The sequence below is a fragment of the Amycolatopsis sp. lyj-84 genome, from assembly GCF_046549075.1.
In the GTDB taxonomy this organism is placed as follows: Bacteria; Actinomycetota; Actinomycetes; order Mycobacteriales; family Pseudonocardiaceae; genus Amycolatopsis.
Map to the genome: position 1 here is coordinate 1 of NZ_JAJPWO010000012.1, position 115,343 is coordinate 115,343.

General features: G+C 69.2%; 89 protein-coding genes (1 of these 89 running past the window's edge). 46 read left to right on the forward strand and 43 right to left on the reverse strand.

What is annotated here, in order from left to right; genetic code table 11:
- Positions 1–515: 515 nt before the first annotated feature.
- The 8 genes from ACLJRM_RS31215 to ACLJRM_RS31250 all read left to right on the forward strand — a co-directional run bounded on the left by ACLJRM_RS31215 (position 516) and on the right by ACLJRM_RS31250 (position 9,333).
- Positions 516–1,022, forward strand: coding sequence for a TetR/AcrR family transcriptional regulator (locus ACLJRM_RS31215; protein ID WP_410665086.1), 507 nt, complete (start codon positions 516–518; stop codon positions 1,020–1,022).
- Between the two features lie 184 nt (positions 1,023–1,206).
- Positions 1,207–2,652 (forward strand): NAD-dependent succinate-semialdehyde dehydrogenase, encoded by a 1,446-nt coding sequence (locus tag ACLJRM_RS31220; RefSeq protein WP_410665087.1) that lies wholly within the window; start codon positions 1,207–1,209, stop codon positions 2,650–2,652.
- 27 nt (positions 2,653–2,679) lie between these two features.
- Positions 2,680–3,960 (forward strand): aspartate aminotransferase family protein, encoded by a 1,281-nt coding sequence (locus ACLJRM_RS31225; RefSeq protein WP_410665088.1) that lies wholly within the window; start codon positions 2,680–2,682, stop codon positions 3,958–3,960.
- Between the two features lie 9 nt (positions 3,961–3,969).
- Complete coding sequence (locus tag ACLJRM_RS31230) at positions 3,970–5,016, forward strand: extracellular solute-binding protein (protein WP_101607134.1); 1,047 nt, start codon at positions 3,970–3,972, stop codon at positions 5,014–5,016.
- Positions 5,013–5,870 carry an ABC transporter permease gene (locus ACLJRM_RS31235; RefSeq protein WP_410665089.1) on the forward strand — a complete coding sequence of 286 codons (858 nt, stop codon included), beginning with the start codon at positions 5,013–5,015 and terminating at the stop codon, positions 5,868–5,870. Before ACLJRM_RS31230 ends, ACLJRM_RS31235 begins: the two co-directional genes overlap by 4 nt.
- Complete coding sequence (locus tag ACLJRM_RS31240) at positions 5,863–6,684, forward strand: ABC transporter permease (RefSeq protein WP_410665090.1); 822 nt, start codon at positions 5,863–5,865, stop codon at positions 6,682–6,684. The genes ACLJRM_RS31235 and ACLJRM_RS31240 overlap by 8 nt, the downstream gene beginning before the upstream one ends.
- On the forward strand, positions 6,677–7,702 hold the full coding sequence (locus ACLJRM_RS31245; RefSeq protein ID WP_410665091.1) for an ABC transporter ATP-binding protein: 1,026 nt from the start codon (positions 6,677–6,679) through the stop codon (positions 7,700–7,702). Before ACLJRM_RS31240 ends, ACLJRM_RS31245 begins: the two co-directional genes overlap by 8 nt.
- Entirely contained in the window at positions 7,699–9,333 is a 1,635-nt protein-coding gene (locus ACLJRM_RS31250; protein WP_410665092.1) for an amidohydrolase, read from the forward strand. The genes ACLJRM_RS31245 and ACLJRM_RS31250 overlap by 4 nt, the downstream gene beginning before the upstream one ends.
- Positions 9,334–9,340: 7 nt before the next feature.
- Here ACLJRM_RS31250 and ACLJRM_RS31255 read toward each other — a convergent pair whose 3' ends face one another.
- A complete protein-coding gene (locus ACLJRM_RS31255; protein ID WP_410665093.1) occupies positions 9,341–9,760 on the reverse strand; it encodes a MarR family winged helix-turn-helix transcriptional regulator in 420 nt (139 codons plus the stop codon).
- 57 nt (positions 9,761–9,817) lie between these two features.
- On the opposite strand from ACLJRM_RS31255, the gene ACLJRM_RS31260 reads away from it, so the two are divergent.
- From ACLJRM_RS31260 to ACLJRM_RS31270, 3 genes are read left to right on the forward strand one after another with little or no spacing between them, the layout of a single operon-like run.
- The gene (locus ACLJRM_RS31260) at positions 9,818–10,336 is read left to right on the forward strand and encodes a DUF6790 family protein (protein WP_410665094.1); all 519 of its coding nucleotides are present in this window, start codon (positions 9,818–9,820) and stop codon (positions 10,334–10,336) included.
- Positions 10,333–10,992, forward strand: a complete 660-nt coding sequence (locus ACLJRM_RS31265; protein ID WP_410665095.1) for a TMEM175 family protein — start codon at positions 10,333–10,335, stop codon at positions 10,990–10,992. Before ACLJRM_RS31260 ends, ACLJRM_RS31265 begins: the two co-directional genes overlap by 4 nt.
- 57 nt (positions 10,993–11,049) lie before the next feature.
- Positions 11,050–12,993, forward strand: coding sequence for an NPCBM/NEW2 domain-containing protein (locus ACLJRM_RS31270; protein WP_410665096.1), 1,944 nt, complete (start codon positions 11,050–11,052; stop codon positions 12,991–12,993).
- Between the two features lie 588 nt (positions 12,994–13,581).
- Here the strand turns inward: ACLJRM_RS31270 and ACLJRM_RS31275 are convergent.
- Complete coding sequence (locus tag ACLJRM_RS31275) at positions 13,582–14,439, reverse strand: SDR family oxidoreductase (RefSeq protein ID WP_410665097.1); 858 nt, start codon at positions 14,437–14,439, stop codon at positions 13,582–13,584.
- Between the two features lie 90 nt (positions 14,440–14,529).
- On the opposite strand from ACLJRM_RS31275, the gene ACLJRM_RS31280 reads away from it, so the two are divergent.
- Positions 14,530–14,931 (forward strand): winged helix-turn-helix transcriptional regulator, encoded by a 402-nt coding sequence (locus ACLJRM_RS31280; protein ID WP_101607124.1) that lies wholly within the window; start codon positions 14,530–14,532, stop codon positions 14,929–14,931.
- A gap of 22 nt (positions 14,932–14,953) precedes the next feature.
- On the opposite strand, the gene ACLJRM_RS31285 is transcribed toward ACLJRM_RS31280, so the two are convergent.
- The 9 genes from ACLJRM_RS31285 to ACLJRM_RS31325 all read right to left on the reverse strand — a co-directional run bounded on the left by ACLJRM_RS31285 (position 14,954) and on the right by ACLJRM_RS31325 (position 22,848).
- Complete coding sequence (locus ACLJRM_RS31285) at positions 14,954–15,220, reverse strand: hypothetical protein (RefSeq protein WP_101607123.1); 267 nt, start codon at positions 15,218–15,220, stop codon at positions 14,954–14,956.
- Positions 15,220–15,861 (reverse strand): LysE family translocator, encoded by a 642-nt coding sequence (locus tag ACLJRM_RS31290; protein ID WP_410665098.1) that lies wholly within the window; start codon positions 15,859–15,861, stop codon positions 15,220–15,222. Before ACLJRM_RS31290 ends, ACLJRM_RS31285 begins: the two co-directional genes overlap by 1 nt.
- A gap of 13 nt (positions 15,862–15,874) precedes the next feature.
- A complete protein-coding gene (locus ACLJRM_RS31295) occupies positions 15,875–16,795 on the reverse strand; it encodes an ornithine carbamoyltransferase (RefSeq protein ID WP_101607121.1) in 921 nt (306 codons plus the stop codon).
- Positions 16,796–16,809: 14 nt separating this feature from the next.
- A complete protein-coding gene (locus ACLJRM_RS31300) occupies positions 16,810–17,820 on the reverse strand; it encodes a pyridoxal-phosphate dependent enzyme (RefSeq protein ID WP_369862465.1) in 1,011 nt (336 codons plus the stop codon).
- 142 nt (positions 17,821–17,962) lie between these two features.
- On the reverse strand, positions 17,963–18,229 hold the full coding sequence (locus ACLJRM_RS31305; RefSeq protein ID WP_410598273.1) for a CDGSH iron-sulfur domain-containing protein: 267 nt from the start codon (positions 18,227–18,229) through the stop codon (positions 17,963–17,965).
- Positions 18,229–19,215, reverse strand: coding sequence for an iron-containing redox enzyme family protein (locus ACLJRM_RS31310; RefSeq protein ID WP_410665099.1), 987 nt, complete (start codon positions 19,213–19,215; stop codon positions 18,229–18,231). The genes ACLJRM_RS31305 and ACLJRM_RS31310 overlap by 1 nt, the downstream gene beginning before the upstream one ends.
- Positions 19,216–19,311: 96 nt before the next feature.
- The gene (locus ACLJRM_RS31315; protein ID WP_233224180.1) at positions 19,312–20,379 is read right to left on the reverse strand and encodes an ornithine cyclodeaminase; all 1,068 of its coding nucleotides are present in this window, start codon (positions 20,377–20,379) and stop codon (positions 19,312–19,314) included.
- Positions 20,380–20,422: 43 nt separating this feature from the next.
- On the reverse strand, positions 20,423–22,252 hold the full coding sequence (gene asnB, locus ACLJRM_RS31320; RefSeq protein WP_101607117.1) for an asparagine synthase (glutamine-hydrolyzing): 1,830 nt from the start codon (positions 22,250–22,252) through the stop codon (positions 20,423–20,425).
- Positions 22,253–22,632: 380 nt separating this feature from the next.
- The gene (locus tag ACLJRM_RS31325) at positions 22,633–22,848 is read right to left on the reverse strand and encodes a hypothetical protein (RefSeq protein ID WP_233224181.1); all 216 of its coding nucleotides are present in this window, start codon (positions 22,846–22,848) and stop codon (positions 22,633–22,635) included.
- Between the two features lie 210 nt (positions 22,849–23,058).
- On the opposite strand from ACLJRM_RS31325, the gene ACLJRM_RS31330 reads away from it, so the two are divergent.
- The 7 genes from ACLJRM_RS31330 to ACLJRM_RS31360 are packed head-to-tail and all read left to right on the forward strand — an operon-like array spanning position 23,059 to position 30,062.
- Positions 23,059–23,955: a hypothetical protein gene (locus ACLJRM_RS31330; protein WP_233224182.1), complete on the forward strand. Its 897-nt coding sequence runs from the start codon at positions 23,059–23,061 to the stop codon at positions 23,953–23,955.
- Positions 23,952–25,688, forward strand: coding sequence for a prenyltransferase/squalene oxidase repeat-containing protein (locus ACLJRM_RS31335; protein ID WP_410665100.1), 1,737 nt, complete (start codon positions 23,952–23,954; stop codon positions 25,686–25,688). Before ACLJRM_RS31330 ends, ACLJRM_RS31335 begins: the two co-directional genes overlap by 4 nt.
- Positions 25,689–25,714: 26 nt before the next feature.
- Entirely contained in the window at positions 25,715–26,107 is a 393-nt protein-coding gene (locus tag ACLJRM_RS31340; RefSeq protein WP_101607114.1) for a hypothetical protein, read from the forward strand.
- Positions 26,108–26,118: 11 nt separating this feature from the next.
- Positions 26,119–26,421: an acyl carrier protein gene (locus ACLJRM_RS31345; protein ID WP_101607113.1), complete on the forward strand. Its 303-nt coding sequence runs from the start codon at positions 26,119–26,121 to the stop codon at positions 26,419–26,421.
- Complete coding sequence (locus ACLJRM_RS31350; protein WP_410665101.1) at positions 26,418–27,431, forward strand: hypothetical protein; 1,014 nt, start codon at positions 26,418–26,420, stop codon at positions 27,429–27,431. The genes ACLJRM_RS31345 and ACLJRM_RS31350 overlap by 4 nt, the downstream gene beginning before the upstream one ends.
- Positions 27,431–28,834, forward strand: coding sequence for an amidase family protein (locus tag ACLJRM_RS31355; RefSeq protein WP_410665102.1), 1,404 nt, complete (start codon positions 27,431–27,433; stop codon positions 28,832–28,834). The genes ACLJRM_RS31350 and ACLJRM_RS31355 overlap by 1 nt, the downstream gene beginning before the upstream one ends.
- 28 nt (positions 28,835–28,862) lie before the next feature.
- Positions 28,863–30,062: a 3-deoxy-7-phosphoheptulonate synthase gene (locus ACLJRM_RS31360; RefSeq protein WP_410665103.1), complete on the forward strand. Its 1,200-nt coding sequence runs from the start codon at positions 28,863–28,865 to the stop codon at positions 30,060–30,062.
- 18 nt (positions 30,063–30,080) lie between these two features.
- Here the strand turns inward: ACLJRM_RS31360 and ACLJRM_RS31365 are convergent, their stop codons facing one another.
- Positions 30,081–30,644 carry a MarR family winged helix-turn-helix transcriptional regulator gene (locus ACLJRM_RS31365; RefSeq protein ID WP_101607109.1) on the reverse strand — a complete coding sequence of 188 codons (564 nt, stop codon included), beginning with the start codon at positions 30,642–30,644 and terminating at the stop codon, positions 30,081–30,083.
- 95 nt (positions 30,645–30,739) lie between these two features.
- Here ACLJRM_RS31365 and ACLJRM_RS31370 point away from each other — a divergent pair, with 95 nt between their 5' ends.
- From ACLJRM_RS31370 to ACLJRM_RS31385, 4 genes are all read left to right on the forward strand, one after another.
- Positions 30,740–31,465: an SDR family NAD(P)-dependent oxidoreductase gene (locus tag ACLJRM_RS31370; RefSeq protein WP_101607108.1), complete on the forward strand. Its 726-nt coding sequence runs from the start codon at positions 30,740–30,742 to the stop codon at positions 31,463–31,465.
- A gap of 10 nt (positions 31,466–31,475) precedes the next feature.
- Entirely contained in the window at positions 31,476–32,948 is a 1,473-nt protein-coding gene (locus ACLJRM_RS31375; RefSeq protein ID WP_233224183.1) for an MFS transporter, read from the forward strand.
- On the forward strand, positions 32,945–34,534 hold the full coding sequence (cmdF, locus tag ACLJRM_RS31380; RefSeq protein ID WP_410665104.1) for a tyrosine 2,3-aminomutase: 1,590 nt from the start codon (positions 32,945–32,947) through the stop codon (positions 34,532–34,534). The genes ACLJRM_RS31375 and cmdF overlap by 4 nt, the downstream gene beginning before the upstream one ends.
- 95 nt (positions 34,535–34,629) lie before the next feature.
- Complete coding sequence (locus tag ACLJRM_RS31385; protein ID WP_410665105.1) at positions 34,630–35,634, forward strand: aldo/keto reductase; 1,005 nt, start codon at positions 34,630–34,632, stop codon at positions 35,632–35,634.
- 171 nt (positions 35,635–35,805) lie between these two features.
- Here the strand turns inward: ACLJRM_RS31385 and ACLJRM_RS31390 are convergent, their stop codons facing one another.
- From ACLJRM_RS31390 to ACLJRM_RS31410, 5 genes are all read right to left on the reverse strand, one after another.
- The gene (locus tag ACLJRM_RS31390) at positions 35,806–37,530 is read right to left on the reverse strand and encodes an ABC transporter ATP-binding protein (RefSeq protein WP_410665106.1); all 1,725 of its coding nucleotides are present in this window, start codon (positions 37,528–37,530) and stop codon (positions 35,806–35,808) included.
- A gap of 29 nt (positions 37,531–37,559) precedes the next feature.
- Positions 37,560–39,242 (reverse strand): ABC transporter substrate-binding protein, encoded by a 1,683-nt coding sequence (locus ACLJRM_RS31395; protein WP_410665107.1) that lies wholly within the window; start codon positions 39,240–39,242, stop codon positions 37,560–37,562.
- Between the two features lie 10 nt (positions 39,243–39,252).
- The gene (locus ACLJRM_RS31400; RefSeq protein ID WP_101607103.1) at positions 39,253–40,248 is read right to left on the reverse strand and encodes an ABC transporter permease; all 996 of its coding nucleotides are present in this window, start codon (positions 40,246–40,248) and stop codon (positions 39,253–39,255) included.
- Positions 40,248–41,186 (reverse strand): ABC transporter permease, encoded by a 939-nt coding sequence (locus ACLJRM_RS31405; protein ID WP_101607102.1) that lies wholly within the window; start codon positions 41,184–41,186, stop codon positions 40,248–40,250. The genes ACLJRM_RS31400 and ACLJRM_RS31405 overlap by 1 nt, the downstream gene beginning before the upstream one ends.
- 86 nt (positions 41,187–41,272) lie before the next feature.
- The gene (locus ACLJRM_RS31410; RefSeq protein WP_410665108.1) at positions 41,273–41,908 is read right to left on the reverse strand and encodes a TetR/AcrR family transcriptional regulator; all 636 of its coding nucleotides are present in this window, start codon (positions 41,906–41,908) and stop codon (positions 41,273–41,275) included.
- Between the two features lie 110 nt (positions 41,909–42,018).
- Here ACLJRM_RS31410 and ACLJRM_RS31415 point away from each other — a divergent pair, with 110 nt between their 5' ends.
- The gene (locus ACLJRM_RS31415; protein ID WP_410665109.1) at positions 42,019–42,405 is read left to right on the forward strand and encodes a Dabb family protein; all 387 of its coding nucleotides are present in this window, start codon (positions 42,019–42,021) and stop codon (positions 42,403–42,405) included.
- A gap of 6 nt (positions 42,406–42,411) precedes the next feature.
- Here the strand turns inward: ACLJRM_RS31415 and ACLJRM_RS31420 are convergent, their stop codons facing one another.
- Positions 42,412–43,500, reverse strand: coding sequence for a response regulator transcription factor (locus ACLJRM_RS31420; RefSeq protein ID WP_410665110.1), 1,089 nt, complete (start codon positions 43,498–43,500; stop codon positions 42,412–42,414).
- On the opposite strand from ACLJRM_RS31420, the gene ACLJRM_RS31425 reads away from it, so the two are divergent.
- Positions 43,480–45,078 carry an FAD/NAD(P)-binding protein gene (locus ACLJRM_RS31425; protein ID WP_410665111.1) on the forward strand — a complete coding sequence of 533 codons (1,599 nt, stop codon included), beginning with the start codon at positions 43,480–43,482 and terminating at the stop codon, positions 45,076–45,078. The genes ACLJRM_RS31420 and ACLJRM_RS31425 overlap by 21 nt on opposite strands.
- Here ACLJRM_RS31425 and ACLJRM_RS31430 read toward each other — a convergent pair.
- Positions 45,053–45,493, reverse strand: a complete 441-nt coding sequence (locus ACLJRM_RS31430) for a hypothetical protein (RefSeq protein ID WP_101607098.1) — start codon at positions 45,491–45,493, stop codon at positions 45,053–45,055. The genes ACLJRM_RS31425 and ACLJRM_RS31430 overlap by 26 nt on opposite strands.
- Before the next feature lie 112 nt (positions 45,494–45,605).
- Here ACLJRM_RS31430 and ACLJRM_RS31435 point away from each other — a divergent pair, with 112 nt between their 5' ends.
- Both ACLJRM_RS31435 and ACLJRM_RS31440 read left to right on the forward strand, forming a co-directional pair.
- Positions 45,606–46,229 carry a carbonic anhydrase gene (locus ACLJRM_RS31435; protein ID WP_101607097.1) on the forward strand — a complete coding sequence of 208 codons (624 nt, stop codon included), beginning with the start codon at positions 45,606–45,608 and terminating at the stop codon, positions 46,227–46,229.
- 101 nt (positions 46,230–46,330) lie between these two features.
- Positions 46,331–47,668 (forward strand): serine hydrolase domain-containing protein, encoded by a 1,338-nt coding sequence (locus ACLJRM_RS31440; RefSeq protein ID WP_410665112.1) that lies wholly within the window; start codon positions 46,331–46,333, stop codon positions 47,666–47,668.
- Between the two features lie 57 nt (positions 47,669–47,725).
- On the opposite strand, the gene chrA is transcribed toward ACLJRM_RS31440, so the two are convergent.
- Positions 47,726–48,928: a chromate efflux transporter gene (gene chrA / locus ACLJRM_RS31445; protein ID WP_101607095.1), complete on the reverse strand. Its 1,203-nt coding sequence runs from the start codon at positions 48,926–48,928 to the stop codon at positions 47,726–47,728.
- On the reverse strand, positions 48,925–49,662 hold the full coding sequence (locus ACLJRM_RS31450; RefSeq protein ID WP_410665209.1) for an ArsR family transcriptional regulator: 738 nt from the start codon (positions 49,660–49,662) through the stop codon (positions 48,925–48,927). Before ACLJRM_RS31450 ends, chrA begins: the two co-directional genes overlap by 4 nt.
- 125 nt (positions 49,663–49,787) lie before the next feature.
- Here ACLJRM_RS31450 and ACLJRM_RS31455 point away from each other — a divergent pair, with 125 nt between their 5' ends.
- Positions 49,788–51,749, forward strand: a complete 1,962-nt coding sequence (locus ACLJRM_RS31455; RefSeq protein ID WP_410665113.1) for an NACHT domain-containing protein — start codon at positions 49,788–49,790, stop codon at positions 51,747–51,749.
- Here the strand turns inward: ACLJRM_RS31455 and ACLJRM_RS31460 are convergent.
- The 3 genes from ACLJRM_RS31460 to ACLJRM_RS31470 form a co-directional block, all read right to left on the reverse strand.
- Positions 51,640–52,281 carry a hypothetical protein gene (locus ACLJRM_RS31460; protein ID WP_146044421.1) on the reverse strand — a complete coding sequence of 214 codons (642 nt, stop codon included), beginning with the start codon at positions 52,279–52,281 and terminating at the stop codon, positions 51,640–51,642. The genes ACLJRM_RS31455 and ACLJRM_RS31460 overlap by 110 nt on opposite strands.
- Positions 52,282–52,420: 139 nt before the next feature.
- On the reverse strand, positions 52,421–53,386 hold the full coding sequence (locus ACLJRM_RS31465) for a hypothetical protein (RefSeq protein WP_146044422.1): 966 nt from the start codon (positions 53,384–53,386) through the stop codon (positions 52,421–52,423).
- A gap of 54 nt (positions 53,387–53,440) precedes the next feature.
- Positions 53,441–54,217: a phosphotransferase family protein gene (locus ACLJRM_RS31470; RefSeq protein ID WP_410665114.1), complete on the reverse strand. Its 777-nt coding sequence runs from the start codon at positions 54,215–54,217 to the stop codon at positions 53,441–53,443.
- 56 nt (positions 54,218–54,273) lie between these two features.
- Here ACLJRM_RS31470 and ACLJRM_RS31475 point away from each other — a divergent pair, with 56 nt between their 5' ends.
- Positions 54,274–54,768, forward strand: a complete 495-nt coding sequence (locus ACLJRM_RS31475) for a GNAT family N-acetyltransferase (protein ID WP_410665115.1) — start codon at positions 54,274–54,276, stop codon at positions 54,766–54,768.
- 37 nt (positions 54,769–54,805) lie between these two features.
- Here ACLJRM_RS31475 and ACLJRM_RS31480 read toward each other — a convergent pair whose 3' ends face one another.
- Complete coding sequence (locus tag ACLJRM_RS31480) at positions 54,806–55,045, reverse strand: aldo/keto reductase (protein WP_410665210.1); 240 nt, start codon at positions 55,043–55,045, stop codon at positions 54,806–54,808.
- 189 nt (positions 55,046–55,234) lie between these two features.
- Positions 55,235–56,482, reverse strand: coding sequence for a DUF222 domain-containing protein (locus ACLJRM_RS31485; protein WP_410665116.1), 1,248 nt, complete (start codon positions 56,480–56,482; stop codon positions 55,235–55,237).
- A gap of 416 nt (positions 56,483–56,898) precedes the next feature.
- Between ACLJRM_RS31485 and ACLJRM_RS31490 the strand changes: the two genes are divergently transcribed.
- Complete coding sequence (locus ACLJRM_RS31490; RefSeq protein ID WP_410665117.1) at positions 56,899–57,096, forward strand: hypothetical protein; 198 nt, start codon at positions 56,899–56,901, stop codon at positions 57,094–57,096.
- Between the two features lie 24 nt (positions 57,097–57,120).
- Here the strand turns inward: ACLJRM_RS31490 and ACLJRM_RS31495 are convergent, their stop codons facing one another.
- Together ACLJRM_RS31495 and ACLJRM_RS31500 are read right to left on the reverse strand one after the other, a co-directional pair.
- A complete protein-coding gene (locus tag ACLJRM_RS31495) occupies positions 57,121–58,575 on the reverse strand; it encodes a M28 family peptidase (RefSeq protein WP_410665118.1) in 1,455 nt (484 codons plus the stop codon).
- Positions 58,576–58,825: 250 nt separating this feature from the next.
- The gene (locus ACLJRM_RS31500) at positions 58,826–60,736 is read right to left on the reverse strand and encodes a non-ribosomal peptide synthetase (protein ID WP_410665119.1); all 1,911 of its coding nucleotides are present in this window, start codon (positions 60,734–60,736) and stop codon (positions 58,826–58,828) included.
- 359 nt (positions 60,737–61,095) lie between these two features.
- Here ACLJRM_RS31500 and ACLJRM_RS31505 point away from each other — a divergent pair, with 359 nt between their 5' ends.
- From ACLJRM_RS31505 to ACLJRM_RS31555, 11 genes are read left to right on the forward strand one after another with little or no spacing between them, the layout of a single operon-like run.
- Complete coding sequence (locus tag ACLJRM_RS31505; protein ID WP_410665120.1) at positions 61,096–64,791, forward strand: condensation domain-containing protein; 3,696 nt, start codon at positions 61,096–61,098, stop codon at positions 64,789–64,791.
- A 15-nt stretch (positions 64,792–64,806) separates the two neighbouring features.
- A complete protein-coding gene (locus ACLJRM_RS31510) occupies positions 64,807–68,502 on the forward strand; it encodes an amino acid adenylation domain-containing protein (RefSeq protein ID WP_410665121.1) in 3,696 nt (1,231 codons plus the stop codon).
- The gene (locus ACLJRM_RS31515) at positions 68,499–68,678 is read left to right on the forward strand and encodes an MbtH family protein (protein WP_101607084.1); all 180 of its coding nucleotides are present in this window, start codon (positions 68,499–68,501) and stop codon (positions 68,676–68,678) included. Before ACLJRM_RS31510 ends, ACLJRM_RS31515 begins: the two co-directional genes overlap by 4 nt.
- Positions 68,675–69,949 (forward strand): acetyl-CoA carboxylase biotin carboxylase subunit family protein, encoded by a 1,275-nt coding sequence (locus tag ACLJRM_RS31520; RefSeq protein WP_410665122.1) that lies wholly within the window; start codon positions 68,675–68,677, stop codon positions 69,947–69,949. Before ACLJRM_RS31515 ends, ACLJRM_RS31520 begins: the two co-directional genes overlap by 4 nt.
- Before the next feature lie 23 nt (positions 69,950–69,972).
- On the forward strand, positions 69,973–71,544 hold the full coding sequence (locus ACLJRM_RS31525) for a condensation domain-containing protein (RefSeq protein WP_410665123.1): 1,572 nt from the start codon (positions 69,973–69,975) through the stop codon (positions 71,542–71,544).
- Positions 71,541–72,902 (forward strand): serine hydroxymethyltransferase, encoded by a 1,362-nt coding sequence (gene glyA, locus ACLJRM_RS31530; RefSeq protein WP_101607082.1) that lies wholly within the window; start codon positions 71,541–71,543, stop codon positions 72,900–72,902. Before ACLJRM_RS31525 ends, glyA begins: the two co-directional genes overlap by 4 nt.
- Positions 72,902–73,618, forward strand: coding sequence for a hypothetical protein (locus ACLJRM_RS31535; protein WP_410665124.1), 717 nt, complete (start codon positions 72,902–72,904; stop codon positions 73,616–73,618). Before glyA ends, ACLJRM_RS31535 begins: the two co-directional genes overlap by 1 nt.
- Positions 73,615–75,429 carry an amino acid adenylation domain-containing protein gene (locus ACLJRM_RS31540; RefSeq protein ID WP_410665125.1) on the forward strand — a complete coding sequence of 605 codons (1,815 nt, stop codon included), beginning with the start codon at positions 73,615–73,617 and terminating at the stop codon, positions 75,427–75,429. The genes ACLJRM_RS31535 and ACLJRM_RS31540 overlap by 4 nt, the downstream gene beginning before the upstream one ends.
- A complete protein-coding gene (locus ACLJRM_RS31545) occupies positions 75,426–76,724 on the forward strand; it encodes a cytochrome P450 (protein WP_101607080.1) in 1,299 nt (432 codons plus the stop codon). The genes ACLJRM_RS31540 and ACLJRM_RS31545 overlap by 4 nt, the downstream gene beginning before the upstream one ends.
- A gap of 30 nt (positions 76,725–76,754) precedes the next feature.
- The gene (locus ACLJRM_RS31550; RefSeq protein ID WP_410598237.1) at positions 76,755–77,549 is read left to right on the forward strand and encodes a thioesterase II family protein; all 795 of its coding nucleotides are present in this window, start codon (positions 76,755–76,757) and stop codon (positions 77,547–77,549) included.
- Positions 77,546–78,844, forward strand: coding sequence for an MFS transporter (locus ACLJRM_RS31555; protein ID WP_410665126.1), 1,299 nt, complete (start codon positions 77,546–77,548; stop codon positions 78,842–78,844). The genes ACLJRM_RS31550 and ACLJRM_RS31555 overlap by 4 nt, the downstream gene beginning before the upstream one ends.
- Positions 78,845–79,419: 575 nt before the next feature.
- On the opposite strand, the gene ACLJRM_RS31560 is transcribed toward ACLJRM_RS31555, so the two are convergent.
- The 6 genes from ACLJRM_RS31560 to ACLJRM_RS31585 form a co-directional block, all read right to left on the reverse strand.
- Positions 79,420–80,052 carry a hypothetical protein gene (locus ACLJRM_RS31560; RefSeq protein ID WP_410665127.1) on the reverse strand — a complete coding sequence of 211 codons (633 nt, stop codon included), beginning with the start codon at positions 80,050–80,052 and terminating at the stop codon, positions 79,420–79,422.
- A 141-nt stretch (positions 80,053–80,193) separates the two neighbouring features.
- Positions 80,194–81,192 carry a 2,3-diaminopropionate biosynthesis protein SbnB gene (sbnB, locus tag ACLJRM_RS31565; RefSeq protein WP_101607077.1) on the reverse strand — a complete coding sequence of 333 codons (999 nt, stop codon included), beginning with the start codon at positions 81,190–81,192 and terminating at the stop codon, positions 80,194–80,196.
- A 60-nt stretch (positions 81,193–81,252) separates the two neighbouring features.
- A complete protein-coding gene (locus tag ACLJRM_RS31570) occupies positions 81,253–83,493 on the reverse strand; it encodes a lantibiotic dehydratase (RefSeq protein WP_410665128.1) in 2,241 nt (746 codons plus the stop codon).
- Positions 83,494–83,513: 20 nt separating this feature from the next.
- Entirely contained in the window at positions 83,514–84,443 is a 930-nt protein-coding gene (locus ACLJRM_RS31575; protein ID WP_410665129.1) for a threonine/serine dehydratase, read from the reverse strand.
- On the reverse strand, positions 84,440–86,737 hold the full coding sequence (locus ACLJRM_RS31580; RefSeq protein ID WP_410665130.1) for a lantibiotic dehydratase: 2,298 nt from the start codon (positions 86,735–86,737) through the stop codon (positions 84,440–84,442). The genes ACLJRM_RS31575 and ACLJRM_RS31580 overlap by 4 nt, the downstream gene beginning before the upstream one ends.
- Positions 86,730–87,680, reverse strand: coding sequence for an ornithine carbamoyltransferase (locus ACLJRM_RS31585; protein WP_101607074.1), 951 nt, complete (start codon positions 87,678–87,680; stop codon positions 86,730–86,732). The genes ACLJRM_RS31580 and ACLJRM_RS31585 overlap by 8 nt, the downstream gene beginning before the upstream one ends.
- Before the next feature lie 257 nt (positions 87,681–87,937).
- Here ACLJRM_RS31585 and ACLJRM_RS31590 point away from each other — a divergent pair, with 257 nt between their 5' ends.
- Together ACLJRM_RS31590 and ACLJRM_RS31595 are read left to right on the forward strand one after the other, a co-directional pair.
- Complete coding sequence (locus tag ACLJRM_RS31590; RefSeq protein WP_168214294.1) at positions 87,938–88,558, forward strand: response regulator transcription factor; 621 nt, start codon at positions 87,938–87,940, stop codon at positions 88,556–88,558.
- Positions 88,555–89,145 carry a response regulator transcription factor gene (locus ACLJRM_RS31595; protein ID WP_101607072.1) on the forward strand — a complete coding sequence of 197 codons (591 nt, stop codon included), beginning with the start codon at positions 88,555–88,557 and terminating at the stop codon, positions 89,143–89,145. Before ACLJRM_RS31590 ends, ACLJRM_RS31595 begins: the two co-directional genes overlap by 4 nt.
- Before the next feature lie 150 nt (positions 89,146–89,295).
- On the opposite strand, the gene ACLJRM_RS31600 is transcribed toward ACLJRM_RS31595, so the two are convergent.
- Both ACLJRM_RS31600 and ACLJRM_RS31605 read right to left on the reverse strand, forming a co-directional pair.
- Positions 89,296–90,804 (reverse strand): amidase, encoded by a 1,509-nt coding sequence (locus ACLJRM_RS31600; protein ID WP_410665131.1) that lies wholly within the window; start codon positions 90,802–90,804, stop codon positions 89,296–89,298.
- Positions 90,801–98,069 carry an amino acid adenylation domain-containing protein gene (locus tag ACLJRM_RS31605; protein ID WP_410665132.1) on the reverse strand — a complete coding sequence of 2,423 codons (7,269 nt, stop codon included), beginning with the start codon at positions 98,067–98,069 and terminating at the stop codon, positions 90,801–90,803. The genes ACLJRM_RS31600 and ACLJRM_RS31605 overlap by 4 nt, the downstream gene beginning before the upstream one ends.
- Positions 98,070–98,247: 178 nt before the next feature.
- Here ACLJRM_RS31605 and ACLJRM_RS31610 point away from each other — a divergent pair, with 178 nt between their 5' ends.
- A complete protein-coding gene (locus ACLJRM_RS31610) occupies positions 98,248–99,492 on the forward strand; it encodes an MFS transporter (RefSeq protein WP_101607069.1) in 1,245 nt (414 codons plus the stop codon).
- 657 nt (positions 99,493–100,149) lie between these two features.
- On the opposite strand, the gene ACLJRM_RS31615 is transcribed toward ACLJRM_RS31610, so the two are convergent.
- The 4 genes from ACLJRM_RS31615 to ACLJRM_RS31630 all read right to left on the reverse strand — a co-directional run bounded on the left by ACLJRM_RS31615 (position 100,150) and on the right by ACLJRM_RS31630 (position 104,783).
- Positions 100,150–101,337 carry a cation:proton antiporter gene (locus ACLJRM_RS31615; RefSeq protein ID WP_101608615.1) on the reverse strand — a complete coding sequence of 396 codons (1,188 nt, stop codon included), beginning with the start codon at positions 101,335–101,337 and terminating at the stop codon, positions 100,150–100,152.
- Positions 101,338–101,413: 76 nt separating this feature from the next.
- Positions 101,414–103,693, reverse strand: a complete 2,280-nt coding sequence (gene secD / locus ACLJRM_RS31620) for a protein translocase subunit SecD (protein ID WP_410665133.1) — start codon at positions 103,691–103,693, stop codon at positions 101,414–101,416.
- Positions 103,694–103,781: 88 nt separating this feature from the next.
- The gene (locus ACLJRM_RS31625; protein WP_233224206.1) at positions 103,782–104,174 is read right to left on the reverse strand and encodes a hypothetical protein; all 393 of its coding nucleotides are present in this window, start codon (positions 104,172–104,174) and stop codon (positions 103,782–103,784) included.
- Between the two features lie 30 nt (positions 104,175–104,204).
- Positions 104,205–104,783 carry a TetR/AcrR family transcriptional regulator gene (locus tag ACLJRM_RS31630; RefSeq protein WP_410665211.1) on the reverse strand — a complete coding sequence of 193 codons (579 nt, stop codon included), beginning with the start codon at positions 104,781–104,783 and terminating at the stop codon, positions 104,205–104,207.
- Between the two features lie 82 nt (positions 104,784–104,865).
- Here ACLJRM_RS31630 and ACLJRM_RS31635 point away from each other — a divergent pair, with 82 nt between their 5' ends.
- On the forward strand, positions 104,866–105,192 hold the full coding sequence (locus tag ACLJRM_RS31635; protein ID WP_410665134.1) for a rhodanese-like domain-containing protein: 327 nt from the start codon (positions 104,866–104,868) through the stop codon (positions 105,190–105,192).
- Between the two features lie 6 nt (positions 105,193–105,198).
- On the opposite strand, the gene ACLJRM_RS31640 is transcribed toward ACLJRM_RS31635, so the two are convergent.
- Complete coding sequence (locus ACLJRM_RS31640; RefSeq protein WP_410665135.1) at positions 105,199–105,858, reverse strand: maleylpyruvate isomerase family mycothiol-dependent enzyme; 660 nt, start codon at positions 105,856–105,858, stop codon at positions 105,199–105,201.
- An 82-nt stretch (positions 105,859–105,940) separates the two neighbouring features.
- Between ACLJRM_RS31640 and ACLJRM_RS31645 the strand changes: the two genes are divergently transcribed.
- A complete protein-coding gene (locus tag ACLJRM_RS31645; RefSeq protein WP_410665136.1) occupies positions 105,941–106,351 on the forward strand; it encodes a RidA family protein in 411 nt (136 codons plus the stop codon).
- 37 nt (positions 106,352–106,388) lie between these two features.
- Here ACLJRM_RS31645 and ACLJRM_RS31650 read toward each other — a convergent pair whose 3' ends face one another.
- Together ACLJRM_RS31650 and ACLJRM_RS31655 are read right to left on the reverse strand one after the other, a co-directional pair.
- Positions 106,389–114,683 carry a hypothetical protein gene (locus tag ACLJRM_RS31650; protein WP_410665137.1) on the reverse strand — a complete coding sequence of 2,765 codons (8,295 nt, stop codon included), beginning with the start codon at positions 114,681–114,683 and terminating at the stop codon, positions 106,389–106,391.
- Between the two features lie 466 nt (positions 114,684–115,149).
- Positions 115,150–115,343, reverse strand: partial view of an alpha/beta fold hydrolase gene (locus ACLJRM_RS31655; protein ID WP_410665138.1) — the end only. The gene runs 661 nt beyond the window's last position; 194 of the gene's 855 nt are visible here — the last part of the coding sequence; its start codon lies off the right edge, out of view — the gene reads right to left on this strand; it ends in the stop codon at positions 115,150–115,152.

Sequence of the window (115,343 nt, forward strand, 5' to 3'; positions counted from 1 at the left end):
GAAAGCCACTTTCGGGACATCAGACGTCCCGAAAGTGGCTTTCGCGACACCCGGGCTGGCTGGCGAGGCCCTTGCAACGCCTGCCACGCCACTGCCGCCCTGGCTCGCCCCCGCAGTACATGAAGGCCCCCTTCCTTGCGCCTAGGTACAGGAAGGGGGCCTTCATGTACTCGGGAAAGGGACCTTTGCGCGCCGCCGCCCGTGACTGCTGGGCTGGCGCCGCCGCCCGAGGCTGCGGAGGGCGATCACGTAGTCCGTGAAGGCCTCCTTCCCTACCTTCAGGGTAGGCAAGGAGGCCTTCACGGACCTGCAACCAACTCCAGCCACAAACAGCAGGTACTTAAGACCCCTTCGGCACTAACCCGAATCGCCACTCACGACCAACGTGACCGACCCGGTACCGGCCCGCCTGCCCGGTTTGAAGTACGTGAAGCCTGTCCCGCCGGTAGCGCGACATTACATCTGTAATGTAGCCTCCTCCCACAAGCCCTCAGACGCGCAAGGAGGTTCCGGGAATGAAGCGGGCACTCCAGCGCGCCGCGGTCGAAGTCGTGGCACGGGAAGGACTCCGCGGCCTCACCTACCGCGCGGTCGCGAAAGCGGCCGACTGCACCACAGGCGCGGTCCAGCACCATTTCTCGTCCATCGACGATCTCCTCCAGTCCTCATTGGACTGGGTACTCGAAGAGAGCGCGGAGAACGGCCTGATCGGCGCCCGCACCGGAGTGTTCGCCGACGGCGAGGAAGTCCGGAAGCGATACCAGGACAGCGCGGAGATCCAGATCTTCCAGTACCAACTGGTCGTCGAGTCCGCACGGCGACCGGAGTTGCGGCCGGTGGTCCGACGGCTCTACCGCGGATACCTCGACGCCGTCGGCAAAGAACTGACCGCCGACGACGGGTTCGCGCAGCTCGTTTTCTACGCCCTCGACGGAATGTTCCTGCACCAGGTGGCGGACCCGGAAGTCGACCCCGGCCCGGCACTCGAAGCCCTGCACACCATCCTGGCAAAGCACGGCTAAGACCGGCAGTACTGCCGCCCGGTGACACGCACCCCGCGTGACACCGGGCCAAAGTACTGCCGTTTTTCGTTACAGGGAAACAACTCCCGACTGTCCTTTTCAGACTTTCGAAACCGATTAGGTGTTGACTTAATCAACACTCGGGAGTCAGACTCGGCGTATCCCTGAAGCGAAAGGCCTTCCGATGCCCGACACCGCTGCCGCGACCCTGTTGATCGACGGTCGCCGGCTTTCCGCCCCGGCGACGTTCGACGTCGTGGACCCCGCGAGCCTCGACGTCCTCGGCCAGGCAGCCGACGCGGACCCCACCCACGCTCTCGCCGCGCTCGACGCCGCGGCCGCCGCCGCTCGCGGCTGGGCGGACACCGATCCGGAGACCCGCGGTGGTCACCTTCGCGCCGCGGCGGCGGAAATCCGGGCACGCCAAGGTGAACTCGCCTCGCTGCTGAGCCGGGAGAACGGCAAACCCCTCACCGAGGCCGCGGGCGAACTCGCGAGCGGGGCGCGGATGCTGGAGTGGGCCGCGGAAGAGGGACGCCGCGCCTACGGCCGGGTCACCCCCGCCTCCGCGGCGGGCCCCGGCCTGGTGCTGCGCTCCCCCGTCGGGCCGGTCCTCGCGATCACGCCGTGGAACTTCCCGGCGAGCATGCTGCTGCGCAAGGTCGGCCTCGCCCTGGCCGCGGGCTGCCCGGTGATCGCCAAACCGGCCGAACAGACACCGCTCATCGCCACCGCGCTGCTCGACATCCTGCAGGCGACCGGCCTTCCCGCGGGCGTGCTGCAATCCCTGACCACGAGCCGCCCCGCGGAACTCGTCGGAGCGCTGCTTGCCGATCGCAGGCTGCGCAAGGTCTCCTTCACCGGATCGACCGAGGTCGGCCTCGGCCTGCTGCGCCAGACCGGCGACACGCTTCGCCGCACGTCGCTCGAAATGGGCGGGCACTCCCCCGCGATCGTCTTCGCCGACGCGGATCTCGAAGCGGCCGCCACCGGCGTGGTCACCGCGAAGTTCTTCAACGCGGGCCAAAGCTGCACGGCCGTGAACCGGCTTTACGTCCACGAAAGCGTACGAGACGACCTGCTCGCGCTGATCGAGAAGAAGACGGCCGCGCTGCGCGTCGGACGCGGAGACGCCGAAGGCACCACAGTCGGTCCGTTGATCGACGAGGCCGGGCTCGCGAAGGTCGAGAACCAGGTCGCCGACGCCGTGGCCAAGGGCGCCCGGGTCCTGATCGGCGGTGGCCGCTGGGAGTCCGGCGACCCGGCGCTGCGCGGCCACTGGTTCCGGCCGACGGTGCTGACCGGCGTCACCGCGGACATGCTCATCAGCCGCGAAGAGACGTTCGGCCCGGTGCTCGCCGTCGCCACGTTCACCGACGACGACGAGGCGATCGCCCTGGCCAACGCCACGGACTACGGGCTCGCCGCCTACCTGTTCGGCTGCGACCTGCGCCGTGTCTGGCGGGCGCTCGACCGCTTGGACTTCGGCGTGATCGGGGTCAACGACCCGGCCCCGGTCCGCCCGGAACTGCCCTTCGGCGGTCAGAAGAACTCCGGCCAGGAACGCGAAGGCGGCGCCGAAGGCATCGAGGCCTACACCGAGACGAAGGCCGTGGCGCTGCGGTTCTGAGCGCGCCCGGGCAAAGAAAGGACCTTCATGACCAGCACCACCGAGCTCGCCGCTCTCGACCGGCGCACCCTCGTCCACCCGCACACCACGATCGGCGCCCCGGCCGAACCGCTCATCCTCGACCGTGGTGAGGGCGCCCTGCTGTGGGACACCGAAGGCCGCCGGTACATCGACGGCACCTGCGGGCTGTGGCAGTGCCCGGTCGGCCACGGCCGCACCGAGCTCGCCGACGTCGCCGCCGAGCAGATCCGACGGCTGGAGTTCTACTCGTCCTTCGGTGACTACTCGAACGCGCCGTCCATCCGCCTCGCCGAACGGCTGTTGTCGCTCGCACCCGCCGGACTGGAACGCGTGTTCCTCACCAACGGCGGTTCGGAAGGCAACGAGACCGCGATCAAGCTCGCGCGCCTCGCCTTTCACCACGCCGGGTCCCCGGAGCGGACGGTGGTACTGGCCCGGACCGGCGGTTACCACGGCATGGGCGGCGCCTCGCTCGCCGCCACCGGGATCGAGGGCCTGCGCGCCGGGTTCGGCCCGCTGCTGCCCGACATCGAATGGCTGGGAAAGCCCCACGCCATCGAGTACGGCCCGGACGCGACGGACGTGCTCGTCGCGGAGCTGGAACAGCGCATCGCCGAGATCGGCGCGCACCGCATCGCCGCGTTCATCGGCGAACCGGTGCTGGGTGTCGGCGGGATGGTGCCGCCGCCGGACGGGTACTGGCCCCGCGTGCAGGAAGTGTTGCGCCGCAACGGGATCCTGCTCATCGTCGACGAGATCGTGACCGCCTTCGGCCGGACGGGACAGTGGTTCGGCAGTCAGCACTTCGGCATCGAGCCGGACATGATCGTCACCGCGAAGGGCATCACCAGCGGCTACGTCCCGATGGGAGCGGTGCTCATCGGCCGCAGGGTGCTCGACCTCGCCGACGGCGCCACGTTCCTGCACGGTTTCACCTACAACGGCCATCCCGTCGGCGCCGCGGTCGCGCTGGCGAACCTCGACATCATCGAGCGGGAGAACCTGCTCGAACGCGCCCGTGTCCTCGGCGCCCGGCTGCGCGCGCGGCTCGACCCGCTCACCGAACTCCCCCACGTGCGCGAGGTCCGCGGGGTCGGCCTGATGCTCGGCATCGAATTCACCGACGTGCCGACGGCGTCGGTGCAGTCCGGCTGCCGCGCGGACGGCGTGGTGGTCCGCGCCTCCGGCACCAGCATCGTGCTGTCCCCTCCGCTGGTCATCACCGAGGAGCAGATCGACACCCTGGCCGACGTCCTGTGCCGCCACGTTGCGGCCGCGGCGAGCTGAGGAGAACCCATGAGACGCCGGATACCGACGCTGCTGTCCGCCGCGCTGACCGTTCCCCTCGTCGCCACCGGATGCGCCATTTCCGAGGGCGGCCCGAATTCGCTCGTGTTCGTCTCCTACGGCCAGGGCGCTTATCAGGCGGGACAGCGCTCGGCGTGGCTCGACCCGTACGAGAAGCGGACCGGGACCACGGTCACGATCGACGGCCCGTCGAGCAACGCCAAGCTGAAGGCGATGGTCGAGGCGGGCAAGGTCACCTGGGACGTCGTGGACACCGACGCCTCCGCGGCCGCCGCGGTCTGCGGCAGCCTGCTCGAACCGATCGACATGGGACCGCTGGCGGCGGGTTTCCCGAAGGGGTCGCTGACCGACTGCGGGGTGCCGGACGCCTTTTTCGGCATGATGCTGATGTACGACACCAAGGTCTACGGCGACCACCCGCCGACCCGCATGGCCGACTTCTTCGATCCCCGGAAGTTCCCCGGACGGCGGATCATCTACGGCGGCGACCCGAGTGTGGGCACGATCGAGGCCGCCCTGCTGGCCGACGGAGTCCCGCGCGACGCGCTGTACCCGCTCGACGTCCCCCGCGCGCTGTCGATGTACGACCGGATCCGGCCGTTACTCACCATCACCAGCACCTACGGCGACCAGCAGCAGCGGATGGCGGGCGGGCAGGCGGACATGGCGCTCATCGTCAGCGCCCGCGCGTTCTCGCTGCTGAAAGCCGGGGCGACCCACTGGAAGGTGGTGCCCGGCATCCCCGTCCCGGTGACCTGGGACGTGCTCGTCGTACCCAAGGGGACACCGCGCGCGGACGAGGCCAAGCGGCTGATCCGGTTCGCCTCGGAACCGGCGCAGGCGGCGGCCTTCGCGGCCAGTGCGGGCGTCGGGCCCGCGAACACCGCCGCACCCCCGCTGGCCACGGCGATCGGCCGGGAACTCGACATCTGGGGAGAGGGCAAGGAGGACCTGCGGGTGCTCAGTGACGTGCGCTGGTGGGCGGCGAACCGCACCAGGCTCGTCAAGGCCTGGTCGGACTGGAGGACCGGATGATCACCGTCCTGAGAACGAGGCGGCCCGCTTCCGTGGCCTGGCTGCTGTTCCCCGCCGCGGCGGTGGTGCTCGTGTTCTTCTTCTATCCGCTCGCCGCGATCCTCTGGCGCAGCTTCACCGAACCCGATTTCGGCGTCGGCAACTACCTGGCCGTCCTCGGGGACGAGGTGCAGATCCGGGTGCTGCTCCGGACCTTGCGGACCGCGCTGATCATCACCGTCGCCACCCTGGTCGTCGCCTATCCCTACGCCTACGCGATGACCCTGGTCGGGCGCCGGGCCCGCACGGTCCTGACGCTGCTGGTCCTGATGCCGTTCTGGACCAGCGTGATGGCCCGCAACTTCGCTTGGTACGTCCTCGAACAGCGAGGCGGCGTGATCGAGAAGGTGCTCGCTTCGATCGGCTTCGACGGAGTGGTGCTCCTGGGTTCGGTGGCCGGGGTGACCGTCGCGATGGTGCAGGTGATGCTGCCGTTCATGGTGCTGCCGCTGCACAGTTCCATGACCGGGATCGACCGCAGCCTGCTCCACGCCGCCGGCAGCCTCGGCGCTTCCCGTCCGGTCGCCTTCCTGCGGGTGTACGTGCCGCTGTCGATGCCGGGAGTCCTGGCGGGAGTGTCGGTGGTGTTCATCATGTCTCTCGGCTTCTACATCACCCCGGCACTGCTCGGCACGCCGCAGCAAGCGCTGGCCGCGCAGGTGATCGGGACCCAGGTCAACGACCTGCTCGACTTCGCCGGGGCCGGCGCGCTCGGGGCGATCCTGCTGGTCGTCACGCTCGTGGTGCTGGCCGTGCTCAGCCGGGTGGCCGCACCGCTGGGTACCAGCGCGGCGGGAGGTGCCGACCGTGGCTGACAAACCGTCCATTTCCAGGGCCGCGCTCCGGCAACGAACGCTCGGCTGGGGACTGCGCGCGTGGGTCGCCGTCGTCGGGTTCGTGCTCGTCGCGCCCACCCTCGTCGTGATCCCGATGAGCTTCGGCGCGGGCTCGACCTTCCAGTTCCCGCCCGACGACTGGTCGTGGCGCTGGTACGGCGAGTTCTTCGGCAGCAAGCAGTGGCTCGCCGCGCTGGGCAACTCGGTCCAGGTCGGCCTGCTGGCGGCGGTGCTCGCGACGGTCGTCGGGGTGGCGGCCGCGTTCGGTCTCGACCGCGCGCGGTTCCGCGGCCGCGGCGTCGTACGGCAACTGCTGATGGCGCCGATGATCCTGCCCGGGATCGTCGTCGCGGTCGCCGTCTACGGGGTCTTCCTGCGCTGGCAGCTCAACGGGACGATGCTCGGTTTCGTGCTGGCGCACGCCGTGCTGGGCGTGCCGTTCGTGCTGACCTCCGTGCAGACCAGTCTCGCCGGGTACGACCCGGTCGTGGAGAAGGCCGCGGCGAGTCTCGGCGCGCCGAAGCTCACGACGCTGCGCACGGTCGTGCTGCCGATCATCGCTCCCGGCGTGCTGTCGGGTTTCGTGTTCGCCTTCGCGACCTCCTTCGACGAGGTCGTGGTCGCCCTCTTCCTGCAGACGCCCGCCATCAAGACCCTGCCGGTGAAGATGTACGAGTCGATCGTCCTCGAGATCGACCCCACCATCGCCGCGGCGTCGAGCCTGATCGTCGTGTTCACCACGATCCTGCTGTTCGTGCCCACGTTCCTGCGCCGACGGAGCCACCATGACTGACGACCACCGCGGTATCACCACCGCCAACGTGACCAAGGCGTACGCCGGTGTCGACCGTCCCGCCGTGGACGACGTCTCGCTGCACATCGCCGACGGCGAGTTCATGACCTTCCTCGGCCCGTCGGGTTCGGGCAAGACGACGATGCTGTCGATGATCGCCGGCTTCACCCCGCTCACCGAGGGGTCGATCACCCTGGACGGCCAGGAGATCTCCCGGCTCAAACCGCACCGGCGCGATCTCGGGGTGGTGTTCCAGCAGTACGCCCTGTTCCCGCACATGTCGGTCGCCCGCAACGTCGCGTTCGGGCTCACCCAGCGCAAACGGCCGAAGGCGGAGATCGACCGCCGGGTCACCGAGGTGCTGGAGATGGTCGGCTTGTCCGCGGTCCGGGACCGGTTGCCCCGTCAGCTTTCCGGCGGTCAGCAGCAACGGGTCGCGCTGGCCCGCGCCGTGGTCTACCAGCCCCGGGCGCTGCTGATGGACGAGCCGCTGGGCGCCCTCGACAAGAAGCTGCGCGACCAGCTGCAGCGCGAGATCGCCCGGATGCACCGCGAGCTGGGCATGACGTTCCTGTTCGTCACCCACGACCAGCAGGAGGCACTCACCCTGTCCGACCGGATCGCGGTGTTCAACGAGGGCCGGATCGAACAGGTCGGCACGCCCGAAGACCTTTACGAGCGCCCGGAAACGTTGTTCGTCGCGCAGTTCGTCGGCGAGTCCAACGCCCTGTCCCTCACGCCCGGCGAAGTCACCATCGTGCGGCCGGAGCGGCTGACCCTGTACACCCGGGCCGAACCGGTGCCGTCCGGGCATCAGCGGGTCAGCGCCCAGGTCACCGACATCGTCTACGTGGGCGACCACAGCCGGATCTGGCTGCGGTACGCCGACGGCGCGCGTGGTTGCGCGGTGCTGGCCGCGGGCGCGGCACACGAACACCGTCCCGGGGACGACGTGACCGTGGCCTGGCATCCGGAACATCAGGCGGCCGTCCCCGCCGTGGAAAAGGCGGCGGTATGACCTCCGATCTGCTCCTGCACGGCGGTCTCGTGCGCACCTTCGACGCCGAACCCGGGAACGCCACGGCGATCCTGCTTTCCGGCGGCCGCGTGGTCGCGGTCGGGGACGACGACACCGTCTCCGCCGCGGCCGCCCCCGGCACGCTGTCGATCGATCTGCGGGGACGCACTGTCCTGCCGGGGATCAACGACGCGCATCTGCATCTGGCCTGGTATGCCCTGGCCGGACCGGAGTTCTGCGTGAACCTCGCGGCCGCGGCGAGCCTCGCCGAGGTCCGGCGGGCGCTGGAGGCCGCGCCACCGGGTGAATGGATCGTCGGCCGCGGCTGGCGTGAGACCACCATCACCGAGTTCGCCGACGGCCGGGCCGCACCGTCACGAGAGTGGCTCGACGACGCGACCGGGACCCGGCCCGCGGTGCTGCACCACGCCTCGTCCCATTCGATCTGGGTCAACAGCGCCGCGCTGGAGCGGGCCGGGATCACCGCGGCGACACCGGATCCCACGGCGGGAGAGATCGTCCGGGACGCCGCCGGGGAGCCGACCGGAGTGCTCCTGGAAAGCGCGCAGGAACTCGTGGCCGGGTTGCTCCCGCAGCCGACCCGGGACGAACGGCTGGACGCGACCGCGCGCACGATGGCCCGGCTGAACCGGCTGGGCGTCACCAGCGTCACCGATCCGATCGTTCCGCCCGGTTTGTGGCAGGACTACCGGGAGCTGCACGCGGCGGGCCGGATGACGCTGCGGGTCACCGCGCTGCTGCACTGGAACTGGCCGTCTCCCACGACTTCGGCGGCCGACTTGGCCCGGGCATTGGACGGTACGGACCTCGATACCGGGGACGACCTGCTGCGCATCGGCGGGATCAAGCTGTTCGCCGACGGCGTCCCGACGCACTGCACGGCCTGGATGCACCGGCCGTATCCCGATGGCGGGCACGGAAGTCTCGTCACGGCCGGGTCCGGCGATCCGGAACAGGTACGGGAACTGCATGAACTGATCGCCGTCGCCCACCGGCGCCGGGTGCGCGTGCAGGTCCACGTGACCGGCGATCGCGCGGCCGACGCCGTGGTCGACGCCATCGAGGCCGCCGCGGCCGCCGACCCGTGGCCGGACGCGCGGCACGTGCTCATCCACGGCACCTTCCTTTCGCCGGAAGTGCACGAACGCCTGGCCCGCACCGGGACCGGCGTGATCACCAGCTCGCTCATGCGGACGTTCAGCGGTCCGTCGATGGTCCGGATCGTGGGCGAAGACCGCTGGCAGGAGTCGTTCCCCGCGCGGACGCTGCTCGACCACGGGGTGACGGTCGCCGACAGTTCGGACGCCCCGGTGACCGAGCCGGACTGGCGACGCGGGGTCGCGACGTTCACCGGCGAGCCGGGGCCCAACCCGTTTTCCCTGCTCCCGCAAGAGAAATGGCTCAGCCGGGAAGAAGCGTTGCGACTGTGGACGACCGGCCCGGCGTGGCTGGAACATGCCGAGAGCCGCAAGGGGACTCTGGCGCCGGGCCGGCTCGCCGACCTGACCGTCCTCGACCACGACCCGGTCACCGCGAGCGGGCGGGAACTGCTCGGCACCCGTTCGGACCTGACCGTCGTCGGTGGGCACGTGGTGTCCGAAGCGGACTGAGGAACCCTCAGTCGGGCGCGAGGATTTCGGCCAGTCGAAGGGTGTCTTCCAGGTAGCGGTCGTAAGGAAAGCCTGCCGCGACGAGCGCCGCGCGGAACTCGTCGTAGAGCGGCTTCCCGGCGGCATGGAAGGCTTTCCGGCCGGCCTCGGTGAGGCGGACCAGCCGTCGTCGCGCGTGTTCGGGGTCGACGGTGATCTGCACCAGACCCTCCGCCTCGAGCGGTCGCAACGCCCGGCTGATCGCCGGATCGGACACCGACAGCGCTTGCGCGAGCCGATGCTGCGTCGTCGGCTCGACCTCCTCCAGCGTGCCCAGAAGCCGTATCTGACTGTAGGTCAAACCGCCGGGGTCGTCGGTGCGCCTGCGGGCCGCTTCGCCCAGCAGCATGACCACGCGGTGCAGCAAGTCTCCGAGTCCATCGTCCACGTGACCCACCTTACCAGAGTCTTGACGAGTTAATATTAACTAGGTAAGACTGAGCCCATGGACAACTTCTCTTACCTCGCCCAATCCGCCTTCCCGCTGGTCTGGGTCGTGGTGCCCGCCATCGGAGCCTCGATCCGCGCACGCCGCGCCACGTCCTCTGAAGAACGGCTCGAGATCTGGCAGCGCTGGTGGGCCATCGGCGCCTTCGGCTGCGGCAGCCTGTGGATGACGATCGCCTTCCTGGTCTTCCCCGACGTCATGGCGACGGCGATCGGCTTCGAGCGGACCCCCTTCCTGTTCGAAATCGCCTTCGCCAACCTCGGCATGGCCCTCCTGGGCTTCCGGGCAGCCTCGGCATCGGCGCGCGAACGCATCACCATCGGCATCGGTGGCGGGATGTTCCTCTGGGGAGCCGTGGTCGGCCACGTCTACCAGTGGTTCGCCAACGGTGACCACGCCCCCGGCAACACCGGCGGAGTCCTCGTCACCGACATCCTGATCCCGGCGGTCATGATCTTCCTGGCCGTGCGGTCCCGGCGCCTCGCGACCACCACCCGTCAGCCCGTCGCGGCATGACCACCCCCACCGGCCCCGGCGAGACGTCCGGGAAGACGCGCGCGGCCGCCGCCGAGCGGCTCACCATCTTCGTCGACGCGGTGATCGCGATCGCGCTCACCTTGCTGGCCCTGGATCTCCCGATCCCGCACGGCGACACCACCGACGCCATGCTGGGGTCGGTGGCGGACCACGGCAAGGAATACCTTGCCTTCGCGCTCGGTTTCGTGGTGATCGCCGCCCACTGGCGCGCCCACCACGAGATCTTCCCCTACGTCCGCTCGCTGAGCGGACGCCTGATCAGCCTCACCCTGGCCTGGCTGTTCATGCAGGTCCTGATGCCGTTCGCGACGCGGGTGATCACCGCCGACGGCGCCTTCCCGCTCCGGTTCGGCTTCTACGCGATGGTGCAGGTCCTGGCCTCCGCGTCGTTCGCGCTGATCATCCGGGAGATCCGCCGCGAACACCTGTACGGACCGGACGGCCCGCCCCGGGTCTTCGCCCAGAGCCTGACGCGCAGTGTCTGCCTGGCCGCGGCGTTCGGGCTGTCCATTCCCGTCGCGTTCCTGACCGAGGGCACCAGTGCGTACCTGTGCTGGCTCGCCGCGCCGATCGCGCTCACCATCGCCCGCCGCGTCCAGGATCGCAAGCCGTCCGCGGCCTCGCATCCCTCTTGACCTTTGTCGCGAGGCAAGGCGATCCTGGGAGTCTTGTCTGCTTTCTGGAGGGGACCAATGCGACGACTCTTCGTACTGCTCTGCGCACTTTTCCTGACGGCGACCGCCGTTCCCGCGGCGGCCGATACGCCCCCTGATCCGGTTCCGGGCGAAAGACCCCCGCTGGGGATCACCTGGGCGACCGGGGATCCCTACTGCATCTACAACCGGTTCACCGAGGACGTCGTGAAAGCCGCGGCGGACCAGCTGGTCACCTCCGGGCTGCGGGACGCCGGATACGAGTACGTCATGCTGGGTGACTGCTGGCAGGCGGCCGAGCGCGACGCCGCCGGGAAGCTCACCGCCCGCGCCAGTTTCCCTTCGGGCATCCCGGCGCTGGTGGACTACGTGCACTCGCGCGGGCTCAAGATCGGTCTCTACAGCGGAACCGGCGAGAAGACCTGCAGCCGTCAGGCGGCGGGCTCGCTCGACCACGAGGACCTCGACGCCCAGACCTTCGCCGACTGGGGCGCGGACTACCTGCGCTACGACACCTGCCACAGCGTCAACGGCGACGCGCCCGCTCGGGTCAAGAAGATGGCGGACGCGATCAAGCGCACCGGACGTCCCATCACGCTCGAGATCGACGATTACGACCGCGACCAGAGCCAATGGCTGTGGGGACGGGCCGCCGGCGCGCAGATTTGGCGTACGTACAAGCACGCGACCTTCAACTTCGGGTACTCGACGGACAGTCTCGACAAGCAGTACGGGCTGGACGGCTACAAGGGCTCGGGTGGCTGGAACATGCCGGGCCCGTTCACTTTCAGCTACCTCAGCACCGCGGAGCGCCAGGCCAAGCTCGGGCTGTGGGCGGTGCTCAACGCGCCGCTGGTGGCCGACATGGCGCTGGCGGCCGACACCACGCTCCCGGCCGCCGAGATGAAGAACCCCGACATCATCGCCGTCCAGCAGGACTGGGCGGGTGTCGCCGGGCACAAGGTCCGCGACACGGGCTGGACCGAGGTCTGGACGAAACCGATGTCCGACGGCTCGGCCGTGCTGGTGCTGTTCAACCGCGGCGAACTGGCCACGCCGATCACCACCTCCGTGGCCGATGCCGGACTCCCCGCCGCGTCCGGGTATCGCGTGCGCGACCTGTGGACCGGCGACGAGACCGAAACGACCGGCGCCCTCCGCGAAACCGTCGGAAGGCACGCCGCCACCGTGCTGCGCGTGTGGCCCACGAACGCGACCGCCGCGCCGCGGACGTCGCTGACCGTCGAGCTGCCCGACTCCGTGCCGCCGTCCCAGCCGGTCACCGCCACGGTCAAGTTCACCAACGCCGGTTCGACGCCGATCACCGGCGCACACCTGCGGTTGACCGCCCCCGCGGAGTGGCGGTTCGACGGCCCCGCCGAAGCGACCACCGAGACCGTCGAACCGGGTAACACGTGGGAGACCCCGGTGACGCTGACCCCGGTTTCGACGGCCACCCAGCCGTTCAAGATGCCGGGCACCGTGACGTACACGACCACGCAAGGCGCGCGGACCGCGACCACGTCGGCCGAGGCGCCGCTCATGCTCGCGCCGAATCCGCCTTATACCAACGGGTTGCTCAGCACTCAGCCGTGGATCTCCTCGGAGAACGGCCTCGGCCCGGTCGAACGGGACAGCACCGACAACGGTCACCCGTTCAAGATCAACGGCAAGACCGAGACACGCGGCGGGCTGGGCGCGCACGCGCCGTCGGTGGTGCGGTACTACCTCGGCGGCAAGTGCAAGCAGTTCACCGCGACCGTCGGCGTCGACGACCGCGGGCCGAACGGGACGCTCGGGTTCCGCGTACTCGGTGATGGCGTCGAACTGGAGGCCACGGGGAACATGCGGCACGGGGACGCCGTGCAACGTCTCGTCGTGCCGGTGACGGGTGTGCAGGTACTCGCGCTCGCCGTGGACGACGCGAGTGACGGCTCCGCCGGGGACTGGGGAGACTGGGTTTCCCCTTACCTCAGCTGCTGAAAGGGTTGTTGAGGGGTAGGGCAAACGTGGCGCGTTCACGGGCGGGTCGTGCCGGACTGGCCGCACCCTGACTGTCCATATAGGACACTTTAGCTGGGTAAGTGTCTGATTGATGCCATATGCGCGCTTTGCAAAGGAGGTCGTGAGCGGCAAAGCGGGTTCTAGTGGACCCGTATTTGTCTACCCACTGGATCCTGATGTCAGCTCAGTGAGGCTGTAGAGCTTGTTCTGGATGGCGATGCGGGTGAGTGGGGAGGATTTGGGACGTTGAACGTCCGGAATCTTCCCCACTCGGCTGCTGTCCGCGGGGTGGCTCGGCCCCTCGACGATGAAGGAATCGGGACACTCAACGTCCCGATTCCTTCACCATCAACACCCGGCACACGCTGAGTCGCCACTCACGACCGAGAAGCCACCGATCGGGCCACACCAGTCTCCCAGGATGTCGCGAAAGCCACTTTCGCGACATCAGACGTCCCGAAAGTGGCTTTCGCGACACGCCCGCTCGACATCGGACGCGACGAAGGACACCGCCAGCCTCGCCCGCGAACACGCCACCGTTGACTTACCCCTCAATATCCAACCCGGTCACTCCTTCAGCGCGAGGGCGATCGAGTCGGCGATCGGCGTGGTGGGCCTGCCGATCAGGCGGCCGAGTTCGCCGTCGGCGCCCGCCAGTTCGCCCTTCTCGATGGCCGACTCCATACCGGTCAGGAGCGCGGCGATCGGCGCGGGGAGCCCGGCGTGGCCGGTCAGGATGTCGGAGAAGGCGTCGGCCGAAACGGGCCGGTAGACGATTTCGCCGCCGGTCTGCCTGCTCAACTCGGCCGTGAACTCGGCGAAGCCCCAGGCGGTGTCGCCACTGAGCTCGTACGCCGTGTTCTCGTGGCCCTCACCGGTGAGCACCGCGACCGCGGCGGCGGCGTAGTCGGCCCGGGAAGCGGAGGCGACGCGGCCTTCGCCGGCGGCCTGGGTGACGGTGGAGGTCTCGAGCACGGGAGCGAGCCGCTCGGTGTAGTTCTCGTTGTACCAACCATTGCGCAGGAACACGTACGGCAGACCGGACTCGAGGATCGCGGTCTCGGTGCCCCGGTGGTCGTCCGCGAGCGTGGCGGTCAGAGCGCCGGGCGCGCTGGTGTACGCGAACAGCGCGACTCCGGCCGCACGCGCCGCGTCGAGGACGATCTTGTGCTGCCCGACGCGGCCCTTGTCGAACTCGGTGCCGGAAATGAGGAGCACCTTGTCGCCTGCGGCGAACAGGTCGTCGAAGGTCTCAGGGTCGTTGTAGTCGGCGATCGCGATCCGCACGCCGCGGGCAGCGAAGGCGGCCGCTTTCTCCCGGCTGCGGGCGACAGCGGTGATCTGTTCGGCCGGGACCTTCTCCAACAAGCCCTCGATGACAAATCGGCCGAGGCTTCCGGTGGCGCCGGTGACGACGATGCTCATGCTCGTACTTTCTCCTTCAAGGTCGGTTCACCCAACCTTGACCCGCACACTCTCCTTTGGGAAGTACCCACCTTGAAGTAAGGTACTGGCATGGACGTAAGTGAGATGTCGCTCGTGGACCGCGTCCGGCTCGCCGGCGGCGACACGATGTGCCCCCAGCGTCTGGTGCTGGAACACGTCACCAGCCGGTGGGGCACGCTCGTCCTCATCGCGCTCCTGGACCGTCCCTACCGCTTCAACGAGCTGCGCCGTCAGATCGGCAAGGTCAGCGAGAAGATGCTCGCCCAGACACTCCAAACTCTGGAACGCGACGGCCTGGTCCACCGGGACGCCAAACCCGTGATCCCGCCCCGGGTCGACTACTCCCTCACCGACATCGGCAAAGAGGCCGCGGACCAGGTCTGCGGCCTCGCCCGGTGGACCGACCGGCGTTTGAGTGCCGTCCAGAAGGCACGCGAGGACTACGACACCGCGAAAGCGAACATCCACTGAGGACAGTGTCCTCAGTGGATGCTCACGGATAGCTGTCGCGAACGGCGAAGGTGACTTCGCCGACCAAGGCCCGCGCCGCGGCCAGAGCCTTGTGCAAGGTGTCGATGTCGCAGTCCGTTCCCCGCTCACGGAGCTCGATCAGGGAAACCGCGCAGGTGAGCGCGCTGTCCACCGCGGCCATCAAGGGGTCACCGGATGTTCGCAGCTCGCCCCGGGCCTGCTCGACGGCGTCGACAGCCCGCCCTACCGCGCAGCCCGTTTCGACGAGTGTGTCCACTTGGCCGTTCATCACACCCCCACCAGAGCCATGACGCCTAGTCCCACCAAAATCACTCCTACCACCGAGTCCAACGATCTTTTGACGCGCGGCCGGTTCAGGATCGGATGGAGACTTCCGGCCGCGAACGCGAATCCGAACAACCACAGGGCGCTCACCGTGACGTAGATGGCGAAGAGCACGAGCTCGTCGCTCACGGCGGGCGTCGCCGAGCTCGGCAGGAACTGCGGAAGAATCGACAGGTAGAACAGGCCGATCTTCGGATTCAGGCAATTCATGAGCAGTCCGCGCATGAAGAACCCCGTCCTCCCGCGAGCGTCGCGTATCGGAGCGGCGCCCGCCGCGGCCGACATCGCGGAACGCAAGGCGTTGATCCCGAGCCAGATCAGATAAGCCGCGCCGATCACGGAGACGACCAGAAAGGCGACGCTGCCGTTGGCCAGCAGCGCGGACAACCCCACCACCGAGGCGATACCCCACAGGACGATGCCGAGCAGCACTCCTCCTGCGGCGCGCACCGCCGCCGGGCGTCCGGACGCGGCGCTCGTCTGGAGCAGCAACGCCTGGTCCGGCCCCGGCACGATGACGACGACCGCCGCCGCGGCTGTGAAAGAAAGAAGTGTAAGTATCGTCAAAACTCCCCCGTTGTTCACTTGCAAGCTGCTTTTAGAAATCGCGGTAGACCCATTCCAGAATGGCGACCGCACTGCCGTACTTCATCCGCGCCTGTTCCCAGGCGATCGACCGGTCTCCATCGAGCACCGAACCCTTGACCTCGTCGCCGCGGTGCGCCGGCAGGTCGTGCATGAAGACCGCGTCCGGCCAGCGGGACATCACCGCGTCGTCCACATAGAACGGCCGGAAGTCCTCCCGCCAATCCGCACTCGGTTTCGCCGTACCAGTGGTCTGCCAGCGAGTCGTGTAAACGACGTCGACCGTTACGTCGACCGCATCCAGGTCGTGGGTCTCGACGATCCGGGAGCCCGAAGCCGCCGCCTTTTCCTGCAGCGAGCCGAGCAGCGTGGCATCGAGCCCGTATCCCTTCGGGGTGGCGAAAACCACCGTGACACCACGATAAGTGCTCAGGATCTTTCCGAGCGCCACTGCCGTGTTGTTGCCTTCACCGACGTACAGCACGGACAAACCGTCCACACCGCCGAAGTGCCGGAGCATCGACGCCGCGTCGCAAACGCCCTGGGTCGGATGCTCTTGCGCGGCCATCGCGTTGACGACGGGCAGGTCTCCGCTGCGAGCCACGAGCCGCATGTCTTCGAGCGGGCCCGCGGTGCGCATGACCAGGCCGTCGAGCATCACGCCGAACATCCGGCCGGTGTCGTGCAGGGACTCCCCGGTGTTGAGCTGAAGATCGGCGGGGCCGTACGGGACGACCGAAGCCCCGAGCCGCAACGCCGCCGTCGTGAACGCGGTCCGCGTGCGAGTTGAAGTCTTGGCGAAGTAGGTTCCGATCACCTTGCCGGAAAGCCGTTGTTCCCACCGCTCCGGCCGGGCGAGCACGTCGACCGACCTGCCGACGATCTCGTGCAGCTCGCCGGGGTCGACATCGTCGAGAGAGAGAAAGCCAACCATGCGTTCCTCCGTCGTCAGGTCAAAATCAGCGAATTGTCCACGACACTCGTCGAGCGCACTTCCGGAAATTCCAGGTCCGCTCTCGCGGTCAGGTCCTTCGCTCGACGCCAGTTCTGTGAATAGATCGTGTCCTCGTACCGTTCGCCGCCGTCAGGGCAGACGACGACCATGTGCTCGGCACCGAAACCCTCGCGCATCCATCTCAGCGCCCCTGCCACGGTGGCCCCCGAGCTGCCTCCGACACGGACGCCCAGCTCACTCGCGACCCAGTCGCACGCGGCCACCGCCTCGCGCGCGGTCACCCGCACGTTCGGGCAGTCACGCCCGGAGACGAAGGACGAGCTCCGGCTCGCGCCGATTCCGTTCAGGCTGCGGGTCGCCGGCGGGCCGCCGAGCGCGATCGATCCCACTTCGTCCACCGCGATACAACGCCACGGCAGCCTGTTGCGCGTGACGTAGTCCGTGAACCCGCGCATGGTCCCGCCCGTCGACACGCCCAGGAAGACGTCGAGATCGTCGGAGGGAATGGCGGAGTGGATCTCCGGTGCCGTCCCTTCGGTGTGCGCACGAGGGTTGGCCGGGTTCTCGTACTGGTTCGGCCACACGAGCGTGTCCTCGACCGCCATCCGATCCCGGATGTAGGCCAGCCGGGACAGCAGGAATCCGCCTGTCTCGTCGGGATTCGTCACTTCCACGATCTTCGCGTCCGCGCTCCGCATCTGCCGTACGAGCATGCGCGACGTCCGCGGGTCGACGACGGCCGTGAACTCCACGCCGCAGATCTGGGAGTACCTGGCCAACGCGATCCCGAGATTTCCGGACGTCGACTCGATGATCCCACCGCAGAGCAGTCCCGTCTCGAAGATCGTGCCGAGCAAGGAGTACGCCACTCTGTCCTTGATGGACCCGAACGGGTTCTCCTGCTCCAGTTTCAACCAGAGATTCGTCGTTCTGCCGTGATAGCCCACCACCGCCTTCACCATCGGTGTTCTACCCGGCACAGGGCCGTGCAGTTCAACCAGCACCGTCTTTTTCCTCCCCTAGGGCGTGTTTCCCAAGTCTGTTCGATGGGCTTCGTGATCCAGGTGGTTCGTGCCGTCGGGGGACGACTGGGCGCGAAGACCGCGAACAGGGCTTGTGAAACACGCCCTGGCGCAGGCACCGTCACTACGTCCGGTCCGACCGGTCTCCATGGCCACCGTTCCTCGCCCAGATATGGCTGCCATCGCAGAACGGCTTCATCAAGGAGCGTCCGCAACGGCAGATGGCGATGGTCTTGCGCTGTGGATCTATCGGCTCATCGGTTTGGCTGCGCAGGTCGTAGTCGCCACGGATGATGATCGGCCCGTCCTGGCACACCACGACCGTGGCCGGAGCGTGCTTCTGCACCACCGGCCCGGCGCCGGTGTCCCCTGCCGGTTCCCGGCCGTCCATCAGCTCGCCGCCACGGACGTCTTGCCGCGGAGGGAGGATTCGCCACGTTCCCAAGCCGACAGCATGCTCTCGTTCGCCCGTGCTCCCAGTTCGGCCGTCACGACGGCGCCGAAGACCAGATCGGACAACTCCCGCGGATTCTCCCGTACGAATTTGCCGCACATGTCATAGGCGGCGAGCTGTTCGTGGACGGCGTCGGCCACGATGTGCTCTTGGAAGAAGATCCACGAATCGTCGGACCCGTTCAACCGCTGCAGGCCGTTCCGGAAATTCCGGTTCACATAGTGCGAGCCGATTTCCGTGAGCGCCAGATTTCCGAGCAACGCACCCCGGTGACGCCCGTACGTTCCGAAATAGGATATCACGTTCACCGTCTCCAGCGAACAAGCCGGGACATCCTCGAAATACGAGCCGAATTCGGTGAGCATGCCGAGCTCGGCCAGGGTCAATTCGAACAACTGGGAGTGCAGACGGCCCGGGATCCCGCCGCCGTACTCGTCGGCCTGGATCTCCACCAAGGCCGGTTTCCCGCCGCCGCGCACCCGCGGGATGACGAGGCTGTGGTGGTCCGCTTCCATGAGACTGTAGACGGACCGGTGCATGAGGAACTCCTGGAACTGCGCCATGGAGGCCTCTTGCTTGATGTAGCGCGAGAGAGACCGTCCCGGGCTCGGTTTCCCGAGTTCCATCAAGAACTCGGGAAGCTTCTCCACGTCCACCTCCGGGAGCGGGCCGGCGATTTCGCCGAGCTCGCGAGCGAAGCGGGTTTCGAGCCGCTTGCGCAACTCCACCAGAGAGGCGTCCCACTCCCAATTTTGCGCCGTCTCTCCGAAGAGGCAGTACTGGGGTCCGTAGCACAAGAACAAACTCAGCTGCAGGTCCTCGTCGGAGATGGCCTCCACCTCGGTCGCCGAAATGGCCTCCAAGACGGACTTGTCGTCACTCTCCGGCGGGCGCCGGAAGATATTCACTAGGATCTCGCTCACCGGACCGCGATGGTTGGGCAACCGCACCTGAACTCCCTGAATCAAAGACGGTGAATGGTCAACAGTGAAACTTTCGCCGGACGACGACCGCCCGGCTCAATTGAGCTCCAGAATCTTCCCGACGCCCGCACCGCTCGCCTGGCGCAGCACCGAGCCGAACAGTGCCACGTCGAGAATGCCGAGTCCGAAGGGATTCACGACGACGTAACCGGCGTCGGATCTCTGGACGGTCGTGTCGCCGACGAGCAGTTCACCGATCGTCGCGGTGACCGAGGGCAGGCCCTCATCGGCCTTCGCCGCGATTCGCCCGTCGTTGATCAGACGGCCCAACGGCCGCCGGGGATTCTCGATGATCAGCTGAAGGTCGTCGACGACGAGGGCGGAGGCGCCGACCAGGACCTCGTCGGTGAGGTCGCCGAGCGAGACGTTGACCAGGAGCGATCCGGGTCGCACCCACTCCGGCTGGACGTACCCTTCGGCCACGGTGGTCAAGAACAGCGCCACCTCGGCGTCTGCCATCGCTTCGGCCGGCGTGGAAGCGACGGAGAACGAGACCTCCGGGTGCCGCAGGGCGAGCTCAGCGGCAAGACTCTCGGCCACCGGCTGTCGCACGTCGTACAGCGTGATCCGGCTGAGCTCCGGGCATCGCGCGAGGAGCAGCGCGAGGTGCACACGTGCCTGGGTTCCACATCCGACGGCGGCCAGCGAGCGAGCCGCCCCGTATCCGACCGCCTCGACGGCGATCGCGGTCACGGCGGCCGTCCGCACGGCGCTGAGCACGCCGACCTCCATCACCGCGGTCACCCTGGCGGTCTGCGCGTCGAAGCAGAGACCCAGGCCACCGGCCCGTTCCAGGCCGAACTCCGGGTTCGACACACTGGCATTGATGATTTTCATGCCGTAGGCGCCCTCGGATCCCTGCTCCAGCACGGCACCCGGCATGCCGATCGACCGGCTGTAGGCGCCGAGCCGATTGGTCCAGGACAGATAGGCCTCACCGGGCAGGATCGTCCGGCCGTGGTGATGGCTCAGCAGCGCGCCCTTGACCGCGCCCACGACGTCGACCGTCGCCAGGCACTCCACGACGTCGGCGCGGCTGAGGAACCGCACCGACTCCGGCACCGGCTTCGCGAGCACGTCGGCGAGCCACAGGTTCTCCATCATTCCTCCGGTTCGTTCGGGAGACCCGGGTCGCCGGACGCGGCGATCACGAGTTCCATTGACCCTGGTACCACTGCGCGAGACTCAAGACGGTTTCCAGCGGGTTGCGCCGGAGCTGGGTGTCGAAGTAGCCGTCGGGCCTGCTCAGCAACTCGCGGAGGGCGCCCGGGTCGACGATCTCCAGTGCCGGCGAGCGGTTCTCCGCCAGGAGGGTGCCGACCCGGCGGCGCAGATCCTGTTCGTACCGGGTGTTGCCGGTGGTGGGATACGGACTCTTCTTCCGGCTCAGCACCGAATCGGGCAGCAGACCGGCCGCCGCGCCACGGAGAACGCTCTTTTCCCGGCCGTCGTAGGTTTTGATCTTCCACGGGATGTTGTGCACGTACTCGACCAGCCGGTGATCGCAGAACGGCACCCGCACCTCGAGACCGGCGGCCATGCTGAGCCGGTCCTTGCGATCCAGCAGGACTTGCAGCCAGCGCGTGAGATGCAGGTGGCTGAACTCGCGCATCCGCCGGTCCTGCGCGTCTTCTCCCGGCAGGTACTCGACTTCGCCGATCGCCTGCTGGTAGCTGTCGGCGCGGTACTCCCCGAATCGGGTGTGCTCACGGAACTCGGCGGTCAGCATCCCCTCGGGGACGAACTGCATGGTGCTGAGCCAGGGAAAGTCCGCGGTGCCCACGACCTTCGGATCGTGGAACCAGTTGTACCCGCCGAAGACCTCGTCCGCGGACTCACCGGACAGCGCGACGGTCGATTTGTCGCGAATGGCCGAGAAGAGAAGGTACAGCGAGGTGTCGACGTCGCCGAAGGTGAGCGGGAGATCGTGCGCGCCGAGGACGACGTCCCGGTTGCCGTCCTCGATGAGGGCGTCTTCCGGCAGTTCGATGGTCCGGTGTGCCGTGCCGAGGTGTTCGGCGACCAGGAGGGCGTACGGATTGTCCCGTTCGGGCCGGAAGTCGCTGGCGCGGAAGTGGTCCGCGCTGCCGACGAAGTCGACGGAGAACGAGCGGACAGGGCCTTCTCCCGTGCTGTCGAGGATTTCCGTGGCCATCGCGGTCAGCGCACTCGAGTCCAGACCGCCGGAAAGCAGGGTGCACAACGGAACGTCGGTGATCAGCTGCCGTCGCACGGTGTCGAAGAGCAGCTCGCGGACGTGGCTCACCGTCTCCGCGATGTCGTCCTCGTGCGGAACGGTCGGCAAACTCCAGTACCGGGTCAGGTGGCTGCCGTTGTCGTCGATGGTGAGGACGTGCCCGGGCGGCACCTCGAACAGGTCGTGGAACGGGGTCACGCCGGGGGTCTTGATGAGCCCCAGCAGATCGGCGAGCCCCTGGTGATCCAGCCGGGCGGTGAACTCCGGGTGGGCCAGCACCGCCTTCGGCTCGGAAGCGAACAGAACCGCTTCACCGAGCCGGGCGTAGTAAAGAGGTTTGATGCCCAGCCGGTCGCGGACCAGGATCAGTTTCCGTTCACGCGGATCCCACAACGCGAAGGCGAACATCCCGCTCAGCCGCTCGACGAAGCTCTCGCCCCACTCCAGGTAGGCGTTGAGCACCACTTCGGTGTCGCCGTGGGTCCGGAAGACGTGCCCGCGCCCGGCCAGTTCCGCCCTCAACTCGCGGAAGTTGTACACCTCGCCGCTGTAGCAGAGGACGGCGTGCGGCCGGTCGAGCGGACCCGCGACCATCGGCTGCACACCCCGCTGCACGTCGAGGATGGCGAGCCGGCGGTGGCCGAGTCCCACGTGCCGGTCAGTCCACAGCCCTTCGTCGTCCGGGCCGCGGCGGGCGAGCGTCCGGGTCATGCGTTCGAGGTCCGCTTCCTTCCACCCGACGGGATGCTCGAGATTGATCCAGCCTGCGATTCCGCACATGACGCTCCCTGTCTTAGAGGCATGCTGGGTCTGCTTGATGGGCTCTTACGCTGCACCGACGAGCCGTACACCCTCACGACACGTGCTATTGACTCGCGACCAGGCGCACGGAAGGGGGTGTTTCACCGACCATGGCGGCGATATAGTGCAGACGAACGCACGCCAACGACTGCCGGTAATTCATCTGGTCGAGGACTGTACGTCAGCGCCCGACAGGGCCCGTACCGCCACCAGAGTGACGTCAGTCGCGAATGATACGAACGTCGTTGTCTCGTCGGACAACTTGCGACGTATCGAGGTTTAGTGCTAAACTTGCTCCGATTGAATAGCCGGGGGCCTCAAGAAGATCATAGACCTTAGTCTATTTCCTGGGGAGGGAATTATCCTTGATCATCAATAGCAGCGATCGCTTGCGCCTGCTGAACCAGGCAGGCGACGAGATCTGCGACCAGCAGCGAAAGATGCCCAGTCAGGGCTTCTACCTGCGGAAACTCGCCGAAACATGGCAACGAGCCGGCCGCACCGAAGCCTACGCCAACCTTCCAGAGTACTCCTTCGCCAAATTCGAAGCACTCGGCACCACCAGCAAGCAGCACCTCAAGAAAAAACCTTCTGAATTCCTGGCTTCCCCAGTTGACGCGGCGTCGAAATATTATGAAACAACCGGTACCACCGGGCTGCCGACGCCGACTCCGCGACTGGCGGAGGACATAATCTGGAACACCGTTTCGGTGGCAGAAGCCTGGCGCGATCTGTTGCCGGAAAATGAACGCGTATTGATTATGCTGCCCTCGGACATCGTTCCGGTGGCCGACCTTATCGTCGGTGTCTGCGAGTACCTCGGGCGGCCGCATGCCAGGGCCTATCCGTTCGCCACCGGGATCTCCGACTGGGACCGGCTGATAGGACTGTGCCAGACCTTCCGGCCGACCGTCGTTTTCGCCGCTCCCGGGGTGGCGCTGCAGTTCAGCAGGCTGATCAAACAACGCGGGCTTCTGGCGGAACTGAGTGCCGGCGTGAACCGGCTGATGCTGCTCGGCGAGGTCAGCACCGCTCCGTTCCGGACCCGCCTCGGCCGATGGTGGGGTGCCTCCGCGCTGGACGCGAGTTACGGGAGCACGGAGACCGGCACCCTGGCCGCCGGCTGCGCCAGGGACCGGTTGCACCTGCTGACCGCGACCAACTACTTCGAGCTCGCCGATGACGACGGAACCGTCCGTCCACTGCCGGAATCCGGCGCCGGACGACTCGTGGTCACCCCGCTCAACCTGCACGCCCGGTGCGTGCTGCGGCTGGACACGGGGGACGACGTGCGGTTGGGCGCCCGCTGCGACTGCGGCGACCGCGCCCCGGTGATCGAGGTCGTCGGGCGCAGTTCCGACGCCGTGGCCGTCCGCGGCGCGAAACTCACCGTGCGAGCGGTCGAAGAAGTGGTCTACGGCGAGACCGAGGCGACCGGCTACCTGATGGAGACCGACGCGCCGGGCGCGTTCGCCCGGTTGATCCTGGAACGGGACGTGCACTGGGACCGGACCGGCGAGGCCACGATGGCCGACCGGCTCCAGCATTCCTCCCGCGAAGTGCTCGGCCTGGAATGGGACGAGGTGCTCTTCGTCAACCAGCTGCCCGCGAGCACCAAGAGCGGCGCTTCGCAGAAGAGCTGGAAGCGATCCAACTTCCGGGTCGTGGGAGCGGGCGGATGATCGCGCACCTGGCGCCCCACGCACCGGTCGGGACAGCCGTCACCACCGGTGAAGCCGACCTGTGGTGCACCTACGCCGCGGTCCGCACCGCCGCGTGGCTGGGCCGGGCCGGCGAACTGCCCGGTAGCGCGGCCACCGTCGATTACCTGCGCAGCCGCCGCAACAGCGATGGCGGCTACGCCTGGAGCAAGGGAATGGCGTCCGACGCGTGGGCGACGTTCTACTGCACCCAGGCGATGGCCGAACTCGGCGCCGAGATCCCCAAGCTCGGCTCGACGCGGGACTGGCTGCACCGCACCTGGTCCGGCGACGCGTACGCGATGCTGCCCGGCCAAGCCCCCGATGTGTGGGCCACGCACTTTTCGGTGCGCACCATGGTCGAGCTGTGTCACGACGACCCGCCGGACCGGGGTCGCCTGCTGACCTGGCTGCGCGCGCTGCAGGCGCCGGACGGCGGCCTCGGCTGGTCGCCGGAGCACGCCGCGACCACGGCTTCCGACGTCCGGGCCTGCTTCTACGGAGTGATGTCCTGGCGGGCGCTGCGAGCCACTGATCCGGATCTGGCGCTTCCGTGGGACGGTCCCGCGCTGGTCCGCTGGCTGCGGGACCAGCAGCAGGCCGAAGGCGGTTTCCTGTTCGGTCCGTCGGCCGATACGTCATGCATGTGGGCCACCTATCGGGCGACAGCCGCTCTCGAAACGCTGGGCTCGGGCCCGGCGGAGAAGCAGCGCTGCGTCGATTGGGTCCTGGACCGCCGGTTGGCCGACGGCTCGTTCGTCCGATGGGCCGGTTACGACGTCGCCGACGTCTGGGCCTCGTTCTGCGCGATCGGTTCGTTGCGGGCCATGGGCGCGGACACCGAGAGGCACGCCGGTCCGGTGCTGCGCAGGCTGCACGCGATGTCCTGTGACGGTGGTGGCTTCACCTATCGCGAACCCGATCGAGCCGGAGACGCGCTGAGCACCGCGGCGACCGCGATGATGTCAGCGCCCGAAGACCCGCGACAAAGCCAGTGGCGTACCTGGCTGGCCGGGTGCCGGCTGCCGAACGAGGGCGGGATCATGTACATGCCCGCCCGGGGCAGCGAAGTGCGGTGCACACTGTGGGCCGTCGCCGCGGGCGCGGCGGGCGCCGATCCCACCGCGCCTCGCGAGATCGCGAACTGGCTGGGCGAACTGCAGAATCCCGACGGTGGTTTCGGCTACTGGGAAGGCCGTGGATCGGATCTGGTCTCCACCGCGGCGGCGGTGGAGACCTTGCGGCTACTCGGGATTCCGCTTTCCGAGGCGCTGGATCCCGCACGGCTGGCGGAATTCGTCCTGGGGTGCCGTGACGTGCTGGGTTACCGGCACGTGCCGGAGGCACCTCCCACGCTCCGTGCCGGGCTGCAGGCGTTGCGGATCCGGGACGAACTGGGCCAGACCACGCCCGGCGAACTCGCGATCCTGCTCGACCAGCACCGGGTGACCGGTGGCGGCTTCGCCAACGAAGGTTCGCGCATGCCGGATCTGCTGAGCACCTACGAAGCGGTGGTGACCGCGGACCGTCAGCGGATTCCCGTCGACTTCTCCCGGCTGGCCGTCTTCCTCGACCGGATCGGGCGTCCGGACGGCACCGCGTGGACACCGCTCACCCCGACCGGCGGCGGAGCGCTGGCCGACTGCCTCGGCGTACTGCTCCGCGACCGCATCGCGGGGCACCGGGCGGAACTGCCCGCACTCACCCTGTCCTGAGTGAAACCGTCGATTCTGGGGAAACCATGCCCACCATCACCATTCGCACCATGGCGCTGTCCACCACCGAACGCCGGGCCATCGCCGTCCGGCTGACCCGCTGGTTCGCCGACCACGACAGCGACCGCAGGCATGTGGTCGTGCGGTTCGAGCGGACCGAGGAGGGCACGGTGTTCGTCGGCGGCCTGCCGATCGAAGCCCTTCCACAAGAGGACGAAGGACTGCACCACGCCAGTGTCGTCTGCTGCGTGTCCGTCGGGCGGGACGAGGCCTTCTACGAAGAACTGGCCGCCGTCCTCGCCGACGCGCTCGGAATGACCGCCGGGACTCCCTTCCTCTACCTGGAGTTCCGGCCCACGCCCAAGGAATCCGTGTACTTCGGCGTTCAGGGACGACTTCGTCGCGCGGACGCCACCTAAAGGGGAAACCGATGACCGTATCTTCCGTGCCCACCCTCGACTCCCTCCGGACCCGGACCCGGGCTGTGCTGGCCGGTCTGTTCGGTCCGGAGATCGACGACCTGCCCGCCGACGCGCCGCTCCCGGAAACGCTCGGCGACCGCTACGACAGCCTCGGCGCGATGGAATGCGTCACCGCGATGGAAAAGGAGTTCGGCATCGAGGTCGACTTCGTCGAGCACGACGTCCGCTACACCTTCGCGCAGATGGATCGCATCGCCGAGTTCGTGCACGCCCAACTGGAAGACCAGGCCGCGTTCGGAGGGCCCCGGTGACGGCCCGGGAAGTCGAATTCCGCACGTCCGGGCATACGGGTTCGCCCACCGTGTGGCTTCGTACCCGGGAACAACTCCGCGCCGAAGCCGAGCTGATCGCGAACGAGCTCGTCGGCGAGGTCGAGCAGATCGTCAGCTTCGCTCCCGTGGAGCACCTGTTCGGCAAGCTGTTCGCGCAGATCCTGCCGGAGCTGCGCGGCGTTCCCGTGCACCATCTCACCCACGCGCCCGCCGGATTGCCGCCCGAGGTGGAGAAGAAGCGGACGCTGTTCGTCTGCCTGCCGTCCAGCTGGCTGCTGCTGCGTCATCTGCTCGGCCAGCTCAAGGCGCTGCCCTCGGCGGTCGCGCTGCACGGGACCGGGCCGACGGTGCAGGCCACCGGTGAGGTACTGGAAGCCTTGTCCGGCAACGGTTTCCGTGCCTTCGAGTTGTTCGGGTCCACCGAAACCGGCGGGATCGCGCACCGGGAGATCACGCCGCCTGGCGTCGACGCGGGACGCTGGCAACTCCTGCCCGACGTCGAGTTCGCCGATCCCGGCGAAAGTCCGGGACAGTGGCTGCACATCCGGAGCCCGCGGCTGGCCCGCCGCGGCGACATGGCGTTCAAACCGGAATCGTGGCGGCTGCCCGACGTGATCCACCGCGACGGCCGGTCCTTCGAGTTCAAGGGGCGGGCCTCGGCCCTGATCAAGGTGAACGGGGCGCGGGTGAACCTGGAAGAACTCGCGACCGCGCTGCGGAATTCGGTCGACGGTTTGGACGTGGCCTGCCTGCCCGTGCACGATCCCGTCCGTGCCGAGCACTACGAACTGTTCTACAGCCTCGACCGGGACCTCTCCCGCCAGCAGATCTTCGCCCGGCTGCGGTCGGTCATGCACGACTTCACCCCACCGCGGGCGATGCACCAGGTCCGGCGCATCCCGCGGACCGCGACCGGGAAGATCGCCGTCACCGCCCTGTACGCCCTCACGCAACAGAAACCCCGCGTGGCGCTGGAAGGGGCGAGCTGATGACGGTCCGCCCGCTCCACTCCGATCCCGCCACGTCGATGACCGGCTACATCGAGAACGCGGGAATCACCTATCCCGATGATCGCCCGGTCCGGCCCGATCTGCTCGAACTGCCACTCGCCGAACGGTGCGACCTGCACGATCGGGGCGAGTGGGACGACCGGAAATGGGCCGAGCAGAACGAAACCTGGTACTCCGTGGCCGATGCCCGCTACCGGGCGGTCACCACGCGGCGGAAGCCGGAATCGGGTACGCCGCTGATCCGGGTCGGCGTCAAGGACACCATCGACGTCGCCGGCCTGCCCACTTCCTTGGGCCTGCGCCATTACCGGCATCACCCGGCGGCGTCGGCGACGGCGCTCTCCCGGCTCGACGGTGTCGAAGACCTGGTGATCGGCAAGGTCGTGAGCACCGAGCTGAACATCGGTGTCGGCTCCGGCTGCGTGAATCCCTACTTCCCGCACATCGACCCCGCGGGGTCGAGTACCGGCGCGGGGGTCGCCGTCGCGGCCGATCTCTGTGATCTCGCGATGGGCACGGACGTCCTCGGTTCGGTGCGGTGGCCCGCCGGGCACTGCGGCACCGTCGGGCTGCGGATGACGCACGATCCCGGGCTGCTGCGCGGCATCTTCCCTTTGTCACCACCGATGGACGCGGTCGGCTGGGTGGCACGCACGGCCGAAGACCTCGCGTTCCTGTGGCAGCGCTTGGGTTTGCGCACCCTGATCGGCGACACCGGACAGCCGTTGCCCGCCCGCTATCGCATCGGTGTGCCCACCAACGTCCGGGAAGGTTCGTGCGGTCCCGAGATGCTGGAAACGCTGGATCTGGTCAGCGCCGCGCTGGCCGAGGACGGCCACGAGGTGAACGACCGGAGGGTGTCGGACGACCTCTGGCAACGCCGTGGCGACGCCTGGCAGCTCTGCGCCCGGCAGGCGTGGGACGGCTACCGGCTCTGGCGGCACTGGATCACCGTGCCGTTGCACGCGAGCACCGAGCAGGCGCTGGAAGTCGGCGCACGGGTGAGCGACGGCCACTACGCGGAGATCCTCGACGCGATGTTCTCCTGCCGTCAGGAGAACGCCGCCCGTTTCGACGACCGTACGCACGTCTGGTTGCTGCCGCTGGATCCCTCTCCCCCACCGGATCTGCGGACCAGCCGCCCGGTCGCCACCACCATTCCCGCCCCCGGCGAAGCCGACTACGACCGGCGGATCGGCTACACCCCGATCGCCAGTTTCGCCGGACTGCCCGCCATCGCCGTGCCGGCCAGGCTCAGCACGGTGAACCGCGCGCCGCTCGGCGTGCAGATCGTCGGACCGCCCGGCAGCGAAGAACGGCTGATCGACCTGGCCCGGCGGGTGCAGCTCCGGCTGGGAACACCCGCCCTTCGCCCCGCGTGACGCCCCACCACCCCACCAGGAGACCGCGATGATCCCCCACGCACTACTGGAAATCGCCGCCGCCCACCAGCCCGAATGGTCCACCCCCGGCGAACTGGCCGCGGTCCGGAACGAACTGCTCGGCAGGCCACCGCTCGTCGACGCGCACTCCTGTCACGCGCTGGCAGGCGAACTCGAGTTCGTCGCCCGCGGTGAGGCCGTGGTGATCCAGGCGGGCGACTGTGCCGAACTGTTCTCCGACTCGGAGCGGCACCGGGTCCAGGCCAAGGCCTCCCAGTTGCAACATCTCTGCGACACCGCCGAATTCGCCGGGATACCGGCCGTCCGGATCGGCCGCTTCGCCGGGCAGTTCGCCAAACCTCGTTCCTGCGCCACGGAAACCCTGCCGGACGGCACGGAGATCCCGGTCTACCGCGGTGACGCGGTGAACGGCCTGAATCCCACCGCCACGGCCAGGCGGGCCGATCCGGCGCGCATGCTGACCGCCTACGACCTCGCGGCGAGCGGCCTGGACGCGCTGTTCATGCGGCAGCTGCTCCTTTCGGAAGGCGACAGCGGGATCAGTTCGATGCTGGCGCCGACCTACATCAGTCACGAAGCCCTGCTGCTGGACTTCGAGCGAGCGCTGCTCCGGCCGGACCCGGCCCGCGGCGGCACCTACGCCTCCTCGGCCCACATGGTGTGGATCGGTGAGCGCACCCGGCAGCTCGATCACGCGCATCTCGCGCTCGCCGAGCAGATCAACAACCCCGTCGGAGTGAAGATCGGCCCGACCGCGACGCCGGAAGAGCTGATCGCCATCGTCGACCGCCTGGCCACCGGGCACCGCCGGGGCAGGCTGACCCTCATCATCCGCATGGGCGCGGAAAAGATCGCGGACCGGCTCCCCGCGCTGGTGGCCGCACTGGGCACGCGGGCGGGCGAGGTGGCCTGGCTCAGCGACCCCATGCACGGCAACACCAAGAAGACCGTGACCGGGCAGAAGACCCGGGTCGTGACGGAGATCCAGGACGAGATCGGGCACTTCTGCCGGATCCTGCGCGAGCAGCGGGTCCACCCGGGCGGCCTCCACCTCGAGGTGAGCCCCGACCCGGTGACCGAATGCGTGGACACGACGGCCGACCTGACCGGCTCGCTCGACTTCGACCGGTACGAGTCCGCCTGCGACCCCCGGCTGAACCCGATTCAGGCGCAGCAGGTCGTCCGGCATTTCACCCGGTTGCTGTGAGCCCGCCCCGTAGCGGGCTCACAACGCCGAACCGACATCGCCGACGTGCGAAACGCCGTGATCGTTGCATCGCGTCTGGACCTCACCGAGGAGCACCCGCAGCAGCGAAGCGAGCTCGCTTCGCTGCTCGGTGCTCAGCCCTGAGATCAGTTCGAGTTCCCTCGCGAGCACCCGGTCGACGGTTTCCTCCACCAGAGCGTGCCCGGCCGGGGTCAGCGTCACGTACACGCTGCGGCCCGGCGGCTCGGTGTGCCGCTCGACCAGCCCTTCGCGTTCCGCGCGAGCCACCCGCTGCGAGATCGCTCCCGCGGTGACCAGGGTCAGCCTGGCCAGCTCCCTGGTCGTCAGCGAGTACGGCGGGGAGCTGCGCCGGAGCATGCTGAGCAGGTCCAAGGTGGCCGAATCGACATCGGAGTCGAGCAGCACCCGGCGGCGGTCCTCACCGAACAGTTTCGCCAGCTGCCACACGCGAGTCACGATGCCGATGGACTCGGTCGACGTGCCAGGACGCTCGCGTTTCCAAGCCGCCTCGATGTCGTCCGCGGCGTCCAGCGTGGGGTCTTGCCCGGACGCTGCAGTCATCCCAGACCTCCACCTCGGTTGTCGGCTGTACGGCACACAGCCTATCATTTAGGCCTAAACGTGAGTCTAAACCGGCTGACACGAAGGAAGGCTAGATGATTCGGACAATTTTGGTCACCGGCGGGGGCACTGGCATCGGCAGGTCCGTCGCGGCGAGGTTCGCGGCGTCGGACGCGGTCGTGTACATCACCGGGCGACGGAAGGAAGTGCTGGTCGCGACCGCGGCCGAGCTGGGTTCGTCGGTCCGGCCACTCGTCTGCGACTGCACCGATCCCGATCAGGTCACCGCCGCACTGGTCGGGCTGGACGGACCGATCGACGTGCTGGTCAACAACGCGGGCGGCAACACCGACTTCGATCTCCCCGAGCAGGACGGGCTCGCCGGGGTCCTCGCGCACTGGCGGGCCAACCTGGACGCGAACCTGATCAGCGCGGTGCTGACCACCACCGCGGCCGAGGGCAAACTGGCCGAAGGCGGCTCGGTGATCCACATCGGGTCCATCGCCGCCGACCAGGGCGCGGGTTCCTACGGCGCGGCCAAGGCCGGGCTCTCGTCGTGGAACGTCGACCTGGCCAAGCAGCTCGGCGCCCGCAAGATCACCTCGAACGTGGTTTCGCCCGGCTACATCCGCGAAACCGAGTTCTTCCGGGACAAGCTCCCCACGGAGCGGGCCGAGCAGCTGGTCGAGGCGACCAGCACCGGCCGTGCCGGGATCCCCGCCGACATCGCCGAAACGGTGTACTTCCTCGCTTCCGCCGGCGCCCGCCACATCACCGGCCAGACCCTCGGGGTCAACGGCGGCGCTCACCCGACCAGGTAAAGAGGCGAGAATGGTTGCCGTTGCGGACACAACACCCTCGACCAGGCCGAGCCCTCGTGACTGGGCCGGGATAGGGGTAGTCCTGCTGGCCACGTTCATGGGCCAGATCGACATGTTCATCGTGAACGTGGCCAGCCCGTCGATCCAAGTGGATCTGGGCGCCAGTTTCGGCCAGATCCAGTTCGTCATCGACGGCTACGTGATCGCCTACGCGGCGGGCATGGTGACCGGCGGCAAGCTCGGCGACCGGTTCGGCCGCAAGAAGGTGTTCCAGTACGGCGTCGCGGCCTTCACCGTCGCCTCGCTGCTGTGCGCGTTGTGCCCCACGGCGAATCTCCTGATCGTGGCGCGGGTCGTGCAGGGCGCCGCGGCGGCCGTCCTGATGCCGCAGGTGCTGTCGATCATCCAGGGCACGTTCGGCCAGCTGCGGGACCGGCAGCGCGCGATCGGTGCCTACGGGTCGGTGATCGGGCTCGGGGTCGTCGCCGGGCTGATCGGCGGCGGGCTGCTCCTCGAAGTGGATGTCGCCGGTCTCGAGTGGCGGACGATCTTCCTGATCAACGTGCCGATCGGGCTGCTCATCCTGCTGGCCGCGCCGCCGACGGTCCGGGAGAGCCGGAGCGAGGTCACCGCCCCACTGGACATGGTGGGGACGGTCCTCACCGCGGCCGTGCTGCCCGCTCTGCTGATCCCGCTGTCGCTCGGCCCGGAACACGGCTGGCCACTGTGGATCTGGTTCAGCTTCGCCGCCACCGCGCTGCTCGTGGCCGGCCTGTTCCGGTACGAGAACAGACTGGCCGCGCGCGGTGGTGATCCGCTGCTGCCCGCCCGCGTCCTGCGGGGACGCGGCTTCCCGACCAGCATGGCCACGGTGACGGTGTTCTTCGCCGGCAACGCGGGCTACTTCCTGGTGCTGACCTACTACCTCCAGTCCGCGCTGCACCTGGACCCGCTGGGCACCGGTGTGGTGTTCGTGCCGCTGGGCGTCGGGTTCGCGGTGGCCTCGTCCGCCGGGCGACGGCTGACCGAGCGCTACGGCACCCGCGTACTGATCACCGGCGCGCTGCTGATGACCGTGAGCTTCCTGCCGATGCCGTTCATCGTGCAGGCGGGCGCCGACACCCAGGCGGTCCTGCTCGCGGCCACCATCGGGCTGTCCGGGATCGGGCAGGGGCTGGTGGTCTCGCCGTTGATCGGCATCGCCATGGCCCAGGTGCCCGCCGACCTGACCGGGTCGGGTTCGGGCGTGCTGAACACCGTCACGCAGGCCGCGATGGCGCTCGGGATCGCCGGTATCGGCACGGTCTACCGCGTCGCGCTGGGGCACAGTCCGCAGGACACGGCGTCGATTCCCGCCGACGGTTTCGGCGACGCGTTCGTCGTCACCTGCGGGGTGCTCGCGCTGCTCGCCGTGGCGACCGCGGTGCTGAGCTGGCTGCTCGGCCGTTCCGGGACACCGATCGAGGCGGGAGTACAGGCGTGACGGCGAAGAGACACCAGCCCGTCGAACTCGACGGCGGCGCCCTGGACCTCGCCGCCGTCCGCCGGATCGCCGAGGACAAGGTGCCGTGCGTGGTGGCCCCGGCCGCGCTGGCGGCCGTCGAGGAGAACCGGAAGTCGTTCGAACGACTGGTGAGCCGGGGCGTTCCGGTCTACGGCGTCACCACCGGATACGGCGAACTGGTGCATCACCCGGTCGGGGCGGGCGACGAGGTGGCCCTGCAGACGAACCTCGTCCGCAGCCACAGCGCCGGTGTCGGCCCGCTGTTCGCCGTGGACGAGGTCCGGGCGATGATCACGGCCAGGATCAACGCGCTCGCCAAGGGCTATTCGGCCGTGCGCCCGGTCGTCCTGGAGCGGCTGGCGTCGTACCTGAACCTGGACATCGTCCCGGCCGTACCGGAGATCGGGTCGCTCGGAGCCAGCGGGGACCTGGCACCGCTCTCGCATATCGCCGGCACCCTGATCGGCGAGGGGTACGTCCTCGAAGGCGGTGAGCGGACACCGACCGGCCCGGTGCTCGAACGGCATGGGATCGAGCCGCTCGAATTGCGGGCCAAAGAAGGCCTCGCGCTGATCAACGGCACGTCGGCGATGACGGGGCTCGGCGCGCTGGTGGTCGGCCGCGCGCTGGACCAGGTGCGGCAGGCCGAGATCATCTCCGCGCTGGTCGTGGAGGTGCTGCGTGGCTCGACGAGCCCGTTCGTCGCCGGTGGGCACGAGCGGGCCCGTCCCCACCGGGGTCAAATCGACACCGCGGCGAACCTGCGCTTGCTGTTGAACGGCACCGGACTCGCCGTCGAGCACTCCGAACTCTCACGACAGGCCAAGAACGGCGACGGCGAGGTCTACCTGCAGAAGGCGTACACCCTGCGCGCGGTACCGCAGGTGCTCGGCGCCGTCCGCGACACCCTGCGGCAGGCCGAGGCCACCCTGGAGATCGAACTCAATTCCGCCAACGACAATCCCCTCTTCTTCGGCGGGGACGGCGAAGAAGACATCTTCCACGGCGCGAATTTCCACGGTCAGCCGATCGCCTTCGCGATGGACTACTGCACCATCGCGCTCACCCAGCTCGGCGTGTTCTCCGAGCGCCGGACGCATCGGCTGTTGAACCGGCATCTCAACGACGGGCTGCCCGAGTTCCTCATCGCCGGCAGTCCCGGCCTGCACAGCGGGCTGGCCGGGGCGCAGTACCCGGCGAGCGCGCTGGTCGCCGAGAACCGGACGATCGGCCCCGCCAGCATCCAGAGCGTGCCCGCCAACGCCGACAACCAGGACGTGGTCAGCATGGGACTGATCGGGGCGAGAAACGCCCGCCGGGTACTGGCGAACAACAACTGGATCCTGGCGGTGGAACTGCTCGCCGCGGCACAGGCCGTCGACGTGTCGGGCCGGTACGAACGCCTCGGCCCGCTCGGCCGGGTCACCCACGACCAGGTCCGGGCGACGGTCCCGACCCTGGACCGGGACCGGTATCTGAGCGATGACATCGGGGCGCTGGCCGTCGCGCTCTCCCGTGGCGACTTCCTCGACGCGGTCGTCCGCAACGGGGCCAAGCTTCGGTGACGGCTCACCGGAAAGAACCGGATTTCCTTCCGCAAGCGCACGACGAATCCCGGACCCCGACCTTCGGCCGTGCTCCGGCTCAGAAAGGGGCCCCGTTGCCGTACAACGATGTCTTGCCCACCCGGATCCTGGGGATCGACGGTCCCGTCGTGTCCGCGCTCGGGCTCGGGTGCTTCGGGATGAGCCAGGCCTACGGTGCCGCGGACGACGCCGAATCGATCGCCACCGTCCACCGGGCACTCGACCTCGGCTGTACCTTCTTCGACACCGCGGAGGTCTACGGGCCGTTCGTCAACGAAGAACTGCTCGGCGCCGCATTGCGCGGCCGCCGTGGCGAGGCCTTCGTCTGCACGAAGTTCGGCTGGGTGTACGCGCCGGACGGTACCCGCGGCGAGTTGAACAGCAGGCCTGATCACATCTGTCGTACCGTCGACGCGATGCTCACGCGGCTGCGCACCGACCACATCGATCTGCTGTCACAGCACCGGGTCGATCCGAAGGTTCCGATCGAGGACGTCGCGGGCGCCGCGAACGAACTGATGGCCGCGGGCAAGATCCGGTACTTCGGCCTTTCCGAAGCCGGGACGGCCACGATCCGCCGCGCGCACGCGGTCACCCCCGTGACCGCTCTGCAGACCGAGTATGCCTTGTGGGAGCGGCACATCGAGGCCGAGATACTGCCCGTCCTGCGCGAACTGGGCATCGGCCTGGTCGCTTATTCCCCGCTGGGCCGCAGTTTCCTGACCGGAACCGCCAAACCCGCCGAGGAGTACGCCGAGGACGACTATCGCAGGAGAGACCCTCGCTTCCAGCGCGAGAACTTCTCCGCGAACAAGGCCGCCGTCGACGTGGTCGGGGTCGTCGCCGCCCGGGTCGACGCGACCCCGGCGCAGGTATGCCTGGCGTGGCTGCTGGCCAAAGGTGGCGATGTCGTGCCGATACCAGGCACCAAACGCCGGTGCGCGCTGGAGGAAAATCTCCGGGCGGCCGCGCTGCGGCTCAGCCCCGAGGACATGGCGCTGCTCGACGCGGCGGTCCCGGCCGGCATCACGAAGGGCAAGCGGTACCCCGAAAACGCGATGTACATGAACGGCCTCTGACCCTGGGCGTCCTTCACCGCGTCCGATGCCGAGCGGCCGTGTCGCGAAAGCCACTTTCGGGACGTCTGATGTCCCGAAAGTGGCTTTCGCGACGTGATCCGTCTCTGAGCACGTATGATCGCCGCCCGAACACACCGGGCGCCAGTCCGTTCACTGTGGACGTACGGCGCGTCAAGATCCTCTCGTCAGCCGCCGCCAGGCTTCGCGCCGTCGCCGTTGTGCCGCGGGGTCGGCGACCGGCGCGGCCGACAGCAGGCGGTGGGTGTACGGGTGCACCGGGTCGGTGAGCACCTCCTTCGTCGGCCCCTGCTCCACGACATGGCCGCGGTGCATCACCGCGACCCGGTCGGCGAGCTGCTCGACCACGGCGAGGTCGTGGCTGATGAACAGGCAGGCGAAACCGAGTTCGCTCTGCAAGGTCCGCAGGAGCTCGAGGATCCGGGCCTGGATGGTGACGTCGAGCGCGCTGGTCGGCTCGTCCGCCACCAGCAGATCCGGATCGAGGGCGAGCGCCCGGGCCACACACACCCGCTGGCGCTGCCCTCCGGACAGCTGGTGCGGATAGCGGCCGCGCAGATCAGGGGAAAGCCGTACCGACTCGAAGAGCCCGGCGACCCGATCGTCCACTTCGGACCCTCGGTGGGTGCGGTGCAGCCGGAGCGGGGTGGCCACGCTGTCGCCCACGGTCGTCCGGGGGTTGAGCGAGGACAGCGGGTCCTGGAAGACCACGCCGATCCGGCGGCGCAGCGCCTTGGCGGCTCGCCCCTTCGCGCGGGCGATGTCGACGCCGCCGATCCGGACCGTGCCCGAGGTGGGCGCGATCAAGCCCGTGACGGCACCGGCGACGGTGCTCTTCCCCGACCCCGACTCCCCCACCAGACCGAGGATCTCGCCGGGTTCGACGTGCAGGCTCACCCCGTCCGCCGCCCGGACCGCCATCGCCCGGAAACGGCCGCGATAGGTGACGGACAGGTCTTCCACCACCAGCAAGGGCGCCACCGCCGGGACGTCCCGCACCGACCGGGTGGCGGGATGGTCGGTCGCGGCGTGATGGCCGGTCGACAGGGCCGGCTCCGCCGCGAGCACCCGCTCGACACCCTCCGTCGCCGCGACTCCGAGCGAGACCACCGACCCGAGCAGCCGCCGGGTGTAGTCCTCGCGCGGCGCGGTGAAGATCTCCTCCACGCCGTCCTGTTCGACGACCTGGCCGTCGTACATCACCACGACGCGGTCGGCGATGTCGGCCACCACGCCCATGTCGTGGGTGATCAGCAGGATCGCCGTGCCGAGCCGGTCGCGCAGATCCCGCAGCAGTTCGAGGATCTCGGCCTGCACGGTGACGTCGAGGGCCGTCGTCGGTTCGTCGGCGATCAGCAGTTCCGGCTCGTTCGCGACCGCCATCGCGATCACGATCCGCTGCAACTGACCGCCGGACAGCTCGTGCGGATAGGACCGGAACCGTTGTTCGGGAGCGGGCAGTCCCACCAAGCCGAGCAGTTCGATCGCCCGCCGCCGGGCGGCCTTCGGCGTCAGGTCCTGATGGATGCGGATCGCCTCGATCAGCTGCTCCCCGATGGGGAACACCGGGTTCAGCGCGCTCATCGGTTCCTGGAACACCATGCCGATCTCGTTGCCGCGGACGGCGCGCAACTCGTCCGGCGTCAGTGTGTAGAGATCGCGGCCGGACAGCAGCGCCCGGCCGGAAACGTCCGCGTCCCGCGGCAGCAGCCCGAGCAGCGACAGCGCGGTGACCGACTTTCCCGAGCCGGATTCCCCGACCACCGCGACGACTTCACCGGCCGAAACCGACCAGGAGACCGAACGCGCCGCCTTCGTCCGTCCGAAAGAGACACTGACTTCGCGCAACTCCAGGAGGGCGGCCTCGCCGTCCGGCACCGCCCGTCCACCGGACGGCGAGGCCCCCGTCACTGGATCAGCCCGAACTGGCGGTAGTCCGGGTACGCCGGGAACCGGCCGATCACGACGTTGCCGAACTTCGAGCCGTGCAGGAACGAGTTCCGGGTGTAGATCAGCGGGACCACCGGCGAGTCACCGAGGATCTTCTTGTCCAGCGCCGCCCACTTCTTCCCAGCCTCGGCGGGATCCAGCGTCGCCTGCGCCTCGGTGATCAGCCGGTCGACCTCGGGGTTGTTGTACCGCGACTCGTTGACCCCGCCGTTGCCGATCTCGGTCGACTGGAACAGCGGCTGGATGTTGGCGTTGGCGGACGGGATGTCCGGCTGCCACGAGGTCAGCGTCAGGTCGTAGTCCGAGATCCCCTTGGTGTCCACTTCGGACGTGTAGGTGTCCTCGTCGAGCGCCTTGATGGTGATCTTGATGTTCGCCCTCGCCAGCGCGGCCTGGATCGCGGCGGCCTTCTCCGGGTAGCTGTTCTCGTTGCGGGTGGCCAGGACCAGGCCGTCGAGACCGTTCGGCAGGCCTGCCTCGACCAGCAGCTTCTTCGCCTTCTCCGGGTCGCCGCTCGCCGGTGCCGGGTACAGGTCGAACTGCTCGCGCCCCTGCAGACCAGGCGTGATCAGCGTGGTCGCGACGTCCCCGGCGAGCTGGGCGTTGCCCGCGCTGGCGACCTGGTACGCCGCCTTGTCCACCGCGTACTGGAAAGCCTGGCGCACCTTGGGATCGACGAGTTTGCCGCGCTGCGTGTTCAGCGTGAGGTACGCCAGCGCTCCCGATTCCGAGGTGACGATCCGGGACTTCGCCGACGGGTTCGCCTGGATCTGGGCCAGCTGCGCGGGAGAGGCGAACGGGATGCTGAACGCGCTCTGGTCGTCACCGCTGTCGTCGATCAGCCGCTTGGAGATGACGCTGGTGTCCTGGCCGAGCTGGAACACGATGGTGTCCGGGTTGGCCTTGCGGGTGTCGTCGGTCGCCCGGTCCCAGTGCGGGTTCCGAACGAGCCTCGCCTCCTTGCCGCGCTCGTACTTCTCCAGTACGTACGGCCCGGACGCGACCGGATGGTTGCCGTAGTCCGCCTCCTCGCCCTTTCCCTTGGGTACCGGGGAAAACGCGGGTGTGCTCGCGATCCAGTTCCAGTCGCCGTAGGGGCGGGCGAGGTGGAACACGATGGTCTTGTCGTCGGGCGTCTCGATCGAGTCGAGCTCCTTGCCGCCCTCGAACGGCCCCTTGTACGCGAGCCCCGGGGACAGCAGGTCCTTGTGGTAGGTCAGGCCTCCGGAGAACGCGGCGGCGTACGTCCGCTCCAGCCCCCATTTGATGTCCTGCGCCTTGATCGGCGAACCGTCGTTGTACTTGACGTTGTCCTTCAGGGTGAAGGTCCAGGTCTTGCCGCCCTCGGTCGGCCTGCCGGTGTCGGTCGCGAGGTCGGGGACGATCGTGGTGTCCTGCCCCGGGGCGACCTTCCACGAGGTCAGTCTGCGGTGCACCAGGCCGAGCGCGGTGACCACCAGGCTTCCGCTCTTGGCCGGGTCGTACTGCTGGGTGGCGCTGTCGTTCAGGAGCCGGACGGTGCCACCGGGTTTGACCTCGCCCCCGGCCTGCGCCGGTTTGTCGTTGGCGCCGCAGGCGGTCAGCACCGTCGTGACGGCGACCGCCCCCGCGACCGCCTTCAGCAAAGGCTTGCGTTTCATCGTTTCCCCTTCAGATCAGGCGGGCTCGCGGATCGAGCGCGCCATAAGCCAGGTCGACCAGGAAGTTCACGACCGTCACGAGCACCGCCGAGAACAACGTGACGCCGAGCAGGACGGGCAGGTTCATCGCGGCGATGGCGTCGACCAGCAGCCTGCCGACCCCGGCCATCCCGAAGATCCGTTCGGTGATCACGGTCCCGGCGAGCAGGGCGCCGAGGTCGACGCCGAACACGGTCACCACGGGCAGGAGAACGTTGCGCAGCGCGTGCTTGCCGACGACCTTCCGCTCGGTGAGCCCCTTGGCCCGCGCGGTACGGATGAAGTCCTCGCCGAGCGTCTCCAGCATCTGGCTCCGCGTCAGCCGCGCGTAGATCGCGGCGTGCAGGAAGGCCAGCACCAGCCAGGGCAGGACGAGATGCCAGGCCCACTGGACCGGATCCTCGCCGAACGGGACGTAGCCGTTCTTGGGCACGACATCGAGCGCGAACGCGAAGACCGTGATGCCGATCATCCCGGCGAGATAGGCGGGCAGGGAGACCCCGGCCATCGCGACCGCCATGGTGATCCGATCGGCCGCGCTCCCCCGGCGCAACGCCGACAGCACGCCGAGGCCGACGCCGGTGACGAGCCAGAGGGCGGCGGCGCCGAGCGCGACCGAGAAACTCACCTCGATCCGTTCGCCGATCTCCGTCAGCACCTCGACGTTGTTCTGGAAGTCGTAGCCGAAACACGGGGCACCGCACTGGATCGCGGTGACACCGGTGCCGAACGTCCGCCCGGCGAAGATGCCGCCGAGGAATTCGGCGAACTGCCGGTACCACGGCGCGTCGTACCCCATGAACTCCCTTGCCAGCGCGAGGCTTTCCGGGGAGCAGGGGCGACCGCAGGCCATCCTGGCGGGGTCGGCGGGCAGCAGGTAGAAGACCACGAACGTCACGAAGGTGACGATCAGCAGGACGAGCACCATGCCGGCGAACCGGCCGAGCACGAAGCGCAGGGCACGCATCAGTCCCGCCCTCCCGACCGCGGGTCGAGCGTGTCGCGCACGGCGTCGCCGACGACGTTGAACGCCAAGGTGACCAGGAACAGCATCAGCCCCGGGAACACCAGGTACAGCGGATCGGTCTCGAAGAAGTCGATCGCGGTGCTGATCGTCCGGCCCCAGCTCGGGGTCGGCGGCAGGACACCGACCCCCAGGAAGGAAAGCGCGGCCTCGCTGCCGATCATCGACGGGATCGACAGGCTCGCCACGACGATGACCGGCGCCCACAGGTTCGGCAGCAGCTCACGGGTGAAGACGTGCCACGGTCCCCCGCCCATCGCCTTGGCCGCCGACACGAAGTCGCGGCCGCTCAGTGAAAGCGTCTGCGCGCGGACGATCCGCGCGACCCGCGGCCAGCCGAAGAGGCCGAGGACGACGATCAGCAAGGGCTGGCGCGGGAAGTCGGGTGGCGCCATCGCGCCGAGCGCGATCATGAAGATCAGGTACGGGAAACCCAGGATCACGTCGGCGGTCCAGGTGACCACCCGGTCCCACCAGCCGCCGAGGTAGCCCGCGGCCGCCCCGATCACCACGCCGAGGGCGGTGGCCAGCGCCGTCGCGCCGAGCCCGACCAGCAACGACGTCCTGGCACCGTGGGCCACCAGGGCGAACAGGTCGATCCCGGTGAGCGGTTCCACGCCGAACCAGTGGGATCCGCTGACGCCGCCCAGGGATCCGGCCGGCAACCCGGTCGGCCCGAGGTTGGCGATGTCCGGGGTCAGGCTCTGTCCTTCGACCAGGACGAGCAGGTCCGCGGCCACCGCCATGACCAGGATCAGCACCACGACGATCGCGCAGGTGAGTGTCCATCCACTGGACCGGACCGCGTGCCACACCGCGGACGGCAGTGAACGCGCCGCCGTCGGCGGGACGCCTTCGGGCAGCAGCAAGGGATCGGGCACAGCACCTACTCGGGGTCAGCTGATCGGGTGACGATCAGGGACCCTAAAGAAAGAAAACCGCCGCACCCAGCCTTGACACTTCCGTCTCACCAGCTGGACTGTGAGCTATCCGGCACTGGCGAGTCCTTTTTGGACAAAGACGGCGTTCCGGCCTGGGAACCGTAGGCACGGACGAAGGTGTCGACGGCCGATTCCGCGATGCCCTCGAGTTCTTTCTCCGGGAGTGTGCGAGCGCCCAGGCGAGAGCGTGATTCCAGCGGTCCGATCAGCAGGGCGAGGAAGTGTTCGGCGGCCGTGTCCGGGTCGCAGGGGCGGAGCGCGCCGGAAAGGGCGAGGCGGGCGAACCGGTCGGCCAGCGCCTCGGTCAGGTGCACCGACGTGCGTTCCTGCATGGCGACCGCCAACTCCGGGAACGTGGCCAGTTCGGCGAAGGCCAGCGACCGGAGCGCGTGCGAACGCTCGCCGGCACAGATCCGCAGCAGCCCGGTGGCCGCGACGCCGAGGGTCGCGCGGACGTCGGCACCCGTTTCGCGGAGCGGTTCGATGGCGGCGAACGTCTCGGCGGCGACACTGTCGGCGGCGGCCGCCATGGCGCCGCGGAACAGTGTTTCCTTGTCGCCGAAGTGGTTGTAGACGGTGGGTTTCGCGGCCTTCGCCTCGTCCGCGATCTCCTGGACGGACGCTCGCGCGTAACCGCGTCGAGCGAAGACCGTGAAGGCCACGGCCAAGATCCCCTCGCGCTTCGAAATCCGGTCTTGCACCTGAACCTGCCCGTTCACTACTTTGAACTCGTGAGTTCAATCTACGGGAGGAAGTCTTGATCGTCCAGTTCATGCGCTTCGCGTTTCGCGAGGAGAGCACCGAGGACCAGAAGGCCCGGGCCCTGGCGCTGATCCGCCGGACAGCGGCGGTGGAGTCACTGTCGTTCTCCACGGTCGGCAGACTCCTCGGCGACCCGGCCGAGGGCTACACCCACGGCTACTCCTTCGGCCTCGCCGACCTCGACGCTTTCGAGCGCTACATGTACGACCCGGTCCATCTGGCCGGAGATCCGGAAATCCTGCCGCACTACGGCAAGCTGCACGTCGGGCTCGCCGTCTCCGACGACCCCGATCCGGAGCTGGCCGCGAAGATCACCGCCGTCTACGAAGGCAAGCTCGCCAGGTATCCCGAGTGGGAGCGGCTGATGGCGGCGATCCCCGAAGTCCGCTTCGGCTGACCACGGTCAGGTCGTCGCCTGCCGGTGCTGTTCGGCGAAGAGCCGCGCGACGAGCCCGACACGGCTGGACACCGCGGTCTTGCCGAAGAGAGCCTTGAGGTGGTCGCGGACGGTGTGGGGCGAGAGGAACAGGGCCGAGGCGATCTCGGCGGTGGGCAGGCCCCGCGCCACGAGGTGGGCGACTTCGAGTTCACGCGGGGTCAGCCCGTACGCCTCGGCGACGATGCCCGTGAGGTCGGCGGCGGCCGCGGGTTCGATGACCAGCGCCACCGGCCCCGGTTTCCCGTCGAGGCCGGTGAGGCAGGAGGCGTGGCAGGTCAGCCACACGCCGTCGACGGTGCGGATCCGGACCCGGGCGCTGCCGCGATCCCGGCCCAGCGCGATCGCCCGTGCCTGCAGCGCCGCGCCCGCCACCCAGATCGGCAGGTTCAGGCCCAGCGCCGAAGGAACGGACGGGCCGTCAGGCAGCCGGGCGAGATACCGCCGCGCCTCTTCGTTGATCGAGGTCGCCTCGCCATCCGGGTCGAGCAGCAGCAGTCCCGGCGCGGAAGAGCCCTCCGCACCGTCCGATCCGGACGGACGAGCGAACCGGCGCAGCCGTCCCGCGAGGGGTTCGGACAACCCGGCGAGCAGGGCGACCTCGTCCGGCGCGAACTCGGCGCCGCCGTGCATGCGGAACAGGCTGACCAGCCCCCACGGCCGGTCGCCGACGCGCAGCACCGCACGGAGTTCGTCGTCCACGCCTTGGGCCCCGAGCAGGCGCCGATACCGCGCACTGCGCGCGGGCACGCCACCGGTCGCCGCACACAGCGCCGCCGCCGGGACGGCCGCGCGGGTGAGGTCGCGGAACGGGAGGACGTTCTCCTCCAGGAACTCGCTCTCCCAGTACGCACCGCATCCCTCACCGGAGCCCAGGTTCTCCACCAGCATCGGCGCGGTGACCAAGCCGGTTTCCGGGTCGGTCGCCGTCCACACGGCCGCGTCGAACGGGACGAGCCGCCGGAGCCTGGCCGAGGCGCGGGTGAACAGGTCCAGCGCGCCGCCCGCGCGCTCGGCCGCCGCTACGACGCCGGCATGACGGCGTGGATCGCTCACGAGAACTTCCTCCTGCTGATCGGTGCTTCGGTGACGATGCCCGCTCCCCCGCTCCGGGCCCATCCCTCGTTCGAGGGGGTCTTGCCCGGCGAATCCGCCGCGGGCGAGGGATGGAGCACGGCCCCCGCCACGGCGAGGCTCACCGGCATGGACATCGCAATCGTCGGAGGGGGCGCGGCCACGGTCGCCCTGCTCGACACACTGGCGGCGATCGCCGACGGACCCGCCACCGTCACCGTTTTCGAGCCGTCCGCGCGGTTGTGGCGCGGCCGCCCGTACGGGCCGGACCTGGACACCGTGCTCGTCAACTCCCCACCCGCCCTCATGTCGATCCGTCACACGGACTTCGGGCACTACGCCGCCTGGCTGGGCGAGCGTGGCGCCTCTCACCTTGATGAACTCCTGGGACAGCCGCTTGTTCCCCGCGCGCTCTACGGCGGCTACCTGGAACACACCGCGGAGGCGGCGATCGCCGCGCTACGGGAGCGCGAAGTGACGGTCCGGGTGATCGGACGGCGTGTCACCGCGATCGCCCGCGCCGGCGAACGGCTCGTCCTGCGCACCGACGACGGACGAGCGCACGAAGCCGACCGGGTGACGCTTTGCGTGGGCGGAGGGACACCGCACGACCACTACGGACTCGGCGGGGCCACCGGGTTCGTCGCCGATCCGTACCCGCTGGCGCGCACTCTCGACCGGATCCCGGCCCGGAGCCGGGTGGCGGTCATCGGCAGCGGCCTGACGGCGGTCGACGTCGTCGTGTCGCTCGCGGCGCGCGGGCACACGGGCCCGATCTCGCTGGTGTCGCGCACCGGTCTGCTCCCCCACGTCTGGCAGCGCCCGCTCGACCGGCGCCCACGACAGGTCACGGTGGACCGGGTGACCGCGCTGCATCGCGAAAAGGGCACGGTCACCCTCGACGATCTCGTCCGGCTGCTGCGTTCCGAACTCTCGGAAACCGGAGAGGACTTCGACGACGTCGTGGCCGATCTGCTCGCGGCGGAATCCGAACCGCCCACCGAACGCCTGCGGCGCCAACTGGCCACTGTGGACGATCCCGCGCTCGGACGCCGTGTCCTGCAAGAGACGGCGCACACCGTCGGCCCCTTGGCCTGGCGGTTGCTGCCGGAGGCCGACCGTGCCCTGCTGTGGCGGCGATCCCGCCTGGCGAGCAGCCTCGTCTCGCCCATGGTGCCGGTGAACGCGGCGATCCTGCTCCGGCTGCTGGACAGCGGGCAACTCCACGTCACCGCGGGCATCCGGGAAATCCAGGCCGCACAAGGGGGATTCAGGTTGCACGGTGCCGCGGGGACGTCGAATGCGGACGTCGTCGTCAACGCCGTGAATCCGGCGCCGCACGCCGTACCGCGGGCGGCTGAGCCCCTGACCGCGTCACTGCTCGCGGGTGGCCTGGCCACCGCGCATCCCGACGGCGGTCTCGTCCCGGCCGATCCGCGCCTGGCCGTCGTCGGGGACTTCGCAGGCGGCGGGCCGTTCATCACCTCCGGCATCCCCGGGGTCGCGGCCCAGGCCGCCCGGGTGTTCCCGGCGGTCAGCGGCGCCCGGCGGCCAGGATGACGAGGAACTGCCCGCCGCCCGGCTCGACGGCCGCGGTCACCGGCAGCCCGGGGACCAGCCGCGAGAACCGGTCCACCAGCCAGTCCGCGGCCTCGCGAGCGTCCTGCTCGGTCGGACACCGGGCGACCATCTCGCGGCCGCCCTTGCGCTCCAGCCTCCCGGCGACGGTGATCAACGGCGCGGGTTCGACCACGTGCAGGCGGTCCGGCCAGGCGATGACCACCTTGACGGCGCCCTTGCGGGTGTTGCATCCGCGATGCGCGAGCCGTTCGGCGATCTTGGCCTTCCGATCGGCGGTCCTGCTGTCGACGCTGGGTCCTCGAGCGTCGTTCACCGACATGTCGGGGTCGACCGGTTCGTCGCACACCCAGCACCGCCAGCCGTCGCGTTCGGCCACGTCATCGAGGAGACTCATCCGGGCAAACTAGCCTGCCCGGACGCCGGACCGCACACCGCGTGCCTGCGGCCGGTGCGGGGTCGGCCGCCTCGCTCGGCTGATCTTGATCTCAGCCGGTAATGTCCGGTTCATGAGCGACGCGCCGCCGACCCCCTCCGAGGCCTTCGACCTTCTGCTCACCGGTAACCGGCGGTTCGTCGCCGGCACCCCGGAGCACCCGAACCAGGACGCCACCCGCCGGGCCGAAACCGCCCCGGTACAGCGCCCCTTCGCCGTTCTCTTCGGCTGTTCGGACTCGCGACTGGCCGCCGAGATCATCTTCGACCGCGGTCTGGGTGACCTGTTCGTCGTCCGCACCGCCGGGCACGTGGCCGGCACGGAGGTGCTGGGCAGCATCGAGTACGCCGTCAGCGTCCTCGGCTGTCCCCTGGTCGTCGTGCTGGGCCATGACTCCTGCGGCGCCGTGGCCGCGACCCGCGCGGCGCTGACCGAAGGGCTCGGCACCAACAGTTTCGTCCGCGACGTCATCGAACGGGTCACCCCGAGTGTCCTCGCCGCCCACGCCGCCGGGCTCACCGGCGACGACGACATCATCGACGAGCACATCCGCAACACCGTCGACCTCCTGGCCGACCGCTCCCGGCTGCTCGCCGACAAGATCGACGCCGGGGAAGCCGCCATCGCCGGACTCTCCTACCACCTCGCCGACGGCAGCGCGCGCGTCGTCACCACCCGAGGACTTCCTGAGGGATAAGACAAAGGCGGCCGTGTCAGGGCGGTGTCAGCACCGCGTCAGCGCACTCCTCCACCGTGATCTCGGACAAGTCATCCGAGCTTCACCAGGAGGGACGCGACATGGTCGACGGAAGATCCGAGCAGGGGCACGTCCGGCGCAGGACCGTGTTGACCGGAGCGCTCACCGCCGGTGCGCTCGCCGGTCTCGCGGGGCGCGGCAACGCGGCGGAGAGCGGCCATGGTGGCGACGACGTCGAGCACGGCTGGGGGAAGGTCGCCGACGTCTTCCGCAGGAACTTCAAGGACGGCCCCGGCGAAGTCGGCGCGGCGTGCAGCGTCTACGTCGGCGGCCGCCCGGTCGTCAACCTGTGGGGCGGTCTCGCCGATCGCGATACCCACCGGCCGTGGCGCAGGAACACCATCGTCCAGGTCGCGTCCACGACGAAGGGTGCCACCGCGATCTGCGCCCATCTGCTGGCGCAGCGCGGCGAACTGGATCTGGACGCCCCGGTGGCCCGGTACTGGCCGGAGTTCGGCGCCGCGGGCAAGGAGCGGATCACGGTGCGCTGGCTGCTGTCGCACCAGGCGGGCCTGCCGCTCGTCGACGGGCCGCTGACCTTCGAGCAGGCCTGCGCCTGGCATCCGGTCATCCGGGCGCTCGAAGCGCAGAAGCCGCTGTGGAAACCGGGAACCGAACACGTCTACCACAGCGTCACCTTCGGTTTCCTGGTCGGAGAAGTCGTGCGCCGGATCTCAGGCAAGTCACTGGGCACGTTCTTCGCCGACGAAGTCGCCCGCCCGCTCGGGCTCAGTGCCTGGATCGGGCTGCCGGAGAGACAAGAGCACCGGGTGGCCAAGATCCACAACGCCGCACCGTTCACCCTGGAAGAACTGATCGCGGGGATGATCAAGGTGACCGGACTCGACGCGGACACCGTCACCCGCTGGGTCACCGCCCTGTGGGCCCCGGGCTCCGTGCAGGCCAGGGCCGGTGAGCTGGGCGGTGCTCTGGACCCCACGACCGACTACTTCTCCTCCCGCGCCTGGCGCGCGGCGGAGTTCCCGGCCGCGAACATGCTCACCGACGCACGATCGCTGGCCCGGATGTACGCCGCCACGGTGAGCACCGTCGACGGGGTACGGCTGCTCGATCGGGCGACGGTCAAGAAGATGACCGCCGTCCAGACCGACAGGACACCGATGCACGGCCTGCCGCCGGGACTGGACATCCCGGCCGACCGCTCCTTCAACATGTCGCTCGGGTTCTGGCGGGCCTGCCCGCCGATGCCGATGACCGGGCCTGGGTCGTTCGGGCACCCGGGTTCCGGCGGATCGATCGGCTTCGCGGATCCCGACGCCGGTGTCGGCTTCGGTTATGTCACCAACCTCTGGAACTTCCGGCCCGACGACCCGAGGGCGGCGAACCTGACCAAAGCCGTGCGAGCCTGCCTCGGCTGAGGCTTATGGGTCGGGTTGGTCGTGAGCACGCCACGTTTGCCCGTTTCCTCGCTACATTCAAATCGGCAAGGGCACGCCGGCGAGCGCGAGCACCGTCCCCGCGCAGGCCGCGGCGAGGATCGTGGTCACCACGCCACGCCGTAGCGCGAACAACAGGATCACGGCACCGGCGAGGACGGCGTACTGCCACGCTTGGGTCAGGCTGAGCGCGAGCGGGATCGCCGAGCCGAGGATCGCGCCGACAGCGGCCGGGCCCGCGCCGTCGAGGAACGCCCGCACGTTCGGATTGCCGCGAAGCCGGTCGAAGTGCTTGGCACCGAACAAGACGAACAGGAACGACGGGGCGAAGGCGACCAGTGCGGCCAGGATGCCACCGGCGAGCCCGGCCGCGGCGTACCCGACGACGGCGACGGTCTGCACCACCGGCCCCGGGGTGACCTGGCCGAGGGCGACCGCGTTGAGGAATTGCCCGGCGCTCATCCAGTGGTAGGTGTTCACCGCGTCGTCCTGCATGAGCGGGATGATCACGAAGCCGCCGCCGTAGGACAGCATCCCGACCTTGAGGGCCACCCACGCCACGGACGCGAACACACCGGCGCCCGCGACCGCGGTGGCCCACGATTGGGCGGGTACGGCGAGAAGCGCCGTACCCGCTCCACCGGTCCGCGTGCGGTGCGCGGTCAGTTCGATCAACCCGCAGCCGAGCAGGACCAGCACCAGCCACGGACCGAGCGTGGCCGCCGACGCGATACCCGCGAGGACGTACAGGGCCCAGCGAATCCGGCTGGTGGTGGCCGCACGCCGCCAGCCCGCCGGGACCAGGCCGGCGCCCGCGTGCACCGCGACGGCGGCGACCGCCGCGCCCGCGCCCGCTCCGGCCCCACGGACCCAGGCAGGCGGAGACCCGGTGAGGAACAGTGCCGCCAGCCCCAAGATCACGACGAGACCGGGAACGATGAACGCCGCACCCCCGACCAGCGCTCCCACGCGTCCGCGCACCCGCCAGGCGGTGAAGATCGCCAACTGGGTCGACGCCGGGCCGGGCAGCAGGTTGCAGGCGGCGATCGCGTCTTCGAATTCGTGGTCCGACAACCACTTCTGGCGCTGCACGCACAACTTACGGAGCAACGCGATGTGAGTCGGCGGGCCGCCGAAGCCGATGCACCCGATCCGCCCCCATTCCTTCAGCACTTTCCCGAGGCTCGGCGCGGCGGTTTCATCCTTTGTGGACTTTCCCGGCGTCCCGGGTTCCTCCGTCATCGGGCGGGCGAACCGAGCTGGGCGGTGAGAAACCCGATCCGGCGGTCGAGCTCGACGGCGAGGCGGCGGAACGCCGGATAGGTCTCCCCCAGTTCGTCGGCTTCCCTGGCCGGATCCGGCAGGCTCCAGTGGACGACGCGCGGATGACCGGGGAATTCCGGGCAGACCTCGCGGACACGATCACACAGGCTGATCACCCACTGAAAACGGTGGCGACGAAGACCGTCCACTGAGGCCGGTTCGTGAGTCAAGGCGATGCCGCGCTCGGCGAGGGCCCGCACGGCGTGGGGATGCAACGGTTTCGGATGACTTCCCGCGCTGGACACCTCGACCGACGCACCGGCTCGATGTCGCAGCAACGCCTCGGCCATCGGTGACCGGCCACTGTTGCCGGTGCACACGAACAGCACCTTGGGCCGGGACGCCGTTCGCTTCTCACTCCCCAGGTTCGGCACGAGACCGGGGTACAGCGCGCTCCCCGCCTCGGCCAACGAATCCGCGCACCGTTCGAGATCGAGGTGGTAATAGGTGTCCCGGCCGTCGAAGCTGCTCCGCCGCGCCGTGACCAGCTCCGCTGCCCGCAACTTGCGCAAGTGGTACGACACCAGGTTCTGCGGCTGCCCGACGCTCTCCACCAGCTCCCGCACCCGGCGATCGCCGTGCGCCAGTTCGCGCAGCAATCGCCAGCGCAGCGGTTCACTCGCCAGCCGCACGAACGGCGGCGGCTCGGACATCCCGGTGATCGTCACGAGAGGGAGGGTACATCAACGCAGATTGATGTACCTGGATTTGTCGTCCCGCCGCCCCCTCGGCGCGTGACAAGATACGTACTTTGGTTCGCGACGCGAGGAGGGCGCCGGTGTCTCGACGGGCGGTGTTGGGGCGGGCGGCCCTCTGGGTGGCGCTGGCGTTGGGGCTCGCGATCATGTGGAGCCGCTACGGCGCCGCCACGGCGACCACGTTGCTGACCATCATTTCGGGAGGCGCCGCGTTGGCGCAGCTCGTCACCGCTTTGCGCTGGCGATCCAGACAGGACGCGTCGAGCACGTCGGAGCAACTGGACCGGGCCGCCGAGGCACTGGCCTGGGAGGTTCGCACCCAGTGGGAAGCCGAAGCCGGCCGAAGACTTCTCGACGAGGCGGATGGGCTGCCGCTGCGCTGGGAGGCGAAGAACGGCTCGGCCACCGGTGATCTGGCCGAGCTCGTCACCTCGTACGCCGACGCCCCTCGACGGCTCGTGGTGATCGGTGAGCCCGGATCGGGCAAGACGGGCCTGTGCATGTTGCTGACGCTGGAGTTGCTGCGCCGGCCGTCACCATCGCGGGCGCCGGTACTGCTGCAGATCTCCTCCTGGAATCCGTCCGACGACTTCCACGCCTGGCTCATCCGCAGCATCCTCGAGTTCTACCCGTTCCTCGGCAACGAGGCGCGATACGGGGCCACCGCCGTCCGGGATCTCCTGGCGCAGCACCGGATCCTGCCGGTGCTGGACGGGCTGGACGAAATGGCCGAGGACCGCCGGACGGCCGCGTTGCAGACGATCGGGCTCGATCGCCGCAGCGGCGAGCCGCTGGTCCTGACGTCCCGGACCGCGGAATTCGAAGCGACCGGAATCGTCCGCGACGCGTTGGTGGTGCGGTTGCTGCCCTTGACCGCGGACATCGCGGCGGAGTACCTGCTCGACGTCGCGCCCACCACGAAACTCGACCGGTGGGACCCGGTACTGGCCCAGCTCACCGAGGACGACGGCGGACCGGTCGCCGAAGCACTCCGCACGCCACTGATGCTCTATCTCGCCCGCACGGCTTACGCCGATCCCAGCACCACTCCGGCGGAACTGCTGGAACTTCCCGACGCCCGGCAAGTCGAAGAACACCTGCTCGACGCCTTCGCCGTGCAGGTGTTCGCCTACCGGCCACCTTCCGCTCTCGCCACCGCGTCACGTCCGTCGCGGCACTGGGATCCGGCGAAGGCCGAGCGCTGGCTCGCCGCTCTCGCCCGGATGACCGAGGGCGACATCGCTTGGTGGCGGCTGTATCGCGCGGTTCCGAAAGCGGTGTTCATCGGCACCGGGATGCTCGTCGGCGGGGGCGCGTGCACCCTGCTGGGCTGGCTGATGTTCGGTTTGTTCGGCCGTCCCGGTTTCGGCGCGCTGCTCGGGCTCGCCGTCGGCCTCACCGGCGGTCTGGCACTCGGGCTCGTCCCGACCGAGGCGCCGCGGCGGTTCGTCCCTCGGATGCTGCGCCGCAGCGAGCTCACCAGAGATCTGGGATTCGGCCTGATCGGCGCCGTGGTCGGCGGGCTGGTGGTCGGGATCCTCTACGGCGGGGGATTCGGCATCGCGATCGGCCTGGTCTTCGGGATCGCCTTCGGTGTGGTCCGCCGGTTCACCGAGCCGACCGAACCACGCGAGGCCGTCACCCCCGCCAGCGTGATGCGAAGCGACCGATTCGCCGTCCTGTACGCCGCCGGGCTCGGCGGTCTGGTCGGTGCCCTGGTGGGCGCGTTCATGGGCGGGGTGGTCGGCGCGGCCACCCGCGGGCTGGTGGTCCCGATCGACAATCCGGTCCTGGTCGGCCTGCTGGGCGCGGCGGTCGGCGCGCTGCTCGGCGCCTTCGGCCTGGCTCTGATCGTTCAGTCCACCAGCGCGTCGGGACGTTCCACCACCACGCGGGTCTGGCTGGCGCTGTGGGGCGTCACTCCGTTGCGGCTCATGACCTTCCTGGACGACGCACGCCGTCTCGGGGTGCTGCGCCAGGTCGGTCCGTACTACCAGTTCCGGCACGCGCTGCTTCGTGATCGGCTGGCGCGGCGACGGTGATCACCACAGGGGTGCCCAGCAGCCAATAAGTCCGCCTGCCGGACGGTTGCAGGCCATACCGTGCCTGCGGGAACCGCACCTGAGCCTGCGCTCCCGGCTTCAAGGTGCGGCGGAACTCCAGATCCCCCAGCCGCCGGTACACGCGTTCCCAGCCGGCCGCCGGATAGACGAAGTCCAGCTTGACCCGGGCGTCGTCGTACCGGCGCCGCAGGTCCCGCACGTCTTCAGGATCCGTGAGGTCGCGGACCTCGCCGTCCACGACGACGCGCATCACCTCGAACCGGCCGTCCCGCAACGACGCCGACCGCTCGGCCAGCCACACGGGCTCGAACGCGTACTGGCGTCGCTCGTCGGCGACCAGCACCATCGCCCGCAACGCCGTGTACACCACCAGCGCGACGCCGCCTACGGTGAACGCCTCGCGGAAAGCGCCGGCGACCACGAACTGCCCCATCGCCACCAGCGCGACCGCCGCCGTCACCAGCCAGAGAGTCTGCCGATGCGCCCGCGCGAACGCCGGTTCCCGGAGCATCGTCAAGCCCCGCAGAAGGGAATCGGTTCCCCAGCGGGAAGGCGGCAGCGGTATCGCAAGATCGGGACGGAGCGTAATCGGTTCGAAGGGGGCGCTGTCCGGCACCATTCTCACCATCCTCCGACCGTCGAACCGCTGATCAATTCCCGTGTCGCCGCTGTCCTGCCTTCTGCACCAGATTGTCGCCCGGCCGCACCAGCACGCCGAACGGCGTCGACGCGGGCGGTCCGCCGACCCCCAATCCTGGCCAGTGCAGCCGGAGAAAGGCTATCCACAGAATGGCGTAGAGCACCGCGGAAAAGGGTCGAATGCGCCCATAGTAGTCGCTGAGCGGCCTCCGCATCACCCGAAACAGCCGACAGATGTCACTCAAGGTCACCTCGCCGCGGACGGCGGCCGTCACCACCCCGGCCTGCCGGTCCAGCGCCACGTCCTGATAGTCGTCGAGCAGCTGCAGCACACCGCCCACGTCGCGGATCAACGACATTTCGCGGTCGCTCATCGACGGCCGCATCAACGCGAACAGCACGACGATCGCCGCCCCGCCCTTGGCTTCGGTGATCTCCGCCAAAGTCAACGCCGGGATCGCCGGATCACTCTGCTGGCGGGATCGTGCCTGATGTTCGTGCACCGCCGTCAACGCCGCGAAGATCGGATCGTCCCGGCCACGGCCGAGCCGCCGTTCCACCTCGCGATAGAGCTCGCACAAGAGCCGCTCGACATCGTTGCGTGGCGAGAACGGGCCGCCGTCGAACAGCACGGACAATCTCCGGACAAGCTCCTCGGAGCCGAACTCGTCGAGCAGGTCGTCGTACAACCGCGCGACCGCGCCTCCGAGTACCGCCAAATCCGCTCTGAACGGCACCCCGGCCATCGTCGTGTATCCCTGGATCAGAAAACCGGCCTTGGCGCCCGCCGAACAAAGCGAGCGCCCCACATGCTCACGCAGCCCAGGGTCGCCCACCGCGGCATCGACGATCGGGGCGACCACCCCGCCATACGCCGCGACGTACTCCGCCGCGCGGCGCCGGACCCCCCGCACCGGACCGGCCAGCCCCGCGGACCTGCCCAATGCGCCCAGATCCCGCCAGAATCCTCCACCCATCCCCTGATACTCAGGTGATCACGGGAACAAAGTCGAGACGCCATGGCGGTACAGCTACATTCCGGATTTCAAGACGTCGATCTCGCAGCCCGGCGCGGCCGGATCGAAGCCGTGCTCGACCAGCCAGCGGATCCCCAGCAGGCTGCGCGTCGACCACCACGCGCGGATCACGTCGAGGTCGACGTCGGCGGCGTAGCCGTCGATCACGTCGCCGAGGTGCTCCTCGTGTCCGAGCGTCAAGGTGGCGAGGTCGAACAGCGCGTCGCCCCGGGCGGCCTCGGTCCAGTCGAGCACACCGGTGATCTCGTCTCCGTCGGTGAAGACGTGCGCTATCTGCAGGTCACCGTGGATGAACACCGGCGTCCACGGCCGGAGCGCGGCCTCGGCGATCTCGCGGTTGCGCGTGACCAGGTCGGCAGGCAGGACGCTGTTCGCGACGAGCCACTCGCATTCCCTGTCGAGGTCCGCCGCGAAATCGCCAGGACTCCGGCCCGGCCACGGGGGCAAGGGCGCGTCGTGCACCCTCCGCACGGCGGCCCCCGCCGCGGCCCAGGCCTCCGGCGACGCGGTGGACGGCTCGCCGAGACGGCCGAGCGCCCTGCCGGGCAGCGCGGCGAGCGCGAGCACGGGCGGCTTCCGCCACAGCACCTCCGGAGTCGGGATCGGCGCCAGGCTCATCGCCTCGACCTCGACATCGGCGCGTGCCTGATCGGTGTCGATCTTCAGGAACAGCTCACCGACCCGCAGCGTCGCGCACTCGTGATGCGCGACAACGACCTCGACCTCCGCCATGACGGCCATTGTCACCGGGAAGAACGCGGACGTCGCCATATTTATGGTCCCTGGTACAACGGTGTCGGCCGAGATCATCTCCGAGAGGGAGCGGCATGTCCGAGCTGCGGCAAGCCCGCGTGACCGACCACGGCGCGATCGTCGACCGGGTGCACCGGTGGTGGGGCGACTCACGCACTCCCGCGCAGGCCCGAGAACTCTCCCTCTTGCTCCCCAAGCTGTTCTTGCAGTTCTTCTCCGGCACGAGCCTGGTCATGGAGGACGAAACCGGTGTCAGGGCTTTCCTTGTCGGCTTCTACGCCGCCAACAATGACGTGGAGGCGTACATCCATTTCGTTGGAGTGGACCCGAAGCTTCGCGGACAGGGCACCGCTCGCCGGCTGTACACGACCTTCTTCCAGCGTGCCGCCGAGGCCGGCCGGACGGAGGTGCGGGCGATCACCTCGCCGGGCAACACCGGATCGATCGCCTTTCACCGCGCCATGGGGTTCGCGCTCGAACCCGGGGACCGGGTGGTCGACGGGCTTCCCCTGCACGGCGACTACGACGGGCCTGGTCATGATCGGGTGTGCTTTCACAAGAGGATCTGAGCGTGAAGGCGGGGTGTTCTCGCGTTCGCGCAGGGGTTCAGCGGCCGAACCGTGACTGCGACTGCTCAGGGACACGTTCGCCCTGGATCCGAATGTCGGCCGCGGCCTCTTCGATCCGATGTAGATCGCCGGTTGTCAGCTCGACGTCGAGTGCGCCCAGGTTCTCTTCCAGACGTTGCGGCTTGGTGGTGCCAGGGATCGGCACGAACCACGGCTCCTGCGCCAGCACCCAGGCGAGAGCGATCTGGGCCGGCGTGGCTCCTTTGTCGTCGGCAATCTGCTGCCTGGACGAAGGTGCCCTCGCGCTCCGCCACTAGCCCCGCAAGACCAGCACCACTGAAAGTTGACGAGCTGGCGTTGCCCCGATTCTCCGGACAACCGAGGAAGCTCAGTCGTTTGCCCGGGTTTTGCGTGATGTGGGCATGCCGAGGGGCCCGTCGCCGGTGTGGCGGGCGGGCTCCTCGGGTCACACACGTGTGTTGCGCCGGGATCGTCGTAACGGATCCAGATACTGGGGCGGGATGAACTCCGGTAGCCCATCCCCGGCCATCCGGACTTCCCAATCCCCGTGGTGGACCAGCCGGTGATGAAAACCGCACAGCAGCACGAGGTTCCGGAGGTCGGTGGGGCCTCCGTCTGCCCAGTGATGGATGTGGTGGGCGTGGCAGTTCTTCGGCCGCCGATGACAGCCGGGGAACGCGCAGCCTCCGTCCCGGATGTTCAACGCGCGTCGTTGGCCGGGGGTGACGAACCGTCTCAGCCGTCCTACGTCCAGCGGCTCACCAGCCGCGTTCATCACCACCGGGAGCATCAGGCAGTCGCAGGCCGCCATCCGTGCTTCGCGGGCGGTCATCTTTCCGACGAAGTCCACACACGCCGTGCCCAGACCGGACTTCAGTTCGTCGAGGCCGATGGTGACGTGGATCAGGGTGCGGTAGCCGCTGGTGCCGGGCTGGTCCGGGCACGCGATCGCCAAGTCCAGCAGCTCGGCCCAGGCATCGCCCTGACGCTCGGCCTTCGTGCGCAGATCGGCTTGGCCGAACTCATCCATCGGGCGAGGCTTGGCGTAAGCCTCGAGTGCCGCGGCGGTCCGGGCCCCTGACTCGTCATCGAGGAGGCCGTTCAGTTTCCAGTAGCCGTCTTTGCGGCGCTCCAGGGTCAGCTCGCGACGGGGTTGGGCGGGTTCGGGGTCTTTCGGTTCCTTGCCGTCCGGGTCGAGCCAGCCCAGCAGTTGGTCCCCGAGGTCCGATATCTGCTGGGGTCCGGCTCTTCGGGCGAGGTCGGCGAGGGTTGTCTCCGCGTGCTCCCGATCCTCCACCGATACCTCGGCGGGGATTTTCCGGAGGATCTCCACGATCTGCTTGATCCGTTCCTCGCCGATCGCGCCCTCCGCCGCCGCCACGCTGGTGGCGGGTGCGAAAGCCGGGATCTCGGTGCCGTCCAGGGCACGCGTGGGGTTCAGATCGACAGCACGCCTCACATACGGCCGCGCCTCGCCCTGACTCAGTCCTGCGACATCGGCGAACCACGCCACCGTCGTCCCATACCCGAACAAATCCTTGACGCCCCGAGCCTCGACCTCCGCCAGATATCGCCCCAAACCGGCGGAAGCGACCCGCATCACCTGCAAGAACTGCTGCACGCCGTGAGCAAGCTCCAGCTTGCCAGCGCGCCACAACTCCTGCGGCAACTCGGGAACAAAGGTCTCGGACACCTCTTCATAATACCAAAATCCATCGAACAGGTGTTCGTAATTTTAAGCAACAACGAATCCTGCATATTCACCACTACCGGGTGATTTTGCGAAGCCGCTCGATCACAAGTCGCGAGCACCCCCAAGCAGCATTGCGGGAGTCACGGGCCACGACCACTCGAAACGGAAGTCCTTGACACAACGTCGTCAGGTTCCGCAGAACCCGCGTCCTGGCAAAGAAATCCCCAGAAACATCCGCTCCCCGAGGGTGACTGTCGACGGCCCGCGATCGAGAGTGCGTCGAGTCCCACGCCAACGACGAGGACCGGCAAGTCAACCAGAAAGTTCGTTTGCATCAAGCCGCCCCCGCTCCCTGGAGGCGAAAGATTCACCGCATCTGCGGCGGCCTGATCCTCCTCTCGGTCGCCGGTTCCGCCTTGGTGATCGCGACGACCAGCGACGACCTCCGAACCACCACATCCTGGGTGTTCTGGTGGGAGACCCTGGGCGTGGTGGCGTTCGGGCTTTCGTGGTTCATGACCGGCCGCCCCATCCTCCCGAAGGCCGTCACGATCATCCCCATCGACAAGGAACCGATTCCGCGACCCGCCCTTGACCGCGGCGGGCGCCCGTGAGCGCCCGCCGCCGTCACTTCAGGCTCACTTGCGGCCGTTGACATCCGCCGTCGTGATCGCGAACCGGCCGACCGCCCATGCCATGGACCGGCTGAACTGGTCGAAGATGGTCTGGTTCACGTTGCTGTAGCCGTCGCATCCCTGGTGGTAGCAGGGATCCAGCATCTGCCCTTCGACGCCGCCGAACAGCTTCACCCACTCCGCGGACTTCAACCGGTCCGAGCCCGCGTTCACGCCACCGGCGGCGATCCCGGCGTTGACGAACGCGGTGTGGTCGGATCGACCGTCCAGCACCAGATCGACGGTCGGGAGCTTCTGGTCGGCGAAGTAGCCGTGGACCAGCTGCGAGATCTTCGCGGAGCCGGCCGGGGCGGGCCCTTCGGGCGTCTGTCCACTGTAGACCTGGCGGGCGAAGTTCGGCGAGCCGATCATCTCCAGGTTCAGGTACAGGGCGGTCTGCTTCCGCTGTTCCGGGCTCAACTGGTCGACGTAGTACTGCGACCCGGAAAGGCCCTTCTCCTCCGCCGCCCACCAGGCGAAGCGAACCTTGTTGCGCAGCAACGGCGCGTAGCGCTTGAGCTGCAGCGCCGTCTCCAGCACGGTCGCGGCGGCGGCGCCGTTGTCGTTGGCGCCGGGCGTCGTGTCCACGCTGTCCAGGTGCGCGCCCATGACGATCGTGTTGTCCGCGCGGCCGGTCGGGGTGTCGGCCAGCAGGTTGAACGTCTTGGTGGTCGAGTCCTGTCCGCGCAGGTCGAGCCGGACGGTGACCGGGCCGGCGGCCACGTCGGCGGCGAGCCGTTCGGATTCACCGCGGGGCAGGGTCGCCGACGGGATCTTGGCGTCCTCGGGCGGAACCATCCGGTAGCGGAGGTTGAGATCGGGGTTCGGCGAGTCCGCGTTCATCAGCATGGCCGCCGCGCCCACGGCCGCGGCGGTGTTCTGCTTCTGCGTGATGAAACAGTCCCCGACCCTGACCAGGACGATCTTGCCCCGCACGTCCTGTCCCGCGTAGTCCTCGGCGGTACACCCGGTGTCCTTGACCGCGGGTACGGCGACGGTCGCGGTCAGCCCTTCGGCAGGCGTCGAGACGGCGAACCTGACGATGAGCGGCCGCAGCGTGCGGGCGTTCGGCGAAACCACTTCCGCACGTTCGGAGTGGATGGCGTAGTCACGGAAAGAGAATTCCTGGCGTTGGACCTGGTAGCCCGCGGCCCGGAGTTTTCCGGTCAGATAATCCGCCGAGGCGGTGTAGCCCGGCGACGCCGAATCGCGGTGGCCGCCGTTCGCCGCCGTCGCGGCCATCAATTCGCGCAGGTGGCGAGCCGAATTCGCGCCGGTGACCTGGTCCGACATACGTTCGGCCAGCCAGTTCGCGGGTCCTCCGCCGGTCGCCTGCGCCGTACTCGTGGCCAATTGCGGTATGACCAGCAGGGCGGCGGCGAGAACGGCCGTCGCCTTCCTGAATCGTGATTTCCTCATGCTGTGGTACCCCCATTGTTCATCTCGGTGGTGTCGCCACTGTGGCACCGGGAACGCGCGCAACCGAAATCGCACCGGTAACCCGCCGGTGCGATTTCGGACGTACTCCCCAGTGCGCCAGATGATAGCCGCCCGCTATCCGTGGGCGACCCCGGAGCAGGATAAGCAGCGCCCGGTGGTGGTCTATACCGCCAAAGTGGTGTTCCGCCACCCGGGGCCGACTACCGCCGGTGATATTTCTGTCGGTTGATCAAAGTTCGACAACCGGTACGGCCGCCACCGGTGCACTACCACCCAGCGCTTTGGCCAAATCGGCGATGGTCGGCTGGTCGAAGAGCTGGGCGATGGTGATTCCGGGGTAATGTTTGCGCAGCCGCGCGAATACGGCCAGCGCCTTGAACGAGTCTCCGCCGCTCTCCAGGAATCGGTCGCTCCGCCCGATGTCGGCCCGCCCCAATACCTCCCACCACACCCGGGCGATGACGTGTTCGTCCGGCGATTCCGGCGGTTCGGCGGGCTCGTTTCGCAGGTCAGACGGTTCCGCGGCGAGGGCGCGCAGTTCCGCGGTGTCGACCTTGCCGTTGACCGTGACCGGGATCCGGGGGACCAGGTGGAAGCGGCTGGGCACCAGTTCGGGCGGCAGCCGCTCCAGCAGCTTCTTCCCCAGCCCGGCGGGGTTTTCCGGGCCGACCACGTAGGCGGCCAGTTCCAGCGGTCCTTCCGCGGATCGTTCGCCCGCGACCACCGCCTGCCGGATCCCGGGCAGGGCGAGCAAGGCGGCCTCGACCTCGCCCGGCTCGATACGGTGACCGCGGATCTTCAGCTGGCCGTCGGCGCGGCCGAGGTACTCCAGTTCCCCTCCCTCGCGCCGCACGACGACGTCGTCCGTGCAGTAGAAGCGGGTCCCCTCGACCTCGGGGAACTTCGCCGCGGTCAGCCCGGGGTCGTTCCGGTAGCCGCGGGCCAGTGACGCCCCTCCGATGTGGAGGACACCGGGCACACCGTCCGGGACGGACGCGCGCCGCTCGTCCAGCACCCGGAATTCGGTACCCGACAAGGGCAGGCCGATCGGTACCCTGGCGGCGCCGGGCTCGACCCGGACCTCGTGCATGGTCACCACGATCGTGGCCTCGGAAGGGCCGTATCCGTTGTAGACCTTGAGATCCGGCCTCGCGGCCAGGATGGCTTCGGCGAGTCTGGGCGGGAACGCCTCCCCGGCGAGCATGACCGCCCGGGCGGGCAGCACGTCGGCGACGTCGCCCGTGCCGGCGATCGCCTCCATCTGGGACGGCACCAGCGTGACCCAGTCGACCGGATGCTCCCGGATCTCCGCGGCGAAGGCCACCGGGTCCAAGATGGTCTCGCGGTCGTAGATGTCGAGCCGGGCACCGGTGAGCAAGGCGCCGTACACCGAGACTTTGCCCAGGTCGGCCGCGAAGGTCGTGGCCAGGCCGTAGCTGCCGATTTCCAGTCCGGCCAAACCCTTGGTGAAACCCTCGAGGTAATTCGTCACCGCGCCGTGGGTGACCTCGACCGCCTTCGGCTTCCCGGACGAACCCGAGGTGAATACCAGGTAAGCGAGTTCTTCCGGTGTCCGGCCGGGATCGACGCGATAGAGGGCGGGCGGTGTGCGTTCGACCACGACTGTTCGCTCCCGTAAGACCGTGGGAACCCTACTTTCGTTGTGTGAATCGGTGATTATCGCCATGGGTCCCGCGAGCTCGAGTACTTCCGAGATGCGGGAATCGGGATGCGCACTTTCGAGGTGGACATAAGCGGCGCCGACCGCCCAGGCGGCCGCCACACCCACCACCGACAAGGGTGACCGATCCACGAGAATGGCCACTACCGAACCCGGCCGGACCCCGAGTTCGCGCAGGCTTTCTGCCGCGCCACCTGCGGCGGAGCCCAGTTCCGCATAGCTCAACGTCTTTCCGCCGTGGCGCACGGCGGGGCGGGTCCCATTCACTGAAATGATGTCCCGGACCAGCTCCGCCACTGTCGATGCGCAGTTCTCCCGCACGGGTAACGTCGACACTCGCCTACTCCATTCTCGTGAAAACAGTCCGACTCTGCTGACGCGCACGGCATCGCGTGTATCTTCAATTTGAGCAGGAGCGGCAGGACCGAATGCGAGCGTAACACAAATACAGCACTTCACTGGGGCTTATCGATCGTCCGGAGTAATCACTTCCCGATTATTCCCGGTCAGATCTCTGGGAGCATCCTCACCCGATCCGGATCTTCACGTTTAATCAACACCACGATCCCGATCGGGCGCCTTGACGAGGACTGCGACGATGTTACAGTCGAATCACGTCGCGATGCGGCGGACTTACTGGGGAACAGGGGGCAAGGCAGCTCGCCATCCGTCCTGCTCACGAACGTGCAGGTACAGCCGAGCGGGTAATCGATTAATCGCCGATCAACAGGCCGCCGCATGCCGCGACCTGGTATTCACCGTGCCCGGCGAGCGCCGATTGAACCGATATCCGAGAGCGAGGAGAATTCGTGTCAGGCGTGGCCGACGTTTCTGTCGCGATCATCGGGGTGTCCTTCGAATTACCGGGGCTCACCGAGTGGGAATCGTTGACCGAACTCTTCCGCTCCGGTACCGATCGCGTCGGGCAGATGCCCGGCGACCGGGCCGGGGAAACGGGGCTGGCGCCGGATTCCTCCGGCCAGCCCGGTGCGTGGCTGAACCACATCACCGGTTTCGACCCCCGGTATTTCGGGATCTCGCGAGCGGACGCCGAACTGATCGACCCGCGGCAACGGCGGATGCTGCACCTCGCCGTCGGCGCGCTCGGGGACGCCGGTTACGCGCCCGCCGAGCTGCGGGGCAGCGACACCTCCGTGGTCGTCGCCGCGTACGGCGGAACCGAACCGACGCTGCGAGAACTGCTTCCCGGCGATCGCGCGACCGACGGGCCCGCGGTGATCGGGAGCATGCCCGCCTATTCCGCGGGCCGGATCGCGTATCACCTCGACCTGCGGGGCGCCGCCACGGTCGTGGACACGGCCTGTTCGTCCTTTCTGGTCGCGCTGCACGAAGCCCGCCGGAAACTGGCCAACGGTGAGCACGACCTCGCCCTGGCGGGTGGTTTCGAGCTCATTCTCGGACCACCGCCACGCCGTCCCGAGAACGGCGACGGCCTCGGCGTGCTGTCGCCGACCGGGCGCTGCCGTCCGTTCGACGCGGACGCCGACGGCACCACGTTCGGCGAGGGCGGCGGTTTCGTGGTCCTCAAAAGGCTTTCCGACGCCCGCCGGGACGGGGACACCGTGCACGCGGTCCTCCTCGGCAGCGCCGTCAACCAGGACGCGGGGCGCGCGAACGGCCTCACCTCCCCCAGCCCCGCCGGGCAGGCCGAGGTCATCACGAAGGCGTGGCATGACGCCGCCGTCGAACCCGCGGACATCGGCTACCTGGAAGCGCACGGCACGGCGACCAAGATCGGTGACCCGATCGAACTGCAGGGCATCGGCCAGGCCGTCGCGAACTGGCCCGGGTACGCCGGGCGGATCCCGATCTCCTCCGCGAAGGGCAACTTCGGTCATCTGGACTGCATGGCCGGATTCGCCGGGCTGCTCCGGGTCCTCGCCCAGTTCCGGGCGGGTCAGCTGTTCCCGACCGCGCACTTCCGCGAGGCCAATCCCTTGGCGGACTGGGCATCGGGCCCCGTCCAGGTCGTCGGTGACGTCCGGCCGTGGCCGGCGGACGGGTCGCCGAGGATCGCGGGCATCAGCAGTTTCGGGCTCAGCGGCACCAACGCGCACGTCGTGCTGGAGGAAGGCCCGCGGCCGTCCTCACCGTCCACATCGGACCGTGAGTCCGTGATCCTGGTCTCCGCCCGCGATCAGGCCGGGCTGCGGTCCTTCACTGGACAGTTGCGCTCGGTGATGTCGCAGGCGGGTGCCCCCGGTGTCGGCGACCTCGCCCGGCAACTCGCCGTCGGCCGCGAGCACTTCGCACACCGTGCCGCGTGGGTCGTCCGCGACCGGAACGAGTTGCTGCGGGAGCTCGGGAGCGAGCCGGACGAGACCGCCGTGGCCACCCCACCGCCGGTCGTCCTGGCCGTCGGCGGCGTCCCCGCGCCCGCTGACACGAAGACGTTGCTGGACTGGGCCCGCGACTATCGCGGATTCGCCACGGCCACCGCCCCGGCCGCAGCCGAACCTGCCGCGACCTGGTCGCCCGCCGCGCGGGCGGAGATCCACGCGGCCGGTCTCCGCGCGATCGTCACCGATCTGGGGGTCGCCCCGGCCCTGGTGCTGGCCCACGCGTCCGGCGCCGCGAAGCCGGACGTCACCAAACTCGGTGCCGCGCTGGCCTCCGTTCCCGACGGGACGATCGTTCTCGATCTCGCGCCCGGCGGCGCGCTCGGCACCGCGATCCGCGAGCTCCGTCCGGCCGCGAACCTGCGGCCGGTCTCCACCCCTGCGGAGTTGCTGCGCGTGTTGTACCTGCTCGGGTTCGAGCTGGACCTGCGGGCCGCGGTGCCACCTCCGCCACTGCGGGCCCGGCTCCCGGTCGCGCCGTTGCTCGACGAGCACTGCTGGCCCCTGGAGACGACACCGCCTTCCCCCGATTCCGCCGAAACACCGGAACTGTCGGTGGCGGACCAGGTTCTCGAGTTCGTCCGCGCGGTGCTCAAGGAGCCGGACACCACGCTGGACGACGACTTCTTCGCGCTGGGCGGCGATTCGCTCAACGGCGCACAGCTGGTCAGCCGGATCAACGAGCACTTCGGCACCGACATCGAAGTGCTCGATCTGTTCGACCACACCGAGATCAGCGGGATCGCCGAAGCCGTCGCCGCCGAGATCCCCGCCGAGATTTCCGCGGCGCCGTCACCCGCGACGAGCGTGCCGACCGCCGAAACCGGACCGCTTTCCGGACAGCAACTTTCGATCTGGGCAGCCGGACAGCTCGACCCGGACTCGAACGCCTACAACGTTCCGGAGATCCTGTTGTTCGACGGCGTCGTCGATACGGCGGCCGTCGGCGAGCGGCTGGCGGAGCTGGTCCGCAGGCATCCGATGCTGCGCACTGTCTTACGGGACACCGAATCCGGCCCATGTCAGGTAGTGGAGACGGGCAGGACCGTCGCACTGGAAGAAGTCCGGCTCGACCTCTCCCGCCTGTCGTACGCCGACGCGCGAGCGGATCTGGAAGCGGGCCTGGCGGAGCTCATCAGTCCGGCGCTTTCGCCCTATGAGCGGCCGGTCCGGGCCCAGCTCGTCCGGATCCGGTTCGCCGACACCGAACGGGACGCGCTGGCGCTGACCGTGCACCACCTCTTCTGCGACGGCTGGTCCTGGCGGATCCTGCTGGCCGAACTGACGCGCGGGCCGTCGGACGACATACCCGCCCGGACCTACTTCGACCTCGTGCGCGAACAGAACGAGGCTCTGGCGGGCGAACGCGGACAACAGCTCACCCGGTTCTGGACGGATTACCTCGGCGGCGCGCCCGAGGTGGCCCTGCCCACCGGCCACCCGGAACGGGCCATCGTGCCCGGCTCGGGCGGCGTGCTGCCCTTGGAGCTGGACGACGCCCTGTTCGACGGGCTCAAGGAACTCGCCCGCCGCGAGCGCGCGACGGTGAACATGGTGCTGCTGGCCGCGTGGTCGGTCCTGTTGTGGCAGATCACCGGCGTGCGAGACCAGAGCGTTGCCATCCCGGTGAGCGGCCGCGAGCGCCGGGACGAGGACGTGGTCGGCTGCTTCGTCAACACCGTCGCGATCCGCTCGAAACCCTTGCCCGAAGCCCTTTTCCGCGACCACCTCGCCGACGTCCGCCGGTCCCAGCTCGCCGCGCTCGCGCACGCCGAACTGCCCACCGACCGCATCGTGCGGCTGGCGCATCCGGGAGGCAGCGCCATGCTCGCCGCGACCAACTTCGCCTACCACGCGGGGGTCGAGCCGATCACGGAGTCCTTCGGCGACGGCGGTCCCGGCGTCGAGCTGCTCGACGTCGACCCGTCGGCGCCCGCGTACCCGGTCAGCGTGTCGGTGCTGGAGTACGGCGGCGAACTGCGCGGCCGCGTCAAGTACGCGGCCGACCTCTTCGAGCGCGCGACCGTCGAAGGGTGGATCGCGGACTTCGAAGCCCTGTTGCGGCGGCTGGCCGAGAACGGCGAGAAGGAGTCACTCCTGGAACTGACCGGCACCGCACCGGCCGCCGTCGCCTTGCCCGATTTCCGGTTCTGAGTCCGAGGGAGCGGTATGAGCACCAGTATCAGCCCGTTGACGAGCCGCGACGACGGCGAAGTGCGCGACGGTGACACCGCCGTCGCGGGGCTCTTCGACGCGCTCGGCACCGAGCGGGCCGAAGCCTCCGCCGACTGGTCCGCGCGTGCGGCCGCCCGGCTGGCCACGATCACCGGTGGCGACCCCGTCCTCGGCTGGACCGTCGTCGCGGCCGCGACCGCCGTCGTGCTGCGCCGTTTCGGTGCGCACCAGGGCATCACGCTGCTGGCCGGACCTCCTTCGGGTGAGCGGTTCCCGCTGTTCCTCCGGCCCCGGCCGGAACTGACCGTCCAGGAATGGCTCGGCGAGGTGCGCACCGCGGTCGCCGAAGCGATGGCGCACGAGACGCCCGGCGACAGCCGCACACTGGAACTCGTCTGGGGCGATCGACCCGGCACCGCCCCGCTGGCGCTCGCCTGCGACGCACGCGGAATCCGTGCCGGCTCGACGATCGCCGATCCGGCGCGGCTGCGGTACCTGGTCGACGGGATCGGCGTAGTGCTGGAGGAGGGCCTGCACGACCTGGGCCGGACGATCAGCGAACTGGGTGTGCTCGACGACGCCACGACGGCACTGCTCGCCGGGTTCAACGAGACCGAACCGTTGGACAGCACCGTTCCGTACCGGGAACTCGTGCTCCGGCAGGCGCCTGACGCACTGGCCGTGGAGGACGACATCGAGTCGTTCACCTATGCCGACCTGTGCCGTCACGCCACCGCGATCGCGCTGCGCCTGCGGGCCGAAGGCATCGGCAAGGAAAGCCTCGTCGCGCTGGCCGCCCCGCGTGACGCCTGGTTCCTGGTGACAGCGGTCGGGATCCTCTTCGCGGGCGCCGCGTACATGCCGGTCGACCCGGCCACTCCCCCGGCGCGGCAGGCGGATCTGATCCGCCGGGCGGACGCGCTGATCGCCGTCCCCGGCGTGGCGGGCGCGTCCGGGCGACCGCGCTTCGGCCTGGCGGAGCTGCGAAACGCGCCCGCGGGAGACGTCGCCGACCTCGGTCCGGCTCCCGAGCCGGACGACCTCGCCTACGCCATCTTCACCTCCGGCTCGACGGGACGCCCCAAGGGCGCCTGCATCGAGCACCGGTCCTTCCTCAACCTGCTCGCCACGCGGGTGCCCGACTACGGGCTGAAACCGGGCTCCACCGTCCCGCAGACCGCGCCGCTGACCTTCGACCTGTCGATCTGGCAGATGTTCGCCGGGCTCACCGCGGGCGCGACCGTGCGGGTCGTCCCCGACGACGTCGTCCGCGATCCGGCCGCACTGCTCGCGCTCGCCGTCCGGCACCGGTTCGGCTGCCTGGCACTGGTGCCGACCTACATCGCGGTCCTGCTGGACGAACTCCGCGACGACCCCACGCTCACCGCGCGCCTGCGCGAGCACCTGCACCTGATGGTCTCGACCGGCGAGGTCCTGAGCCCCGGCCTGGCCGCCCGCTGGCACGCCCAGCTGCCCGGCGTCCCGCTGCTCAACGCCTACGGTCCCGCCGAGGTCGCTGACGACACGACGGGCGGCCCCGTCGGTCCCGACGAGCCGCGGCACACGCCGATCGGGCTGGTCCTGCCGAACGTCACCGTGCACATCCTCGACCCGGACCAGCGGCCGGTGCCGCCCGGTGTCACCGGGGAGATCCACATCGGCGGGCGCAGCGTCGGCCGCGGCTACCTCGGCGAACCCGCCATGACCGCGTCGGCGTTCGTGCCGGATCCTTTCGCCACCACCCCCGGCGGCCGCCTGTACCGCACCGGTGACCTCGGCTACTGGCGTGCGGACGGCGCGGTCGTCCTGCTCGGCCGGGCCGACAGCCAGGTCAAGATCCGCGGCAGGCGGGTGGAGATCGGCGAGATCGAACATCTGCTGGAGACCTCGCCCGACGTCGCGAGGGCCACCGTCGAGTTGCTGGACGAACACGGTCTCGCCCGGCTGGTCGCCTTCGCGACCGCCTCGATCGGAGGCACGCTCGACGCCGAGGATCTGCGCCGGTTCGCCGCCGAGCGGCTGCCGGACTACATGGTCCCGAACCAGGTGATCGTGCTGGATTCCTTGCCCTGGAACGCGAACGGCAAGGTCGACCGGCGGGCGTTGCGGGCCGTGGCCGCCGAAAAGCGCTCCCGCGAGGAGTACGTCGCGCCGCGCACGCCGGTGGAGGAGACGTTGTGCGAGGTGTGGGCGGCGCATCTGCCCACGGCCGACAAGATCGGGATCCGGCACGGCTTCTTCGCGCTCGGCGGGGACTCCATCGTCGGGATCCGCATCGTGCAGGAGGCCAAGCGGCGCGGTATCGCGCTGCGGCCGCGGCACATCCTGGAACACCCGACGGTGGAGAAGCTCGCCGAGGTCGCCATCCCGTTCGAGGACCCGGCGGAGTCGGACGGCGGCGACAGCGGTCCTCTCACGCCCGCTCAGCAGTCCTTCCTGGCTCGCGGGGTACCGAACCCGGATCACTGGAACCACGGCGTCTCCTACGATCTCGGCCGCCACTACGACCTCGGCGAGATCACGGCCGCGGTGCGGGTGCTGGCCCGGCGGCATCCCGCGGTGCGCTCGCGGCTGGACCTGACCGGCGAGCCGCGTCAGTACGCGGTGCCGGAAGCCCCGCCGGTCACCGAGATCGACCTGACCGGGCTGCCGGCCTCCGAGGTGGACGAGCGGGCGCATCGAGCCGCCACCGGCCTGCACGAAGGGCTCGACCTGCGCTCGGGCCCGGTGGCGCGGTTCGGCCTGCTGCGGATCGACGACGCCCCGGACCGGCTGGTCGTGGTGATCCACCACCTGATGGTCGACCTGTTCTCCTGGGACCTGATCACCGACGAGCTGTCCGTGATCCTCCGCGACGGCGACGGCGACGACGGCTCGCTGGAGCGTCCCGGCCCGTCCCCGGCGGCGTGGGCCGCGGCCTTGACCGGTTACGTGCGGACCGATCCGGCCCGGCTCGGCGCCGGCCACTGGCTCGACCGGGACTGGTCGGGGTGCGCCCAGGTCGTCCCGGACGGCGTGGCCGGGGTGGAAGGGGCCGTCGGCGACGTCCGCACCGTCCTGGACGAGGCGACGAGCCGGGCGATCGCCGAGACTGCGCGCGAACGCGGGCTTTCGGTCTACGAATGCCTCCTCGGCGCGCTCGGCGCCGCGTTGCGCGAGTGGACCGGCGAAGACGGCGAGGCGCTGGTCCAGCTCGGCGGGCACGGCCGTGAGGACGTCCTCGACCTCGACCCCAGCCGGATCGTCGGCTACTTCAACTCGGCTTACCCGTTCGCGTTGCCGCTTTCGGCGAGCACGGACGACGTCGCAGCGCTGCACCGCTCGGTGCCCGGCCGGGGATTCGGCTTCGAGACGGCGCGGTTCCTGCATCCCGACGCGGACGTCCGGGCCCGGCTCACGGCGCTGCCCAGACCGCGGCTGCTGTTCAACTTCTGGGGCACTCCGGCCTATCTGGCGGACGGCCGGGACGGCGGCGCGCTCGGTGCCGTGCGCATCGAGGGCACCGGCGCGGACCGCGATCCCGCCATGCCCCGGCCGTACGCGCTGGAGTGCTACGCGGTGTTCGCCGGGTCGCGGCTGTCCGTGTCCTGGTTGCACAGCGCGGATCTGTTGTCCGCCAAGCGGGTCCGCGCGCTCGCCGACGCCTTCACCGAAAACTTGCCGACTCTTCGAACCGGGAGCCAGTCGTGAACTACACCGTCGTCGTCAATCACGAAGAGCAGTACTCCGTGTGGCCCGCCGCCACCACTCCGCCCGAGGGCTGGCGCGAAGTGGGCTTCAGCGGCACCAGGGAGGCCTGCCTCGCGCACATAGCGACCGTGTGGACCGACATCCGGCCGGCGTCGGCGCGAGCGGCCGCCCGATGACCGGGCCACTCGTCGTCGTCTACGACCAGGGCGCGGCGCCACCGGGCGAGATCGCGGTCGGCCTGGCGTCGTTGACGCCCTGCCTGTTCGCGATCCCGGTCAACGAGCACACCACCGCGATGCGCCCGCTGCTGGAGCAGTTCGGCCGGGTCACCGCGATCGAGTCCGTCGACGGCGCCGCGCGGGAACTGGCCGCGCGGGGCGCGGCGGGAATCGTGACCTACAGCGAAAAAGCGCTCCGGCTGACCGGGGAGCTCGCCCGCGCGCTCGATCTGCCGTACCTGGGCGAGCAGACGCTGACCTACCTGACCGACAAGGCGAAGCAGCGGTCCGCGTTGCGGGCCGCGGGGGTCGACGCCGTGCGTTTCCACCCGGTCACCACGCCGGGCGAGTGGGCGGCCGCGGTCGCCGAGACCGGTCTGCCCGCCGTGCTCAAGCCCCTGTACGGCGGCGCCAGCATGAACACCTACCTGATCCACGACAGCGCCGACGGCGAAGCGCTGGCCCGGCGTCTGCTCTCGGAGGGCGCGCCCGGCTACGACCCGTCGGGCGGGCTGATCCTGGAGGAGTACCTGCCCGGCCGGGATTGCGGTGCCTTCGGCGACTACGTCTCGGTGGAGAACGTCGTCGTGGCAGGCCGGATCGACGATCTCGCGGTCACCGGGAAACTGCCGATGGTGCCGCCGTTCCGGGAGACCGGCCGGTTCTGGCCGTCGCCGCTGGAGCGGGCCGAAGACGACGAGATGCAGGCCGTCGCGCGCGGGGCGATCGCCGCGCTCGGCATCACCACCGGCCTGGTCCACACCGAGTTCAAGCTCACCCCCGACGGCCCCCGGCTGATCGAGGTGAACGGACGGCTCGGCGGTGGCATCAGCGAACTTTCGATCCGCGCGCTCGGCGTCAACCTGATCGAGATCGGCGGGCGGATCGCCCTCGGCGAGGACGTCCACGTGCCGCCTCCGCCGCGGGACGCGGTGTTCTTCCAGCAGTTCCATCCGGCACCGCGGCGCAAATGCGTGCTGGACGCCATCGACGGGGGCGAGCGGGTCCGCGAACTGCCGGGGGTGAGCGTGTACCGCCCGTTCGGCAAACCCGGCACCACGTTGCCCGGCGGGGTGCACACCCACGAACTCGACATGACCATCGGCCGCGTCGGCGACCACGCGGAACTGGCGGGCCTGACCGCGGCGATCAGCGGACGGCTGGTCTTCCGCTTCACCTTCGAGGACGGCCCGCGCGCCGTCAGCGGCGCGGAGATCGGCGCCCTGTGACGAATACCCGGAGCGAGAAGACGATGACTGACACCACCGGCCACGCCGAGGACGCGCTGGCCGAGATCTGGCGGGACGTGCTCGGTATCGAGCGGGTCGACGGCGACGCGGACTTCTTCGCCCTCGGCGGTGATTCCCTGCTCGCGCTGAAGGTCATCGGGGCGGCGGCCGAGCGGGGGATGCACCTCACCCTGGTCGACCTGTTCCGGAACCCGACCGTGCGCGGGATGTGTTCGGCGCTGGGTGCCGAACCTGAGGACGACACGGCCGAGTTGCTCTCCCCCGAAGACCTGGCTCTCGCCCCGGCGAGCGCGGAGCGGGTCCACCCGGCCACCCGGCTCCAGCTCGGCCTGATCTACGAATCCCTGCTCAGCGGCGGAGAGCTCTACCACGAGGTGGTGTCGCGGGTGGTCGACCGCCCGCTCGTCGAGGAAACCCTCGCGAAGGCACTCGCCACCGTGTCGGCACGCCATCCCGCGCTGCGCTCCGGATTCGACCTGGTGTCGTTCAGCGAAGCGATGCAGGTGGTCGAAAAGCAGGCCACGATCCCGCTCGAGGTCGCCGACCACCGGGGCCTGGCCGAGGACGCCGTCGCCGACCGGCACGAGCAGGTCATGGCGTCACTGGGGCAACCGTTCGATCCGGAGACGGCACCGCTGATCCGCGTGCACGCCGCCGCGCTCGACGACCGTTCTTTCCGGTTCTCCCACGCGTTCCACCACGCGATCATGGACGGCTGGAGCGAATCGCTGTTCGTCAGTGAAGTGGTCCGCGTGTACGCCGCCCTGCTCGACGGCGGCAGCGTGGATCTGGGCACGCCCGCCCCCGCCGAGGACTACGTCCGGCTCGAGCGCGCCGCGCTGCGCGACACGGACGCGCGGGCCTACTTCGAAGGCCTCCGGCCGCATCTGGGCGCGGAACCGCCGTCGGCCACCCCCGACTTCCGCAAGATCGGTTTCGTCCTGCCGTCCGACCTCACCGCGGCGCTGACGAAACGCTCGGCGTCATGGGGAGTGCCCCTGAAATCGCTGATGCTGGTGACCCACGCCGCCGCGGTCGCGTCCCTCACCGGGAACCCGGCGCCGGTGATCGGGATACCGGTCAGCGGCAGGCCGGAGGTGACGGGTGCGGACCTGACCATCGGGCTGTTCCTCAACTATCTCCCGTTGCGCCTGCCGGTCACGGACGGCACCTGGCGGGAGGCCGCGGATTCGGCGCTGGCCGCCGAGAACACGCTGCTCCCGTACCGGCGCTTCCCGGATTCCGAGGTACGCAAGCTGCTCGGCCGCCGTCCGTTCGACTCGGCCTTCAACTACGTCCACTTCCACGCGCGCGACGGCCTGCTCGAAGCCGGTCTGCTGCGCCCGGAGGAGGACATGCGGGAACGGGCCGAATTCCCGATCCGCATCGAGACGCTGAACGAGCCACGCGCCGGCGGCGTCCACTGCGAAATCACCGTGGATCTCACCCGGCACGGCAACGACGCCCTGGACCGGCTGCGCGACGACCTGCTCACCGCGGCGGACCGGCTCGCCGGTTCTCCCGCTGACTCGGTGTCTCTGCCGGGCGCTGCCTTCGACAGGAGCAAAGCATGACCCTCGCGAACATCGCGGACTTCGCCGACCGGGCCGCCGACGACCCGCACGGCCACCACCGCGCCGATCCGGAGCTGTTCGGCCTGATCGAACGCGAACGCGTCCGCCAGGACGGCACCCTCGCCATGATCGCGGCCGCCAGCGTGGCGGATCCGTCGGTGCTCGCGGCCGCGGGATCCGTGCTCGGGAACACGACCGCGGAGGGCTATCCGGGGGCGCGGTTCCACGCCGGGAGCGCGATCGTCGACGAGATCGAACAGCTGGCCATCGATCGCGCGCAGCGGGTCTTCCACGCCCGGTACGCCAACGTGCAGCCGCATTCGGGCAGCAACGCCAACCAGATCGTCCTGTTCAGCCTGCTCTCCCCCGGCGATGTCGTCCTGGGCATGGCCCTCAACGCCGGCGGGCATCTGACGCACGGCGCGTCCGCGTCGGTCACCGGCCGGTACTTCACCTCCGTCTCCTACGGCACCGACCGCGCCGGCCTGATCGACTACGACCAGGTCGCCACCCTGGCGCGGGAGCACCGGCCGCGGGTGATCGTGTGCGGGGCCAGCTCCTATCCCCGGACCATCGACTACGCCCGGTTCCGGGCGATCGCCGACGAGGTCGGCGCGTATCTGCTCGCGGACATCTCGCATGTGGCCGGGCTGATCGCGGCGGGGCTGCACCCGAGCCCCGTCGACCACGCCCACGTCACCACCACCAGTACGTACAAGCAGCTCTACGGTCCCCGCGGCGGCCTGATCCTGCTCGGCAAGGACGCGGACGCGCCGGTCGCGGCCCGGCGGGGCCGGCCGCTCGCCGACGTCATGCGCAACGCCGTCTTCCCCTACTTCCAGGGCACGCCCGCGTTCGATTCGATCGCGGCCAAGGCCCGCGCGCTCGATCTCGTGCTCACACCCGAATTCCGCGCGCTCGCCCAGCGCATCAGGACCAGCGCCGACGCCCTGGCCGTCGAGCTGATGGGGGCCGGGTACGAGGTGCTCACCGGCGGCACCGACAACCACCTGGTGCTGGTCGACGTCGGCCAGGCCGGGCTGACCGGGGTGATCGCCGAACAGGCGCTGGAGTCGTGCGGCATCGTCGCGAACAAGAACGTGATCGACGGCGACCCGCACGGTCCGCTGGTGACGAGCGGTTTGCGGTTCGGCACGAACATCCTGGCCGCCCGGGGCCTGACCGACGACGCGGTGATCCGCTGTGCCGGGCTGGTCGACCGCGTGCTGTCGGCCGTCCGTCCCGACGGCGACCGGATCTGGCATCTCGACGAAGCGGTCCGCGCCGAAGTCGGTGCCGCCGTCCGCGATCTCTGCGCGGAGTTCCCGCTCCGGCAGGTCCACTGGGGACAGTCCTGATGGACGTCCGGATCGGCGGTGCCTACAACGGGCCCGCGCACAGCGCGAACGGCGGGTACGCGTGCGGCGTGTTCGCCGGGCTGGCCTCGTTCCCGGAGGCGACCCCGCCCGCGGTCACCCTGCACACGCCGCCGCCGCTCCAGACCGATCTCGAGGTCCGGGCGGGGGCCCGGCGCACCCAAGTGTGGCACGGAGAACGGCTGATCGCGACCATCGGCCCCGAAGCCGGGAAGGTCGAGGAAGTCGAACCCGTCACGGTGACGGAGGCGAAGCAGGCGGAATCGGCTTTCGAAGGCTGGGAAGGACATCCGTTCCCCACCTGCTTCGTCTGCGGCGTCGAACGCGCGCCGTCCGGCGGCTTCCCGGTGACCCCCGGCAAGGTCGGCGGCCGCGATCTCGTGGCGTGCACCTGGACCCCCGAAGCGGACGACGACGGCGAAGTACCCATCGCGCTGGTGTGGAGCGTGCTCGACTGCCCCGGCGGCTGGACCGGCGACCCGGTCCGGGAACCGATGGTGCTCGGCCGGATGAGCGCGATCGTCCACAGGAGACCGCTCCCCGGGCGCACCCATGTGATCGTCGGCAGGCTCCGGCGGCGGCACGGCCGCACGGCCAACGTCGGCACCGCGCTCTACGACGAAACGGGCGGACTGCTGGCCAAAGCGGCCTCGGTCTGGATCGCGCTGGATTCCGGCAAGCGGGAAGAGAAGGGATGACCACAGTGTCCACCACATCCACCATGGAGGAACGCACCCTCGACGCCGCGCCCGCGCGGTCCGTCGTCGACGCGTTCGGACAGCAGGCCAGGAAGAACCCGGGAGCCGTCGCTGTCACCGATGGTGCCAGGGTCCTGAGCTACGGCGCACTCGACCAGTCGTCGGCGAAGCTCGCGACCGCACTGCGTGCGGCCGGTGTCGTACCGGGGGATGCCGTCGGCATCGTCCTGCCGCGTTCGGCGGACCTCGTGGTCCTGCTGCTGGCGGTCCTGAAAGCGGGCGCCGCCTACCTCGTCCTCGATCCGCACACCCCGGACTCCCGACGCGACACGATCCTGCGGGACGCGGGCCCCAGGATCGTGATCACGGAAGAACCCGTTGCGGCGCCGGGAAGTTCGTGGACGACGCTGGCCGAGCTGACGGCCCGCGCCGAACACGTCGACGCGACGGAAGCGATCGACGTCGGCGGGGAAGACACCGCCTACATCGCGTACACGTCGGGCTCGACCGGCACGCCGAAGGGCGTGGTCGTCCCGCATCGCGCCGTTCTCCGGCTCGTCCTCGGCGCGCGCTTCCTGCCGGTCGGTCCGGAAGACGTCTTCCTCCAGCTCGCGCCGGCCGCGTTCGACGCGTCGACCCTCGAATTCTGGGGAGCGCTGCTCAACGGCGGCAGGCTCGTCGTCGCACCGGCGGGAGAACTGCGTCCCACCGACGTGACCGCGCTCGTCCGCGAGGAGAAGGTCACCGTCCTCTGGCTGACCGCGGGACTGTTCCACCAGGTGATCGAAGCGGGGTCGCGGGACCTGACCGGACTGCGGATCCTGATCGCGGGTGGCGACGTCCTCTCACCGTCCCATGTGGACAAAGCCATCGAGGCGCTGCCGTCCACCACCGTGCTCAACGGTTACGGCCCGACCGAGAACACGACGTTCACCTGCTGCGCCGTCCTCGACCGGCCGATGGGCGCGCGCAGTGTCCCGATCGGCCACGCCATCACCGGGACGAGGGTGTACCTGCTCGACGAGCACGGCGCCCCGGTCCCGGACGGGGAACTGGGCCAGATCTTCGCCGCCGGCCTCGGTCTCGCGCACGGCTACCTCGGCGCGCCCGCCGCCACCGCGGACCGATTCCTGCCCGATCCCTTCTCCGGTGTCCCCGGCGATCGCATGTACGCGACCGGCGACCTCGGCCGCCGTCTGCCCGACGGGCAGATCGAGTTCGCCGGCCGCAACGACCGGCAGGTCAAGATCCGCGGATTCCGGGTGGAGCCCGCCGAAATCGAGGCCGCGTTGCGGACCCACCCGGAGGTGTACGACGCCGCCGTCCTCGCGCTGCCCTCGGGCACCGGGCACAGTCTGGTCGCCTACTACGCCTGCGACGACACGATCATCACCGCCGGGCTGCGCGCCCATCTCGGGGAAACCCTGCCGCCGTACCTGGTCCCCGGCCGGTTCGTCCGGCTGGACGAACTCCCGCTGACCGCGAACGGGAAGGTCGACCGTGACGCCCTCGCCGGTCTGCCGCTCCCGGAACGCGGAGATCTGAGCACCGACTACCGCGCGCCGGGAACCCCCTTGGAGGCGTGGCTCGCCGAGCTCTGGGCGGATCTGCTCCAGATCGACCGGATCGGCGTCGACGACGACTTCTTCGAGGCGGGCGGGCACTCGCTGGTGGCGGTCCGCCTGACCACGGAGATCAGCGAAGCCCACGACGTCGACGTGCCCACCTACGCGTTCTACGAGAACCCGTCCGTGGCGGAACTCGCCGCTCTGATCGACGGTGAAACCTCGATCGAGAAGGAGCCCCGATGAAGATCAGCGCCGACGACACGGCGGTGGCCCCGCACGAGATCGACGAGGCGGACCTCCACGCGCCGACGCTCTACGGGTCCGGTGATCCGCATCCGGTCTGGACCGCGATGCGCCTGCACTCACCGGTGCACCGCCAGGTGCTGCCCGACGGCCGCTCGTTCTGGTCGGTCACCAAGTACCACGACGTCAACGACGTCCTGCGCGACCACACCCGCTTCACGTCGAACCGGGGCACCCTGCTGTCGATCCTGGGCGGCCGCGATCCGGCGGGCGGCAAGATGATGGCGGCCAGCGATCCGCCCGTGCACACGTCGATGCGGCGGCCGATGATGGACATGCTTTCGGCACGGGCCCTGCGGCCGATGGTCCCGAAGGTCCGGCGGGTCGTCAATCGCATGATCGCGCCGCTCGCGACGGGTTCGTGGAACCTCGCCCGTTCCGCCGCCGACTTCCCGATGGCGTTCACCGGGACACTGATGGGGCTCCCCGAAGCCGACTGGCCGCGGCTCACCCGCCTGACCACGATGGCGGTCGCCCCGGACGACCCGGAATTCCGCCAGGGCAAGGGCGGCGGCACGCTGGCTTCGGCGCACCACGAACTGTTCTCGTACTTCTCGGGCGAGGTCCGGCGCCGGGCTGGCGAACCGGGTGACGACCTCGTGGGCGCGCTGATGCGGATGAGCGTCGGCGGCCGCGCCTTCCGGCACGACGAGATCGTCTACAACTGCTACAGCCTGCTGCTCGGCGCGAACGTCACCACGCCGCACGCGGTCGCGGGAACGGTGCTGGCCCTCATCGAGCACCCCGAGGAGTACCGGCGGGTGGCCGACGACCCCAGGCTGGTGACCAGTGCCGTGGAAGAAGGGCTGCGCTGGTCGTCACCGGCGAACCACTTCATGCGCTATGTCGTGCAGCCCACGGAGATCCGGGGCGTGGAACTGCGGCGCGGTGACGCCGTCGTGGCGTGGCTCGGCTCGGCCAACCGGGACGAAGAGGTGTTCGCCGACCCGTTCCGTTTCGACGTCGCCCGCTCCCCCAACCGGCACGTCGCCTTCGGTTTCGGACCGCACTACTGCATCGGCGCTCCCCTCGCGCGGATCGCGCTGCGCCTGCTGTTCGAGGAGATCGTCGGGAAGGTCGCGGAGTTCCGGCTAGACACGCCGGTCGAACACCTCACGTCCAATTTCGTCGCGGGCATCAAGGACATGCGCGTCTCCGCCCGGTTGCGTCAAGGCGCCGAAGAAGAACTGGAGGAAGCGATCGCGGCCGACGGGCCGATTCCAGCAACCCGGTGATCCTCCCTTCGCTCTCATTCCGAGGTGGTCATGTCTTCCCCGAGTCCAGCCAAGCCGCAACGCGTCCTGTTGCGCAAACCCCGAGCCGATTCGGCCGCTCGCCTGTTCTGTTTCCCCTATTCGGGCGTCGGCGCTTCGATGTACAACCGCTGGCCCGCGTTCGCCGGTCCCGCCGAAATCTGTTTCGTGCAGCCACCCGGACGGGAGAACCGCATCAAGGAACCGCACTACGGCACCTATGAGGAGCTGGCCGGGCAGCTGGCGGACCAGCTGCTGCCGTATTTCGATCGCCCGTTCGGCTTCTTCGGGCACTGCGGCGGCGCCCTACCCGGTTTCGCGCTGGCCCTGCATCTGTGGGAACGTGGCCTGCCCACGCCGGACCGGTTGTTCCTCTCGTCCCAGGTCTCCCCGCACGACGGCCCGTTCGGCCGGTTCCTCGAATTGACCAACGCCGAACTCGCCACCGAACTCACCGCGTTCGTGGGGCAGCTCGGCGGAAACGCCAGTCCTGACATGATCGCGATGGGGTTGCGAGTGCTGCGCAAGGATGTTGATGCGAACAAGGCCTACCACCTGGACACCCCGGTGAAACTGCCGTCGACGATCCACGCGATCGGCTGGAGCGACGACGTCGAGATCCGACCGGAGCAGAGCACCGGCTGGGCCGAGTACGCGGAGCCCGGCCGGTTCCGGCAGGTGGTGCTGGAGGGCGAGCATCACGCGTTCCTCCACGCGCCACCGGCGCTGGTGGACGAGCTGGGCACCGGGATGGCCGAAGCCGTCGCAGGCCGCCGCGTCGTCGCCACGGCGGGAGGGATCGCGTGAGCACTCCCGTCACCACCGCCGTTCCCGCCACGATCCGCCGTCTCCTCGTCGGCCGTTCGCTGTCGTTGCTCGGCACCGCGATGATCCCGACCGCGCTGATCCTGGCGATCATCGAAGCCACCGATTCCGGTACCGCAGTCGGTGTCGTCCTCGCTTGCGAGCTGATCCCCCAGTTGCTCCTGCTGCCGATCGGCGGGGTGATCGCCGACCGCCTGCGCCCGCAGCGGCTCGCGTTCGCCGCCGACGTGGTACGCGGCCTGGTGCAACTGGCCATCGGTGTCGAACTGCTCCTCGGCTCGATGCAGATCCTGCACCTGGCCATCCTCTCGGCCATCGCGGGCGCCGCCATCGCCATCGGCACGCCGACGATGTCGCCGCTGGTCATCGCGACCGTGCCGGAACGCGACCGCCTGCGCGTCAACGGGCAGCTCGGCATGGCCAGAGGGCTGGCACTCGTGGTGGGCCCCGGCGTGGTGGGCCTCCTGATCGTGACCGTGGGCGCGGGCTGGCTGTTCGTCGTCATCGCGGCCGTGTTCTTCGCGGGCGGCGCGCTGCTCGGCGGACTCCGCACCGCTGCCCGTCCCGCCAGGAGCAAGGAAGCCACCTTCGTCCGCGACCTGGTCGAGGGCTGGACCGAGGTCCGCAAGCGCCGGTGGTTCTGGACGAACCTGCTCGGGCACGGCGTTTCGAACCTCACGGCCGGCATCTTCATGACACTCGGGCCGCTGATCGCCATCCGCGTACTGGGCGGCGAGATCTCGTGGGTGATCATCTACCAGTGCGGCATGGTGGGCATGATCATCGGCTCGTTCCTGGCGCCGCGCCTGCCGATCGCCCGGCCACTGATCGCGACCTCACTGGGTGGCGCGGTGTTCGCCCTGCCACTGGCCGCCTTCGCCATCCCCGGTCCGGTGTGGCTGAACGCCGCGGCCTACTTCGTGGCGATGCTCGGCCTGGGCATCCTGAACACGCTCTGGCAGACGGTGATGCAACAGCAGTTCCCGCCGCAAACCCTGGCCAGGGCCGATTCCTACGACGCGCTCCTGTCCTTCGCCGCCCGTCCACTGGGTCTCGCCCTCGCCGCGCCGGTGGCGATGATGACCAGCGAATCGACCGTCCTGATCTTCGCCGCCGTGCTGGTGGGCGGGTTCAACGTCGCGCTGCTCGCCCTGCCGGACGTCCGGCGGATGCCGTTGCGGTCCGCGCCCGAGGCGGCGGTTGCGGTGCCGGTCGAAATGCCGACCACCGCGCAGGCCACCGATACGGAGAAGACGTCGCCGCGGAGCTCTGCCTGACCTGCCTGGTGACCTGCCTCGTGAGTGGTAAGGACGGTTCTGGTGGACCGGTATTTGCCTGCCCACTGGCTCCTGATGTCATCTCGGTGGCTTGTAGACCTTGTTCTGGATGCCGATGTGGGCGAGTGGGGAAGATTTGAGACGTTCAACGTCCCAAATCTTCCCCACTCGGCTGCCGTCCGCGAGACCACGGTCTTGATCAACGGAGGATCGGGGACGTTGAGTGTCCCCGATCCTCCGTTGATCAAGTACCAAGACCGGAGCGACCCCTCGACGATGAAGGAATCGGGACACTCAACGTCCCAATTCCTTCACGGTCGACCGCGCCGCCGCTGACACTTCGCATCTGTGTGGGTCAGGCGTGGTAGGCAAATACCGGTCCGCTCTAACCGTCCCTACCACTCACGAGACTTTAGGGCTCGCTGATCTGGGCCGTCGTGAGAATCCGCGCCAGCCATTCCGGTGTCTCGAAAGCCACTTTCGAGACGTCTGATGTCCCGAAAGTGGCTTTCGCGACATAGACGCTGGGCATCACTCGCACCCGAGAGGCCTGGCTCTGGTGCAGTCCTCGGTGACTACTGGTCCCGCGCGGCCTGGTAAACCCTGCCGCTGTCCGACGAGGTCGCGGTCATCGTGACCGTCCCTCCGGATGCGTGATCACCGGTATAAGGACGGTCCGGACGGCTGATCCACGCGATCGTCGCGGTCCCCTTCACCGCCACTCGTACCCGGCTGTAGGCCGCCGGATCCGCGACCGGGCTGTTGCGCACGACCTCTTCGAAGAACCACCCCGACGTGACCATCGCCAGCACACCCGGCGACTCCGCCAACGCTTGCTTCAGCACGGGCGCGTCCAGCAGCCGGAACGTCAGATCGACCGCCGCACCGGCGACCCCGTGTGCGTCGAAGACCACCTCCCCGGCATGCAACGCGAGGCGCAGCCGGATCTGCTGCTCCACCGGTCGCGTCGCGTTGTGCGCACGCAACTCCGCGGCCACCGCGTGCGGGAACAGCTCCACGAACAGTGATTTGGGCGCCCGGGAAGGAGCCATCACCATGAGACCGTCACCGCGGTCCTCGCGGTGGCACTCGGCCCACGAAATACCCGTGGCGTTTAAGGCGTTCTCCAGCGCGCGGTACATGCCCTTCCGCACCGCGAGCTGTTGCGGTGTGGCCCGCCACCGGTCACCGAATCCCCGTACATCCACCGCCAGCACGGTCCGATGCACAGCTGATCGCGTTCTCATGATTCATGACTAGCAAGAAGTTTCGGCGGGGCTTGTGTCAATTGACGCATTGACCGCCTGGCGGTTCTGCTACCGCTTCCGAGGGGTGTGCCTTCACATACTTCAGCCGGACACGTTGCCCAGGAAGTCCGGAACACGGACACCCAGGCCGAGCTCCCGCGCACGCCGGTGGACGAGGTCCGCGACGGCGAGGTCCAGTACGCCGAGCCCGAACGGCGAGAAGACCGTGAGGGCGTCTGTGCTTCGCTGGTATTCGCCGCCCGCGAGGAGCAACTCCCCGAGCGAGTGGGCGATGAAGTCGCGGTGGCCGACCTGCTGCTCCGCGAGGTGCGGCGACGTCGCGGCCCGGCAGACGTGGTCGGCGTCGTCGACGATGTTGACGCCGGACAGGATCGTCTCCGGCGTGAGGTCGCGCAGGGAGAGGTGCAGGATCAGCGTTCCCGGCCGGCAGTGCGAACCGTCCAGATGCGGGACCGTCGCGCTGGTCGCCAGGGACACCAACGGGTGTGCGGCGAGGGCGTCCTCGACCCTGGTGGCCACGTCGATCTTCACCTCGGGCCACCGGGTGGCGCACTTGACCGCGAAGGCGGCGGCCCGATCCTGGTCGAGGTCGAACAGGGTGACCGAGTCCAGTCCGGCGTCCACGGCCCGCAGGAACGCCAGGACCTCGAAGTTGATCACGCCGCAGCCGATGAGGGTGACCCCGGATCCGCCGGTGCCGAGGGTGGCGGCGGCGACCGCCGCGCTCGCCGCGGTGCGCCGCGCCGAGATGGTCGCTCCCTCGAGGAACACCTCGGGATGGCCGGTCCGCATCGAGTTGAGGATGATGGCCGCCGACGCCCGGTCCAGCGCGGAGTTCACGTTGCCGGGGAACGACGACACCCATTTGACTCCGGCGACCGCGGCCTCGGGCGAGTCCAGGTAGGCGGGCAGCGCGATGATCCGGTTGCGCTCGTCGCCGGGGAATCGCAGGAACACCGAGTGTGGCACGGCCGTCCGGCCTTGGGCGTGCAGGACGTACGCGGAGCGCACCGCGGCCAGCACGTCGTGCTCCGCGCCGTCGAGGATCCGCCGAACGTCGCCATGGGACAGGATCAGCATGCCGCCAAGCCTGGCGGACGGCGATCGCCTTGCGGAGGGAAGAACACGCAGACAAACCGGCTATCCGTTGTGGACGGCGACGAAACGCAGTTCGGCGGTGTAGCGGGAACCCGCGTCGTCGGTCAGCCACACCTGCTCCGGTGACGGCAACATCTCCGTGATCGCCAACCGGCCGCCCGGATCCTGGCGCGCCAATCGCCGAACAGCCTTCGCGAAGACGTTCACATACACCGGAGCGTCGAAGTCCACATAGAACGGACGCGGCTCTCCCGGTGACACCACGAACACAAACCGTGGCAACCCCAACGACTCCCGCCACCGGCGACCCAGCACGAACCGCCGCGACTCCGACTTCTCCGCGGTGAAACCCAAGTCCTCCACCGGAACCGACCACGACTCCCGCGCCACCACCAGCCGGTCCAGCGTCACCCGGGGCGTGTGGTCCGCGTCCGGCATGATCCGGAACAGGTCCATCGCCAGTGTGGTCAGCACGTGACCGAACACGTCGAGCACGTCGAACTCCGTGCTGTCGGGCAACACCGCCACCAGCCGGTCGCCCCGTTCCTCCACCCGGACGTCGGCGCTCAGCACCGTCCGCCCGCGTTTCGGGTCGGCCGTGTGGTCCACGAGGGCGACGTAGTAGTCCTCCGGCCGGTCGAGCGAATAGCGAATCCGGGCGGACAGCCGGGATCTGTGTTCCTTGGGCAGCATCGGGAGCAGGCGCGGGCCGGGGAAGTCGGCCGTGGTCTCGGCGAGCAGTTCGCCGCGCGCCGGATGCTGGTTGACGAACAGCGAGGCGCCGAGAGTGTTCGACGCGACGTGCAGCTCGCCGAGCACCAGCCCGCCGCCGTCGCCGGGGACGACGAACACATCCGGGCTGAGGTAGCGGGCCATGCCCCAGCCGGGAGACGGCTCGCCGAACTCGTCCCGCACCCGTTCCGCGATGTCCACACTGGACACACGGACTCGGCGGGCACCATCGGGGACGTCGAGGATTCTCGCCCACCGTGTGGCCAGCTCGAGACGGAGTGCCGTGGCCTCGGCCACCGCCGAACCGTGCAGGATCGGCATGCACGCGAACCAGAACGCGGCGAGGTCGACCGGACCGGCGGCCGCGAGTCCGGTGTGGACCCTCCGCGCGTGACTCAGCACCGTGTCGGCGAGCCGGGAGGTCAGCCAGGTCGCGCTGGTCATCAGCAGGTCGAGGGGGGCGAGGTCGGCCAGGGTCCCGGTGCCGAGCCGGGACCGCGCCGCCCGGACGGTGTCGGAGTAGACCAGACCGCGGCAGGGTGCGGTGTTGGTGCCTTTGGCGCGAGTGGCCGCCGCGCCGGTCAAGGTCGTGAAGACGGTCTCCAGCGCGCCCAATTCGTCCGGCAGCTCAGCGGACGCCGCCGCCCCGACCCGCTCGCGACCGCGCTCCAGCTCGTCCAGCCGGGCGAGCCAGTGCTCTCGGAACTCGGTGTCTCCGACGGACTCCAGCCAGGCCCGCAGATGTCGCTCGGGGTGCGCGCCCGCCGGGATGTCCAACCGCCAAACGATCCATCGGCGCAGCACCAACTCCTCCAGCAAGGAGGCCACTGTGGGGCCCAGATCTTCCTGGATCGCCTGTGCGGTCCGGACTCCGTCGCAGTGGTCGAGCACCCGGCCGAGCCCCGGCGGGATCTCCTGCGGTGGCCGGCCGGGGAGGTGCGCCAGGCCGCCGGAAATCCGCACGAACGGCACCCGGCGCGGCGCCACCCAGTTCCGCGATCGCGGATCGGCGCTGATCGCCTGGGCCACCGCGTCGATCGCCCAGCTGGCGAAGTAGACGTTCGAAGCCGTGATCAGCCCGGAGCCCGGCTCGACGGCGACGCCCTCGACAGACTCGTCCCACCGGCCCCATCCCACCGGGCCGAAGAAGCCGATCGTGTCGTTCTTCACGCAGAACCGTTGCCAGTACTGCGCCACCAGCTCCTCGCGCTGCCTCGGTTTGCTGGTGCGGCCCGCCACCGACGGCTCCCAGGCCAGGAAGGATTCGACACCGGTTCGCCAGATCGTCGAATTCTGCCACTCGACCGCGTCCCGGAATTTCGGCGCGGACGCGATCGCCTGGAGTTCCACGGCTGTTTCCACGGCCGAGGCGGCGAACTGCTTGTCGAACACGTCCCACGCCGGGCCGGACAGCCGCGCGCCCGCGTCGAACTGGTCCGCGGCGGTCGCCAGTCCTTCCGGCGCCAGCCGCAGCACACCCGCGGCGGGGAAACCCGCGCCACGGACCGCGAACTGGTCCCACAGCCGCCACTTTCCGCTCAACCACACCATGTCGGCAACGCTCCTCGCGGCTATCGGGGATCAACGGCGCGGAAGCGCCTCGGCGTGTTCCCACCGGACACGATGACGACGGCCCGGCCGGTGAACCCGGTCCGCAAAGCTCCGGCGAGGGCGACACTCCCGCTCGGTTCCGCCTCGACGCCGTTGCGGTGCAACAGGTCCATCGCCGCCAGGATCGCCTCGTCGGTGACCTCGATCATCTCGTCGACCCGGCGCCGGATGATCGGGAACGGGATCGCGCCCGGCCGCTGGCCACGCAGCCCGTCGGCCACCGTGTCGGACGGCGGCACCTCGACCGGGCATCCGGCCGCCAGCGAACGGGCGTAACGCCGCGCCGCCACCGGCTCCACCCCGATGATCCGCGGTGTCCCGCGCGTTCCCTCGGCGGCCAGGCACACACCGGCCAGCAGACCGCCTCCGCCGGTCGGCACGAAGATCGCGTCGAGGTCCGGTATCGCCTCGAAGACCTCCAGCCCCACGGTGCCCGCGCCGGCGACCACCAGCCCGTGGTCCGAGGACGGCACGAACACCGCACCGGTGCGGTCGGCGAGATCTCGCGCGTGCTGATCCCGTTGGGCCACCCCGCCGGGAACTTCGACCACCTGGGCACCGAGCCTGCCGATGGCGGCCGCCTTGTCGGCCCGCGCTCCCCCCGCGACGACGACCGTCACCCCCACGCCCAGTTCCGCGCCGAGCCGCGCGACCGCGATCCCGTGGTTGCCCGACGAGCCGGTCACGACGTGGGTGGCGGCCAGGTCGAGCATGGCGTTCGCCGCGCCACGGGTCTTGAACGAGCCGCCCAGCTGCAGATGCTCGGCCTTGAGCAGGATGTGCGGCAGGCCGTCCAGCGGCAGCAACGGGGTACGTCGGATCCGGCCCTCGGTCCGCCGCGCCGCCGCCAGTACGTCGGCGGCGCCGAGCCGGGGCGCTCTGACGATCATCGGGCGGACTGGTCGACCGCGACGAAGCGTAGTTCGGAGGTGTAGCGGTTCCCCACGTCGTCGGTCAGCCACACCTGCTCCGGCGACGGCAGCATTTCCGTGATCACCAGCCGGCCGCCCGGATCCTGCCGTGCCAACCGTCGAACAGCCTTCGCGAAGATGTTGACGTACACCGGCGCGTCGAAGTCCACATAGAACGGACGAGGCTCCCCTGGCGAGACGACGAAAACGAAACGCGGCAATCCCAGCGACTCCCGCCACCGACGGCCCAGCACGAACCTCCGTGCCTCGGACTTCTCCGAAACGAAGTCCATCTCCTCCACCGGGATCGACCACGACTCGCGCGCCACCACCAGCCGGTCCACCGTCACCCGGGGCGAGTGGCCCGCGAGCGGCCGCAGGGAGAACCGGTCCATGACCCGGTTGGTCATCGCGTTGCTGAACACGTCCAGCAGGTCGAACTCCGCGCTGTCGGGCAGCACGGCCACCAGCCGGTCGCCCCGTTCTTCGACCAGGACGTCGGCACTGAGCACCGTCCTGCCCCGTTCCGGATCGACCGTGTGGTCCACCAGGGCCACGTAGTAGTCCTCGGGCCGGTCCAGGGAGATCCGGCTGCGCGCCGACCACCGCGGCGGCTGTTCCTTGGGCAGCATCGGCAACAGGCGCGGGCCCGGGAAGTCGGTCGCGGTCTCGGCGAGCAGCCGTCCGGCGTCCGGATGCTGCATCACCCACAGGGACGTGCTGGCGGTGTTCATCGCGACGTGCAGTTCGCCGAGGACCAGCTCGAAATCCCCGCGTGCCACCGCGTCGGCGTCGTCGGCGACGACCATCACGTCCGGGCTGACGTACCGGGACTGCGGCCAGCCAGGGCCGGTTTCCCCGAACTCCTCCCGCACCCGGTCAGCGATGTCCACACTGGACAGACGGACGCGCCGGGCGTCCTCGGGGACGTTCAGGATCCGCGCCCAGCGCTCTCTCAGCTCGGTCTGGATCCGGTCGATGTCGGCGATCGACCCGCCGTGCGGGGCGGGCAGGCACTCCATCCACAACGACGCGAGATCCACGCTGCCGTGCCGGTCGCGCAGGCGCTCGTAGGCCTCCCGGACGCGGCGCCCGACGGCCTCTCCGAATCGGCCGGCCAGCCAGCGGGCGGCGGTGAGGCACAGGCCCAGCGGGGTCAGCTCGTCGCGGATCGCGGCGCCGATCCGGACCGTGGCGGACCGGCGGCAGTCGGCGTAGATGAGCGCCCGGCACGGTGCGGTCCGCGTGCCCTTGGCGCGTTGCGCCGCGACCTGGGTCAGCTCCTCGAACTCGGTTTCCAGCTCGGAGAACGCCGCCGAGAGAGCGTTGGCGTCGACGCCTGCCGCCTGGATCCGGTCCCGGCCGCGTTCGAGTACCGCCACCTTGGCCAGCGCGTCCTGACGCAGGCCGGGATCCGAAACCCGCTCCAGCACGGTCCGCAGGTAGCGTTCGGGATACGCGCAGGTCGGCACCTCCAGCCGCCACACGATCAGCCGTCGCCGCACCAGGTCGTCCAAGAGGGACACGACCGCGTCTTCGGTCGCCCCGAGGTCCGCCGCGAGCTCCGCCGGACGTCGGACACCGTCGCAGCGCGAGAGAATCTCCCGTTCGAGCGGCTCGAGCCGTTGCGGAGGCCGCCCGGGCATCCCCGCCTGGTCCCCGGTGATCCGGACGAAGGACACCCGGCGCGGCGCGATCCAGGCCCGCAGCCGCGGATCGGTGCCGACCGTGCGGGCGACCGCGTCGACGGCCCAGCTCGAGAAGTAGATGTTCGACTCGGCGACCAGACCGGAACCCGGCTCGACGACGACGCCGTCCACCGTCTCGTCCCACTTGCCCCATCCCACCGGGCCGAAGAAGCCGATCGTGTCGTTCTTCACGCAGAACCGTTGCCAGTAGTGCGCGACCAGCTCCTCGCGTTCACGCCGCTTGCTGGTGCGTCCCTCCGCCGAAGGATCCCAGCCGAGGAACAAGCCGATACCCCGCTGCAGCAGGGCCGGGTTCTGCCAGGCCACCGCGGCCCGGAAGGCCGGTTGCGCGGCGATCTCCTGCAGTTCCTTGACGTTGTTCACCATCGCGTCCGCGAACAGTTCCTCGAACGCGAGCCACTCGGGACCGGTGAGCCCGGCGCCCCCGGCGAACTTGTCCGCCGCCTCGGCGAGCCCGAGCGGCGCCAGCCGCAGCACCCCGGAGGCGGGGAATCCGGTGCCACGCAAGGCGAACTCGTTCCACAACCGCCATTCGCCGCCCGACAGCAGGACTTCGTCAGCCACGGCCCACCGGATCTCCACCGGTTCCGCACCATTCGAGGACGGCGCGAGCACTGTGGTACTTGTTCTCCGCCTGCTGGAACGCGAGGCTCGCGGGTCCGTCGAGGACCTCCGCGGTGACCTCCTCGCCGCGGTGCGCGGGCAGGTCGTGCAGGAAGACCTCGGCGCCGGTCTCGGCCATCACCTTGGCGTCCACCTGGAACGGGGCGAACACCTCGCGCCAGTCCTCGGTGTGTTTGACCGTTCCCGTGGTCTGCCATCGCGTGGTATAGACCACGTCGACCGTCGGCAGGGCGGTCATGTCGTGCCGCTCCTCCACCAGCGCGCCGCTGCGCCTGGCGTGGACCGCGGCCCGGTCCAGGAACCGTTGATCGAGGCCGTAATCCGGCGGCGTCCGCAGATACAGCTTCGTGCCGGCGTACCGGGACAGCGCCAGGGCCAACGCCGACGCGGTGTTGTTGCCCTCGCCGACGTAGAGCACGCGCAGGCCTTCGACCCGGCCGAACCGCTGGGTGAGCGTGGTGAGGTCGGCGAGTGCCTGGGTGGGATGTTCCTCCGCGCACATCGCGTTGATCACGGCCATCCGCCGGTTCACCGCGTACGCGCGAAGCTCGGCCTCTCCTCCGGCCGTCCGCACCACGAGCAGATCGAGCATGCCCGACAGCACGGCGGCAGTGTCCTCGATGGTCTCACCGGTGTTCTCCTGAAGGTCGCCGGGACCGTAGGTGATCAGCCGGGCGCCGAGCCGGAGGGCTCCGGCGGAGAACGAAGTCCGCGTCCTGGTCGAGGTTTTGCGGAACAAAATACCCGCGACCAAATCTCGCAACGGGCGCTCGTCTGTTCGGCGGCCGAGCGTGTGCTCGATCCCGCGGCCGACGATCCAGTGCAGGTCGGCGTCGTCGAGGTCCTCGAGTGAGATCAGGTGGCGGCGTGCCGGGTCGGCCATGGCTACCTCCGAAGTGTGCTCGCCACAGCCTGCTGCCGGGGGTGATGGGACGGCAGGGAAAGAGCGGCAGGATCGGTGCGGGCACCGGTTGCGCGTTTGTCCCTGCTTCTACGAACAGTTCCGTGACAACGGTGAAATTCACGCCAAGTGCGAAAAACAGCACAGTAAAAGTTCTCGATTTTCATACGTAGCGAGGAAGACAACCGCCTCCTTCCCGATGAGACTGGACGCCGGTCGAATGGGGAAGGGAAGTTGGCATGGGAGAGCCCGCAAGGGTCAGTGTGGACGCGGCCGATCCGGTACTCGAGGCGGGGATCGGCTGCACACTGAACGGGAGTCCGGAACTCACGGTCGTGACGAACGGCGAGGAAGCGGACGCCACGGTCGTGGTCGTCGATCTCGTGGACGAGAAGGTGCTCGACGTCGTGCACACCATCAGGAACCAGGCCCACCGGCCCGAGGTCGTCCTGCTGGCCACCGAACTGTCGCCGGGCGACGCGCTGCAAGCGATCGCGGCGGGCGCGCACGGCCTGCTGCGCCGGAGGGAGGCCAGCGCGAGCCGGCTCTCCCGCGCCGTCCTCGCCGCCGTCGTCGGCGACTGCACCATGCCACCGGACCTGATCGACCGGGTTCTCGAACAGGGAATGGAAAACCAGACGCCGGTCGCGCCGCAGGCGTGGGCACGTGCGGGGCTCAGCGAACGCGAGCACGCGGTGCTGCGCCTGGTCGCCGAGGGTTACGAGACCGACGAGATCGCCCGGCGGCTGTCGTACTCGGCGCGTACGGTGACGGCGGTCGTGCACGACATCACCCAGCGTTTCCGGCTGCGCAACCGCGCGCACGCCGTCGCCTACGCACTCCGGGCCAGGCTGCTGTGATCAGTGTGCAGGTGACCGCGGCGGGCGCCGCGGTCAGGGAAGCCGTGGTCGGCAAGCTGAGACAGGCGGGAATCCTCGTCACGGCCACGACGGGCACCGTGGTGGTGGCCGCCGGCGGCACGATCGACGAAGCGCTGACCACCTGTCCCCCCACGCTTCGTACGCGGGGCCAGCGGTTGATCGTCGCCGCCGACACGCTCAACCCGGCCGGTGTGCTGCATGCGGTCCGGGCGGGTGCGCGGATCCTGTTGCAGACCCCCGAAACGACGCCGGACCAGTTCGGTGCCGCCGTGCATTCGGCCGTACACGGGGAGAGCCGGGTGCCGTATGGGGTACTGGTCCGTTTGCTCAGCGGTGGCGCCGAACTGTCGATGCCGATCGGCGACCCCCTGGCCGCACCGCTCACGGAGCGACAGCTGACGGTGCTCACCCTGGTGGCGGACGGGCACGGCAACGCCGACATCGCGCGCGAGCTGTCCTGTTCCGAGCACACCGTGAAGAACGTCATCTACGAGCTGATGGCGCGGCTTCAGGTACGCAACCGGGCCCACGCGGTCGCCCACGCGGTCCGTGCCGGGCTGATCTGACGGCACCTATAAGGCTGCGTCCGATGGGTACCGCGCCCGCGTTCCGGCTTCGGTGTCGCGAAAGCCACTTTCGGGACGTCTGATGTCGCGAAAGTGGCTTTCGCGACACCCGAGCGTCGGACCCGCGACCAGGGCACGTTTCTTCACCCCTCAACAGGAGGGCAGGAACTCCGGTGGCCGGCGTGCGCGGGCGGCCTGCTCGAACGCGTACGCCAGCGCCAGTACCGTCGGCTCGCTGTACCGGCCCGCCATGATCGACAGGCCGACCGGCAGCGGGCCGACGAATCCCATGGGGACGGTGATGTTCGCGTAGCCGGACACCGCGGCGGGCGCGGACGAACCGAACCGGTAGTCGTCGCCCCGGCCGAGCGTGGTCTTCCAGGCCGGGGCGTTCGTCGGCGCCACGATCGCGTCCAGGCGGTGTGCGCGGAGCGTGTCGTCCAGCCCGCGTCGCGCCGCCCCGGTCGCTTCCGCGCGCATGCTCAGGTACGCCGGTTCGGTCAGGTCACCGCTCGTGGCCTGCGCCTCCTCGAACAGCTCTTGCCCGAAGAATCCCATCTCGACGTCCGCGTTGGCCTTGTTGAACTCGATCAGGCCTGCCAGGTCCGCCGGGTGTTCGCCGGGGGTCGCCGCCAGGTACTCGTTGATGCCGTGCTTGAACTCGTGCAGCATCGACGGCAACTCGGTGCGGCCCACCACGTCCAGTCCGGGGATCGTCACCTCGACCGTCGTCGCTCCCGAGGACTCCAGCAGGTCCACGGCGCGCGCGAACGCCGCCAGGGTTTCCGGGCTGGTACCTCCGGTGGGATCCCAGAGGCCGATCCGCTTGCCGTGCAACGCCGCAGGATCCAAGAAGCGCAGATAGTCCGGCCGGGCAGGACTGTCCGAGGTGGACGGGTCGCCGCTGTCGGGGCCGTTGAGGACGGCCAGCAGGATGGCCGCGTCGGTCACGGTGCGGGCCATGGGGCCCGCGGTGTCCTGCACCACCGAGATCGGCACCACGCCGCTCCGGCTCACCAGGCCGATACTCGGTTTGACGCCGACGACCCCGTTCGCGCCCGCCGCGGTGACGATCGAGCCGTTCGTCTCCGTGCCGACCGCGACCGTGGCCAGGTTCGCGGCGATCGCCGCGGCGGAGCCGCTCGACGAGCCGCAGGTGTTGCGGTCGAGCACGTAGGGATTGCCGGCCTGCCCGCCGATCGCGCTCCAGCCGCTCGACGACCGCCGGTCACGGAAGTTCGCCCACTCCGACAGGTTCGTCTTCCCGAGGATCACCGCCCCGGCCGCGCGGAGCCGTTCGACCAGATGGGCGTCGGCGGCCGGACGCGACCCGGCCAGCGCGAACGAGCCCGCCGTGGTCCGCTGCCGGTCCGCGGTGTCGATGTTGTCCTTGAGCAGCACCGGGATCCCGTCCAGGATACCGAGCATCCGGCGGGCTCTGCGCCGGTCGTCGCTCTCCGCCGCGAGTCGCGGCGCGTCCGGGTTGGTCGTGATGACCGCGTGCAACCGGGGGTCGAGCAGGCGGATGCGGTCCAGGTAGAACCCGGTCAGCTCCGCCGAGGTCAGCGGACCGGAGTCCATCGCGCGCTGCAGCTCCGGGATCGTCGCCCGTTCGAGGTCGATCCCGGCGACCGTGGGACGGCCCGACACCAGCGTCACGCCTCCTCCGTCGCCTTCATCAGCGTGGTGAGCAACTCGGCCAGCTTCGCCACGTGCGGCGGGCGCAGCACGCCCATGTGGTCGCCGCCGACCCGGTGGACCTTGAGCCCGCCGGGAGCCAGCTTGACCCAGCGATCCTGGTACTGCGCGTAGCTCTGCCCGAAGTTGGTCTCGTGCAGGCCGTCGGCCAGTTCGTCGCCCACCAGCAGGTTGGTCCGGCCGGCGTACGGGCGCTGGCGGAAACCGAGCATCGCCTGGGTCAGCTCCCGCCACACCCGGATCCGGCGCGGCCAGAACGGGTCCCCGGGGATCGGCGGTTCCTTGGTGCCCTCGTCGATGATGTAGTCGAGCACTTCCGCGAACTGGCGGTGGATCTCGGCGAGCTCGTCGGGATCCGTCGTGTTGTTCAACTGGTCGAGGAGGTCCTCGCCACGGGCGAACATGGCGGTCTCCTCCCACATGTTCTCCCGCTTGTAGAAGTCCTGCGCCGGGTCGAGCAACATCAGCGTGAGCCGGTCGCCGTCGCGGTGCATGATGCGGGCCATCTCGCCGGTGACCAGCCCACCGCCGCACCAGCCGAGCAGGTGGTAGGGCCCCTCCGGATGCACCGCGCGGATCTGGTCCACGAAGAGCGCGGCCACGCTCGCGATGCTCTGCGGCGAGGGCGTGTCGCGGTGCAGGCCGGGCCACTCGAGCGCGGCCACCGGCCGGTCGGCGCTGATGTGCTCGGCCAGCCGGATGTACCAAAGACCGCCACCGGGGTACATGCAGAACAACGGCGGTTTCGAACCGGTGCGGCGCAGCCACACGACGGCGTCACGCGCCCAGGTCGCGGCGGATTCCATCGCCGCCGCCTCGGTCGGCCGGAAGCCGCCCTTGCTGGCCGGGTCGACGGCCTCGGCCAGATCGATCACCGTGCGGTGCTCGTAGAAGTCGCGCAACTCCACCGGCAGGCCGTGTTCTTCGCGGAGTTCGACCAGCACCCGGATGATCAGCAGTGAGTGCAGGCCCAGGTCACTGAACGGGACGTCCACGCCCACCTGGTCGATGGCGAGGCCCTTGGCCAGCGCGGTGGCGATGATCTTCTCCACCGCCGTGCGCGGGGCCATCGCGGTCCGGGCGGTGGCCGTCGGCTCGGGCAGGGCCTTGGTGTCGAGTTTGCCGCTGGGGGTGGTGGGCAGTTCGGGCAGCACCACCCACGCGGACGGGATCAGGTATTCGGGCACGGCACCGGCCAGCCGTCCGGGCAGCTCGGCCGGGTCCAGTCCTTCGTGTGCCGGGACCAGGTAGGCGACCAGTTCTTGGTCTCCACGGGCGGTCCGGCGGGCTCGCACGGCCACGTCGCGCAATTCGGCGTGCGCTCGCAGGACCGACTCCACCTCGCCCAGTTCGACCCGGTAGCCGCGGATCTTGACCTGGTCGTCCACCCGGCCCGCGAACTCCAGCACGCCGTCGTCCCGGTACCGGGCGAGGTCGCCGGTGCGGTACAGGCGCCGGCCGACGGCGTACGGATCGGGCACGAACCGGTCCGCGGTGAGGTCGGGACGGCCGCGGTAACCACGGGCCAGCTGCGCGCCGCCGATGTACAGCTCGCCGAGCACGCCGATCGGGACCGGCTCGAGGTCAGCGTCCAGTACGCGCAGCACGGTGTTGGCACCCGGGCGGCCGATCGGGACCGGCCCCGCCTCGAGGTCACCGGCCGCGCTCACGTGGGAAGCGCAGCCCACGGTGGCCTCGGTCGGCCCGTATTCGTTGTCCACCACCGTGTCCGGGGCGTGCCGGGTCCACGCGGCGAGCATGTCCCTGGTCAGCTCCTCGCCGCCCACGACGAGCCGGGCGGCCGCGCCGGGGAGTGCTTCGGCGGGCAGCATCTGGCTGAGTGCCGCCAGATGCGACGGGGTGAGCTTGACGAGACCGAATCCGCCCTCGCCCAGCGCCGCGACCAGCGCCTCGATAGCCGGGGTGCCGTCGTCGGGGGTGAGGGTGACCGGCCTGCCGGACAGCAGCGCGGAGAACAAGGACGTGACCGGCAGGTCGAACGCCATCGACGAGTACAACGGGGAACCCCCGGCGACGGCGGACTCGGCGCGCCAGCACAGGTAGTTGACCAGGTTGCGGTGCTCGACCATGACGCCCTTCGGCGTGCCCGTCGAGCCGGACGTGTAGATGACGTACGCGAGCGCCTCCGGTGTCGCGGTCCGGCCGAGGTCTCCGTCCGGGCGGGTGGCGATGGCCGGATCCCCGACGAGGACCGTCGTGGTGCCGGGCACCCGGTCGGCGAGGGCGGACTCGGTGACCACCGTGGTCGCGCCGGCCTCGGTGAGCACCGTGGCCAGCCGTTGCGCCGGGTGGCTCGGATCGAGCGGCAGGTAGGCCGCGCCGGATTTGAGGACCGCGAGCAGCGTGGTCACCAGCTCGGGTCCGCGGCGCAGGAGCACGCCGAGCACCGTCTCCGGACCCGCGCCTTGCTCGCGCAGGTGATGGGCCAGCCTGTTCGCGCGGGCGTCGAGGTCCGCGTAGGTGACCGTGGTCCCGTCCGCACACCGCAGCGCGATCTCGTCCGGGGTGCGGGCGGCCTGGCGTTCGAACAGTTCGTGCGCACACGCGTCCGGGTACTCGGCGACCGGACCGTCCGCGAACGACAGCAGCCGTTCGGTCTCGGCCGGGGCGAGCGCGGCACCGCGGACGTCACCTTCCGGGTCTGCGGCCATGGCTTCGAGCACCCGCCGGTACATCGCGGCGAGCGCGGGCCCGTGGACCGGGGCGATCCGGTCGGCCTGTGCCCTGAAATGCAGGACACCGGGGAAGCTCCACACGTCCACGCCGAACCCGTTGTAGCTCTCGTCCACGATCTTCGCCGTCTCCACCCGGTCGGTGTCGAAGACGTGGAAGTCCAGGTAGGCGAACGAGATGTCGACCAGCGGCCGTCCCCCGCCCCAGCGCCGCTGCAACTCCCCGATCGGGAAGCGCCGGTGCGGCCAGACGGCCACCTCTTCGGCGAACACCTGCCGGACCAGTCCGGTCCAGTTCGTCGCGGTCAGGTCGACGCAGACCGGAAGCGGGTTGAGGTGCATGCCCCTCGCGAGCTCACCGCCCGGTTCTTCGAGCCTGCCGTTGTGCACCAGTCCGGTGTGGAACCGGTTCGACCCGCTGATCGTGCTCAGCACCTTGAGGTGCGCGGCGAACAACACGGTCTTCAGCGAGGCGCCCGCCACTGCGGCCAAGGCGCGCAACCGCGGTTCCAGGTCGGCGTACCGCACGCTGATCTGGTGCGGAAGGCCGTCCGGGCTCGGTGCCGACGCCCAGCCCGGCGGCAGGCTGACCGGGTCGTAGCGATCCAGCCGGTCGTGCCAGAACTCCTGGTCCACAGTGGACTCGAGGGAGCGCTTCTCGTGGGCGATGAAGTCGGCGAAGCGCACCGGCGCCTGCTCGGGGAACGTCGGAGTGCGCCCGTCCCGAAGGCTGCGGTACGTGTCCAGCAGCTCTTCGAGCAGCGAGTGGTGGCTCCAGCCGTCGAGAACCGCGTGACACTCGATGAACGACAGCGTCCACCGGCTTTCCGCCGTCTGGTGCACATGGAAGCGCACCAACGGCGCCTTCGTGACGTCGAGCGGCTTGCGGCGGGTGTCGGCGACGAACTCCCCCAGCACCTCGTCGGCACGCGGCCCGGAAGTCCCGCGCAGGTCGTCGTAACCGACCTCCATCGGCGCACTGCGGTGCACCAGCTGCATGGGCTCCCGGTAGGTGGTCAGGTCGAAGGCGGTGCGCAGGATCTCGTGCCGCCGCACCAGAAGCACCGCCGCTTCCCGCAGCGCGGGCAGCGAGAACGGGGCGTCGTCGACGATCGGGAACAGTGTGATGTTGTGGTAGAGGCTGACGTCCTTGTCCGCCACCATCTCGTAGACCATCGCGGTCTGGCCCATGGACATCGGATAGGCGTCGGCGAGGTCGTCCGGCAGCGCCTTCCGGTCGGCCTCGCCGACCAGTTCGAACGGGGCGACCCGGCGGTCCTCGACCGGCCCGGCCGCCGTCCCGGCGAACCGGGTCAGACTCTCGACCGTCTGATGCAGCAACAGATCCTGCACGGTCACCGGGAGTCCTCGTTTGCGCAGCACCCCCACCACCTGGATGGCCCGGATGGAGTCACCGCCCAGCGCGAAGAAGTTGTCGTGCACCCCGACCGATCCGACACCGAGCGCCGTGCCCCACACCTCGGCCATGGCCCGCTCGCCCGGGTCGCGGGGAGCGACCGAACCGGCGGGTGTCGCGTGGCCCGCGACCGGCTCGGGCAAGGCGGTCCGGTCGATCTTCCCGTTGGCCGTCACCGGGAACCGGTCCAGCGGCACGAACGCCGCGGGCACCATGTACGTGGGCAGGAGCCTGCTGAGGTGGTCACGCAGGTCCGCCGCGTCCAGCCGGTGGCCGGCGACAGGCACGGCGTAGGCGACGAGGCGGTGCTCCCACTCCCCCGGCCGCCGGTGCGCGAGCACCACGGCACGGGCCACCGCGGCGTGGGCGGCGAGGGCGGCCTCGATCTCGCCCGGCTCGATCCGGTGGCCGCGGATCTTGACCTGTTCGTCGGCCCGGCCCGCGAACTCCAGATCACCGTCGAGGGTGCGGCGGGCGAGGTCGCCGGTGCGGTACATGCGGGCGCCGGGACGCGGCGAGTACGGATCGGGGCCGAACCGGTCCGCGGTCAGTTCCGGGCGGCCGAGGTACCCGAGGGCGAGCCCCGGCCCGGACACGTAGAGCTCGCCGGGCACGCCGACCGGCACCGGATCGAGGTTGCCGTCGAGCAGGTAGACGCGCAGGTCGGGCAGCGGCCTGCCGAGGGGACTGCGCGGGCCCTCGGTGGTGTCCTCGGCACGCAGCCTGCGGTAGGTCACGTGCACGGTCGTCTCGGTGATCCCGTACATGTTGACCACGGCGGGCCGTTCGTCGCCGAAGCGGGCGAACCACGGCGCGACGTCGGCGACGTCGACGGCCTCGCCGCCCAGCACCACGAAACGCAGCGCGAGCGACTCGGGCGGGGTCTCCGCCTCGGCGACCGCGTCGATCAGCCGCCGGAACGCCGACGGGGTCTGGTTCAGCACGGTGACGCCCTCGGCGATCAGCAGGTCGAGGAAGTCCCACGGGGAACGGGAAACCGTGAACGGCACGACGACGACGCGTCCACCGTGCAGCAGCGCGCCCCACAGCTCCCAGACCGAGAAGTCGAAGGCGTAGGAGTGGAACAGGGTCCAGACGTCGTCCGGGCCGAACGCGAAGTCGGCCGCGCTGGACCGCAGCAGCCGCAGCACGTTCGCGTGCGTGACCGGGACACCCTTCGGCCGCCCGGTGGAGCCGGACGTGTAGATCACGTACGCCACGTCGCCCGGTCCCGCCAAGTGCGCCGGGTCGGTCTCCGGCCACTCGGAACCGGGCTGGTCGAGCAGGACCGCGGTGACCGGCTCGCCCGCCAGCCACCCGGCGAGCTCACCCGTGCTGACCACCGTGCCGACCTCGGCGTCGGCTCGCATCATGGTCAGCCGCTCGGCGGGCTGGGCGGGATCGAGCGGCACGTAACCCGCGCCGGACTTGAGCACGCCCAGCAGGGCCACCACGAGATCGAGTCCCCGGTCGAGGCAGACGCCGACCAGCTGTCCCGGTGCCGCGCCGTGCGAGCGGAGCCGATGGGCGAGCCGGTTGGCCCGCGCGTCGAGCTCGGCATAGGTCAGGTGCTCGCCGTCGAAGGACACGGCCAGCGCGTCCGGCGTGCGGGCGAGCTGTGCCGCGAAGACCTCGGGCAGGCTCTCCTCGGCGGGGAAGGTCAGGTCCGGGCCGTTCCCGGCCGCCAGCAAACGTTCGCGTTCCTCGCCCGCCAGCATGGCGAGCCCGCCGAGCCTGCCGTTCGGTTCGGCGGCGATGCTTTCCAACAGCTGGACGAAATGGCCGGACATCCGGTGCGCGGTCGCGGCGTCGAACAGGGCCGTGGCGTAGCCCAGCTGCCCGGTGACGGAACCGTCCTGGCGGGTGGCGAGGGTGAGGTCCAGATCGTATTTCGCCACGTCCCAGCCCGGGGACTCCACCTCGGCGCCGAGGCCGGCCAGGCGGCGCGGCCCGTCGTCGTCGCCGAGCTGGAACACCACCTGGAACAGCGGGGTCCGGGACGGGTCACGCTCCCCCGCGAGTTCGTCGACCACGAGATCGAAGGGGGTGTCCTGGTGGGTGTAGGCGTCCAGCGCGGTCGCCCGCACCCGGGTCAGCAGGTCCACAAAGGACTGTTCGGCGGACAGCCCGGCGCGCTGCGCGATCATGTTGACGAACATGCCGAGCAGACCCTCGGTCCGGTCCTCCTCGCGCCCGGCGACCGGGCTGCCCACGACCACGTCGGTCTGCCCGGAGTAGCGGCCGAGCAACACCTGGAAGGCCGCCAGCAGCACCATGTACGGCGTCGCGCCGTGCTCCCGGCCGAGCCGGGTCAGGCTCTCGGCCAGCGGCCCGGGCACGACGACCGGCACGGTCGCGCCCGCGCTGTCGCGGACCGGTCCGCGGGGCCGATCCGTCGGAAGCTCGAGCGGGGCGACCCCGTCGAGTTGCTTGCGCCAGTACTCGACCTTCTCGGTGAGACGACCACCGGTGAGCCGGTCCCGCTGCCACACGGCGAAGTCCCCGTACTGCACCGGGAGCGGCCCGAGCGGAGACGGAAGGCCCGCGGCGAACGCCGCGTACACGTTGTCCAATTCGGACAGAAGAATGTTCTCGGACCACCCGTCCGACGCGATGTGGTGCACGGAAAGAAGGAGCACGTGGTCCACATCGGACAGACGGACCAGCAGAGCCCGTAGCGGCCACTCTTCGGCCAGGTCGAGCGGGCGAGCGCCCGCTTCGGCCAGCACATCGTCGAGGGACTCCGGCCGGTCGGCGAGGTCGAGCCGTTCGAAGGGCACCGGCCCCGGCTCGTCGATCACCTGCACGGGCTCGCCGCCGGAACCACCTTCCGGGTACCGGGTGCGCAGCACCTCGTGCCTGGCCACGATCTCGTCCAGTGCCCGGCGCAGCGCGGGTACGTCCACCTCACCGCGCAGCCGCAGCCGCACCGGCATCAGGTAGTCGGCGCCGCCGGGCCGGGTCTGGTCGAGCAACCACAACCCGCGCTGCGCGAACGAAAGCGGCAGCGGCCGGTCCCGGGGCACCGGGGTGATCCCGCCGGAAGCCTCGACGTTGCCGATACCTCGCAGCCGTCGCCGCAGCAGTTCGGCACGGGAGTTGCCTCGGGTGTCCATGGTCCGCCTTCCTGTCCTGCCACCAAAGACCGGGAGCCAGGGATGATCGGTCGAGGATGCCCGGCGGCCGTGAGCGGGCGTCAGGGTGAAGGTGGTGCCCGTTCACGCAGCGCGCCGGGTGCCGGAGTGCCGATCCTTCTCTGTGCGCGAGTGCCCGTGCCCACGAGCATCGGGGACCATGAGTCCCCCCGTGCCCCCGCTGTATCGAAACCGTGACTTCGTTCTGCTGTGGGCCGGATCGGCGGTGTCGATCCTGGGCTCGAACGTGTCCAATGTGGCGTACCCGCTGTTGGTGCTCGCGCTGACCGGCTCGGCCACCGACGCCGGTCTCGCCGGATTCGTCTCGCTGCTGCCGCAACTGCTGTTCCAGCTGCCCGCGGGTGCGCTGGTCGACCGGTTCGACCGCAAGCGCATGATGATCTACTGCGATATCCTGTGCGCGCTGGTGCTGAGCACCCTGGTGGCGGCCCTGCTGTTCGGGCGGCTGACCCTGCCGCACATCCTCGTGGTCGGCTTCCTCGAAGGCACCTTCGCGGTGTGCTACCGATTGGCCGCCGCGGCCGCCGTGCCCAACGTGGTCGACGCGTCGCAGCTCCCCCTGGCGCTGGCGCGCAACGAGGCCCGCCGCCGGGGCGCCGCCATGCTGGGCAAACCCCTCGGCGGGATCCTGTTCGGCTTCGGCCGCGCGGTGCCGTTCGTGTTCGACATCGTCAGCTACGCGATCTCGGTGCTGACACTCGGCTTGATCCGCAAGGACTTCCAGGTCCAGCGGGACACCGCGAGCCGCCGCCCGCGCGCCGCGGAGTTCACCGAGGGCGCCGTCTGGCTGTGGCGGCAGCCGTTCCTCCGGGCGACCACGCTCCTGATCGCCGGCAGCAACCTGTTGTTCCAGGGGCTGTTCCTGACCGTGATCGTGTCCGCGAACAACCACGGCGCCTCTCCGGCGACCGTCGGTTTCATGCTCGGCATCATCGCGGTCGGCGGGGTGCTCGGCTCACTGGTCGCCCCCGCGGCGGCGAGACGGCTGTCGCTGAAGACGGTCGTCATCGGGGCGAACTGGGTCTGGCTCCTGCTGGTCCCGCTGCTGGCCGTGGTGGACGAGCCGCTCCTGCTCGGCGCGGTGTTCGGCGCGATGGCCTTCGTCGGTCCACTGTGGAACGTGGGGACCTCGGCCTACCAGCTCGCGGTCACCCCGGACCACCTCCAGGGCCGGGTCCTCGCCGCCGCGGGCATGATCGCCTTCGGGGCCGTCCCGCTCGGGTCGCTGATCGGCGGTTTCCTGCTGGGCTGGGTCGGCGCCACCACGACGGTGTGGCTGTTCACGCTGTGGATGGCCGCGCTGGCCCTGGCGACCGTGATCAGCCCCTCGGTCCGGTCGGCACCGGACCTGGCCGAACTCGAAGCGCCCGCCCCGGCGAAGTGAAGGGACGGGGCCGCGCGGGTAGGGCGTGGAGAGGGTTGGTCATGAGTGGCGATTCGGGTTCTATTGAGGGGTAAGTCAAATGTGGCATGACCGAGCCGTCTGCGGCGAAGGACCCCTTCGCTGGCTTCAAGATTAAGAGGTGGCCTTCGTGACGTGGCCCTGGACCGGCCTGCAGGCACCAGTCGCTCCCTGAGTGTCCACAAGGGACACTTCTGGCGACAGAATGTCCGATTGATGGTTAGATATGCGGTTTTCGATGGGGTCATGAGTGACAAAGAGGGTTATTGAGGGGAAGGTCAAAAGTGGCGTGTTCGAGCGGGGTGAGCGTTCACGTGTGTTCGGGCGGCGTTCACGCGTGATCAGAGACGGATCACGTGTGCTTGGAGCCGGATCTCGTGTGATCGGGCGACGATCACGGAGTTCGCCTTCTGATCACGCGAGATCCGGCCCCAATCACGCGAGTCACGCCTTCGCTCACCTTGGGTTCAGCCACAACGTCACCATGAAGGCCACACCAGCCTCCCGGGACGTCGCGAAAGCCACTTTCGCGACATCAGACGTCCCGAAAGTGGCTTTCGCGACACGGCCACTCGGCACCGGACGCGGCGAAGGATCCCTTCATCCGCGCCGACCCCGCCACCTCACGAGGTGCCCTGCTCAGGAGGTCTTCGACTTGCGGTTCAGGAACGCCGACGCCCCGACACCGTGCGCGGCGACGCTCGCCAGCACCGTCACCGACATGACGCTCAACGCGACGTCCGCCGCGTCCCCGTCGAGTGAGTTGTAGGCCAGCAGGCCGAACACGATCGACGCCGCGCCGCGCGGCGCCAGGAAGCCGATGGTCATCCGGTCCCGCCACCGGAAATCGGTCCGCAGCAAGGTGAGCAGCACCGGGATGAGCCGGGCGACGGTCAGTGCGACGACGCTGACGATCACGACGCCCCAGGTGAGGCCGAAGGACAGCACCAGCACCGCGGTGCTGCCGAAGACGAACCACATCAGCAGCCCGCACAGAGAACTGACGTCCTCGGCCAGCCCGAGTTCGTCCTCGCTCGGATGGCGCGCGGTCTTGTAGGCGATCCCGCAGATGAACGCGGCGACGAAACCGTTGCCGCCGATCGCGACGGCGGCGGTGTAGGTCAGCAGCGGCAGCGCGACGGCGGCGACCCGTGCGGAATGCCGCGTCGACCAGCCGTGCTTGCCCGTCACGTTCATCGCCACCGCGGCGACCGCGCCGATCACGGAGCCCGCCAGCACGGCCAGCAGCGCCGCCGGGATCGCGGTCTGCAGCGCCTCACCCGGCGTGTTCGCCTGATTGCGGCTCCCCGCGAGGGTGAGCGCGAAGATGAACACCGGGGCGACGACGCCGTCGTTGTAGCCGCTTTCGACGTTCAGCAGATGCCGCACGCGTTCGGGCACCCGGACGTCGTGCACCACCGACGTCGCGGGCGCGAAGTCCGTGGGGGCGATGATGCAGGCGATCAGCAGCACCACCGTCCACCCGAGCCCCGGCAGCACCAGCAGGCCGACCCCCATGACGATCAGGATCGTCAGCGGCAGCGCGATCAGCAGCAGCCGCACCGCGGTCTTGGCGTCATGACCGAGATAGCCGCCCTTGACCGCGGTGGCGTCCACGAACAGCAGCAGGGCGAGGATCAGTTCCGCGGCGTTGAGGGCGATCTCGGTGTTGAGCCCGTTGCCGAGATCGTTGCGGGTGCTGAACCCGATCGCCAGCCCCGCCGCGACCATCGCCATCGGCGCGGTGATCTGCCACCGTTCCAGCCGTGCCGCCGTCATCGTCCAGGCCAGCACGACGACCGCACCGACGAGCACGCTCTGGATCATCTACCCGCCCCTCGTTCCCGGTGGACTCCCCTGCCACCGGGAACGAGCATAGAGGCCGTCCACAAAGGAACGCCGATCACACCACCGCGCCGTTGTCGTCGCGCTCCCGTACCCGCGACGGCTTCCTGACCGGACGCCCGGCCCCTGGCCAGCGTTTGTCGAGCAGAATCGCGACGGGACCCGCGGTGGCCACAGTGGACACCGTGCCCGCGATGAGGCCGAGCAGGAGCGCGAGGGCGAAGTCGGCCAGCGAGCCGTCCCCGAGGAACAGCAGCGCCCCGAGGACGAACAGCACCCCGATCCCGGTGTTGATCGTCCGGGGCAGCGTCTGCAGGACCGCCGTGCCGACGACGCGGGCGAACGGCTCCTTGCGGCGCTGCCCCCGCACCTCCCGGACCCGGTCGAAGACCACCACCGAGTCGTTGACCGAATAGCCGATCACCGTCAGGAGCGCGGCGAGGAAGACGCCGTCCATGGACTTGCCCAGCCAGGCGAAGATCCCGACGATGATCAGGACGTCCTGGGCGAGCGCCGCCACCGTGGCCAGGCCGAGCCGCCAGTCGAACCGCACCGCGAGGTAGATCAGCTGCGCCAGCACCGCGAGGAGGAGCGCGACGACCGCCTTGGTGCGCAGTTCGGCGCCGAGGCTCGGGCCGATCTGCTCGTCGCGGATCTCGGTGGCGTCGCCCGCCACCCCGGAGACCGCGGTCCGGATCCGCTCGGTGGCGGCCTCGTCGATGGGCTCGGTGCGCACCGAGATGTCCTTCTCACCGGACACCTGCACGACGGCGCGGGGGAATCCGGCGTCGGACACCGCGTCCCGGACCTGTTCGACGTCGGCGGGCGCCGAGGTGCTGTATTCGATCACCCGGCCGCCGGTGAACTCGACGCCCAGGTTCGGTCCCGCCACGAACAGTCCCGCGATCGCGGCGATCACGATCGCGCCCGCCACCATCAGCCAGCGCCGGGGCTTGCCGAGGAACTCCGGATCGCGCCGGTTCACCCACTGGCGGACCCGGCCTTCGTGGGTGAGCCCGGAAAGCCGCGGTTTGCGCGCGACCACACCCCGCATCGTGAGGTGCAGCAGCAGGCGGGTGAACACGAGCGAGATGAACAGTGCCACGACCACGCCGATGGACAGCGTCACCCCGAACCCGCGCACCGGGCCGGACGCCAGCCAGAACAGCAGCCCCGCGGCGAGCAGGGTGGTCACGTTCGAATCGACGATCGCCGACAGCGCCCCGCTGAACCCGCGGCTGACCGACCGGGGCAGCGAGCCTCCCTGTTTCACCGAATGTTCTTCTCTCGCCCGTTCGAAGACGAGCACGGTGGCGTCGACGGCCATGCCGATGGCCAGCACGAAGCCCGCGAGACCGGGCAGGGTCAGCGTCGCTCCGATGGCGAGCAACGCGCCGTAGGACACCGCCGCGTAGGCCACCAGGGCACCGACGGCGATGAGTCCGGCCAGGCGATACACCGCGAGCAGGAAGAGCGCGGTCAGTCCCAGGCCGATGACGGCCGCGCGGGCGCTGGCGTCGATCGCGGCGGCACCGAGGGTGGGGCCGACGGTGCGCTGCTCGATGATCTCGACCGGCGTCGGCAGCGCGCCGGCGTTGATCAGCAACGCCAGGTCCTTCGCCTCGGCCGGGGAGAAGCGCCCGGTGATCTGCGTGCTCCCGCCGACGATCCCGACCCCGCAGGCGACCTGTGGGCTCACCTGGGGCGACGAGATCACCTTGTCGTCGAGCGCGATCGCCACCCGGCGGGTCGGATCACCGGGCGGGGAGCAGGCCGCCTGGCCGGTCAGCCGCTCCCAGGCGCGGCCGGAATCCCCTTTGAAGTCAACGGAAACGAGGTGGCCGCCGCCCTGTGAATCGATCGTCGAGAGCGCCTTGTCGACACCTTCACCGGTCAGCGCCGCGGGTCCCAGCGTGATCGGCTGGCCGCTCTCGTCGGGCAGCACGCGGCTTCCCTGGGCCGCGTCGGTGGAAGCTCCGAGCACCGGGTGGAAGGACAGTTGTGCGGTGCGGCCGATCACTTCGACGGCCTCGCGCGGATCCCGAACGCCGGGCAATTCGACGATGATCCGCTTGTCCCCGGAGCGGGCCAGCATGGGCTCGGCGACGCCCAGCGCGTCGACCCGGCGGCGCAGCACCTCGAGCGTCCGGTCGGTGGTCTCCGCGTCGGCGGTGATGGTGGGCGAATCCTTGGTCTCCAGCACGATCTGCGTGCCACCACGCAGATCGAGCCCCAGGCGCGGGGCGGTGGTCAGCAACAAGTACACGGTCGCGGCGAGGATGACCAGCGAGACGACGGCTCGCCCGGTCATGCCTCGCCGCGCGGTTTCGCGCGGCACGACGGTTTCTCCTCGATGAATTCCTCCGCGCGCGGCAGAAGGCGCGCGGATTCCCGGTCCGGGCACGCGGAAGGCGTGCCCGTGAGCTTCAGACGGCTACCGGGAAAGGCGGAGCTCGATCCCCCAGCGCGAGGCGGTGCGCCGCGCGCGAGGGAGGGGTGACGTCGGCGTGGAGTTCGCTGAGGCGGAGCAGCGTCGTCGACGCGGGCCCGTGCGGGACGGTCCCGAAGAGAGGCAGGTCACCGTGACCGTGCACACCCAGGAGCGAAGGTTCGGCGGCGAGCCTGCCGACGGCGCGCACCGGCGCCACGGCCTTGGAGACCGAGGAGTCGACGGTCGCGTTCGCCCCGCGCGACTCGTCGGCCGAAGCGGAATCGCCGGAGTGGAGCGCGAGGAACAGGCCGAGCGCGGTCAGGACGGCGGCGAGCAGCACCAGTACGGCCTGCCTGGCAGGCCGGTACGTCCGGCGCTCCACCGTCATCGACACACTCCCGGGGTTCTCCCCGACACCTTACTTGCCGGGCGCGAACCGTTCGGCGAGTCGCGTGATCCCGGCGCGGACGCGGCTCTCCCCCAGCTCCGGCACCAACGCAGTCAGGTGCTCGGCCGCCAGCGGCGCCAGCAGGGCGTGCGCGGCGTGTTCGGGGTCGGGGGTGCCGTCGAGCAGGATCGCCACGTGCCGGTGCCAGAACCGGTAGGCACCGATCCGGTAGCGCGCCCCCGGGGCGGCGGTCTCCGACATCCGCACCAGGGCCAGATGCTCGAGCACGTAGTCGACGTAGGCGCCGGTGAAAGCCACCAGGCGTTCCGACGGCGGAGCACCGGGCCCCAGTGGCGGCGGCCCGTGCAGGATCCCTTCCTGGAGCACCTGTTCCCGTGCGTCCAGCAGCGCGACGGCCAGTCCGGCCTTGTCGCCGAAGCGGCGGAAGAGCGTCCCCTTGCCCACCCCCGCGGCCGCCGCCACCTGATCCATGGACACCGCGTCGACGCCGTGCTCGGCGAACAGCGACGCGGCCGCGTCCAGGATGGCGGCGCGGTTGCGGGCGGCGTCCGCGCGTTCCTTGGGCGGCGGCGTCCGCAGGAGTTCCAGCGACGTTGCAAAAGCGGACTGCGGTCCGTTATGGTCGTGGGGCACATACGGACTCTAGTCCGATTAACTGGGAGGTAGCGACATGACCGCACTCATCACCCGTGACGACCTGAAGGCCGCGATCGACGCGAAGGCCGTGACGGTCGTCGACGCGCTGGGTGGCGAGTACTACGCCAAGCAGCATCTGCCCGGCGCCGTCCCGCTCGTCCTCGCGGACGTCGACGCGCGGGCGGCCGCCGTGCTGCCCGATCGCGGCGCCGCGATCGTCACCTACTGCTCCAACCCCGCGTGCCCCAACAGCGGACAGGTCGCCGACCGGCTCACCGCCCTCGGCTACACCGACGTCCGCAAGTACCGGGAGGGCATCGAGGACTGGGCCGGCGCCGGCCTGCCCCTCGAACAGGGCTGAGCCTCCTTACGACGGGACGCGCCGGCGCAGGACCGGAACCCCGTCGCCGTGGAGTTCGGCCAGGTAGGGCGCCCGACCGGTCATGGCCATGATCAGCGCGAGAGTCGTGCCCGAAACGAGTGGCCCGGATCCGACGGCGAAGGGGCCATCGGTCGCCTCCAGCCGCAGCCCGCCGATGCGCCCCTTCGCCATCACCACGAGATCTGAGCCCTGGTAGTAACCGGCCAGCGAGGTGAGGACGGCGATCGGATGGTCCCGGCGGAGACCCAGCGGGCGGCGGACGTCCTCGCCGTGCACGATCGTCTCGCCGAGCATCGCGATGGCGGGCAACGGCGGTTTCGTCGTGCTGGTGACGACACGGCGGAACCGCTCCAGCGTCTCGGCGCCGTTCGCGCCCAGATGTTCGGCCAGCCGCATGGCGACCTGCTCGTCGAAATCGAACCGGCAGCGGATCACCCCGGCCAGCCACCGCACCGGGGTGAGGCTCGCCCCCGCGGTGAGATGCGCGAGCACCTCGCGCACGGTGAGCCCGGTGCACAGCGACGGTGTCTCCCATCGCTCTTCGGAGAGCCCTCCGAGGTCGTTCGCCAGCGCCGCCCGCTCGGTGTGGATCAGCGGCCAGACGGTCGTGGCGCGAGCGCGCGCCTTCGGTCCTGAATTCGCCATCCGAAGTCCCTCCGTCGCCCGGAATCATCGGTCATCGATACTCGGAAGGCGAACTCCGCCGAACACCGAGAGATGGGGACCGATGATCGAGCGCTGGAATCCGGAGACCGTGGCCGCACCGATCGGCCCGTACAGCCATCTGGTGCGCGTCCCGGCCGATCACGAACTCGTCGTCGTGTCCGGTCAGATCGGCGTCCTGCCCGACGGCGACCTGGCCGGGCCCGACGCCGAGTCCCAGACCCGCGCGTTGCTCGTCAACCTCGAACGGCTGCTCGAAGCCGCGGGCGCCGGACCGGAACACCTGGTCAAGGTGTTCAGCATGTTGTCCGGCACCGAGCACCTCGAGGGTTTCCGCACGGCGACGCGCGAGACCTTCACCCGCTGGTACCCGGAGGCGGACTGGCCCGCCCAGTCGCTGATCGTCGTGGCGGCGCTGGCTCGCCCGGAGCTCGTCGTCGAGGTCGAAGCGCTGATCGCGGTGCCGGCGCGGTAGGAAGCAGGATCTCCACCCCCTACCGCGCCGAGCCCGATCAGAACTCCCGGCGCCTCCGCCCGGCGAGGAGCAGCAGCGCGCCGATGGCGAGCATGCCCAGCGCCAGGATCGACATCGTCTTCACCGGGGAACCGGTGACCGCCAGGCCCGGCGGCCGGTTCGGCGGCTGCGGGGTCGGCTTGTCCGGCGGCTGCGGTGTCGGCGGTGTCGGCGGCACCCGGGTGTCGGTACCGCAGTCGGGGTTCGCCGAGCCCGGCGGGCAGTTGCCGCCCGGGGTGTCGGAGGTGACCACGTTGCGGAGCCGGTGGTCACCGGTCGCCGGCTTCCGCAGGGTGACGGCGTAGGTGACGGTCGCCTTCTCCCCCGGCTTCAGCTCGCCCTTCCAGGTGAGCTTCGGCGCGGAATAGGTCACCGTTCCCGTACTGGCCTTCGCGGTGCCGTCGAAGGTGGCGTCGTCGAGCACCTGGGTCAGGTCGTCGGTGAACTTCGCGTCGTCCACTGTGGCCTGTCCGGTGTTCTCCACCGTGACGGTGTACGTGACGACCTCGCCCGGCTTCGCCTCCGTCTTGTCGACCGTCTTCTTGATCTTCAAGCTGGACAACGGCGTCGTCGTGCCGCACTTCGGATCCTTGCTGCCCGGCGGGCAGTTGCCACCGGGGGTGTCGGTCACGATGGCGTTGGTCAGCTTGCCGTCGCCGCCGGTCTTGGTCACCTTGACGCTGTAGGTGACCGTCGCCGTCTGCCCGATCTCCAGATCACCGGTCCAGGTCAGCTTCGGTTCCTCGTAGGTCACCGAACCGATCGTCGCCGCACCGTCCTTTTGGAACACGGCGTCGTCGAGGACCTGGCCGAGGTCGTCGGTGAACGTGGCGCCGGCCAGCTTCGTCTTGCCGGTGTTGCGCACCGTCACCGTGTACTTGACGACGTCGCCCGGGTTCGCCGTGGCCTTGTCCGCCTTCTTCTCCAGTGAGATGCCGGGCACCGGGGTGCTGGTCGAACAGGCCGGGTCGCCGGACTGCGGCGGGCAGGTGCCCGGCGTGTTGGTGCTGACGGTGTTCCGCAGTTCGTGGTCACCCGTGACCGGGTTCTTCACCTTCACCGAGTACTTCAGCGTGGTCGACGCCCCCACCGGGAGATCACCGGCCCACACCAGGTTCGGCGCGGTGAAGGTGAACACCCCGGCGACCGGCGCCGACGTGGCGTCGTTCCGGTAGTCGGCGTCGTCGAGCACCTCGGATAGGTCGTCCGTGACCCGTGCGGCGTCTTCGCCGACCAGGTCGACCTTGCCGGTGTTGGCCACCGTGACGGTGTAGGTGACGACGTCGCCCGGGTTCGCGGTCTGCTTGTCCGAGGTCTTCTTCACCGACAGTTCGCGGGACGGCACGTCCGCGACGCAGTTCGGGTCGTTCGATCCCGGCGGGCAGTTGTTGCCCGGCGTGTCCGAAGTGACCACATTGGACAGCTTCTTGTCGCCGGTGTCCGGGTTCTTGATCTTGACCGTGTAGGTGATGGTCGAGGTCTGCCCGATGTCGAGCGAACCGGTCCACGTCAGTTTCGGTGCCGCGTACGAGACGCCGCCGATGGTCGCGGCGCCGTCGTTCTGGTAGTCGGCGTCGTCGAGGACCTCGGTCATGTCGTCGGTGAAGGTGGCACCGTCCTGTTTGGTCTGCCCGGTGTTGGTGACGGTGATCGTGTACTTCACCGTGTCACCCGGATCGACCTGCTTCTTGTCGGCCGTCTTCTTGATCAGCAGGCCGGAGATCGGCGTGGTCGTACCGCACTTCGGATCGGTCGAACCCGGCGGGCAGTTGCCACCCGGCGTGTCCGAGGTGACGCCGTTGACGAGCTTCTTGTCGCCGTCACCGGGGTTCTTCACCTTGACCGAGTACGTCACCGTGGCCGTGTCGCCGATGCCGAGATCACCGGTCCACGTCAGTTCGGGCTCGGCGTAGGACACCGCGCCGATCGTCGCCGAGCCGTCGTCCTGGTAGTCGGCGTCGTCGAGGACCTTGGTCAGGTCGTCGGTGAACGTCGCACCGGAGATCTTGGTCTGGCCGGTGTTCCGGACGGTCACCGTGTACTTGACCACGTCACCGGGATTCGCCGACTGCTTGTCGACGGTCTTCTCGATCTCCAGCCCCGAAACCGGCGTCTCCGTGCCACAGGCCGGATCCGTGGACCCCGGTGGGCAGTTGCCGCCCGGCGTCTCCGACGACACCGCGTTCTTGAGCCGGTTGTCACCGATGTTCGGGTTCTTGACCTTGACCGTGTACGTCACCTTGGCCGTGTCACCGACGCCGAGGTCACCGGTCCAGGTCAGCTTCGGCGATGCGAACGACACGGCGCCGATCGTCGCGGCACCGTCGTTCTGGTAGTCCGCGTCGTCGAGCACCTGGGTCAGATCGTCCGTGAAGGTCGCACCGGTCAGTTTGGTCTGGCCGGTGTTCGTGACGGTGACCGTGTACTTCACGACATCACCAGGGTTCGCGGACTGCTTGTCGACAGCCTTCTCGATGAGTAGGCCCGACACCGGAGTGGTGGTGCCGCACTTCGGATCCGTGGATCCCGGCGGGCAGTTCCCGCCCGGCGTCTCGGAAGTGATCGTGTTGATGAGCTTCTTGTCGCCAGGAGCAGGGCTCTTGACCTTGACCGTGTAGGTGACCGTCGAGGTCTCGCCGATCTCGAGGTCGCCGGTCCAGGTCAGCTTCGGCGATGCGAAGGTCACCGCACCGATCGTCGCGGCACCATCGTTCTGGTAATCCGCGTCGTCGAGGACCTGAGCCAGATCGTCCGTGAAGGTCGCACCCGCGAGCTTGGTCTGCCCGGTGTTCCGGACGGTCACCGTGTACTTCACGACATCGCCCGGATTCGCCGACTGCTTGTCCACGGCCTTCTCGATGAGCAGGCCCGACACCGGAGTGGTCGTACCGCACTTCGGATCCGTGGATCCCGGCGGACAGTTCCCGCCCGGCGTCTCCGAAGACACCGCGTTCTTGAGCTGGTTGTCGCCGGTGTTCGGGCTCTTGACCTTCACCGTGTACGTCACCGTGGACGCCTCGCCCACGTCAAGGTCACCGGTCCAGGTCAGCTTGGGCGACGCGAAGGTCACCGCGCCGATCGTCGCGGCACCATCGTTCTGATAGTCCGCGTCGTCGAGAACCTGAGCCAGATCGTCGGCGAAAGTCGCACCGGTCAGCTTCGTCTGCCCGGTGTTGGTGACCGTGACGGTGTACTTCACGACATCGCCCGGGTTCGCCGACTGCTTGTCGACAGCCTTCTCGATCTTGAAGCCCGACACCGGAGTGGTGGTGCCACACTTCGGATCCGTCGAACCCGGCGGACAGTTCCCACCCGGAGTCTCCGACGACACCGCGTTCCTGAGCTGGTTGTCCCCGGTGTTCGGGTTCTTGACCTTCACCGTGTACGTCACCGTGGACGCCTGACCGATCTCGAGATCACCGGTCCACGTCAGCTTCGGTGCCGCGTAGGAAACCGCACCGATCGTCGCCGCACCATCGCTCTGGTAATCCGCGTCATCAAGGACCTGAGTCAGGTCGTCCGCGAAGGTCGCACCCGTGAGCTTGGTCTGCCCGATGTTGGTGACCGTGACCGTGTACTTCACCACGTCACCGGGGTTCGCCGACTGCTTGTCGACAGCCTTCTCGATCATGAGGCCTGACACCGGAGTGGTCGTACCGCACTTCGGATCCGCGGATCCCGGCGGACAGTTCCCACCCGGCATGTCCGAGGTGACCACATTGGACAGACGCTTGTCACCGGGGTTCGGGTTCTTGACCTTCACCGTGTACGTCACCGTGGACGCCTGGCCGATGTCGAGATCACCGGTCCACGTCAGCTTCGGTGCCGCGTAGGAAACCGCACCGATCGTCGCCGCACCATCGCTCTGGTAATCCGCGTCATCAAGGACCTGAGTCAGGTCATCGGTGAACGTCGCACCGGTCAACTTCGTCTGCCCGGTGTTGGTGACCGTGACCGTGTACTTCACGACATCACCAGGGTTCGCGGCCTGCTTGTCGACCGCCTTCTCGATCTTCACTCCTGACACCGGAGTGGTGGTGCCGCACTTCGGATCCGTCGAACCCGGCGGACAGTTGCCACCCGGCGTGTCCGAGGTGACCACGTTCTTGAGCAGGTTGTCGCCGGTGTTGGGGCTCTTGACCTTGACGGTGTAGGTGACCGTGGAGGTGCCTCCGATGTCGAGGTCGCCCGTCCAGGTCAACTTCGGCGAGGCAAAGGAAACCGCACCGATGGTCGCGGCTCCGTCGTTCTGGTAATCCGCGTCGTCGAGGACCTGCGTCAGATCGTCCGTGAAGGTCGCGCCGGTCAACTTCGTCTGCCCGGTATTCGTGACCGTGACCGTGTACTTCACGACATCGCCCGGATTCGCCGACTGCTTGTCCACGGCCTTCTCGATGAGCAGACCCGACACCGGAGTCGTCGTACCGCACTTCGGATCCGTCGAACCCGGCGGACAGTTCCCACCCGGAGTCTCGGAAGTGATCGTGTTGACGAGCTTCTTGTCGCCAGGGACAGGGCTCTTGACCTTCACGGTGTAAGTGACGGTCGAGATCCCCCCAATTTCGAGGTCGCCCGTCCACGTCAGCTTCGGTGCCGCGTAGGACACGGCACCGATCGTCGCGGCGCCATCGTTCTGATAGTCCGCGTCGTCGAGAACCTGAGCCAGATCGTCGGCGAAGGTCGCACCGGTCAACTTCGTCTGCCCGGTATTCGTGACCGTGACCGTGTACTTCACGACATCGCCCGGGTTCGCCGACTGCTTGTCGACAGCCTTCTCGATCATGAAGCCCGACACCGGAGTGGTGGTGCCACACTTCGGATCCGTGGATCCAGGCGGACAGTTCCCACCCGGAGTCTCCGAGGTCACCACGTTCTTCAGCAGGTTGTCACCGGGGTTCGGGCTCTTCACCTTCACCGTGTAGGTAACTGTGGACGCCTGGCCGATGTCGAGATCGCCCGTCCACGTCAACTTCGGCGAAGCAAAGGAAACCGCACCGATCGTCGCCGCACCATCGTTCTGATACCCGGCATCGTCGAGCACCTGGGTCAGATCATCGGTGAACGTCGCACCGGTCAACTTCGTCTGCCCGGTGTTCGTGACCGTGACCGTGTACTTCACGACGTCACCCGGGTTCGCCGACTGCTTGTCGACAGCCTTCTCGATCTTCAACCCCGACACCGGAGTCGTCGTACCGCACTTCGGGTCCGTGGATCCCGGCGGGCAGTTGCCACCCGGCGTATCGGAAGTGACCACATTGGACAGCTTCTTGTCGCCTGGGTTCGGGTTCTTGACCTTCACCGTGTAAGTGACGGTCGACGTCTGCCCGATGTCCAGGTCACCGGTCCAGGTCAGCTTCGGCGATGCGAACGACACCGCACCGATCGTCGCCGCGCCGTCATTCTGGTAATCCGCGTCGTCGAGGACCTGCGTCAGATCATCGCTGAACGTCGCACCGGAAACCTTGGTCTGGCCGGTGTTCCGCACGGTCACCGTGTACTTGACCACGTCACCGGGGTTCGCCGACTGCTTGTCGACCGTCTTCTCGATGAGCAAACCGGAAACCGGCGTCGTCGTACCGCACTTCGGATCCGTCGAACCCGGCGGACAGTTACCGCCCGGAGTCTCCGACGTCACCACGTTCTTGAGCTGATTGTCCCCGGTGTTCGGGTTCTTCACCTTCACCGTGTACGTCACCGTGGAGGTTTCACCGACACCGAGGTCGCCCGTCCACGTCAGTTTCGGTGAAGCGAAGGACACCGTGCCGATCGTCGCGGCACCATCATTCTGGTAGCCGGCATCGTCGAGCACCTGCGTCAGATCGTCGGTGAACGTCGCGCCCGTGAGCTTCGCCTGCCCGGTGTTCCGGACGGTCACCGTGTACTTCACGACATCGCCCGGATTCGCCGACTGCTTGTCCACGGCCTTCTCGATGAGCAGGCCCGAAACCGGCGTCGTCGTACCGCACTTCGGATCCGTCGAACCCGGCGGACAGTTACCGCCCGGAGTCTCCGACGTCACCACGTTCTTGAGCCGGTTGTCCCCGGTGTTCGGGTTCTTCACCTTCACCGTGTAGGTGAACGCCGCGCTCGTCCCCGCGGCGAGCGTCCCGGTCCAGGTCAGCTTCGGCTCCGCATAGGACACCGAGCCGGGCGACGCGGTGGCGTCGTTCTGGTAGACCGCGTCGTCCAGCAACCCGGTCAGGTCGTCGACGACCTTGAGGCCCGCCGCGGTCACCCGTCCGGTGTTGGCGACGTTGACCGTGTAGCGCACGGTGTCACCGGGGTTGGCGGACTCCTTGTCGACGGTCTTCGTCACCGTGTACGACGGCGGGGGCACCTTGGTCTTCGCACAGGCCGCCGCGGGATCGTCCGGGCAGCGGTTGTCCGGCGGGACGACCGGCGGCGGTCCGATCGGGACGGTCGCGCGGTTCACCAGTTCCTTGCCGATGGCGGCTTCTTCGACCTTCACGCGCACGGTCAGCGTCGCGGTTTCCCCGACCGCGAGGCCGTTCACGGCCCAGTCGATCGGCCCCGTGCCGGACGCCGTGCCCTTCGTGGGATCGGACGACACGTGGGTCGTGCCCGGCGGGAGCGTGTCCCGCACGGTGAGCGCGGGCACCGGGATCACGCCGGTGTTCCGCAAGGTCACCTTGTAGGTCAAGGTATCCCCTGGAATCGCCTCGGCGAGGTCGACCGACTTCGTGAGCTGGTATCCCGGTGAGGCGACCGTGTTCCGCACCGTGTTCGAGGTGCGTTCCTGCGGGCGGCCGGTGTCCTCGCCGCGGAAGGTCAGCTTGCCGGTGTTGTCGAGCTTCGTGCCGTCCGGCACCGTGGCGCCGACCTTGACCTTGAAGGCGACCTTCTGCGACTGCCCGGCCGCCAGATTCCGCACCCGGCAGGTGACCACCTGCCCGGTGGCCGAACAGTCCGGATTGGACCCGGCCACGAACGTGACGCCACTGGGCAAGGTGTCGGTGAGGACGATGTTCGTCGCGGTGTCGAGGTCGGTGACGCTGCCGTCGGCATGCTTGTTGGTGACGTCGAAGGTGTAGGTGACGTCACCGCCCTTGGTGACGTACCCGGGCGGACTGTCGTTGGTGTTGCCGACCGGGTCGTTGGCCTTGGTGATCTGCAGATCCGGTTCGAGCGCGTCGGTGACCAGCCAGACCACCTGCGGGTACAGCGCGTCGCCGACGGTGCCGATCTTCACCTGGAGCGCGGTGGTCCCGGCGGGGACCTTGCCGGTGATGTCGACGCTGCGGGAGTCGTAGCCGACGTTGTTCACCGGATTCGGATCGCGCGTGGTGACGTTGGTGCCCGAGCCGTTCGCCGCGACACGGTCGATCCGGCTGCTGAACGCGTTGTCGGTCGACACACCGGACGGGGACGGCATGGAGATGGTCTGGAGGCTGGAGGCGTTCGGACCCACCTGGAGGTAGTCACCGGCGATGGGCGCGTCACCGTCGCCCGCGACGATGCCGAGTTCGACGTTGGGCTGACGGGAGGTGGGCGCCTTGATGCCGCCCAGCGCGATGGTCGCCGAGCTCGGGGTGGTGCCGCCGGCGACGCGCTGCAAGCCGTCCCACACCTGCAGGTAGCGCAGCGGTTCGCTGGGCAGCTCGTAGGCCACCACCAGCGACCAGCCGCCCCAGCAGCCGAGGTTGGTACTGCTGACCGACTGGCCCTGACAGGCCTGGATGTCTGCGACCGTGTACTGCCCCGCCCCGGCGTTGGTGACGAGGTTCGTGACATCGGCGGCGCCGCCGTAGGCGTACAAGGTCGGGAAGCCGCCCGTCGTGAGGGCGGGGAACCAGTCGTAGGTGTCGGCGGTGATCCGCTGGTAGGTGTTCGAACCGGGGCTCTTCACCGAGACCTGGTTGCCCTTGTTCCCGTCGCCGGAAGTGCCGGCGGAAGCGACCGGGTTGAACTGCCAGTACAACCGGGCGTTGAGCACCTTCGCCCCGGCCGGCACCCTCAGGTTCGCGGCGGAGGCGGTGTTACCGGGCGCGGCCGGATCGGTCTTGATCCACGACACCGGGCTCGCGTTGCTCGCGGAGGCGTCGCAAACGACGCCGATACCGCATTGGACCACCGAGTTGGCGGCCATCGTGACCCCACCGTGGGCCAGCCCGTTGTACACCGGCTCCGGCCCGATCGGCCGCTCGGTGCCCGCTCCGCGCGGCTGTGTCTGGGCACTCGCGGGCAGCGGGGCACCCATCAGCAGGGCCACGGCGACCACCGCGAGCAGCGCTATGCCCCGGCGCCACCGATTTCGCCCACGCCGTTCCGCCATGCCGCCTCCGCCTCACCCCTCGCTTCCATCGACCCAGGTCAGGAGGATGGGGACAGCGAGCCCGATCGAAGGTCATCCTGTGTCGCGAAGATCATCGACGGCAACCGGGATCGGCGGTGTCCCCTGGATAGAACCCGTTGAGTGGCCTCGAAACCCCCGGACGGGTGATGAAACCCGGGCAATCGTCCACAACGGACTGAAATCCTCGGGAGTGGCGTTTGAGCGCGAAAACTGCCGTGGTCGAACACGTGATCGACTTTCCTTATCGTGGCTCCGGGCCCTAGTGCTACGCGAATTCCCTCGCGCTGATGCTCGGCTCCGAGACACCTCCGGTGGACGTGCTCGAAACCGTGACCGGCAGTCCTTTCGGCATGCAGCCGGTACGACCTCGTCACCGAGGACGACGGGCGTGCCGCCGAGACGCTCCGGACGCTCGCGCCGACCTACGAAGAACTCCGTCGGGCTCTCACAGCATCCTGACGATCTCGCGGGCGATCACCTCGGGCTCGGTCTTCGGGATGTAGTGACCGGACCGCTCTGCGATCACGTGCCGCCCGCCGGGCGAGGCAGCCACCCGGTGGGCGTGGGACGCGTTCGCCCGCGCCCGCACCCCCGCGGACATCCCGTCCCCGCCGAGCCCGCCGGAGACGACGGTGACCG

Excerpts from the sequence above, each read along its gene's own strand:
- ACLJRM_RS31215 (WP_410665086.1), top strand. The coding sequence starts at position 516 with ATGAAGCGGGCACTCCAGCGCGCCGCGGTCGAAGTCGTGGCACGGGAA.
- ACLJRM_RS31220 (WP_410665087.1), top strand. The coding sequence starts at position 1,207 with ATGCCCGACACCGCTGCCGCGACCCTGTTGATCGACGGTCGCCGGCTT.
- ACLJRM_RS31225 (WP_410665088.1), top strand. The coding sequence starts at position 2,680 with ATGACCAGCACCACCGAGCTCGCCGCTCTCGACCGGCGCACCCTCGTC.
- ACLJRM_RS31230 (WP_101607134.1), top strand. The coding sequence starts at position 3,970 with ATGAGACGCCGGATACCGACGCTGCTGTCCGCCGCGCTGACCGTTCCC.
- ACLJRM_RS31235 (WP_410665089.1), top strand. The coding sequence starts at position 5,013 with ATGATCACCGTCCTGAGAACGAGGCGGCCCGCTTCCGTGGCCTGGCTG.
- ACLJRM_RS31245 (WP_410665091.1), top strand. The coding sequence starts at position 6,677 with ATGACTGACGACCACCGCGGTATCACCACCGCCAACGTGACCAAGGCG.
- ACLJRM_RS31250 (WP_410665092.1), top strand. The coding sequence starts at position 7,699 with ATGACCTCCGATCTGCTCCTGCACGGCGGTCTCGTGCGCACCTTCGAC.
- ACLJRM_RS31260 (WP_410665094.1), top strand. The coding sequence starts at position 9,818 with ATGGACAACTTCTCTTACCTCGCCCAATCCGCCTTCCCGCTGGTCTGG.
- ACLJRM_RS31265 (WP_410665095.1), top strand. The coding sequence starts at position 10,333 with ATGACCACCCCCACCGGCCCCGGCGAGACGTCCGGGAAGACGCGCGCG.
- ACLJRM_RS31270 (WP_410665096.1), top strand. The coding sequence starts at position 11,050 with ATGCGACGACTCTTCGTACTGCTCTGCGCACTTTTCCTGACGGCGACC.
- ACLJRM_RS31275 (WP_410665097.1), bottom strand. The coding sequence starts at position 14,439 with ATGAGCATCGTCGTCACCGGCGCCACCGGAAGCCTCGGCCGATTTGTC.
- ACLJRM_RS31280 (WP_101607124.1), top strand. The coding sequence starts at position 14,530 with ATGGACGTAAGTGAGATGTCGCTCGTGGACCGCGTCCGGCTCGCCGGC.
- ACLJRM_RS31285 (WP_101607123.1), bottom strand. The coding sequence starts at position 15,220 with ATGAACGGCCAAGTGGACACACTCGTCGAAACGGGCTGCGCGGTAGGG.
- ACLJRM_RS31295 (WP_101607121.1), bottom strand. The coding sequence starts at position 16,795 with ATGGTTGGCTTTCTCTCTCTCGACGATGTCGACCCCGGCGAGCTGCAC.
- ACLJRM_RS31305 (WP_410598273.1), bottom strand. The coding sequence starts at position 18,229 with ATGGACGGCCGGGAACCGGCAGGGGACACCGGCGCCGGGCCGGTGGTG.
- ACLJRM_RS31315 (WP_233224180.1), bottom strand. The coding sequence starts at position 20,379 with ATGATGGAGAACCTGTGGCTCGCCGACGTGCTCGCGAAGCCGGTGCCG.
- asnB (WP_101607117.1), bottom strand. The coding sequence starts at position 22,252 with ATGTGCGGAATCGCAGGCTGGATCAATCTCGAGCATCCCGTCGGGTGG.
- ACLJRM_RS31335 (WP_410665100.1), top strand. The coding sequence starts at position 23,952 with ATGATCGCGCACCTGGCGCCCCACGCACCGGTCGGGACAGCCGTCACC.
- ACLJRM_RS31340 (WP_101607114.1), top strand. The coding sequence starts at position 25,715 with ATGCCCACCATCACCATTCGCACCATGGCGCTGTCCACCACCGAACGC.
- ACLJRM_RS31345 (WP_101607113.1), top strand. The coding sequence starts at position 26,119 with ATGACCGTATCTTCCGTGCCCACCCTCGACTCCCTCCGGACCCGGACC.
- ACLJRM_RS31355 (WP_410665102.1), top strand. The coding sequence starts at position 27,431 with ATGACGGTCCGCCCGCTCCACTCCGATCCCGCCACGTCGATGACCGGC.
- ACLJRM_RS31360 (WP_410665103.1), top strand. The coding sequence starts at position 28,863 with ATGATCCCCCACGCACTACTGGAAATCGCCGCCGCCCACCAGCCCGAA.
- ACLJRM_RS31365 (WP_101607109.1), bottom strand. The coding sequence starts at position 30,644 with ATGACTGCAGCGTCCGGGCAAGACCCCACGCTGGACGCCGCGGACGAC.
- ACLJRM_RS31370 (WP_101607108.1), top strand. The coding sequence starts at position 30,740 with ATGATTCGGACAATTTTGGTCACCGGCGGGGGCACTGGCATCGGCAGG.
- ACLJRM_RS31375 (WP_233224183.1), top strand. The coding sequence starts at position 31,476 with ATGGTTGCCGTTGCGGACACAACACCCTCGACCAGGCCGAGCCCTCGT.
- ACLJRM_RS31395 (WP_410665107.1), bottom strand. The coding sequence starts at position 39,242 with ATGAAACGCAAGCCTTTGCTGAAGGCGGTCGCGGGGGCGGTCGCCGTC.
- ACLJRM_RS31400 (WP_101607103.1), bottom strand. The coding sequence starts at position 40,248 with ATGCGTGCCCTGCGCTTCGTGCTCGGCCGGTTCGCCGGCATGGTGCTC.
- ACLJRM_RS31415 (WP_410665109.1), top strand. The coding sequence starts at position 42,019 with ATGCGCTTCGCGTTTCGCGAGGAGAGCACCGAGGACCAGAAGGCCCGG.
- ACLJRM_RS31425 (WP_410665111.1), top strand. The coding sequence starts at position 43,480 with ATGACGGCGTGGATCGCTCACGAGAACTTCCTCCTGCTGATCGGTGCT.
- ACLJRM_RS31430 (WP_101607098.1), bottom strand. The coding sequence starts at position 45,493 with ATGAGTCTCCTCGATGACGTGGCCGAACGCGACGGCTGGCGGTGCTGG.
- ACLJRM_RS31435 (WP_101607097.1), top strand. The coding sequence starts at position 45,606 with ATGAGCGACGCGCCGCCGACCCCCTCCGAGGCCTTCGACCTTCTGCTC.
- ACLJRM_RS31440 (WP_410665112.1), top strand. The coding sequence starts at position 46,331 with ATGGTCGACGGAAGATCCGAGCAGGGGCACGTCCGGCGCAGGACCGTG.
- chrA (WP_101607095.1), bottom strand. The coding sequence starts at position 48,928 with ATGACGGAGGAACCCGGGACGCCGGGAAAGTCCACAAAGGATGAAACC.
- ACLJRM_RS31450 (WP_410665209.1), bottom strand. The coding sequence starts at position 49,662 with ATGTCCGAGCCGCCGCCGTTCGTGCGGCTGGCGAGTGAACCGCTGCGC.
- ACLJRM_RS31460 (WP_146044421.1), bottom strand. The coding sequence starts at position 52,281 with ATGCTCCGGGAACCGGCGTTCGCGCGGGCGCATCGGCAGACTCTCTGG.
- ACLJRM_RS31465 (WP_146044422.1), bottom strand. The coding sequence starts at position 53,386 with ATGGGTGGAGGATTCTGGCGGGATCTGGGCGCATTGGGCAGGTCCGCG.
- ACLJRM_RS31470 (WP_410665114.1), bottom strand. The coding sequence starts at position 54,217 with ATGGCGACGTCCGCGTTCTTCCCGGTGACAATGGCCGTCATGGCGGAG.
- ACLJRM_RS31475 (WP_410665115.1), top strand. The coding sequence starts at position 54,274 with ATGTCCGAGCTGCGGCAAGCCCGCGTGACCGACCACGGCGCGATCGTC.
- ACLJRM_RS31495 (WP_410665118.1), bottom strand. The coding sequence starts at position 58,575 with ATGAGGAAATCACGATTCAGGAAGGCGACGGCCGTTCTCGCCGCCGCC.
- ACLJRM_RS31510 (WP_410665121.1), top strand. The coding sequence starts at position 64,807 with ATGAGCACCAGTATCAGCCCGTTGACGAGCCGCGACGACGGCGAAGTG.
- ACLJRM_RS31520 (WP_410665122.1), top strand. The coding sequence starts at position 68,675 with ATGACCGGGCCACTCGTCGTCGTCTACGACCAGGGCGCGGCGCCACCG.
- ACLJRM_RS31525 (WP_410665123.1), top strand. The coding sequence starts at position 69,973 with ATGACTGACACCACCGGCCACGCCGAGGACGCGCTGGCCGAGATCTGG.
- glyA (WP_101607082.1), top strand. The coding sequence starts at position 71,541 with ATGACCCTCGCGAACATCGCGGACTTCGCCGACCGGGCCGCCGACGAC.
- ACLJRM_RS31535 (WP_410665124.1), top strand. The coding sequence starts at position 72,902 with ATGGACGTCCGGATCGGCGGTGCCTACAACGGGCCCGCGCACAGCGCG.
- ACLJRM_RS31540 (WP_410665125.1), top strand. The coding sequence starts at position 73,615 with ATGACCACAGTGTCCACCACATCCACCATGGAGGAACGCACCCTCGAC.
- ACLJRM_RS31545 (WP_101607080.1), top strand. The coding sequence starts at position 75,426 with ATGAAGATCAGCGCCGACGACACGGCGGTGGCCCCGCACGAGATCGAC.
- ACLJRM_RS31550 (WP_410598237.1), top strand. The coding sequence starts at position 76,755 with ATGTCTTCCCCGAGTCCAGCCAAGCCGCAACGCGTCCTGTTGCGCAAA.
- sbnB (WP_101607077.1), bottom strand. The coding sequence starts at position 81,192 with ATGCTGATCCTGTCCCATGGCGACGTTCGGCGGATCCTCGACGGCGCG.
- ACLJRM_RS31570 (WP_410665128.1), bottom strand. The coding sequence starts at position 83,493 with ATGGTGTGGTTGAGCGGAAAGTGGCGGCTGTGGGACCAGTTCGCGGTC.
- ACLJRM_RS31575 (WP_410665129.1), bottom strand. The coding sequence starts at position 84,443 with ATGATCGTCAGAGCGCCCCGGCTCGGCGCCGCCGACGTACTGGCGGCG.
- ACLJRM_RS31585 (WP_101607074.1), bottom strand. The coding sequence starts at position 87,680 with ATGGCCGACCCGGCACGCCGCCACCTGATCTCACTCGAGGACCTCGAC.
- ACLJRM_RS31590 (WP_168214294.1), top strand. The coding sequence starts at position 87,938 with ATGGGAGAGCCCGCAAGGGTCAGTGTGGACGCGGCCGATCCGGTACTC.
- ACLJRM_RS31605 (WP_410665132.1), bottom strand. The coding sequence starts at position 98,069 with ATGGACACCCGAGGCAACTCCCGTGCCGAACTGCTGCGGCGACGGCTG.
- ACLJRM_RS31610 (WP_101607069.1), top strand. The coding sequence starts at position 98,248 with ATGAGTCCCCCCGTGCCCCCGCTGTATCGAAACCGTGACTTCGTTCTG.
- ACLJRM_RS31615 (WP_101608615.1), bottom strand. The coding sequence starts at position 101,337 with ATGATCCAGAGCGTGCTCGTCGGTGCGGTCGTCGTGCTGGCCTGGACG.
- ACLJRM_RS31625 (WP_233224206.1), bottom strand. The coding sequence starts at position 104,174 with ATGACGGTGGAGCGCCGGACGTACCGGCCTGCCAGGCAGGCCGTACTG.
- ACLJRM_RS31635 (WP_410665134.1), top strand. The coding sequence starts at position 104,866 with ATGACCGCACTCATCACCCGTGACGACCTGAAGGCCGCGATCGACGCG.
- ACLJRM_RS31640 (WP_410665135.1), bottom strand. The coding sequence starts at position 105,858 with ATGGCGAATTCAGGACCGAAGGCGCGCGCTCGCGCCACGACCGTCTGG.
- ACLJRM_RS31645 (WP_410665136.1), top strand. The coding sequence starts at position 105,941 with ATGATCGAGCGCTGGAATCCGGAGACCGTGGCCGCACCGATCGGCCCG.
- ACLJRM_RS31650 (WP_410665137.1), bottom strand. The coding sequence starts at position 114,683 with ATGGCGGAACGGCGTGGGCGAAATCGGTGGCGCCGGGGCATAGCGCTG.